111 protein-coding genes and 3 tRNA genes (2 of these 114 cut by a window edge) are annotated in these 111,771 nt (G+C 55.7%); 51 read left to right on the top strand and 63 right to left on the bottom strand.

Annotated elements, in window-relative coordinates:
* From AC2FIP_RS03110 to AC2FIP_RS03070, 9 genes are all read left to right on the top strand, one after another.
* Window positions 1-355, top strand: the 3' portion of a protein-coding gene (locus AC2FIP_RS03110) for a DUF2059 domain-containing protein (protein WP_271948056.1). The gene continues 467 nt to the left of window position 1, outside the view; only the last 355 of its 822 coding nucleotides appear in the window; its start codon lies beyond the left edge, outside the window; it ends in the stop codon at window positions 353-355.
* On the top strand, window positions 355-1,152 hold the full coding sequence (locus AC2FIP_RS03105; protein WP_496748959.1) for a DUF2059 domain-containing protein: 798 nt from the start codon (window positions 355-357) through the stop codon (window positions 1,150-1,152). Before AC2FIP_RS03110 ends, AC2FIP_RS03105 begins: the two co-directional genes overlap by 1 nt.
* 210 nt (window positions 1,153-1,362) lie before the next feature.
* Window positions 1,363-1,980 carry a 50S ribosomal protein L21 gene (locus tag AC2FIP_RS03100; RefSeq protein ID WP_496688073.1) on the top strand — a complete coding sequence of 206 codons (618 nt, stop codon included), beginning with the start codon at window positions 1,363-1,365 and terminating at the stop codon, window positions 1,978-1,980.
* A gap of 11 nt (window positions 1,981-1,991) precedes the next feature.
* Window positions 1,992-2,261, top strand: a complete 270-nt coding sequence (rpmA, locus tag AC2FIP_RS03095) for a 50S ribosomal protein L27 (protein WP_120635433.1) — start codon at window positions 1,992-1,994, stop codon at window positions 2,259-2,261.
* Between the two features lie 93 nt (window positions 2,262-2,354).
* Window positions 2,355-2,963: a LysE family translocator gene (locus AC2FIP_RS03090; RefSeq protein WP_496688076.1), complete on the top strand. Its 609-nt coding sequence runs from the start codon at window positions 2,355-2,357 to the stop codon at window positions 2,961-2,963.
* Window positions 2,960-3,496, top strand: coding sequence for a GNAT family N-acetyltransferase (locus AC2FIP_RS03085; protein WP_142633834.1), 537 nt, complete (start codon window positions 2,960-2,962; stop codon window positions 3,494-3,496). The genes AC2FIP_RS03090 and AC2FIP_RS03085 overlap by 4 nt, the downstream gene beginning before the upstream one ends.
* A gap of 37 nt (window positions 3,497-3,533) precedes the next feature.
* Window positions 3,534-4,568: a GTPase ObgE gene (gene obgE / locus AC2FIP_RS03080; protein ID WP_496785138.1), complete on the top strand. Its 1,035-nt coding sequence runs from the start codon at window positions 3,534-3,536 to the stop codon at window positions 4,566-4,568.
* Entirely contained in the window at window positions 4,556-5,662 is a 1,107-nt protein-coding gene (gene proB / locus AC2FIP_RS03075; RefSeq protein WP_496785137.1) for a glutamate 5-kinase, read from the top strand. Before obgE ends, proB begins: the two co-directional genes overlap by 13 nt.
* A 24-nt stretch (window positions 5,663-5,686) precedes the next feature.
* Window positions 5,687-6,949 carry a glutamate-5-semialdehyde dehydrogenase gene (locus AC2FIP_RS03070; RefSeq protein ID WP_496785136.1) on the top strand — a complete coding sequence of 421 codons (1,263 nt, stop codon included), beginning with the start codon at window positions 5,687-5,689 and terminating at the stop codon, window positions 6,947-6,949.
* Here the strand turns inward: AC2FIP_RS03070 and AC2FIP_RS03065 are convergent.
* Window positions 6,946-7,542: a histidine phosphotransferase family protein gene (locus tag AC2FIP_RS03065; protein ID WP_496785135.1), complete on the bottom strand. Its 597-nt coding sequence runs from the start codon at window positions 7,540-7,542 to the stop codon at window positions 6,946-6,948. The two genes, AC2FIP_RS03070 and AC2FIP_RS03065, sit on opposite strands and share 4 nt — an antisense overlap.
* A gap of 42 nt (window positions 7,543-7,584) precedes the next feature.
* Between AC2FIP_RS03065 and AC2FIP_RS03060 the strand changes: the two genes are divergently transcribed.
* The 5 genes from AC2FIP_RS03060 to tsf all read left to right on the top strand — a co-directional run bounded on the left by AC2FIP_RS03060 (window position 7,585) and on the right by tsf (window position 11,373).
* Window positions 7,585-7,767, top strand: coding sequence for a DUF3553 domain-containing protein (locus AC2FIP_RS03060; RefSeq protein ID WP_271947102.1), 183 nt, complete (start codon window positions 7,585-7,587; stop codon window positions 7,765-7,767).
* 97 nt (window positions 7,768-7,864) lie between these two features.
* Entirely contained in the window at window positions 7,865-8,620 is a 756-nt protein-coding gene (olsB, locus tag AC2FIP_RS03055) for an L-ornithine N(alpha)-acyltransferase (protein ID WP_496785133.1), read from the top strand.
* Window positions 8,621-8,624: 4 nt separating this feature from the next.
* Entirely contained in the window at window positions 8,625-9,461 is an 837-nt protein-coding gene (gene olsA, locus AC2FIP_RS03050; protein ID WP_271948058.1) for a lyso-ornithine lipid O-acyltransferase, read from the top strand.
* Window positions 9,462-9,628: 167 nt separating this feature from the next.
* Window positions 9,629-10,420 (top strand): 30S ribosomal protein S2, encoded by a 792-nt coding sequence (rpsB, locus tag AC2FIP_RS03045; RefSeq protein ID WP_142633821.1) that lies wholly within the window; start codon window positions 9,629-9,631, stop codon window positions 10,418-10,420.
* 77 nt (window positions 10,421-10,497) lie between these two features.
* Window positions 10,498-11,373, top strand: coding sequence for a translation elongation factor Ts (tsf, locus tag AC2FIP_RS03040; RefSeq protein WP_496785131.1), 876 nt, complete (start codon window positions 10,498-10,500; stop codon window positions 11,371-11,373).
* A gap of 394 nt (window positions 11,374-11,767) precedes the next feature.
* Here the strand turns inward: tsf and AC2FIP_RS03035 are convergent, their stop codons facing one another.
* The 3 genes from AC2FIP_RS03035 to AC2FIP_RS03025 form a co-directional block, all read right to left on the bottom strand.
* Window positions 11,768-12,523: a LuxR family transcriptional regulator gene (locus AC2FIP_RS03035; protein ID WP_142633818.1), complete on the bottom strand. Its 756-nt coding sequence runs from the start codon at window positions 12,521-12,523 to the stop codon at window positions 11,768-11,770.
* Window positions 12,524-12,528: 5 nt separating this feature from the next.
* Window positions 12,529-12,969: a type II 3-dehydroquinate dehydratase gene (aroQ, locus tag AC2FIP_RS03030; protein ID WP_271947108.1), complete on the bottom strand. Its 441-nt coding sequence runs from the start codon at window positions 12,967-12,969 to the stop codon at window positions 12,529-12,531.
* A 123-nt stretch (window positions 12,970-13,092) separates the two neighbouring features.
* Window positions 13,093-14,088 (bottom strand): NADPH:quinone oxidoreductase family protein, encoded by a 996-nt coding sequence (locus tag AC2FIP_RS03025; RefSeq protein ID WP_496785129.1) that lies wholly within the window; start codon window positions 14,086-14,088, stop codon window positions 13,093-13,095.
* A 151-nt stretch (window positions 14,089-14,239) separates the two neighbouring features.
* Here AC2FIP_RS03025 and AC2FIP_RS03020 point away from each other — a divergent pair, with 151 nt between their 5' ends.
* Both AC2FIP_RS03020 and AC2FIP_RS03015 read left to right on the top strand, forming a co-directional pair.
* A complete protein-coding gene (locus AC2FIP_RS03020) occupies window positions 14,240-15,058 on the top strand; it encodes an SDR family NAD(P)-dependent oxidoreductase (RefSeq protein WP_496785127.1) in 819 nt (272 codons plus the stop codon).
* A gap of 25 nt (window positions 15,059-15,083) precedes the next feature.
* Window positions 15,084-16,103, top strand: coding sequence for a phosphotransferase family protein (locus AC2FIP_RS03015; RefSeq protein WP_496785125.1), 1,020 nt, complete (start codon window positions 15,084-15,086; stop codon window positions 16,101-16,103).
* Between the two features lie 12 nt (window positions 16,104-16,115).
* On the opposite strand, the gene AC2FIP_RS03010 is transcribed toward AC2FIP_RS03015, so the two are convergent.
* Entirely contained in the window at window positions 16,116-16,727 is a 612-nt protein-coding gene (locus AC2FIP_RS03010) for a 2-hydroxychromene-2-carboxylate isomerase (RefSeq protein ID WP_496785124.1), read from the bottom strand.
* Window positions 16,728-16,910: 183 nt separating this feature from the next.
* Between AC2FIP_RS03010 and AC2FIP_RS03005 the strand changes: the two genes are divergently transcribed.
* Together AC2FIP_RS03005 and AC2FIP_RS03000 are read left to right on the top strand one after the other, a co-directional pair.
* Entirely contained in the window at window positions 16,911-18,128 is a 1,218-nt protein-coding gene (locus AC2FIP_RS03005; RefSeq protein ID WP_496785122.1) for a serine hydrolase domain-containing protein, read from the top strand.
* A 49-nt stretch (window positions 18,129-18,177) separates the two neighbouring features.
* Window positions 18,178-19,047, top strand: a complete 870-nt coding sequence (locus AC2FIP_RS03000) for an acyl-CoA thioesterase (protein ID WP_282021248.1) — start codon at window positions 18,178-18,180, stop codon at window positions 19,045-19,047.
* Here AC2FIP_RS03000 and AC2FIP_RS02995 read toward each other — a convergent pair.
* From AC2FIP_RS02995 to AC2FIP_RS02940, 12 genes are all read right to left on the bottom strand, one after another.
* Window positions 19,044-19,811 (bottom strand): SDR family oxidoreductase, encoded by a 768-nt coding sequence (locus AC2FIP_RS02995; protein ID WP_496785121.1) that lies wholly within the window; start codon window positions 19,809-19,811, stop codon window positions 19,044-19,046. The genes AC2FIP_RS03000 and AC2FIP_RS02995 overlap by 4 nt on opposite strands.
* 121 nt (window positions 19,812-19,932) lie before the next feature.
* Complete coding sequence (locus tag AC2FIP_RS02990) at window positions 19,933-21,162, bottom strand: acyl-CoA dehydrogenase (RefSeq protein ID WP_281972097.1); 1,230 nt, start codon at window positions 21,160-21,162, stop codon at window positions 19,933-19,935.
* Window positions 21,163-21,283: 121 nt separating this feature from the next.
* Window positions 21,284-21,973, bottom strand: coding sequence for a phosphate regulon transcriptional regulator PhoB (gene phoB / locus AC2FIP_RS02985; protein WP_496785119.1), 690 nt, complete (start codon window positions 21,971-21,973; stop codon window positions 21,284-21,286).
* 11 nt (window positions 21,974-21,984) lie between these two features.
* Window positions 21,985-22,686 (bottom strand): phosphate signaling complex protein PhoU, encoded by a 702-nt coding sequence (gene phoU, locus AC2FIP_RS02980; protein WP_271947126.1) that lies wholly within the window; start codon window positions 22,684-22,686, stop codon window positions 21,985-21,987.
* A gap of 16 nt (window positions 22,687-22,702) precedes the next feature.
* Window positions 22,703-23,500, bottom strand: coding sequence for a phosphate ABC transporter ATP-binding protein PstB (gene pstB, locus AC2FIP_RS02975; RefSeq protein ID WP_142633794.1), 798 nt, complete (start codon window positions 23,498-23,500; stop codon window positions 22,703-22,705).
* Window positions 23,501-23,512: 12 nt separating this feature from the next.
* Window positions 23,513-24,874: a phosphate ABC transporter permease PstA gene (gene pstA / locus AC2FIP_RS02970; protein WP_496700305.1), complete on the bottom strand. Its 1,362-nt coding sequence runs from the start codon at window positions 24,872-24,874 to the stop codon at window positions 23,513-23,515.
* Window positions 24,871-26,343: a phosphate ABC transporter permease subunit PstC gene (gene pstC, locus AC2FIP_RS02965; protein WP_496695461.1), complete on the bottom strand. Its 1,473-nt coding sequence runs from the start codon at window positions 26,341-26,343 to the stop codon at window positions 24,871-24,873. Before pstC ends, pstA begins: the two co-directional genes overlap by 4 nt.
* Window positions 26,344-26,421: 78 nt before the next feature.
* Entirely contained in the window at window positions 26,422-27,462 is a 1,041-nt protein-coding gene (locus AC2FIP_RS02960) for a substrate-binding domain-containing protein (RefSeq protein WP_142633790.1), read from the bottom strand.
* Between the two features lie 195 nt (window positions 27,463-27,657).
* A complete protein-coding gene (locus tag AC2FIP_RS02955) occupies window positions 27,658-28,704 on the bottom strand; it encodes a sensor histidine kinase (RefSeq protein WP_496785117.1) in 1,047 nt (348 codons plus the stop codon).
* Window positions 28,705-28,738: 34 nt separating this feature from the next.
* Window positions 28,739-29,263 carry a gamma carbonic anhydrase family protein gene (locus tag AC2FIP_RS02950; protein ID WP_496785115.1) on the bottom strand — a complete coding sequence of 175 codons (525 nt, stop codon included), beginning with the start codon at window positions 29,261-29,263 and terminating at the stop codon, window positions 28,739-28,741.
* On the bottom strand, window positions 29,260-29,901 hold the full coding sequence (gene gmk / locus AC2FIP_RS02945) for a guanylate kinase (RefSeq protein WP_496785114.1): 642 nt from the start codon (window positions 29,899-29,901) through the stop codon (window positions 29,260-29,262). Before gmk ends, AC2FIP_RS02950 begins: the two co-directional genes overlap by 4 nt.
* Window positions 29,902-29,917: 16 nt before the next feature.
* Window positions 29,918-30,808: a YicC/YloC family endoribonuclease gene (locus AC2FIP_RS02940; protein ID WP_496785113.1), complete on the bottom strand. Its 891-nt coding sequence runs from the start codon at window positions 30,806-30,808 to the stop codon at window positions 29,918-29,920.
* 243 nt (window positions 30,809-31,051) lie between these two features.
* Between AC2FIP_RS02940 and AC2FIP_RS02935 the strand changes: the two genes are divergently transcribed.
* The gene (locus tag AC2FIP_RS02935) at window positions 31,052-31,726 is read left to right on the top strand and encodes a PAS domain-containing protein (protein ID WP_496785112.1); all 675 of its coding nucleotides are present in this window, start codon (window positions 31,052-31,054) and stop codon (window positions 31,724-31,726) included.
* Between the two features lie 73 nt (window positions 31,727-31,799).
* On the opposite strand, the gene AC2FIP_RS02930 is transcribed toward AC2FIP_RS02935, so the two are convergent.
* Window positions 31,800-33,170 carry a class II 3-deoxy-7-phosphoheptulonate synthase gene (locus tag AC2FIP_RS02930; RefSeq protein WP_496785110.1) on the bottom strand — a complete coding sequence of 457 codons (1,371 nt, stop codon included), beginning with the start codon at window positions 33,168-33,170 and terminating at the stop codon, window positions 31,800-31,802.
* A 169-nt stretch (window positions 33,171-33,339) separates the two neighbouring features.
* Between AC2FIP_RS02930 and AC2FIP_RS02925 the strand changes: the two genes are divergently transcribed.
* On the top strand, window positions 33,340-34,344 hold the full coding sequence (locus AC2FIP_RS02925; protein ID WP_496691228.1) for a GlxA family transcriptional regulator: 1,005 nt from the start codon (window positions 33,340-33,342) through the stop codon (window positions 34,342-34,344).
* On the opposite strand, the gene AC2FIP_RS02920 is transcribed toward AC2FIP_RS02925, so the two are convergent.
* Window positions 34,341-35,438 (bottom strand): PQQ-dependent sugar dehydrogenase, encoded by a 1,098-nt coding sequence (locus AC2FIP_RS02920; protein ID WP_496785108.1) that lies wholly within the window; start codon window positions 35,436-35,438, stop codon window positions 34,341-34,343. The two genes, AC2FIP_RS02925 and AC2FIP_RS02920, sit on opposite strands and share 4 nt — an antisense overlap.
* Window positions 35,439-35,591: 153 nt before the next feature.
* On the opposite strand from AC2FIP_RS02920, the gene AC2FIP_RS02915 reads away from it, so the two are divergent.
* The 7 genes from AC2FIP_RS02915 (at window position 35,592) to AC2FIP_RS02885 (ending at window position 41,725) form a co-directional block, all read left to right on the top strand.
* A complete protein-coding gene (locus AC2FIP_RS02915) occupies window positions 35,592-36,773 on the top strand; it encodes an ABC transporter substrate-binding protein (RefSeq protein ID WP_496695475.1) in 1,182 nt (393 codons plus the stop codon).
* Window positions 36,774-36,903: 130 nt separating this feature from the next.
* The gene (locus AC2FIP_RS02910; protein ID WP_271947144.1) at window positions 36,904-37,692 is read left to right on the top strand and encodes an ABC transporter ATP-binding protein; all 789 of its coding nucleotides are present in this window, start codon (window positions 36,904-36,906) and stop codon (window positions 37,690-37,692) included.
* Window positions 37,689-38,519 carry an ABC transporter ATP-binding protein gene (locus tag AC2FIP_RS02905; protein ID WP_271947146.1) on the top strand — a complete coding sequence of 277 codons (831 nt, stop codon included), beginning with the start codon at window positions 37,689-37,691 and terminating at the stop codon, window positions 38,517-38,519. The genes AC2FIP_RS02910 and AC2FIP_RS02905 overlap by 4 nt, the downstream gene beginning before the upstream one ends.
* Before the next feature lie 2 nt (window positions 38,520-38,521).
* Window positions 38,522-38,977 (top strand): hypothetical protein, encoded by a 456-nt coding sequence (locus AC2FIP_RS02900; RefSeq protein ID WP_496748934.1) that lies wholly within the window; start codon window positions 38,522-38,524, stop codon window positions 38,975-38,977.
* Window positions 38,977-39,987: a branched-chain amino acid ABC transporter permease gene (locus tag AC2FIP_RS02895; protein WP_496693159.1), complete on the top strand. Its 1,011-nt coding sequence runs from the start codon at window positions 38,977-38,979 to the stop codon at window positions 39,985-39,987. The genes AC2FIP_RS02900 and AC2FIP_RS02895 overlap by 1 nt, the downstream gene beginning before the upstream one ends.
* A complete protein-coding gene (locus AC2FIP_RS02890) occupies window positions 39,984-41,297 on the top strand; it encodes a branched-chain amino acid ABC transporter permease (protein WP_496785107.1) in 1,314 nt (437 codons plus the stop codon). Before AC2FIP_RS02895 ends, AC2FIP_RS02890 begins: the two co-directional genes overlap by 4 nt.
* Before the next feature lie 176 nt (window positions 41,298-41,473).
* On the top strand, window positions 41,474-41,725 hold the full coding sequence (locus AC2FIP_RS02885; RefSeq protein WP_142633761.1) for a hypothetical protein: 252 nt from the start codon (window positions 41,474-41,476) through the stop codon (window positions 41,723-41,725).
* Window positions 41,726-41,761: 36 nt separating this feature from the next.
* Here AC2FIP_RS02885 and AC2FIP_RS02880 read toward each other — a convergent pair whose 3' ends face one another.
* Window positions 41,762-43,303 (bottom strand): helicase HerA-like domain-containing protein, encoded by a 1,542-nt coding sequence (locus tag AC2FIP_RS02880; RefSeq protein WP_496785105.1) that lies wholly within the window; start codon window positions 43,301-43,303, stop codon window positions 41,762-41,764.
* A gap of 433 nt (window positions 43,304-43,736) precedes the next feature.
* Between AC2FIP_RS02880 and AC2FIP_RS02875 the strand changes: the two genes are divergently transcribed.
* Window positions 43,737-44,354, top strand: coding sequence for an invasion associated locus B family protein (locus AC2FIP_RS02875; protein WP_142633757.1), 618 nt, complete (start codon window positions 43,737-43,739; stop codon window positions 44,352-44,354).
* A gap of 40 nt (window positions 44,355-44,394) precedes the next feature.
* Here AC2FIP_RS02875 and AC2FIP_RS02870 read toward each other — a convergent pair whose 3' ends face one another.
* The 4 genes from AC2FIP_RS02870 to AC2FIP_RS02855 are packed head-to-tail and all read right to left on the bottom strand — an operon-like array spanning window position 44,395 to window position 48,635.
* A complete protein-coding gene (locus tag AC2FIP_RS02870; protein ID WP_496693155.1) occupies window positions 44,395-45,603 on the bottom strand; it encodes a beta-ketoacyl-[acyl-carrier-protein] synthase family protein in 1,209 nt (402 codons plus the stop codon).
* Between the two features lie 9 nt (window positions 45,604-45,612).
* Complete coding sequence (locus AC2FIP_RS02865) at window positions 45,613-45,870, bottom strand: acyl carrier protein (RefSeq protein ID WP_142633752.1); 258 nt, start codon at window positions 45,868-45,870, stop codon at window positions 45,613-45,615.
* 32 nt (window positions 45,871-45,902) lie between these two features.
* Window positions 45,903-46,994 carry a UDP-3-O-(3-hydroxymyristoyl)glucosamine N-acyltransferase gene (gene lpxD, locus AC2FIP_RS02860; protein WP_271947158.1) on the bottom strand — a complete coding sequence of 364 codons (1,092 nt, stop codon included), beginning with the start codon at window positions 46,992-46,994 and terminating at the stop codon, window positions 45,903-45,905.
* A gap of 36 nt (window positions 46,995-47,030) precedes the next feature.
* Entirely contained in the window at window positions 47,031-48,635 is a 1,605-nt protein-coding gene (locus tag AC2FIP_RS02855; RefSeq protein WP_496785104.1) for a L,D-transpeptidase family protein, read from the bottom strand.
* Window positions 48,636-48,990: 355 nt separating this feature from the next.
* Here AC2FIP_RS02855 and mepK point away from each other — a divergent pair, with 355 nt between their 5' ends.
* A complete protein-coding gene (gene mepK / locus AC2FIP_RS02850; RefSeq protein ID WP_496785102.1) occupies window positions 48,991-49,560 on the top strand; it encodes a peptidoglycan L,D-endopeptidase MepK in 570 nt (189 codons plus the stop codon).
* Window positions 49,561-49,733: 173 nt separating this feature from the next.
* Here mepK and AC2FIP_RS02845 read toward each other — a convergent pair.
* The 10 genes from AC2FIP_RS02845 to iscR all read right to left on the bottom strand — a co-directional run bounded on the left by AC2FIP_RS02845 (window position 49,734) and on the right by iscR (window position 57,857).
* Window positions 49,734-49,810 (bottom strand) — tRNA-Arg (locus AC2FIP_RS02845).
* A 66-nt stretch (window positions 49,811-49,876) separates the two neighbouring features.
* A complete protein-coding gene (locus AC2FIP_RS02840; protein WP_496785101.1) occupies window positions 49,877-51,097 on the bottom strand; it encodes a cysteine desulfurase in 1,221 nt (406 codons plus the stop codon).
* A 14-nt stretch (window positions 51,098-51,111) separates the two neighbouring features.
* A complete protein-coding gene (locus tag AC2FIP_RS02835) occupies window positions 51,112-51,678 on the bottom strand; it encodes a YIP1 family protein (RefSeq protein WP_496695491.1) in 567 nt (188 codons plus the stop codon).
* Entirely contained in the window at window positions 51,675-52,160 is a 486-nt protein-coding gene (locus AC2FIP_RS02830) for a YIP1 family protein (RefSeq protein WP_496708463.1), read from the bottom strand. The genes AC2FIP_RS02835 and AC2FIP_RS02830 overlap by 4 nt, the downstream gene beginning before the upstream one ends.
* Entirely contained in the window at window positions 52,160-53,440 is a 1,281-nt protein-coding gene (gene sufD, locus AC2FIP_RS02825) for a Fe-S cluster assembly protein SufD (RefSeq protein WP_271947165.1), read from the bottom strand. The genes AC2FIP_RS02830 and sufD overlap by 1 nt, the downstream gene beginning before the upstream one ends.
* On the bottom strand, window positions 53,440-54,195 hold the full coding sequence (sufC, locus tag AC2FIP_RS02820) for a Fe-S cluster assembly ATPase SufC (protein WP_142633737.1): 756 nt from the start codon (window positions 54,193-54,195) through the stop codon (window positions 53,440-53,442). Before sufC ends, sufD begins: the two co-directional genes overlap by 1 nt.
* Before the next feature lie 111 nt (window positions 54,196-54,306).
* Entirely contained in the window at window positions 54,307-54,729 is a 423-nt protein-coding gene (locus AC2FIP_RS02815; protein WP_496785100.1) for a hypothetical protein, read from the bottom strand.
* Window positions 54,730-54,731: 2 nt separating this feature from the next.
* Window positions 54,732-56,252, bottom strand: coding sequence for a Fe-S cluster assembly protein SufB (gene sufB / locus AC2FIP_RS02810; RefSeq protein ID WP_142633735.1), 1,521 nt, complete (start codon window positions 56,250-56,252; stop codon window positions 54,732-54,734).
* An 18-nt stretch (window positions 56,253-56,270) separates the two neighbouring features.
* Window positions 56,271-57,350: a cysteine desulfurase family protein gene (locus AC2FIP_RS02805; RefSeq protein WP_496785098.1), complete on the bottom strand. Its 1,080-nt coding sequence runs from the start codon at window positions 57,348-57,350 to the stop codon at window positions 56,271-56,273.
* Window positions 57,351-57,398: 48 nt separating this feature from the next.
* On the bottom strand, window positions 57,399-57,857 hold the full coding sequence (gene iscR, locus AC2FIP_RS02800) for a Fe-S cluster assembly transcriptional regulator IscR (RefSeq protein WP_142633731.1): 459 nt from the start codon (window positions 57,855-57,857) through the stop codon (window positions 57,399-57,401).
* A gap of 178 nt (window positions 57,858-58,035) precedes the next feature.
* Between iscR and AC2FIP_RS02795 the strand changes: the two genes are divergently transcribed.
* The 6 genes from AC2FIP_RS02795 to AC2FIP_RS02770 all read left to right on the top strand — a co-directional run bounded on the left by AC2FIP_RS02795 (window position 58,036) and on the right by AC2FIP_RS02770 (window position 63,733).
* On the top strand, window positions 58,036-58,689 hold the full coding sequence (locus tag AC2FIP_RS02795) for an alpha/beta hydrolase (RefSeq protein ID WP_496785097.1): 654 nt from the start codon (window positions 58,036-58,038) through the stop codon (window positions 58,687-58,689).
* The gene (locus AC2FIP_RS02790) at window positions 58,689-58,934 is read left to right on the top strand and encodes a hypothetical protein (protein ID WP_142633727.1); all 246 of its coding nucleotides are present in this window, start codon (window positions 58,689-58,691) and stop codon (window positions 58,932-58,934) included. The genes AC2FIP_RS02795 and AC2FIP_RS02790 overlap by 1 nt, the downstream gene beginning before the upstream one ends.
* Complete coding sequence (locus tag AC2FIP_RS02785) at window positions 58,931-60,088, top strand: HD domain-containing protein (protein WP_496785095.1); 1,158 nt, start codon at window positions 58,931-58,933, stop codon at window positions 60,086-60,088. Before AC2FIP_RS02790 ends, AC2FIP_RS02785 begins: the two co-directional genes overlap by 4 nt.
* Window positions 60,089-60,448: 360 nt before the next feature.
* Window positions 60,449-60,784 carry a DMT family transporter gene (locus AC2FIP_RS02780; RefSeq protein ID WP_142633723.1) on the top strand — a complete coding sequence of 112 codons (336 nt, stop codon included), beginning with the start codon at window positions 60,449-60,451 and terminating at the stop codon, window positions 60,782-60,784.
* Between the two features lie 76 nt (window positions 60,785-60,860).
* Window positions 60,861-62,678 (top strand): translational GTPase TypA, encoded by a 1,818-nt coding sequence (gene typA / locus AC2FIP_RS02775; RefSeq protein WP_271947178.1) that lies wholly within the window; start codon window positions 60,861-60,863, stop codon window positions 62,676-62,678.
* Between the two features lie 434 nt (window positions 62,679-63,112).
* Window positions 63,113-63,733, top strand: a complete 621-nt coding sequence (locus AC2FIP_RS02770) for a hypothetical protein (protein WP_496785094.1) — start codon at window positions 63,113-63,115, stop codon at window positions 63,731-63,733.
* Between the two features lie 78 nt (window positions 63,734-63,811).
* Here AC2FIP_RS02770 and AC2FIP_RS02765 read toward each other — a convergent pair whose 3' ends face one another.
* From AC2FIP_RS02765 to recA, 4 genes are all read right to left on the bottom strand, one after another.
* On the bottom strand, window positions 63,812-64,426 hold the full coding sequence (locus AC2FIP_RS02765; RefSeq protein WP_496785792.1) for a transglutaminase-like cysteine peptidase: 615 nt from the start codon (window positions 64,424-64,426) through the stop codon (window positions 63,812-63,814).
* 376 nt (window positions 64,427-64,802) lie between these two features.
* Window positions 64,803-65,090: a DUF1330 domain-containing protein gene (locus tag AC2FIP_RS02760; protein WP_142633718.1), complete on the bottom strand. Its 288-nt coding sequence runs from the start codon at window positions 65,088-65,090 to the stop codon at window positions 64,803-64,805.
* Between the two features lie 4 nt (window positions 65,091-65,094).
* Window positions 65,095-67,767: an alanine--tRNA ligase gene (gene alaS, locus AC2FIP_RS02755; protein ID WP_496785093.1), complete on the bottom strand. Its 2,673-nt coding sequence runs from the start codon at window positions 67,765-67,767 to the stop codon at window positions 65,095-65,097.
* A 175-nt stretch (window positions 67,768-67,942) separates the two neighbouring features.
* The gene (gene recA / locus AC2FIP_RS02750) at window positions 67,943-69,007 is read right to left on the bottom strand and encodes a recombinase RecA (RefSeq protein ID WP_142633714.1); all 1,065 of its coding nucleotides are present in this window, start codon (window positions 69,005-69,007) and stop codon (window positions 67,943-67,945) included.
* A 192-nt stretch (window positions 69,008-69,199) separates the two neighbouring features.
* Between recA and AC2FIP_RS02745 the strand changes: the two genes are divergently transcribed.
* Entirely contained in the window at window positions 69,200-69,793 is a 594-nt protein-coding gene (locus AC2FIP_RS02745) for a sulfotransferase family 2 domain-containing protein (protein ID WP_496785091.1), read from the top strand.
* A 4-nt stretch (window positions 69,794-69,797) separates the two neighbouring features.
* Here AC2FIP_RS02745 and AC2FIP_RS02740 read toward each other — a convergent pair whose 3' ends face one another.
* From AC2FIP_RS02740 to guaB, 3 genes are all read right to left on the bottom strand, one after another.
* Window positions 69,798-72,089, bottom strand: a complete 2,292-nt coding sequence (locus AC2FIP_RS02740) for a hybrid sensor histidine kinase/response regulator (protein WP_496785089.1) — start codon at window positions 72,087-72,089, stop codon at window positions 69,798-69,800.
* Window positions 72,090-72,195: 106 nt separating this feature from the next.
* Window positions 72,196-73,353 (bottom strand): RsmB/NOP family class I SAM-dependent RNA methyltransferase, encoded by a 1,158-nt coding sequence (locus tag AC2FIP_RS02735; protein WP_496785087.1) that lies wholly within the window; start codon window positions 73,351-73,353, stop codon window positions 72,196-72,198.
* Window positions 73,354-73,431: 78 nt separating this feature from the next.
* Window positions 73,432-74,880: an IMP dehydrogenase gene (gene guaB, locus AC2FIP_RS02730; protein WP_281972072.1), complete on the bottom strand. Its 1,449-nt coding sequence runs from the start codon at window positions 74,878-74,880 to the stop codon at window positions 73,432-73,434.
* 217 nt (window positions 74,881-75,097) lie between these two features.
* Between guaB and AC2FIP_RS02725 the strand changes: the two genes are divergently transcribed.
* Window positions 75,098-77,143 (top strand): ASKHA domain-containing protein, encoded by a 2,046-nt coding sequence (locus tag AC2FIP_RS02725; protein WP_496700400.1) that lies wholly within the window; start codon window positions 75,098-75,100, stop codon window positions 77,141-77,143.
* A 24-nt stretch (window positions 77,144-77,167) separates the two neighbouring features.
* Window positions 77,168-78,025, top strand: coding sequence for a class I SAM-dependent methyltransferase (locus tag AC2FIP_RS02720; RefSeq protein WP_496785086.1), 858 nt, complete (start codon window positions 77,168-77,170; stop codon window positions 78,023-78,025).
* 1 nt (window position 78,026) lies between these two features.
* Here the strand turns inward: AC2FIP_RS02720 and AC2FIP_RS02715 are convergent.
* From AC2FIP_RS02715 to AC2FIP_RS02700, 4 genes are all read right to left on the bottom strand, one after another.
* Window positions 78,027-78,100 (bottom strand) — tRNA-Gly (locus AC2FIP_RS02715).
* A 132-nt stretch (window positions 78,101-78,232) separates the two neighbouring features.
* A complete protein-coding gene (locus AC2FIP_RS02710) occupies window positions 78,233-79,294 on the bottom strand; it encodes a methyltetrahydrofolate cobalamin methyltransferase (RefSeq protein ID WP_496691210.1) in 1,062 nt (353 codons plus the stop codon).
* 9 nt (window positions 79,295-79,303) lie between these two features.
* On the bottom strand, window positions 79,304-80,230 hold the full coding sequence (locus tag AC2FIP_RS02705; protein ID WP_496785790.1) for a methylenetetrahydrofolate reductase: 927 nt from the start codon (window positions 80,228-80,230) through the stop codon (window positions 79,304-79,306).
* Window positions 80,231-80,256: 26 nt separating this feature from the next.
* The gene (locus AC2FIP_RS02700) at window positions 80,257-80,553 is read right to left on the bottom strand and encodes a virulence factor (RefSeq protein ID WP_142633696.1); all 297 of its coding nucleotides are present in this window, start codon (window positions 80,551-80,553) and stop codon (window positions 80,257-80,259) included.
* A gap of 241 nt (window positions 80,554-80,794) precedes the next feature.
* Between AC2FIP_RS02700 and AC2FIP_RS02695 the strand changes: the two genes are divergently transcribed.
* Both AC2FIP_RS02695 and AC2FIP_RS02690 read left to right on the top strand, forming a co-directional pair.
* Window positions 80,795-81,907, top strand: a complete 1,113-nt coding sequence (locus AC2FIP_RS02695) for a Ppx/GppA phosphatase family protein (protein WP_142633694.1) — start codon at window positions 80,795-80,797, stop codon at window positions 81,905-81,907.
* Complete coding sequence (locus AC2FIP_RS02690) at window positions 81,907-82,623, top strand: RlmE family RNA methyltransferase (protein WP_496785085.1); 717 nt, start codon at window positions 81,907-81,909, stop codon at window positions 82,621-82,623. Before AC2FIP_RS02695 ends, AC2FIP_RS02690 begins: the two co-directional genes overlap by 1 nt.
* Before the next feature lie 2 nt (window positions 82,624-82,625).
* Here AC2FIP_RS02690 and AC2FIP_RS02685 read toward each other — a convergent pair whose 3' ends face one another.
* On the bottom strand, window positions 82,626-82,811 hold the full coding sequence (locus AC2FIP_RS02685; RefSeq protein WP_496785083.1) for a hypothetical protein: 186 nt from the start codon (window positions 82,809-82,811) through the stop codon (window positions 82,626-82,628).
* 121 nt (window positions 82,812-82,932) lie between these two features.
* A complete protein-coding gene (locus AC2FIP_RS02680; RefSeq protein ID WP_142633688.1) occupies window positions 82,933-83,796 on the bottom strand; it encodes a YihY/virulence factor BrkB family protein in 864 nt (287 codons plus the stop codon).
* Between the two features lie 174 nt (window positions 83,797-83,970).
* On the opposite strand from AC2FIP_RS02680, the gene AC2FIP_RS02675 reads away from it, so the two are divergent.
* Window positions 83,971-85,032: an AI-2E family transporter gene (locus AC2FIP_RS02675; protein ID WP_496695524.1), complete on the top strand. Its 1,062-nt coding sequence runs from the start codon at window positions 83,971-83,973 to the stop codon at window positions 85,030-85,032.
* Window positions 85,033-85,091: 59 nt separating this feature from the next.
* Window positions 85,092-86,504 carry a cardiolipin synthase gene (gene cls / locus AC2FIP_RS02670; protein WP_496695526.1) on the top strand — a complete coding sequence of 471 codons (1,413 nt, stop codon included), beginning with the start codon at window positions 85,092-85,094 and terminating at the stop codon, window positions 86,502-86,504.
* On the opposite strand, the gene AC2FIP_RS02665 is transcribed toward cls, so the two are convergent.
* Window positions 86,501-86,935, bottom strand: coding sequence for an ion channel (locus AC2FIP_RS02665; RefSeq protein WP_271947221.1), 435 nt, complete (start codon window positions 86,933-86,935; stop codon window positions 86,501-86,503). The two genes, cls and AC2FIP_RS02665, sit on opposite strands and share 4 nt — an antisense overlap.
* A 160-nt stretch (window positions 86,936-87,095) precedes the next feature.
* On the opposite strand from AC2FIP_RS02665, the gene AC2FIP_RS02660 reads away from it, so the two are divergent.
* Genes AC2FIP_RS02660 through AC2FIP_RS02650 form a run of 3 tightly spaced genes read left to right on the top strand, consistent with a single transcriptional unit; the run spans window position 87,096 to window position 91,184 of the window.
* On the top strand, window positions 87,096-87,743 hold the full coding sequence (locus AC2FIP_RS02660; RefSeq protein ID WP_496785082.1) for an ABC transporter ATP-binding protein: 648 nt from the start codon (window positions 87,096-87,098) through the stop codon (window positions 87,741-87,743).
* A complete protein-coding gene (locus tag AC2FIP_RS02655) occupies window positions 87,740-90,154 on the top strand; it encodes an ABC transporter permease (RefSeq protein ID WP_496785080.1) in 2,415 nt (804 codons plus the stop codon). The genes AC2FIP_RS02660 and AC2FIP_RS02655 overlap by 4 nt, the downstream gene beginning before the upstream one ends.
* Window positions 90,144-91,184 (top strand): lipocalin-like domain-containing protein, encoded by a 1,041-nt coding sequence (locus AC2FIP_RS02650; protein ID WP_496785078.1) that lies wholly within the window; start codon window positions 90,144-90,146, stop codon window positions 91,182-91,184. Before AC2FIP_RS02655 ends, AC2FIP_RS02650 begins: the two co-directional genes overlap by 11 nt.
* A gap of 1 nt (window position 91,185) precedes the next feature.
* On the opposite strand, the gene AC2FIP_RS02645 is transcribed toward AC2FIP_RS02650, so the two are convergent.
* From AC2FIP_RS02645 to AC2FIP_RS02630, 4 genes are all read right to left on the bottom strand, one after another.
* Entirely contained in the window at window positions 91,186-91,617 is a 432-nt protein-coding gene (locus tag AC2FIP_RS02645) for a universal stress protein (RefSeq protein WP_271947228.1), read from the bottom strand.
* Window positions 91,614-94,223: a TRAP transporter permease gene (locus tag AC2FIP_RS02640; protein ID WP_496691202.1), complete on the bottom strand. Its 2,610-nt coding sequence runs from the start codon at window positions 94,221-94,223 to the stop codon at window positions 91,614-91,616. The genes AC2FIP_RS02645 and AC2FIP_RS02640 overlap by 4 nt, the downstream gene beginning before the upstream one ends.
* A 101-nt stretch (window positions 94,224-94,324) precedes the next feature.
* Complete coding sequence (locus tag AC2FIP_RS02635) at window positions 94,325-95,293, bottom strand: TAXI family TRAP transporter solute-binding subunit (RefSeq protein ID WP_142633669.1); 969 nt, start codon at window positions 95,291-95,293, stop codon at window positions 94,325-94,327.
* A 398-nt stretch (window positions 95,294-95,691) separates the two neighbouring features.
* Window positions 95,692-95,777: transfer RNA gene (locus AC2FIP_RS02630), tRNA-Leu, on the bottom strand.
* A gap of 145 nt (window positions 95,778-95,922) precedes the next feature.
* Between AC2FIP_RS02630 and AC2FIP_RS02625 the strand changes: the two genes are divergently transcribed.
* Both AC2FIP_RS02625 and AC2FIP_RS02620 read left to right on the top strand, forming a co-directional pair.
* A complete protein-coding gene (locus tag AC2FIP_RS02625; RefSeq protein WP_142633667.1) occupies window positions 95,923-96,501 on the top strand; it encodes a YqaA family protein in 579 nt (192 codons plus the stop codon).
* Window positions 96,498-96,965 (top strand): disulfide bond formation protein B, encoded by a 468-nt coding sequence (locus tag AC2FIP_RS02620; RefSeq protein WP_271947233.1) that lies wholly within the window; start codon window positions 96,498-96,500, stop codon window positions 96,963-96,965. Before AC2FIP_RS02625 ends, AC2FIP_RS02620 begins: the two co-directional genes overlap by 4 nt.
* On the opposite strand, the gene AC2FIP_RS02615 is transcribed toward AC2FIP_RS02620, so the two are convergent.
* Complete coding sequence (locus AC2FIP_RS02615; protein ID WP_142633663.1) at window positions 96,962-97,549, bottom strand: HNH endonuclease; 588 nt, start codon at window positions 97,547-97,549, stop codon at window positions 96,962-96,964. The genes AC2FIP_RS02620 and AC2FIP_RS02615 overlap by 4 nt on opposite strands.
* A 210-nt stretch (window positions 97,550-97,759) precedes the next feature.
* Here AC2FIP_RS02615 and AC2FIP_RS02610 point away from each other — a divergent pair, with 210 nt between their 5' ends.
* Window positions 97,760-98,365, top strand: coding sequence for a pseudouridine synthase (locus AC2FIP_RS02610; protein ID WP_496785076.1), 606 nt, complete (start codon window positions 97,760-97,762; stop codon window positions 98,363-98,365).
* Between the two features lie 31 nt (window positions 98,366-98,396).
* Window positions 98,397-98,822, top strand: a complete 426-nt coding sequence (locus AC2FIP_RS02605; protein ID WP_142633659.1) for a VOC family protein — start codon at window positions 98,397-98,399, stop codon at window positions 98,820-98,822.
* Between the two features lie 2 nt (window positions 98,823-98,824).
* Here the strand turns inward: AC2FIP_RS02605 and AC2FIP_RS02600 are convergent, their stop codons facing one another.
* Genes AC2FIP_RS02600 through AC2FIP_RS02585 form a run of 4 tightly spaced genes read right to left on the bottom strand, consistent with a single transcriptional unit; the run spans window position 98,825 to window position 100,922 of the window.
* Window positions 98,825-99,127, bottom strand: coding sequence for a putative quinol monooxygenase (locus tag AC2FIP_RS02600; protein ID WP_496785074.1), 303 nt, complete (start codon window positions 99,125-99,127; stop codon window positions 98,825-98,827).
* Window positions 99,121-99,624, bottom strand: a complete 504-nt coding sequence (locus tag AC2FIP_RS02595) for a GNAT family N-acetyltransferase (RefSeq protein WP_496785072.1) — start codon at window positions 99,622-99,624, stop codon at window positions 99,121-99,123. Before AC2FIP_RS02595 ends, AC2FIP_RS02600 begins: the two co-directional genes overlap by 7 nt.
* A gap of 3 nt (window positions 99,625-99,627) precedes the next feature.
* Window positions 99,628-100,293 carry an alpha/beta hydrolase gene (locus AC2FIP_RS02590; protein WP_496700409.1) on the bottom strand — a complete coding sequence of 222 codons (666 nt, stop codon included), beginning with the start codon at window positions 100,291-100,293 and terminating at the stop codon, window positions 99,628-99,630.
* Complete coding sequence (locus AC2FIP_RS02585; RefSeq protein WP_496785071.1) at window positions 100,290-100,922, bottom strand: DNA-3-methyladenine glycosylase family protein; 633 nt, start codon at window positions 100,920-100,922, stop codon at window positions 100,290-100,292. The genes AC2FIP_RS02590 and AC2FIP_RS02585 overlap by 4 nt, the downstream gene beginning before the upstream one ends.
* A 96-nt stretch (window positions 100,923-101,018) precedes the next feature.
* Between AC2FIP_RS02585 and AC2FIP_RS02580 the strand changes: the two genes are divergently transcribed.
* Window positions 101,019-102,245, top strand: a complete 1,227-nt coding sequence (locus AC2FIP_RS02580) for an MFS transporter (RefSeq protein WP_142633649.1) — start codon at window positions 101,019-101,021, stop codon at window positions 102,243-102,245.
* Window positions 102,246-102,248: 3 nt separating this feature from the next.
* On the opposite strand, the gene AC2FIP_RS02575 is transcribed toward AC2FIP_RS02580, so the two are convergent.
* The 4 genes from AC2FIP_RS02575 to AC2FIP_RS02560 form a co-directional block, all read right to left on the bottom strand.
* Window positions 102,249-103,025 carry a squalene/phytoene synthase family protein gene (locus tag AC2FIP_RS02575; protein ID WP_496708670.1) on the bottom strand — a complete coding sequence of 259 codons (777 nt, stop codon included), beginning with the start codon at window positions 103,023-103,025 and terminating at the stop codon, window positions 102,249-102,251.
* 2 nt (window positions 103,026-103,027) lie between these two features.
* A complete protein-coding gene (gene cimA / locus AC2FIP_RS02570; RefSeq protein WP_496785069.1) occupies window positions 103,028-104,662 on the bottom strand; it encodes a citramalate synthase in 1,635 nt (544 codons plus the stop codon).
* The gene (cysS, locus tag AC2FIP_RS02565) at window positions 104,659-106,059 is read right to left on the bottom strand and encodes a cysteine--tRNA ligase (RefSeq protein WP_496785068.1); all 1,401 of its coding nucleotides are present in this window, start codon (window positions 106,057-106,059) and stop codon (window positions 104,659-104,661) included. Before cysS ends, cimA begins: the two co-directional genes overlap by 4 nt.
* A 318-nt stretch (window positions 106,060-106,377) precedes the next feature.
* Entirely contained in the window at window positions 106,378-106,905 is a 528-nt protein-coding gene (locus AC2FIP_RS02560; RefSeq protein ID WP_496688174.1) for an outer membrane protein, read from the bottom strand.
* Window positions 106,906-107,299: 394 nt separating this feature from the next.
* Here AC2FIP_RS02560 and AC2FIP_RS02555 point away from each other — a divergent pair, with 394 nt between their 5' ends.
* Window positions 107,300-108,844 carry a trimethylamine methyltransferase family protein gene (locus tag AC2FIP_RS02555; RefSeq protein ID WP_142633641.1) on the top strand — a complete coding sequence of 515 codons (1,545 nt, stop codon included), beginning with the start codon at window positions 107,300-107,302 and terminating at the stop codon, window positions 108,842-108,844.
* A gap of 53 nt (window positions 108,845-108,897) precedes the next feature.
* Here the strand turns inward: AC2FIP_RS02555 and AC2FIP_RS02550 are convergent, their stop codons facing one another.
* Together AC2FIP_RS02550 and AC2FIP_RS02545 are read right to left on the bottom strand one after the other, a co-directional pair.
* Complete coding sequence (locus AC2FIP_RS02550) at window positions 108,898-109,143, bottom strand: EF-hand domain-containing protein (protein ID WP_496785067.1); 246 nt, start codon at window positions 109,141-109,143, stop codon at window positions 108,898-108,900.
* A gap of 539 nt (window positions 109,144-109,682) precedes the next feature.
* Window positions 109,683-111,771, bottom strand: the 3' portion of a protein-coding gene (locus AC2FIP_RS02545) for a vitamin B12-dependent ribonucleotide reductase (protein WP_496785065.1). The gene runs 1,532 nt beyond the window's last position; only the last 2,089 of its 3,621 coding nucleotides appear in the window; the start codon falls outside the window, past its right edge — the gene reads right to left on this strand; it ends in the stop codon at window positions 109,683-109,685.

Below are 111,771 nucleotides of genomic sequence, written 5' to 3'. Positions count from 1 at the left end.
CTCAAGCGGTACTTCTTTGCGCGCCCTTCAGGAAATACAAATCCGGTTCCTCCTCGCCGCCAGCGCTTCAGGTGTGATCGAACTGCAGTTGGATGCAGATGAATTGCGCGCAATGATGAAACAGAACGAAACCGGGATGCGACAGGCCTTACAGCTTTCTGCACTTGCCGGTGCTGCTTATACCTATCAGGATTTCTCGGATGCGGATGTCATCACCTATGTCGAGGCGTTGGAACAGCCTCTAATGCAGGAAGTCTACGAACTTTTGAACGCCATTCAGTATGAGATAATGGCTATGAAATTCGAAGTCCTGGCAACCAAAATGGCCGAGCTTCACCCCGCACAGGACATCTGATGCGCATTCTGATCGTTTTTGCCCTGATCTTCTGGGCCACATCATCCGGCGCCGTGGAAAAAGCGGATCGGCTGGCGCAGGCAATGCGTCTGGAGAACCTGATCGAAATCCTCCTGTCCGAAGGCGGAAAGATGAGCCAAGAGATGGACGCCACTTTGTTGGATGGCAACGGTGGCGCTCTGTTCGAAACTCGGGTCGAGGCGATTTATGATCCCGATTGGATGTATGATAAGTTGGTCCAGGGATTCCGGCAAAGCCTGGATGAAGTGCATTTGGAACGCGCCATCGCCTTTTTTGAAAGCGATCTTGGCCAGACCATCGTTTCCCTTGAGAATTCCGCACGGCTTGCATTTGTTGATCCGGCAATCGAAGACTTGGCAAAACAGGCCTATTTCGAAAACACCAAAGACAGCATGCAGTTCAAACTGGTCGAAGAGTACATACTGGCCAACGACCTGATCAAACAGAACGTGCGGAGCGCTTTGAGCGCGGATTACAACTTTTTCAGGGGGATAAATGACGGCCAAGTTCTCGATGACAGCGACCTTCTGGACAACCTTCTGCTGCAAAAGGACGGGATCGAGCAAGAGACAGAAACCTGGCTGTATTCCTTTCTGTTGATGGCCTATAACCCTTTGAGCAACGCCCAAATGCGCAAGAACATCGCGTTTTCTCGAACGGATACAGGGCAAGCGCTGAACAGCTCACTGTTCGAAAGCTTCGACAGTATGTATGATCAGATCTATTACGATCTGGGAAAGGCGGTTGCGGCTGTCTTACAGGGCTCTGATCTTTAGTCGCCATTTCATGTTGACTTTCCTCTGCAATCTTTGGATAAGCGCCCATCCCGGCCGGATTCTCCGCGCCGGGTATCGTTATTATTGACCCAAGGGGCTGATCCATGGGTCATTCACACAGCCCGAAAAAGGGCGCGCTGTTCGAGGTGGCTGAGGCCGAAAACACCCGCAAGGGGACCACAGAACGCGGGTTAGACAAAGGAAAGACGCATGTTTGCGGTCCTCAAGACTGGCGGCAAGCAGTACAAGGTTCAGGCGGGTGATATCCTCCGCGTTGAAAAATTGGCTGCCGACGCAGGTGAAAAAGTTCAATTCAACGATGTTCTGATGCTGGGCGGTGACGCTCCGGTTGTTGGTGCACCGTTTGTAGATGGTGCAGCCGTTCAGGCCGACGTGATCGAACAGATCAAGGGTGACAAGGTCATCAACTTCGTCAAGCGCCGTCGTAAGCACAGCTCGAAGCGTACCGTTGGCCACCGTCAGAAACTGACTCTGGTCAAAATCACTGACATCCTGTCGTCGGGCGCAGACAAGTCGGGCATCAAAGCTGCAACTGGTTCCGCACCGGCTGGCGAAGCTGCCCCAGTGGCAAAAAAGCCCGCCAAAAAAGCTGAAGCAAAAGCAGAGGCGCCTGCCGCTGTTGCTGCTGCAGACGATCTGACCGCGCTGAACGGTGTCGGCCCAGCCGCTGCCAAAAAGCTGAACGAGGCCGGTATCGAGAGCTTTGCCGCTCTGGCCGCCTTGTCGGACGAGCAGATTGCTGCTATCGAAACGGTCAAAGTGAAGCCCGAATGGGTTGAGCAGGCCAAAGAGCTTGCTAAAGGCTAAGGAGAGAGAGAATGGCACATAAAAAAGCTGGCGGTTCCTCCCGTAACGGTCGCGACTCAGCTGGTCGCCGCCTTGGCGTGAAACTGTATGGTGGCCAGGCCGCCATCTCAGGCAACATCATCGTGCGTCAGCGCGGCACCAAGTTCTGGCCGGGCGAAGGCGTAGGCATTGGCAAAGATCACACCATCTTTGCAACTGTTGATGGCGCTGTGAAGTTCCACAAAGGCCTCAAAAACCGCACCTTTATTTCGGTCCTGCCAGTGGCGGAGGCCGCAGAGTAAGCCGAAACCCATAAGGTTTGAAAATTCTTGGGGGACCGGCAGAAAATGCCGGTCCCTTTTCTCGTTTTAACGCAGGTTCGATCAAACAGTCCGATGACAGTCGCAACCACCAGTTTCCTGATCTTTGCCGCCAGTCAGGTCGGCACGCCGGGACCGGCCAATATGGTCCTGCTGGGAACCGGTGCGCGTTACGGGTTTCGGGCAGCGCTGCCTTTTGTGGGCGGCGTCATTCTGGGCAAGCAGCTAATCATCTGGCCGGTGGGCTTTGGGTTGCTGCAATTGGCGGATCAGGCGCCGGCGGTGTTTGCTGTTCTGAAATACGCCTCGGCGGCCTATATCATGTGGCTGGCCTGGAAGATCGCCAACACGCGGCTGTCCCGGCAAGAGGCTGATGGCGCAGCGCCAGGGTTTCTGGCTGGATTGATTGTTCATCCGCTCAATCCCAAAGCCTGGGCCATGATCGTTGCGGGGTTCACGGGGTTTGTCGCCGTCGGAACACCAACTTTTGAGGCAACGCTGGCAATCGCGGCTTGTTTGTTGATTTGTCAGGTGATTCTTCATCCAATCTGGACATTTGCCGGGGATAGAATTGCCCACGCGGTTGAAGGTCGGCCGATGGAAAAATATCTGATGTGGACGTTAGCAGGTCTCACTGTTGCGTCTGTACTTTTTGTGTTGTTCGGAGGAGGAACGCACCTATGAAACTTGAGACGATCATAAACCAGCCGGTCATAGAAACCGAGCGGTTCGATCTGCGCCCTCTGCGCCGGTCGGATCTGGGTCTCATCGAACATTATGCCGGAGATGAGCGGGTTGCGCGTATGACGACAAGGATTGCGCACCCTTTGCCGCCCGGCGCGGTTGAGGCCTTTGTGACCCGGTCCATGGCCGAAGACCGCAGCGAGGATGTCTGGGCGATGGACGCGACCAAGGATGGCGGTCCGGAGCTGATAGGCCTGATCTCGCTGGAACGCCTGGATCGCAACCAATCCGAGGTCGGCTATTGGGTGGCTCCTGTCTATTGGAACACCGGGATCGCATCTCTGGCGGTCGAAGCACTGGTTGTCGCCAATCCGCTTGAAAACACGTCGATGTTCGCAAGCGTATTTCAGGACAATCCAGCCTCAGCCAGGGTGCTGACGCATTGTGGTTTCGAATACCTGGGTGATGCCGAAATCTATTCGGTGGCGCGTGATGCGAACGTGCCCACTTGGACATACAGTAAAAAACTCTGACTTGTGGCCGGTGGGGCCTTTGCAGTAGGGGACAGTCATGAAATTTCTCGATCTTGCAAAGGTCTACATCCGGTCCGGGGCCGGCGGTGGCGGCTGCGTCAGTTTTCGGCGCGAAAAGTACATTGAATACGGCGGTCCCGATGGCGGGGACGGCGGTAAAGGTGGCTCTGTCTGGGTCGAAGTTGTGGATGGGTTGAATACCCTGATCGACTTTCGCTACCAGCAGCATTTCTTTGCCAAGAACGGTCAGCCTGGCCGGGGGCAGCAGCGCACCGGAAAAGATGGTGATGACATCATTCTGCGCGTCCCGGTCGGCACTGAGATCCTGGACGAAGACGAAGAAACCGTCATCTGCGATCTGACAGAGGTGGGCCAAAGGGTCCTGCTGGCCAAGGGCGGCAATGGCGGTTTTGGCAACCTGCACTTCAAATCGGCCACTAACCAGGCTCCTCGTCGGGCTAATCCGGGTCAGGCAGGTATCGACCGCACGATCTGGCTGCGCCTGAAACTGATTGCCGATGTCGGCCTGTTGGGGATGCCTAATGCCGGCAAATCGACCTTTCTTGCTGCGACATCGAACGCACGCCCCAAAATTGCCGATTACCCCTTTACCACCTTGCACCCCAATTTGGGCGTGGTGGGTGTCGACAATGTGGAATTCGTGGTGGCCGACATCCCCGGTCTGATCGAGGGCGCACATGAAGGACGCGGGATCGGAGACCGCTTTCTGGGCCACGTCGAACGCTGCGCGGTATTGCTGCATCTGGTCGATGGCACTTCCGAGACAGTGGCAGAAGACTACCGTACGATCATTCACGAGCTCGAAGCCTATGGTGGAGAATTGGCCGATAAGCCTCGCATCACTGTGCTGAACAAGGTCGACGCCTTGGATGACGAGGAACGAGAGCTGGCAAAGTCCGAGCTAGAAGGGGCCGTTGGTGGCCCTGTGATGGCCATGTCAGGTGTCGCGCATCTTGGCGTAACCGACGTCCTGCGGGCCTTGCGCAGTCAGATCGACGATGACCGCGTACTTCAGAAACCCGCCGAGGAGGAACTGCCTTGGCAACCCTGACCGCAGCCAAACGCCTCGTGGTCAAGATCGGATCCGCCTTGCTGGTGGATCGGAACACAGGGTTGCTGCGATCTGATTGGTTACATTCGCTTGCTGAGGACGTCGCATGGCTAAAGGGGCAGGGGACCGACGTCATCCTGGTCTCATCGGGGTCAATCGCGTTGGGGCGTGGCGTTTTGGGTCTGCCCATGGCCACGCTTCCGTTGGAACAGTCGCAAGCCGCCGCCGCTGTCGGGCAAATCCGGCTGGCCCGCGCCTATGAAGAAGCGCTGACGCCTCACAGCATTACTACTGCACAAGTGCTCGTTACGCTGGAGGATAGCGCCGATCGTCGTCGCTATCTGAATTCACGCGCCACCTTGGAAACGCTGCTGGGGCTTGGAGTCGTTCCGATTGTCAATGAGAACGATACAGTCGCCACTGATGAGATCCGATATGGCGACAATGATCGGCTGGCGGCACAGATTGCCGTCACTGTTGGCGCCGACCAGTTGATCCTGTTGTCGGATGTTGATGGGTTCTACTCGGCCAATCCAAATGAGGATGCCTCGGCCAAGCGGTTTGACATCATCGAAGACATCACGCCCGAGATTGAGGCGATGGCAGGCGACGCAGGGTCCGGCTTATCCAAAGGCGGGATGAAGACCAAACTGCTGGCCGGGAAAATGGCCACGGCTGCTGGTTGCGACATGGCGATCACCGAAGGCTCCCCTCTGAACCCGTTGAAAACGCTTGAAAACGGCGCGAACTGCACATGGTTCATCGCGACTGTTGACCCGCATGCCGCACGCAAACGCTGGATTTCAGCGATGAAACCCCGGGGTGAGATCGTTGTAGACGCGGGGGCCGCGCGGGCGCTGAGCAATGGCAAAAGCCTGTTGCCAGCAGGAATAGTCGAAGTGTCCGGAGATTTCGGGCGCGGTGACCCTGTTTCGATCATGGACCCACAGGCGCGACGGCTTGCGCAGGGGCTCAGCCGCTATACCGCGCAAGAAGCAGACGCTATCAAGGGGCGTAAATCGACCGAGATCGAAGCCACTCTAGGCTATCCTGGCCGCGCGGTATTGATCCACCGCGATGATCTGGCTGTTTGACAAATTGACTGAAAGGCACCTGAGATGAAGGATTTCGACAGCATCCCCGACCTGATGACCGATCTTGGGAAACGCGCCAAGGCCGCCGCTGCCGAGCTGGCATTTGCAAGCGCCGAGCGTAAACATGCTGCCCTGATCGGTGCCGCCGATGCCGTTTGGGCCAATCGTGAACAGATCATTGCGGCCAATAAGAAAGATATGGAATTCGGGCGCGACAAAGGGTTGAGCCCGGCGATGATGGATCGCCTGATGCTGGATGAGGCCCGCATTCAGGGCATGGTCGACGGGCTGCGCGCCGTTGCAGAGCAGGCCGATCCTGTTGGTGAGGTTCTGACCGAATGGGACATGCCCTCGGGCCTGAACATCCAGCGTGTGCGCACGCCTCTGGGCGTGATCGGCGTGATCTATGAGAGCCGCCCGAATGTCACGGCGGATGCGGGAGCGTTGTGCCTGAAATCCGGGAACGCGGTCATCCTGCGTGGCGGATCAGAGGGTTTCCATTCCTCGACAGCCATCCATGCCTGTTTGGTTCAGGGTCTGAAATCGGCGAACCTGCCTGAGGATGCCGTTCAGCTTATCCCAACCCGCGACCGGGCGGCGGTTCAGGAACTCCTGACCATGACCGATTATGTCGACGTGATCGTTCCCCGTGGAGGCAAAGGGCTGGTCGGGCTAGTCCAGCGCGAGGCCCGCGTGCCCGTGTTTGCCCATCTGGAAGGCATTGTGCATATCTATATCGACAAGGCCGCTGACCCCCAAAAGACGCTCGAGGTGGTTTTGAACGCCAAAACCCGTCGTACCGGAATCTGCGGTGCTGCCGAATGTCTGCTGATCCATCAGGATATCGCTGAAACGCTGGGACGGGATGTCATATCGGCGCTGATGGCCGCAGGTGTCGAAGTGCACGCCGAAGGTGCTTTGGCCGTTGATGGCACTATCGCGGCCGCTTCTGATGACTGGGGCAAAGAGTTTTTGGATAGTATTATCGCGGCCAAGCCGGTGGCTGATATCGACGCCGCCATTGGGCATATCCGCAGGTTTGGGTCGAACCATACCGATTGCATCATGACCGAGGATCCCGCTGCAGCTGCCCGGTTCTTTGAACGGCTTGATAGCGCGATCCTGATGCATAACGCCTCAACCCAATTCGCCGATGGCGGTGAGTTTGGCATGGGGGCCGAGATTGGCATCGCCACCGGAAAGATGCACGCGCGCGGCCCCGTAGGGGCGGCTCAACTGACCAGTTTTCAGTATCTGGTGCGCGGTTCTGGGACTGTTCGGTCTTAGAACCGGATTTCGACGCGGGTTGAGGCCGTATCGGTCGCGACCCGCCGTCCCATCGACGATGCGGATTCAGGCAGCAGCGCAAATTGAACCTGCGCCGGGGTGACCTTGTTGGTAAACCGTCCGCTGTGCAGGTTCTTCCATAGCTCGGCTTCCAGCTTCATTTTGTCCGCGGTCCCTGTCACAGACCAGTTCTTCCCATCGTTTACGATCGTTACATCCCCGCCAAATGGCATCGCGCTTTCGCAGCACATCAACGCCAGAAAGGCCAGTTTCACCTGATTACGCGGTACCGCTTCGGTCAGGTTCCAGTTGACGCGAACACGACCTGCGCGTTCGACATCATTCAACAGCTCTAAAACCTCGGCCCGCCCAAGGGGATGATCGCTGGCCGACCCAAAAGCGACCCTGAAAAAGCGGATGCGTGCGCCGGCGCTGCCGACACTTCCCGCGATCAGTTCCATCTCGGGGCCTTGCACCGCGCCAACCATTTCAAGCAGCTCCAAGCCGTTGGTGATCGCCCCGATCGGGCTGATCAGATCGTGGCAGATCCGCGAGCCGATCAGTTCGGCCAGGTTGACGTCCAAGTCGCTCATGCGTACCTCCTGCTGTATCTGCCGCCGGACCGGAGCCCCTTGATGACAGATCTGAATGCCATTCTCGCACCGGGCATGTATGTCCGCCACCCCGATTTCCCCGATTGGGGCATTGGACAGGTACAATCCAACATCGCAGGTAAGATCACCGTAAACTTCCGCGAGCAGGGAAAAGTGGTAATCGACGGGACACGCATCGCCCTGATGCCGGTCTTTGATCCGTGAAACTGGTTTAAGAAAGGTTAACGTTTGATCGAAGCGCTCTATGTTGCCATTCCCCTGAAACCTGCGGTATCAGCGCGGAAACAACACGGAACCTCTGATGCCGGACGCAGGCCCTTCTTTCACCGTCAAACTCGCCGAAAATGACACCGAATTGCGGGCTGCACAGCGGTTACGCTATGATGTGTTCATACGTGAACTGGGCGGCGGTGGGGAAATGGTCGACCACGATGCCGGGCTGGAGCGCGACAGGTTCGATCCCTATTTCGATCATATGTTGGCGATTGACGATCAATCTGGAAAAGTTGTTGGCGTTTACAGGCTGTTACCAGGTGATCGTGCTTCTGAAATCGGACAGTTCTATTCCGAAGATGAATACGATCTTTCCATCTTGAAACAAGGCGGACGCAAGCTTTTGGAGTTGGGACGTTCTTGTCTACATCTCGATTATCGCGGCGGCACAGCAATGTATCACCTGTGGAATGGCTTGGCCGCCTATGTCGCCGAGCGCGAGATCGAAGTCTTGTTCGGCGTCGCCAGTTTCCACGGCACCGATCCTCAAGCTCTGGCTCAGCCTTTGTCCATGTTACATCACAATCATCTTGCGCCTCCGGACCTTCGGGTTCGGGCTCAGCCCGAAGTGTTCCAGCCCATGGATATGCTGGATAGCGATAAATTGGATCGGCGCGCAGCGATGGTGCAGGTTCCTGCACTGATCAAAGCATACCTGCGTCTCGGCGGGTTTGTGGGCGAGGGTGCCTTTATCGACCATATGTTCAATACCACCGATGTTTGCCTTATCCTCGACACGGCGCGGATGAATGAGCGACAACGGCGCATCTATGGCGGAGCGTAACGTGATGAGTGACGCCTCATGGCACAGTGAAGACGCACCTGACCCAATCAATCTGGGGGTCTGCGGATGGCTATTGGTCTTCCTTCGGGGTTTACCACTTGCTGTATTTGTATTCAGTGGGCTGATTGTCCTGCTGATCCTTCGCATGATCGAGCGCCCACTCTATGGGGTTCACCGTCCGGTCACGCCCTTCATCACGCAGTTCGTATGCCGTAATGCGTTCCGAATTCTCGGGATTAGCTACCGTACAACCGGCGAGCTTATGACCCAGCGTGGTGCGGTTGTTGCGAACCATTCATCGTGGCTCGATATTTTTGCGCTGAATGCCCGTAAAAGGATCTATTTTGTCTCGAAGGCCGAGGTAGCCAAATGGCCCGGTATAGGCTGGCTGGCGCGAGCGACAGGTACTGTTTTCATCGAGCGCGACCGCAAGAAGGCACGCGAACAGACACTTCTGTTTCAGGAGCGCCTGACAGCCGGTCACAAGCTGCTGTTTTTTCCAGAGGGTACGTCGACCGACGGTCTACGGATTTTACCATTTAAAACAACACTTTTTGCGGCATTCTTCACCGAAGATCTACGCGATTTCATGTATGTTCAACCGGTGTCGGTCGTTTACCATGCACCTAAGGGTGAGCCTGACCGGTTTTATGGCTGGTGGGGTGACATGGATTTTGCACCGCATCTGTTAAAGACTTTGGGAGCACGTCGCCAAGGTGGCGTAGAGCTAATTTATCATTCGCCAGCCAAGGTCAGCGACTTTGAGAACCGAAAGGCCCTGGCCGCCTATTGCGAAGATACCGTGCGTCAGGCGCACAGCCTTGCGCGGCTTGAAAAATAGGGCGATTGGCCCTTGCACTGCCTGAAAACCTGCCGTATACGCGCGCCATTCAAACCCGCAGGCGGGGTTTGGGCTTTATAGGGGAGACATCCTTATCTGGCCCGCCGGTTGGAGCATCCGCTTCTTTCACCCCCGCCGAGGCGTAAACCGGAAAAAGGAAATAAAGCATGGCTCTTCCCGAGTTCTCCATGCGTCAGCTGTTGGAAGCTGGCGTTCACTTTGGTCACCAGACACAGCGTTGGAATCCCCGCATGGGCCCGTTTATCTACGGCTCGCGCAATGGCATCCACATCATGGACCTGACCCAGACCGTTCCGATGCTGGACCAGGCTCTGCAGGCTGTTCGTGACACTGTTGCCAAGGGCGGCCGCATTCTGTTCGTAGGCACCAAGCGTCAGGCCGCAGGCCCAATCGCCGAAGCAGCTGAAAAGTCAGCCCAGTACTACATGAACCACCGCTGGCTGGGCGGCACCCTGACCAACTGGAAAACCGTTTCCCAGTCGATCAACCGTCTGAACCAGATTGACGAAGCCATGGAATCGGGCGCCGAAGGCCTGACCAAGAAAGAGCGTCTGGGCATGGAACGTGACCAGGGCAAACTGCAGGCTTCGTTGGGCGGTATCCGCGAAATGGGCGGCGTCCCGGACCTGCTGTTCGTCATCGACGTCAAAAAAGAAGCACTGGCCATCGCCGAAGCCAACAAGCTGGGTATCCCGGTCGTGGCTGTTGTCGACACCAACTGCTCGCCCGATGGTGTCGATTACATCATCCCTGGCAACGATGACGCAGCCCGCGCGATCTCGCTGTACTGCGATCTGGCAGCACGTGCCGCTCTGGACGGCATGACCGCTCAGATGGGTGCAGCAGGCGTTGACCTTGGCGCATTCGAAGAAGCACCGGTTGAAGAAGTCGTTGCGGAAGAAGCACCCGCAGCAGCAGAAACACCTGCCGAAGCGTAAGCTGCCCGTCACGTAAATGACATCTGGGGCAGGGTATGACCTGCCCCAATTCCGTTTGAATTGAGGAGAGCCAAAAGATGGCAATCACAGCAGCAATGGTAAAAGAACTGCGCGACACCACTGGCGCAGGCATGATGGACGCGAAAAAAGCGCTGACCGAAACCGGCGGCAACATGGACGAAGCCATTGATTGGCTGCGCACCAAAGGCTTGGCCAAAGCGGCCAAGAAATCGGGTCGTACCGCGGCGGAAGGTCTGGTTGCCGTTCACGTAAACGGCAACAATGGTGTTGCAGTTGAAGTGAACTCGGAAACCGACTTCGTCGGGAAAAACGCCGAATTCCAGGAAATGGTTGGTAAGATCGCATATGCCGCAGAAGGCGTCGACAATGTCGAAGCTCTGCTGGCAGCTGATCTGGGTGGCAAAACCGTTGCGGAAACGCTGACCGACAAGATCGCCACCATCGGTGAGAACATGTCGGTGCGCCGTATGTCCAAACTGTCGGGAGACACTGTTGTATCTTACGTCCATAACGCAGCCACTAACGGCATGGGCAAGATCGGCGTTCTGGTCGCTCTGACCGGCGGTGACGAAGCCATCGGCAAGCAGATTGCGATGCATATCGCGGCTGTGAACCCGGCAGCTCTGTCCGAGGCAGACATGGACCCGACGATCGTCGAGAAAGAAAAGCAGGTCCAGATGGACATCGCGCGCGAATCCGGCAAGCCGGAGCAGGTCATCGAAAAGATGATCGTTGGTCGCATGAAGAAGTTCGTCGCTGAATCGACCCTGTTGAACCAGCAGTTCGTTGTAAACCCTGACCTGACCGTTGAGGCCGCTGCCAAAGAAGCAGGCGCGACTGTCACCGGATTCGTGCGTCTGGAAGTTGGCGAAGGCATCGTTGTCGAAAAAGAAGACTTTGCCGCTGAAGTTGCAAAAGCAGTTCAGGGCTAAGCATCACAGGCCCTGAACAGGGCCTGTATCGATCAGAGAAACCGGGTACGCCATGCGTATCCGGTTTTTCTTTGCCCTTAGTGTAGAATTGATGCCAAGAAACGAAAAAGGACGCCGAAAGCGTCCACAAGTTAAACCTGGTTTGAATGAGGGGCCCCGCAAAGATGGGGATGGACGAGGCCCCCCAAAATTCCGACAAAGAGACGCGGACAAATAGGCGCCCTATTGTCAGAGCGATCGGAGAGCTTTGTTATTGCAAAGATCCGACCAAATGTTCCCAGGCTAAAGCCACCACTCACGGAACAATACCACTTTGCAACTTTAGCGTTAGATTCGGAAAGTCATGTTTTCCTTACCCTAGGTAAATTGACGCATATTCGCGTCACTCCCTGAGTCAAACCCCAACGATGAACATCTGATTTTGAAGAGATGCTTTCAAAACTGCCTGCGCCGTTGTCTCGACCACGAGGGCCTCGCGCGCCAGACGCAGATGCTTTTCGACAGTGGCCGAAGTCAGCCCCATCAGAATCGCAATGTCCTGAGTTGTTTTGCCGTCGCCGACCCACTCAAGCGCCTCACGCTGACGTTTTGTCAGGGCGCGATTTGGTGCGTTATAGGGCAGGGTGAGGATTTTCAGATGAGCAACGTTGTTCATCAGAAGAATATCCTGGCCAAATTCCTCCCAGACAGCGTCCACATCGTCTTGTGTACGCGATCCATGCGCTGAAAGCGAAATTGCCCCTTTTGACCGAACCGAAACCGAGTCGAAACTGACCGTATAGCCGGCGACGACACCTTTGGTTTTGTTGAACTCGATGACGTCTCGCTCTTTTGCGGTCAGGGTGCCATCAGTCATCAGATCCTGGGCGATCCTCCAGCTTGCGGCCCCTTCATTATGCAAAGCCCATTTCAGCATTGGAGCATGGAAATACAACCCGCCTCCCAGAAACCCATCCAGGTAATCTTTGCTGTGATTGGTCAGGATTACAAAATCCTCGGGATCCCCCAGCGACGTTTCGGTGCGATATCGCGTATATCCGTACAGCAAACGATCGAACCCATATTCTGCCATTTGCCGGCAATGGGCATCCCAGAGCTCTTCCAGGGTTTTGGTATAGCTGAGGAAATTCAGATACTCAGAAAGCTTCATAGCGATCATTCACCCTGTAAATGGGACCGCAACGCATCCAGCGCCAGCACATATCCCTGCGGACCCAATCCGCAAATCATGCCTACAGCCACACGTGAGATATAGGATCGGTGTCGAAACTCCTCACGCGCGTGGATATTGGACAAATGAACCTCGATGACCGGCAGCTCAACCGATGCGATTGCGTCCATCAGGGCAATCGAGCTGTGCGTATAAGCACCTGCGTTCAAAACAATGCCGTCCTGCACACCTTTGGCGGCATGAATGGCATCAATCAACGCGCCTTCGTGGTTGGATTGGAAATGAATCACTTCCATCCCGATAGACTTACCGTGTTCGAGGCACATATCCTCGACCATTTGCAGCGTTGTGCTTCCGTAAACCTCGGGCTGTCGCGTGCCCAGCAGATTGAGGTTCGGACCATTCAGAATAAGAGCTTTATGCATTGTTATACTGTCCCCATAACAAGGTTCTTAAACGTGAACAGGTAGAGATGTCCACCGAACCTGAATCATGTGTCTGAACCGCGGCCTATAGGACACGAGGCTGAAGTTTCAGATATTGGCTGGCTATGCCATGGTCACGACAATTTTCCCAAGGGCCTTTCGGCTGGCCAGAAGGTCTAGCGCCTTTTGGGCTTGATCCAGAGGGAATAGCGCACTGATCTGTGGTTTGATCTGCCCTTTGGCGTATAACCCGAACAAATCTTCCATGTTTTTGCCATGTCCTTTCGGGTCGCGAAACACCGAGGCGCCCCAGAAAACACCGACAATTTGACAACCCTTAAGCAGAGGGAGGTTCAATGGTATCTGAGGGATTCCGGCTGGGAAACCGACGACCAGGAATCGCCCCTTCCACCCCAAGCTGCGCAGCGCTGGCTCTGAATAGGTACCGCCAACGGCATCGTAGACGACATCAACGCCCTGACTACCGGCTAAGGCCTTGATGTCCGATCCAAAGGCCTTTTGCGCCTGTTTGTCCATGTCGCGCGCGTAAATGATCGTTTCGTCCGCCCCGATCTGACGACAGAAATCTGCTTTGTCCTGCGATGAGACTGCCGCAATAACCCGAGCCCCCATGGCATTGGCTAGCTCAATCGCAGCCGTACCAACTCCGCCCGCTGCACCCAGAATCAGGACCGTTTCCCCTTGTTGCAGCGCAGCGCGGTCCTTTAGGGCGTGATATGAGGTGCCAAAGGTGAAGATAAAGCTCGCCGCGTCCTCAAATGGCATTGAGCTCGGGAATTTAACAGCTGTCGCCGCTTTGACCGCCAGATGTGTGGCAAAACCTCCGTGTCCGGTCAGGGCCAGCACACGGTCGCCAACGTTAAAGCCCGAAACACCTTCGCCCAGCCCGATAACCTCGCCAGCGATTTCACCTCCGGGGGCAAACGGTCTTGGTGGCTTTATCTGATACAGGTCGCGTATCATCAGTGTATCCGGTAAATTAACGCCTGCGGCCCGCACGCGAACAAGCAATTCGCCCATGCCCGGCGACGGATCGGGCAGGGTGGTCAGTTCCAATGTCTCCGGTCCGCCCGGAGCGACGCTGAGTAAGGCTTGCATGTTTACGCTAATGTCCCTGTTATTCGGTAAGGAGGAACTTTTGGCGTACTGTTCTGAGTTGTCAAGAAACCACCCAGCACAACCGGGTTAGGCGTTACCCTTGACCGACAAATGAGACAGTTTGCCAAAATCAAAAACCGAGGAGCAGGTCATGACCCCCGAAACTCTTTTCTCATTGCAGGGCAAAACCGCTCTGGTCACGGGTGGGGCCACCGGAATTGGCCGAATGGCAGCCGAGGCGCTGGTCCGGGCGGGTGCACGTGTACTGTTGGCATCTCGTAAAGGTGACGCGTGCGAGGCGGTCGCGGCCGAATTGAACGCACTGGACGCCATAGGAACCGCCGAAGGGTTTGCCGGTGATGTCGGATCAAAAGAGGGTGTCGACAATCTGGTCGCCGAAGTGCTCAAGCGCACGGACCGGCTGGATATCCTCATGAACAATGCCGGTGTTTCCTGGGGCGCACCGATGGGTCAGTTTCCCTACGAAGCCTGGGAAAAAGTCATGTCAGTCAATGTGACAGGAATCTTCGAACTGACCCAAAAACTGTTGCCGATTCTGATGTCTTCCGGGACTGCCGAAGATCCATCCCGTATCGTCAATGTTGGATCGGTTATGGGTGAAGTTCCTATGGGCGACGGTGCGTATAGCTACTCTGCCTCAAAGGCGGCTGTGCTGCATCTGACCAAAATCATGGCCAAAGAACTTGCTCCGCATCACATCACCGTCAATGCGCTGGCGCCTGGACCCTTTGTCTCTCGGATGACGGCATTTGCCACATCTGACGAAGGGACGCGCAAGAAAGTCGGCAAATCCGTGCCCTTGGGTCGCGTTGGACGTGACGAGGATATCGCAGGCTGTATGCTGTTCCTGTGCGGTCTGGGTGGCAGCTATGTCACCGGCGCGGTTATCCCGGTTTCGGGCGGGATCAATGTTGTCACCGCCGGCAACATCTTTGCTGAAGCACTCTGAAGCATCGGCCAAAGGGAACCACGAAATGGACAGCGCAATTCTGGATCTGAAACGCGTCGATGCCTATCTCGGCACGCATCTCAAAGGGTATCGGGGTCCGTTGGAGGCGAAAAAATTCGAGGTTGGCCAATCAAACCCAACTTTTGAGTTAAAAACGCCTGAGAATTCCTATGTCCTGCGCCGCAAGCCGCCGGGAGTGTTGCTGAAATCCGCCCATGCCGTTGACCGCGAGTTCAGGGTTCAAAGTGCTCTGGCCGAAAGCGATGTGCCTGTACCCAAAATGCTGCTGCTTTGCGAGGATGATGACGTCATCGGGTCGGCGTTTTATGTGATGGAGCATCTCGACGGCAGGACGTTTCTTGAACCCACGATGCTTGGCGAAGGAACCGAAACCCGCACGGCAATTATCGACGAGATGAACCGCGTTCTGGCGGCGCTGCATAAGGTCGATATCGATTCTAATGGCCTGTCCGACTATGGCCCGCCGGGAAGCTATTTTGAGCGTCAGATCGGGCGGTGGACGAAACAATTTCGGGCGTCCGAAACCATTCAGATTCCGGATATGGATGCCTTGATCGAGGCTTTGACCAACGCAACCCCCAAGGATGATGGTCAGAGAACGCTGGTTCACGGCGATTACCGCATCGACAATCTGATGTTCGAAAAGCAGGGCACCCGCTGTCTGGGCGTACTGGATTGGGAATTGTCGACAATCGGGCATCCCTTTGCCGATCTCGCAGCCGTTATCATGCAATGGCAGATGCCACCTGGAAAAGAGGGGCGGGGTCTGGCTGGCATAGACCGGTCCTCGCTCGGCCTGCCATCCGATCAGGCTTTCATTGATCAATACTGCGAGCGCCGCGACCTGCCCGGAATTGATAACTTTGGGTTCTATCTGGCGTTCAATTTCTTCCGAATGGCCGCGATCTTGCAGGGTGTTTATAAGCGGGCGCTTGACGGAAACGCCTCTGATCCGAAAAGAGCTCAGATTTTTGGTAGTTACGTTCCTAAGTTTGCACAACGAGGGCTGACTGCATTGGGCTGAGGATGAAACCACCTAGGGCGTATGAAATCTCGACAATTCAAGCTCTAGGTTGGCCAGGCTGTTTTTGCCAAAGAACATCTCAGTATCTACAAACATGCTGGGGACACCGAAAACACCCCGCTTGACCATAGCCTTGGTTTGGTTTTTCAGGTTTTGCTTTACGTTCAGATTGGTCATGGCCTCGCGCAGTTTTCGTATAGGCAAGCCGTTATCCTGAAGAATTTCGCAAAGGACACCCAGATCATCCACTTTTTGCCCATGCACCCAAATAGCATCAAATATGGACTCTATATATTTGTTTTCCCATGATTTACCGGATGCTACCAAAGCCCCGCGCATGGCGAATTTGGTGTTCATCGGGAAATGTGGGCTCATATGAAAGCTCAACCCACGGTGACGCGCAAAGCGATGGAGATCGCGGGTCAAATAGGCCGTCTTCTGCCGGTTCTCTGAAAAAGCCTTAAACGGGCTTTGGTTATTGGTGGCTTTGAAAACAGTGGCCAGCAGAACCGGAACATATGTAACACCGACTTCGCGCTTTGCAGCGATATCAGATATCATCTTCTGCGCGAGGAAGGCGTTCGGACTGCAAAAATCATAAACAAATTCTATATGTTGCGGCATATTTCTCCTCCATCAGGCGAGAGTCGAACCGGACACGAATCTATCTGCGAGCACATTAGCAGGCAAAACCCTTTTGGCGTACAGGGACATTGTTGGATTGAGGTGATTTAGCTGTCCTTTTTCCGCTTAACCCCGCAATATCCGGGAAAGATACGTTAATTTCTCAAAGTTGAGCACACACAGATGAAGTTCGAACAAGCCCGGCTAGATCGTATTTGCGATTGGATGCAATCCTATGTGGATGATCGCAAATATGCCGGAAGCTCATTCTTAATGATGCATCAGGGCAGGGAGGTTCTGTTTCATTCCTGCGGGCTTAGAAGCGTTGAGAACAATCTGCCATTCGAGCGGGATACCCTCGTTCGCATCTATTCGATGACCAAGCCGATAACCACTGCGGCCCTGATGATCCTTGTTGAACGCGGTGAGGTTCACCTCGGCGCTCAAGTGTCTGAATATATATCTGATTTCACCGCAACACAGGCGCTGGTCCCCGGCGCCACAAGGTTGGATCAAACCGAACCTGCACCTGCACCAACGCTTCATCAGCTGCTGACCCATACAAGTGGCCTGAGCTATCCTTTCAACCCCGGCATCCTGGCTGCGGCAATGGACGAACTTGATCTTGTTTTCGGCCCTAAAGAAGGGTCTTTGGCCGAAAGAGTATCTTTGCTGTCCACTTTACCTTTCGCCTTTCAGCCGGGAACGCGATGGGAATATTCGGTGGGGATAGACGTTATTGGTCGCGTGATAGAAGTTCTTTCTGGCCAATCTCTGGAGCAATTCCTTGCGGAAGAGATTTTCAAACCTCTTGGCATGTCCCAGACCGGGTTCAGGGTTCCGGCGGGAGCGGGGGATCGGTTTGCCTCGCTCTATACGCCTTTGGCGGGCAATGCGATGGCGCTAAACGAAGCCCGTACGGGTGAGAAGACATTGCGTCTGGTCGACAATGCCGGCGCATCGCCCTTTGAATCGGCAACAATGTACTCTGGGGGCGGAGGGCTGGTTTCAACCATTGATGACTTTGCTAGGTTTTCAGAGATGCTCCGAAATCGCGGAAATTTCGGTGATCAACAGATTCTTGCACCAAAAACTGTAGAATTCATGCTTCACAACCACTTACCCGGCGATATTGCCTCGATGGGACCGCAGAGTTTTGCGGAACAACCCATGGAGGGCATGGGCTTTGGCCTTGGTGGCGCTGTCGTCATTAACCCCGGCAGAACCTGTGTTCCGGGCAGCATGGGGGATTTCAGCTGGGGTGGTATGGCATCGACCTTCTTTTGGGTTGATCGTCAGAACGATTTTACAGCGATCTTTTTCACCCAACTGTCACCATCCAGCTCTTATCCCTCCCGCGCAGAATTGAAGGCGCTCACCCTCGGGTCAATCATTGAATGACATTCGGCGCGCTGATACCCATTCGCCAAGATTAATCGGAGTACCGCATATGACCGAAGCAGAGAAAGTTCTTCTGGATCTTCTGGACGTTGAAAGACTGGAAGTAGACCTGTTTCGGGGAACAGGGTCGGGCGGCGAAACACCTATGCGAATTTTCGGCGGTCAGGTCATCGCACAAGCACTAGCCGCAGCATATCGCACCGTCGACAACCGCCTGTGTCATTCCCTGCACGCCTATTTCATCCGCCCGGGCGACCCAAGCATTCCCGTAATTTATCAAGTTGATAGGGCCCGTGACGGAGGTTCGTTCACGACGCGTCGAGTGGTTGCAATTCAGCATGGTAAGCAGATTTTAAACATGTCCGCCTCATTCCACATTCAGGACGAAGGTTGGGATCATCAGCACGACATGCCCGAGATGGAAGCGCCCGAATCCTACCCATCGCGATCAGAGCTCAAGAAGAAATATCTGGACAAAGTACCGCCCAGCTTTCGCGGAGAACTAACACGCGAGCGCCCGATCGAAGTCCGCGAGGTCGGCCATCTGGATCCTTTCAACCCAGAGAAATCGGATGACCGCAACCAGATTTGGTTCCGAATGGGCGCCGCGGCCAATGCCGATGCGGTCACGCAGCATCTGTTGCTGGCCTATGCTTCAGATATGTATCTCATGAGCTCGGGAATGCGCCCGCACGGCCTAAGCTGGTTTACTGGTGAAGTGAACGGCGCCAGCCTGGACCATGCGATTTGGTTTCACGCGCCGCTCAAGTTCGAGAATTGGCATCTGTATTCCATGGATTCGCCATGGGGCGGGCGAGGGCGCAACTTCAACCGTGGATCAATCTATTCCGAAGATGGCGTTCTGGTCGCATCAGTCGCCCAGGAAGGCCTGATGAGGCGCCCTCAGAACAAAAGTTAAATCTCTTCAATAAACATTTGATTTAACTTCTGCATTCCTGAAATCCACCTGTCATAATCTCCGGATTTATGGCGAATGTAGTCCAGAACCTGTGGATGCGGCAGTACCAGAAATTGCTCAGAAGATATTGCCTTTACGCAAGCCTCGGCAACATCTTCAGGTTCCAACATTCCGTCAATCGAAGCCACGGAAGTTTCGTGCCCGCGCGTCATATCGGACCGTACGGCTTGTGGGCAAAGTACCGAGACCCGCAAACCTTTATGCCCATATGTAAGCGACAACCATTCAGCAAACCCAACGGCTGCGTGCTTTGTGACACCATATGGAGCTGCACCTGGCTGGTTCAGCAATCCAGCGGCTGAGGCCGTTGTCATGATATAGCCGCCGCCACGATAGAGCATTCTGGGCACCAGATGCCGCGCGGTCCAAACATGTGACATCACGTTGATTTTCCAGATGCGATCCCAGTCTTCATCCGGAACCTCCAAACCACCAATCGTCAATATCCCGGCATTTGCACAATACAGATCGATAGGGCCAACCGAGCTTTCTACAGCTTCGATCAACTCGGCTGTATTAGCCTCAAGCGAAACATCACAATGGAATGAATGGCCGCCAATCTCTTTTGCGACAGCGTCTGCGCCGGTTTTGTTGATATCAGCGCAGACAACCGTGGCACCTTCACGAGCAAATCGCTGTGCCAAACCTTTTCCGATGCCATCAGCGGCACCGGTCACAACAACGATCTTTCCGTTCAATTCCATTCGATCCTCATGATGTGGTAGGTGTCAGGAACAGATCGTAAGGTATTGTGAGGATTTGAAAAGTTTCCCAAGCGCATTGGCATTAATTTAACATAATACCAATTACACGAATTCTGGAAACTTAGTAAAACGCCTGCAATCCCGTCTGTGCACGCCCCAGGATCAACGCGTGAACATCATGCGTCCCCTCGTAGGTGTTGACCGTTTCTAGGTTCACCATATGTCGGATGACCTGAAACTCTAGCGAAATGCCGTTGCCGCCGTGCATGTCACGCGCATGACGTGAAATATCCAGGGCTTTGCCGCAATTGTTGCGCTTAATGATCGATATCATCTCGGGCGCGGCTTCGGCCTTGTCCATCAGTCGCCCGACACGCAGGCTTGCCTGAAGACCCAGAGCAATTTCTGTTTGCATATCCGCCAATTTGCGCTGGAAAAGCTGCGTCTGCGCCAATGGCTTGTCAAATTGTTTCCGGTCCAACCCATATTGGCGTGCCGCATGCCAACAGCTTTCGGCAGCGCCCATAACACCCCAGCTGATTCCGTAGCGTGCGCGGTTAAGACATCCAAACGGGCCTTTCAGGCCTTGAACATGAGGCAACAAAGCATCCTCGGTGACTTCGACACCCTCCAGCACAATTTCACCGGTGATCGAGGCGCGTAGGCTCAGCTTGTTCTGGATTTTCGGCGCGCTCAGACCTTTGAGGCCTTTTTCAAGGACAAAGCCACGGATCTTTCCGTCATGTGCATCAGATTTGGCCCAAACGACAAACACATCCGCAATCGGGGCGTTCGATATCCACATCTTGCTGCCAGATAGACGATATCCACCGTCGATCTTTTCCGCACGCGTTTTCATACCTGCCGGATCAGAGCCCGCATCAGGTTCGGTCAGACCAAAACATCCGATCCATTCGCCGCTGGCCAGTTTCGGAAGGTATTTCCGGCGCTGCTCCTCGCTGCCATAGGCATAGATCGGATACATCACCAACGAGCTTTGTACAGACATCATCGAGCGATAGCCCGAATCCACGCGTTCCACTTCTCGGGCGACAAGGCCGTAAGAGACATATCCGCCCCCTAGCCCGCCGTATTCTTCCGGGATCGTAGTGCCCAGCAGACCCATTTCACCCATTTCACGAAAAATCTCGGGGTCAGTTTCTTCGTTCTGAAATGCTTCTGTCACCCGCGGCTGAAGCTTTTCCTGCGCATAGGCTTGCGCACTGGCCGCAATCATACGCTCGTCTTCGTCTAGCTGGTCTGACAGGCGGAACGGATCATCCCAGGCGAACTGGCCCATGTCAGGCGCATCTTTGGCGCGTAATGTCGGCTTGGTGTCAGGGGCATTCATGGTGCGTCTCCGCTTTGTCAGCTTCGCGGCAAACTAACCCGTCGGCCCGCCAAAAAACAGTAAGAGTTTCGCATCCACCCTTGAGTAAAACTCATAGCTTGCAGCCACCTGCCCCACGCGTTCAACCCAGCGCGTATCCCGCACCGCGAACAGTGCGAACCGGATCATCTCCACCATACTGCGTTAGTGCTTTGCGTAAGCGGCCGATATGAACGTCGACCGTTCGTGTATCGACATAAATATCCCGCCCCCAGACGCGATCCAATAGCTGTTCTCGGCTCCAGACGCGGCCCGGCTTTTCCATGAATGTGCTCAGCAAGCGAAATTCGATTGGGCCAAGCTTTAGTGGTTTGCTGTCGCGGCTGACCTTATGAGTTTCAGAATCCAAAACGATGTCTGCGAATTCCAGCCTAATTCCTACAGTCGCAGGCCGGACACGCCGCAACTGGGTGCGTACCCGGGCCATAAGCTCGACAATCGAATAGGGTTTGACCACATAGTCATCAGCCCCGGTTTCCAGACCTCGTACTTTGTCGATTTCTTCCGACCGGGCCGACAGCATGATAATTGGGATCGACCGGGTGTCGGAGCGGGTTTTCAGCCGGCGGCAAACCTCGATCCCGCTAAGATTGGGCATCATCCAGTCCAGTACGATAATGTCCGGACTGTCTTCATCGACCAGCAACATGGCCTCTTCACCATTGGCTGCTTTGGATACGCGAAAGCCTTCTGCCTCGAGATTATAGGCCAGGACTTCGCGCTGAGCCGGCTCATCCTCGACAACCAGAACGGTCGGTTGATCAGCGGACATTCTCAAATCTCCTAGACGGATTGCGATGTAAAATCGGCTTTGGGACGCGCTTCTGTCGGGCGCTCTCCGGTCACCAGATAAACGACCTGCTCGGCAATCGCCGTCACATGATCGCCCATACGTTCTATATTCTTGGCGATGAAATGCAGGTGCATACAGGATGAGATGTTGCGCGGGTCTTCTGCCATGAAAGTCAGGAATTCTCGGAACAGACCATTATACATCTGGTCGACTTCCTCATCACGTTCGATAACATCCGCCGCCAGCTCAGCGTCGCGCTGGACATAGGCGTCCAAAGCGTCCCTGAGCATCCGCTCGACCTCACGTGCCATACGTCGCAAGGCGGCGGCACTGCCATTGATCTCACTGGTATTGACCAGGACGGTCGTGCGTTTGGCTATGTTCTTTGAATAGTCGCCGATACGTTCCAGGTTGGCGGAAACCTTCAATACCGATAGGACCAGACGAAGATCGCTTGCTGTTGGCGCACGCAGCGCGATCAAACGCGCCGTTTCTTCGTTGATCAGCTCTTCCAACGCATCAATGGCCTTGTCGCCCTGACGCACCTCTTGCGCGAGTTCGACATCGCGCGATTCAAGCGACCGTGCCGCGCTCATGATTGCGGCTTCGACGAGGCCGCCCATTTTCATGATATGCGCCTGAATGGCTTCCAGATCCCGGTCGAAGGCGGATGCGATATGTTGTTCTGTCATCTCTGAATACCTATGTTCAGCCGATACGGCCGGTGATGTAGCTTTCGGTGCGGGGATCTTCGGGGTTGGTGAAAATCTGTCCGGTTTCACCAAACTCGACAAGGTTGCCCAAATGGAAAAACGCGGTCTTCTGGCTGACGCGAGCGGCCTGCTGCATCGAGTGGGTAACGATCACCACCGAGTATCGCGACCGCAATTCGTCGATCAGTTCCTCGACCTGCGCAGTCGCAATCGGATCAAGGGCCGAGCACGGCTCGTCCATCAGCAGGACCTCAGGTTCCGTAGCCACCGCACGGGCGATGCACAAGCGCTGTTGCTGACCGCCGGACAGGCCGGTTCCAGGCGCATCAAGACGGTCTTTGACCTCATCCCAGATGGCGCCGCGGCGCAGTGATTTCTCAACAATCTCGTCCAGTTCTGCTTTGTTTCTGGCCAACCCGTGGATACGCGGGCCGTAGGCCACATTGTCATAGATCGACTTGGGAAACGGGTTCGGTTTCTGAAACACCATACCAACCTTGGCACGCAGCTGAACCGGGTCGACGCGTTTGTCATAGATATCTTCGCCATCCAGCAGGATATCGCCCTCGACACGGCAGATGTCGATCGTGTCGTTCATCCGGTTCAGGCAGCGCAAGAAGGTGGATTTTCCGCAACCCGAGGGGCCGATAAAGGCGGTGACGGTCTTGTCTTCGATCCTGACGTCGACGTCTTTGATGGCGTGATTTTCACCGTAATAAACCTGAACCTTGTTCGCGGCGATCTTGATGTCTTTGGCGTCCACGGTTCTCTCCACTCGTGTCATATCGTTCATAATGGCCCCCATTTACCAGCGGCGTTCAAAGCGGCGGCGCAGGATAACTGCGATTGCATTCATAGTGACAAGGAAAAGCAGCAAGATAATGATGCCCCCCCATGCGCGCTCGTAAAAGGCCGGGTCCGCGCGCTTGGACCACTCGTAAATCTGTGCGGGCATGGCCGAGTTTGGCGACAGAAAGCCCTCGACAATCCCGTCGGGCGGGTTCGAGGCGATAAAGCCCACCATCCCGATCAGCAGCAGCGGAGCGGTTTCGCCAAGCGCCTGTGCCAGACCAATGATGGTGCCCGTCAGGATGCCGGGTGCCGCAAGCGGCAGCACATGGTGGAACACCGCCTGCATTTTCGAGGCCCCTACCCCCAACGCAGCGTCCCGGATCGACGGCGGCACCGCCTTGAGTGAAGCTCGGGTCGAAATGATAATTGTTGGCAGCGTCATCAGCGTCAGAACCAGACCACCAACCAGCGGCGCAGAGGTCGGTAAATGCATATAATTGATGAACACGGCCAAGCCCAGAATACCAAATACAATCGAAGGAACGGCCGCCAGATTCGAGATGTTCACCTCGATGATATCGGTAAACCGGTTCTGAGGCGCGAATTCTTCCAGATAGATCGAGGCGGCAACCCCGATCGGCAGGGCCAGCGCCAACACGACCAGCATCATGAACAGAGAACCCAGCATGGATACTCCGATCCCGGCAGCCTCGGGCCGCTGATCGGAGGCGTCCGCCCCGAAGATAAAGTCAGGGTTGAACGCCTTGTACAGCACACCAGCAGCACGCAACTGATCCACGAAGTCCAGCTGTGCGACAGAGATGCTTTTGTCATTTGCGATTGAATTACGTGTCACACGGCCCTTCAGATAGCCATCAACGCGACTGTTCACCAAAAAGCGGAAGCTGACCGACTTTCCGATCTCATCCGGGTTCGAGATGACGTAATCACGCAGGTCCGCCTGTGCGGATTTGGAAAGGATTTGCCCCATCTCCTTCGGCGGTAGATCGGATTCTATACCCAGTTTCTTTACTTCGACTTCCAGCGCAGATGCGATCAAGGGCGCGTATCCAAAGGTCGAAACCTTCCTGATGTCGTCGATGTTACGGTTACCTTTCTTGTCGAGCTTGTCTGCCTTCAGCTCTACCGTCAGCTCTAGGAAGCTTTGTTGAAAAGCTCCCGTACCAGCGGTGACGATATTAGTCACCAACACAATCAACATCACAAGACCGATACCAATGGCCGCGATGCCGTACAATTTGAACCGGGTTTCGGCCGCATTGCGACGCTTGGTTCGCGTGTCCTGATTGAACAGCGAAGCCCCTTTGTGTTTAGCGGCAGGTGCTGCGTCTTGTTTTTGGGACATGTCAGTCATTCATACTGCTCCCGGTATTTGCGCACGATATAGAGGGCGAAGATGTTCAGCCCCAGCGTGATGATGAACAGGGTCAGACCCAGGGCAAAGGCCACAAGAGTCTCCGGGCTTGCGAAATCAGTATCCCCGGTCAGCTGGCTGACGATCCTAGTGGTGATTGTGGTCATGGCTTCGAAAGGGTTTCCCGAGAATTTGGCAATCGCACCGGCGGCCATCACGACAATCATCGTCTCACCGATTGCGCGGCTGGCGGCCAACAAGATTGCCCCTACGATCCCGGGCAAAGCTGCCGGCAGGACGACCTGCCTGACAGTTTCGGAATGCGTTGCGCCTAGGCCTAGCGATCCGTCTCGCATCGACTGGGGCACCGCGTTGATGATGTCGTCAGAAAGTGACGACACGAACGGGATGAGCATGATGCCCATGACCAGACCCGCCGTGAGTACAGCGTTCGAACTGGCCATCCAACCAACGCCCAAAGCTCCCCCCTGCCCGAACACAGATACCAGTGCCGGACCGACCGTCAGCAGCGCGAAAAGACCGTAAACGATGGTTGGGATACCGGCGAGGATTTCCAGCAAAGGCTTGGCCACAGACCTTGCCACGCTCGAGGCATATTCGGAAAGATAGATCGCAGCGTACAGCCCAATCGGAACCGCAACCAGCAACGCGATCAGAGAAATATACAAAGTCCCCCACAGCAGTGGGAGGATTGACAGTTCACTTCCGCCCCGGAAGTTCGGGGCCCAGGTGCTTCCAAAGAAAAAGTCTTTCCACGAATGAAGTTCGAAGAAATTCATCGTTTCAAAAAACATGGACAGGACGATGCCGACTGTGGTCAGAACTGCGATCGAAGCGGCCAGCAGCAGCAGCGCCAGAATGCCTTGTTCGACAACATTTCGGGCGCGAAATTCTTTATGAGTGCGGATATAGGCAAATGAGGCCCCGATCAGCGTCACAACCAAAACCGCGATCTGCATCGCAATGGTTCCGCTTGCGCTCATCGAGCGATATTTCTGCGCCGCCAGCAGAATGGGTGCGGTTACCTCTTGCGTAATGATCTGGCCAGCCTCTTTCAGTCGCGCGGTCACATCGGCAAAATCCTCATGCGCGCTGCGGGCAAAGTCTTCGGTCATGGTGCCTGCGGCAACCGCGCCGTCCAGGCCGTTGGCGACCCGGCGCACTTCGCTCATCAGCAAGCCGCGGGTCGACCCCTCGGGGATTGCCGAGTCCGGCAGCAACCCAGAGGCAGAATTGCTGACGATCAAGGGCTGCGCCAGCAACCAGATGACCAGCAAAACGAACCCCGGTATCAGCGCCGTCAAAGCAACGTTATAGCCGTAATAGGATGGAAGTGAGTGCAGATTGCGCAGGTTTCCGTCCGCGCTGGCCATCGCGCGGGACCGGCCCGCAAAATAGCCAAGAACAGCAATCGCCAGCAAAATGAGCAGCAGCCAGGTTAGTGCCATGAGAACTCCGTCAAGCGGCAGGAGTGGATTTAAGAAAACCGGGGCGTAGACACCGCCCCGGTTCAGTCGTGTGAAAGCTTAGGAACCGCCGCCCAAAGTGGTTTCGCTGGCTACGATTTCCTGAACCTTGACCAGCTCTGGGTCTGATACGAGACCGTATGCAGCCAGAGGACCATCGGGGCCTGCAACCTCATCAGCGACGAAGAACTCTGCATATTCTTTCAGCCCGGGGATAACGCCGATATGTGCTTTTTTCACATAGAAAAACAGCGGGCGCGATACCGGGTATTCGCCAGTTGCGATGGATTCGGTCGAAGGCACGATGCCTGCCATGGTCGCAACCTGCAGTTTGTCGGTGTTGTTCTCGTAGAACGCCAGACCAAAGACGCCGATGCCGTCTTTGTTGCTGTCGATACGAGCCAGGGTCTCGGTATAGTCGCCGTCGATGTCGACCGAAACGCCATCGGTACGCAGAGCGATACAGGCTTTTTCAGCGGCTTTTTTGTCGTCGCCATTTGCGGCTTTGTAGACATCAAAGTCACCCAGATGCTCACAACCGGCCAGGATCACCTTGTCTTCGAACACTTCACGCGTGCCGTGCTTGGTGCCGGGGATGAAGGCTGCAATCGGCTGCGCTGGGAATGCAGGGTTCACGTCGGCCCAGGTCTTGTTGGGATTGTCGACCAGCTGGCCATCAACCACGATCTGGGCGGACAGCGCTTTGTACCAATCTTCCGGCGTGAACTCGAATGAGTTGCCGTTGATGTCGGATGCGAAAACGATGCCGTCATAGCCGATCTGAACTTCGATGATGTCGGTAACACCGTTTTCGGCACAGGCTTTGATCTCTTTTTCACGGATCTGGCGCGAAGCGTTCGCAACGTCGATGGTGTTTTCGCCAACACCTTCACAGAACCGCTTGAGGCCGGCCGAAGATCCGCCCGATTCAACAACCGGGGTCTGGAAGTCAAAGTTTTCGCCAAAGGCTTCTGCAACGATCGAAGCATAGGGCAGAACGGTGGAAGAACCAGCAACCTGAACTTGATCACGCGCGGTGGCCGCAGTGGCCGAAACAGCAGCGATAGCCAGAACCGAAGCCGACAGTTTTACAAAGGACATTTCAGTCTCCTTGAGAAATATGTTTCTGGATCATCCTCATGATGATCTTGGCCGAACCTCTAAAAGTCGTGCGTAAGCCTTTTGTGACAAGTGTGTAACGGTTTCATGACACGTTTGGATTTTCAGCCGATACGCCAGGGAACATATGCTGTGAAAGAAACAAAACAGATCCGACAACTGGCTTGATCCAAACGATCAGCGCGGCAAAATCACTGTAAAAACAGCGCCTTTTCCAAGATCGCTTTCCACCCGCAATCTGCCGCGATGGCGGTTTAGAATATGTTTTACAATCGCTAGGCCCAACCCGGTTCCACCCAGTTGCCGTGACCTATGACTGTCCGCGCGATAGAATCGTTCGGTCAAACGCGATACATGCTTCGGGTCGATTCCAGGTCCCCTATCCACGATCTGAATGCGAACACCGGGACCGCGCATAGCAGTATCGTGATCCGAAGATTTGACGCGAACTTCTACCCGACCACCACTGCCGCCGTATTTAATTCCGTTCTCGATCAGGTTGGTAAATACTTGGAGCAACTGGTCGCTGTCGCCAACTAGCATTATTTTGTCTTCGGGCGCATCCAGGCTCAGCACTACATCCGCGCCATCTGCCAATGGACGCAGAGAATTGAGGGTCGATTTAAGAAGTGCTGTCAGCTCAAGTTGTTCTTTCGGGCGAACCCGCTCTTCGCTTTCGACGCGGTTCAAAGACAGAAGATCGCCGACAAGCCGGTTCATGCGATTTGCCTCGTCGTTCATGATCTGAAGAAAACGATCCCGGGCAACCTCGTCATCTCGGGCCGGACCGCGCAAGGTTTCAATAAAGCCCATTAATGCCGTCAGCGGGGTCCGCAATTCATGGCTGACATTCGCGACGAAATCACGTCGCATCTGATTTGCGTGCTCAACATGCGTAACGTCCTGAAATACAGCAAGCAACGCACCGCCGGATACTGCACCGACCCCATTCATGTACCGGCACTGAACTTCGAATGTTGTATCCTGGGCTCCGTCATTGGACAGGTGCCGAGTGTTGGACGTTCCCTTCGTGCGCAGGCTTTGTTCAATCGCTTCGATAACCTGCGGCTGTCTGAGGATGGTCGCGAAATGCCGCTGCAGGATATTCTGGCCCAACAACGTCTTTGCTTCGGTATTGACCGCAATAATCCGTTCCGTCTGGTCAACCATCAGCGCGGGCATCGGGATGGCGGTTACAATTTCTTCAAGTTGGTCGTTGGTCATAAAGGGGCAGTTCTCTTAGCAACGCAGTTGGACGCTAGGATAGCTCTCGCATTGTATCGCGAAAATGACGCATGTTTTCTTGATAATGCAAGGCGCTGAAGGTCAGTTTCTGGGCGGTTGCAGCGTCGATCTCGCGCACCACTTTACCCGGTGATCCCATGACCAGAGAGTTATCCGGTATCTCTTTTCCTTCGGTCACCAAAGCCCCTGCCCCGATCAGACAGTTTTTGCCGATCTTGGCACCGTTCAACACGATGGCCCCCATTCCGATCAGGGTATTATCCCCGATCGTACAGCCATGCAGCATGACCTTATGCCCAATCGTGCAGTTCTTCCCGATGGTCAGAGGATACCCCGCATCAATATGCATGACGCAGTTTTCCTGAACATTGCTGCCTTCTCCAATCCGAATTTCCTCGTGATCAGCGCGGATCGTACAGCCGAACCAGACCGAAGTCCCCTGCTCGAGCACGACTTTGCCGATCAGATTGGCGTCTGGGGCGACCCATGTGTCTTCGTGGATTTCCGGTACATCAGAGCCAAGGGCATAGATGGTCATGGCTGATCCTCGAATTCGTTTTGCAGCGTACGGACATGATCCTGAAGCTTGGGTTGCTGGATACGCCGCATTCGCTCGGCACTGACGATGGTTTTCAGCTTTTCTTCGGTCTCGTCCAGATCGTCATTGACCAGCACATAGTCGTAATATCCCCAATGACTGATCTCATCCCAGCTTTTGAGCATCCGCTTGGAAATAACCTCTTCACTGTCCTGACCGCGGCTTTCCAATCGGCGGCGCAATTCGGGGATCGACGGTGGCAGGATGAAAATCGACAGGGCGTGTTTGCCCAGATCCGAGTTCCTAATCTGCACCTCGCCCTGCCAGTCGACATCGAACAGAACGTCCTTGCCGTCATTGATGGACTCGCGGACTGGCCCAGCCGGAGAGCCGTAGAAATTGCCAAATACATGGGCATGTTCCAGCATCTGTCCCTCGGACACCTGCTGTCGAAAGGTATCTTCGGTCAGGAAATAATACTCACGCCCATGTTCTTCCCCAGGCCGGGGCGCGCGTGTTGTGGCCGAAACCGAGAACTCCAGATCCGTGTCCCATTGCATCAGACGCTTGGCCAACGTGGATTTCCCTGCGCCCGAAGGCGAGGACAGAATGATTAATAGGCCGCGTCGATCCGCCATCAGGGCGCTCCTGTCATTATTCTACGTTCTGCACTTGCTCGCGCATCTGATCTATTACCGCCTTCAACTCAAGCCCAACCGATGTCAAATCGGCGCTTTGTGCCTTGGAACACAGCGTATTGGCCTCGCGATTGAACTCTTGCATCAGAAAATCAAGCTTGCGCCCCACGGCGGCATCCTGTGCAAGCAAATCGCGTGCGGCAGTGACATGGGCTTTCAGCCTGTCAATTTCTTCCGTTATATCCGACTTGACTGCGATCAGAGCCAGCTCCTGTGCAACCCGGTCCGGATCCGCGCCTTGCGCATTATCCATCACGCGCTGCAGGTTTTCTTGTAAGTTTTCAGCGATTTTATCCCGGCGCTCTTCAGCGAGCTTGGCGGCCTGCTCCGTAAGGCTTGAAACCTGCGATAGCTGCGCCTCAAGCACATCGGCCAGGGCCCGGCCCTCGGATTCACGCATCTTAATGAAATCGCTCAGCAAATCATCAAAGGCGCCGGTTAGATGTTTGACCAAGGGGGCCGGATCATCCGCATCCCCACCGGTTTCCAACATGCCTTTGACAGCAATAAGCTCGGCCGCCGTCGACGGGGCCAGCGCTAGTCCCCGTTCTTCTGCCATCGTCTGCGTTCGCGCCAGAGCATCCAGAGCAGCGGCCATCGCAACTGGATTCAGCACGAGATCGGCTGTCGTTTCCTCGCGGCTCAGCTTGAGCGAAAGCGTCACATTCCCCCGGCCAAGGCTTTTCGAAATCCGCGAACGAAGCGCGGTTTCGAGCCCGGTGAGCCATTCAGGCACCCGCAGACGCATATCCAGCCCTTTGCCGTTTACGCTGCGCAACTCCCAGGTCCAGCTATGTGGACCATGTGTTCCCTTGCCCGAGGCAAATCCGGTCATGGATCTGATCATGCCTGTCTTCTCCGCTTTGCCCGCCCAGTGTTCTTGTCCGCACCTAATGCCATCCTCGTGTGCAGGGCAAGAGTTTGCTGAGAATGACAGCGTCGGACAGAGGTTAACCATTCATTAAAGAATTACTCCAAAATTGACTCAACCCGTGCCAATCTCGTCTAGGCAAGTACCGACAAGGCGCAAAAGCTCCCGGTATCTTGCATTTTATGAAAATGACGGTCGATTGCAGTTAGGGTGATGAAAATGAAGATCTTTTTCGGTAACGGTTCCGGGACTAAATTTGGAAAGATCGTCGCAATGGATCGTTTTGACAGTGGGCGCAGTCTATCGCCCATACGACAGGCCGAAGCGTACTGGACAGCCTTGCTGCCCGGCGATGGTGTTCCTATGCGATCTCAGATCGACCCGCGCGGGCTTGAGAATATCCTGCCTAACACCTTCATCCTTGAACGCATTGCACCCGGTCTGGCCCGGTTTCGTCTGGCCGGCAGTCACTTGAACACACTGGCGGGTATGGAGGTCCGGGGAATGCCGCTGACCGCTTTTTTCGAACCCAGCGCGCGAACTCAGGTTACGGAAGTCCTTGAACAGGTTTTTTCCGGTCCTGCCATTGCTGAACTTGAATTGGCCTCGACCGGTGGGTTTGGGCGCACGGATCTTCAGGCGCGAATGATCCTTTTGCCGCTGAAAAGCGATTTGGGCGATGTCAGCCGTGTTCTTGGCGTTATGGTCAGTGACGGGGCGATTGGGGCAACCCCCCGGCGCTTTGATGTAAGCCATTATAAACTGCGTGCTGTGTCAGAAATACAGGCGCCTCAACAACCGGTTCAGCCTGTTGTCGAAGGATTTGCCGAAGAACGACAAGAGTTCAAACGTCCCGGATCTCACCTTCGATTGGTCGTATCACGGGATAAGTAACGAGTAACGCGTGTTAAATGTAAAGAAGGCGGGCCTATTAGACCCGCCTTTTTAAAACCGTCTGACCAAGTGGTTAGGAGGCTGCGCGTTTGCCGCGGTTCCGGCGCAGATCTGTCAGTTCTTCCGCAACAAGGAAGGCCAGTTCCAACGACTGCGACGCGTTCAAACGTGGATCGCAGGCAGTGTGGTAACGGTCTGACAGATCTTCTTCTGTTACAGCGCGTACACCTCCAGTGCATTCGGTCACGTCTAGCCCCGTCATCTCAAAATGCACACCGCCGGGGATCGTGCCCTCGGCCTGATGCACACCAAAGAAGTCGCGAACTTCGCGCAGCACGGAATCAAAGGGCCGGGTCTTATAGCCGGTGGCCGATTTGATCGTATTGCCGTGCATTGGGTCACAGACCCAGGTCACCTTGGCGCCCTCTTCCTTGACGGCTTTGACCAGACGCGGCAGATGCTCTCCCGCCTTGCCTGCACCAAACCGCGCGATCAGGGTCAGACGCCCTTCTTCGTTTTCCGGGTTCAGTTTGGCCATCAGAACTTTGAGGTCTTCGGCAGATGTCGTCGGACCGCATTTCAGACCGATCGGGTTCAGAACACCAGAACAGAATTCAACATGCGCGCCATCAGGCTGACGGGTGCGGTCGCCAATCCAGATCATGTGGCCGGACCCGGCCAACCAGTTGCCCGATGTAGAATCAAGACGGGTTAGCGCCTCTTCGTATTCAAGCAGCAGACCTTCGTGGCTGGTATAGAATTCAACCGACGAGAATTCATGCGTTGTGTCCGCGGTGATGCCCGCAGCCCCCATGAAATCAATCGAATCCTGAATTCGGTCAGCAATTTCAGAGTATTTCTGAACATCCTGGCCATCGGCAAAGCCGAGTGTCCACGAATGCACATGGCTCATATCGGCGAAACCACCGGTCGAAAAGGCGCGCAACAAGTTCAATGTTGCCGCTGCCTGCGTATAGGCTTGCAACATCTTGGACGGATTCGGAATCCGCGCCTCGGGCGTGAAATCCAGCTCGTTGATGATATCGCCGCGATAGCTGGGCAGCTCAATGCCACCCACCACCTCTGTCGGTGCGCTGCGCGGTTTGGCGAACTGTCCAGCCATACGGCCCACTTTGACCACCGGCACCTTTGCGCCATAGGTCAGAACCATGGCCATCTGCAGCATCACCTTAAAGGTGTCGCGGATCGCATCCGCGCTGAATTGTTCAAAGCTTTCAGCACAGTCGCCGCCCTGCAGCAGGAAAGCCTCACCCCGCCCCGCAGCACCAAGATGTTGCTTGAGCCGACGTGCCTCACCTGCAAACACCAGCGGCGGATACTGCGAAAGCTGAGCCTCGACTTTTGCCAGCGCGGCTGCGTCGGTATAGTCTGGCATCTGAACCCGGGGCTTGTTGCGCCAGTTCGTTTTTTGCCATTCGGTCATAGCTTTGATCTCCGCTGAAGTATTCAAGTCGCCTCTATACAAAAACGTTTGATGAGAGGCCATATACGATTTGGACCTCTTGACGTCGCAAACAAGCTTTGATCATGGTGGCGGTCAAATCTGTCGCCGGACGTAGGGTCAAACGGCGCCGAATCAAGGACACCTCGCCATGCAAGAGCAACGCCAAGTTGTCACGGTGGAAACCACTGCGGCCAGCCCTCGTCATTTCGTGTTTGTCCTGTTGGACAAATTCTCACTGCTGTGTTTCGCATCCGCGCTGGATAGCCTGCGCATCGCAAACCGCATGGCCGACAAAGAGCTTTACAGTTGGAGCCTGTCTGGCGAAGGCGGCGAGACGATCAAATGCTCCGCCGGGACCGAGTTCAAACTGGACGCTGATCTAGCCGAGCTGCAGCGCGATGACGTCGTGCTGATCTGCGGCGGTGTCGATGTACAAGCCGCTACCACCAAGAAAATTCTGAACTGGGTCCGCCGCGAAGCACGCCGGGGATTACGCATTGGTGGGCTGTGTACGGCAGCTTATACCTTGGCCAAGGCCGGTTTACTGGATGGCAAGCGTGCGACAATTCACTGGGAAAACTCAGACAGTTTCACCGAAGAATTTGATGAGGTCGAACTGACCAAATCCGTATTCCAGATTGACGGAAACCGGATGACAACAGCCGGTGGTACTTCCTCTATCGACCTGATGCTGAAAATCATCGCCGAGGATTTTGGCGAAGATCTTGCGAACGCGGTGGCCGATCAGCTGATCTATTCCTCGATCCGTACTGATCAGGACACCCAGCGTCTGTCGACCCCGACACGGATTGGGGTGCGCCATCCCAAGCTGAGCCAGGTCATCCTGATGATGGAGAAGAACATCGAAGAGCCGATCTCGCCTTCGATTCTGGCCAAAGAGGTCGGCATGTCCACACGGCAGCTAGAGCGTCTGTTTCGCCGTTACCTCAGCCGGTCGCCTAAACGCTATTATATGGAGCTGCGCCTGCATAAGGCCCGGAACCTGCTGATGCAGACCGACATGAGCGTGATCAACGTGGCGCTGGCATGCGGGTTTGCCTCGCCTAGCCATTTCTCGAAATGCTACCGGGCGCATTATAACACCACGCCCTATCGTGAGCGCGGTGCGCAAAGCGGGCGCTTGTCTGTTTAATCGCTGGGGGTCATGCGAAAGACAGCGCCCTGCCCGACGGAAATAAACCAGATTGATCCATCCGGTGCCTCGGCAATGTCGCGGACGCGTTCCGTCTGAGGGCCCTTGATCTGCTCGACCTCAGTCAATGGAGTGCCTTCAAGCCGAGCAATGTAGTCGAATTTGAGCGACCCGACGAATAGATCACCCTTCCATTCGGGCCAAAGCTTGCCTGAATAAATCAAAAGGCCGGATGGGGCGATGGAAGGGTCCCAATAGAATTCAGGCTGCACCATCCCCGGTTTTGCCGTCCCCTCGCCGATTGTTTGCCCGGAATAGTGCTTGCCATAGGAAATCACCGGCCAGCCATAGTTCCGCCCCGGCCGGATTAGGTTCACTTCATCACCGCCCTTGGCTCCATGTTCCGATACCCATAGGCGCCCCCGTGCATCCAGCCCTGCACCTTGGGGATTCCGGTGGCCATAAGACAATATCTCAGGCTGAATTCCGGGTTGTCCGACAAATGGATTATCAGCCGGCACCGAGCCGTCCCGGTTCACACGGATCACCGAGCCGTTGTGACTCGATCGATCCTGGGCGGTCGGGCGATCACCACGATCGCCGATAGTGACAAGTAATGTCCCGTCCTTTGCCTCGACAATACGAGAGCCAAAATGCCGCCCAGAATTCCCACCATTTTCAGCTTCGAAAATCGTGCGCAGATCGGTCAGCTCTGATCCGTCTTCGGACAGGCGCGCAATCGCAAGTGCAGTGCCTGCCCCCTTTGGTTGAGGCTTTGAATAGGTCAGGAAAACCTCACGGCTTTGCGAAAAATCCCTGGCAACGGTTACGTCCAGCAAACCGCCTTGCCCCTTTGCAACCACATTGGGAGTGCCTTTGACGCGCACTATGTTTCCCTCCGACACAAACAGAAGTTCACCGTCGCGCTCAGTTACCAGAAAGGACATGTCGGGCAGGATGCCGATTGCCCAGGGCGTATCGAGCCCCTTCACCATCGCCGTCACACGCGCCGATCCGGAGTTGGTAGTTAGCGATTCTGCCCCGGCCAACCCTGAAACAACAGAAAAGATGAAGATCATAGCTAGTCTGAACATCTCGTTCTCCTTACCGAAAACACCGCGCCGGGCACATCTGAACAACTAGAACTGTGCGCCACAAAAACACGTTTGCGTTAGGACTTTTCTTTTTCGAACAGCTTGCCTAGGGTCGTGCCCAGAACGAATACGTTCACAACTGGGAGTAACCATATGAAAAAGCTGCTTACAGCAACTGCAGCAACCGCCCTTCTTTCGGGCGCAGCTATGGCCGAAGACGTCACATTGGGTGTTCTGTTCGGCTTTACCGGACCAATTGAATCGCTGGCACCCTCAATGGGCTCAGGCGCAGAACTGGCAATGGCCGAAGTGACCGAATCCGGCAAATTGCTGGATGGCTCGACCGTCACCGCATCGCGCGCTGATACCGGCTGTATCGACAACGGCCTGTCCACCTCGAACGGTGAACGCATGATTGCCGACGGCGTTGCCGGCATCATTGGCGGTGACTGCTCTGGCGTGACCGGAGCGATCCTGCAGAATGTCGCGATCCCGAACGGGATGGTCATGATCTCACCCTCGGCTACCTCGCCCGGTCTGTCGACCATGGAGGATAACGGCCTGTTCTTCCGCACCGCCCCGTCGGATGCGCGTGAAGGTCAAGTGATGGCAGATATCCTGAATGATCGCGGTATCACTTCAATCGCACTGACCTACACCAACAACGACTATGGCAAGGGTCTGGCAGACGCGATCCAGTCCTCGTTCGAGGCATCGGGCGGCGAAGTCACAATCGTGGCAGCGCATGAAGATGGCAAAGCGGACTACTCGGCCGAAGTTGGCGCGCTGGCCTCGGCTGGTGGCGACATTCTGGTTGTAGCCGGGTATCTCGATCAGGGCGGACTGGGCATCATTCAGTCAGCGCTGGACAGCGGTGCATTCGACACGTTCGGCTTGCCGGGCGGCATGATCGGTGACTCGCTGCCCGCAAATGTCGGTCCCGACCTGAACGGCTCGTTCGGTCAGATCGCCGGTTCAGGTGGTGAAGGTGCTGAAAAGTACTTTGCCATGGCCGAAGCCGCCGGTTTTGACGGATCGTCGCCCTATTCGCCTGAAAGCTATGACGCCGCAGCGCTGTTCATGCTGGCGATGCAGGCCGCCGGTTCGACCAGCCCGGCCGACTATGGCAGCAAGATCCTAGATGTTGCCAACGCTCCAGGAGAGAAGATCTATCCGGGTGAGCTGGCCAAAGGTCTGGAACTGTTGGCCGCTGGTCAGGACATCGACTATGTCGGCGCGTCCGGCGTTGAGCTGATCGGCCCCGGCGAAAGCGCCGGTTCGTATCGCGAGATCGAAGTCACCGACGGCGAAAACAAGACCGTCAACTTCCGTTGATTTTGGCCTAAGAAGACCTGAAAATAAGCAGCCCGGACCTTGTGTCCGGGCTGCTTCAGTGAAAAAAGACCGCACCTCTTAAATGAGGGTGTGAAAACAAGAACGCCGAAAACGGCGGCTAGGGGAAAAGATGATCGTCGTCGAGGACGTGCATAAGCATTTCGGCGGGTTTCATGCGGTGGATGGGGCATCGCTGGAAATCCAGAAGGGTTCGATCACCGGCCTGATTGGGCCGAACGGGGCCGGAAAGACAACTCTGTTCAACGTGATCGCGGGTGTGCTCCCGCCCACCTCTGGGCGCGTGTTCATGGATGGCGAGGACATAACCGGCTTGCCACCGCATGATCTGTTTCACAAAGGTCTGCTGCGCACTTTTCAGATCGCGCATGAGTTCTCCTCGATGAGCTGTCGCGAGAACCTGATGATGGTGCCTGGAGCGCAATCCGGGGAATCGCTGTGGAACACCTGGTTCGGCCGCAAACGCATCGCCAATGAAGAGCGCGCGTTAAAGGCTAAGGCTGATGAGGTGTTGGAGTTTCTGACCATCGAACATCTGGCCGATCACAAGGCCGGTCAGGTCTCGGGCGGGCAGAAAAAGCTGCTGGAGCTTGGCCGCACCATGATGGTCGACGCCAAGATCGTGTTTCTGGACGAGGTCGGCGCGGGTGTGAACCGCACCCTGCTGATGACCATCGCCGACACAATCCTGCGCCTGAACAAGGAACGCGGCTATACGTTTGTGGTCATTGAACACGACATGGATTTCATCGGCAAAATCTGCGACCCGGTCATTTGTATGGCCGAGGGCAAGGTTCTGGCCCAGGGCACTCTGGACGAGATCAAAGCCAATGAGCATGTGATCGAAGCCTATCTGGGCACCGGCCTCAAGAACAAAGACAAGCTGGAGGCCGGGGCATGAGCGATAATCCTTATCAGGATGACCACGGCAACAAGGATGCCTCGATCACCAATACCCAAGGCATGGGCACGATGACGCCCGCACATCGCAAAAGCGGAAAGACGCACCGCGTCGAAGGTGGCCCATTCCTGATCGGCGACACCATGACCGGAGGCTACGGCAAGGGCCCGGATATCCTGCATGATTGCACGATTTCAGTCGATGCCGGTGAAATCGCTGTAATCGTTGGCCCCAACGGCGCCGGTAAATCCACTGCAATGAAGGCCGTGTTTGGGATGCTGGATGTCCGCGCGGGATCTGTGCGACTGGACGGAGAAGACATCACCAACCTGTCGCCCCAGGATCGGGTGATCAAGGGGATGGGCTTTGTTCCTCAGACCTCGAACATCTTCACGTCGATGACGGTCGAAGAAAACCTTGAGATGGGTGCCTTCATCCGTCGTGACGACTTTTCAGACACGATGGAACAGGTTTATGACCTCTTCCCCATTCTCCGAGACAAACGCAACCAAGCCGCCGGAGAGCTGTCGGGCGGTCAGCGCCAACAGGTCGCCGTAGGCCGCGCGCTGATGACCCAGCCCAAAGTGCTGATGTTGGACGAGCCGACCGCTGGTGTCTCACCCATCGTGATGGATGAGCTGTTCGACCGGATCATCGAGGTATCGCGCACCGGGTTGCCGATCCTGATGGTTGAGCAGAACGCTCGTCAGGCGTTGGAGATCGCCGACAAGGGATATGTGCTGGTTCAGGGGCGGAATGCCTATACCGGCACGGGCAAGGAACTGCTGGCCGATCCAGAGGTTCGTAAGAGTTTCTTGGGGGGGTGAGGATGAAAGTAACCTCCTTCAAATTGTTCATCACGTTCGCTCTTTCGATGAACCTAATGTGGCAAAGCCCTGCGCAAGCCGCCTCGTTTCCTAAGACCTACTGCGAAATGAGAATGTGTGAAGTTAGAGCGATGTGCATGGGTGCAGATTGTCCCGCCACGGACTGTCCAGAAGGAAGCTTTTGGCTGGAAATCTCAATGGACGACGGTGAACTACAAGTTTACGCGGTTCCGTCGACCAAGGACTCTAGAGTTCATTTCGGAGACTTTCAGGCTGACAGCAGACTCTCAAATGATCGCGCGATTGTGGTGAACAGTGTTATTGATAACACTCTGACCAATGCGGTCGTTGAATTGTGGACCGACGGCAAACCAATCGGCATCGCTATGACCATACAGAGGCTCCCTAATTCTCATTTTGTTGAAGTGGTAAACGGCTTCTGCGGAGAAGAAAACTAATGGACTTCCTCAACGCCCTTGTGGCGCTCTCCAACTTCGTTCTTGTTCCCGCAATCGCCTATGGCAGCCAGTTGGCGCTGGGCGCGTTGGGGGTGACGCTGATCTATGGCATCCTGCGGTTCTCGAATTTTGCCCATGGCGACACGATGGCCTTTGGTGCGATGATCGCCGTGCTGGTCACATGGGGCCTGCAGGCCGCTGGTGTCAGTTTCGGGCCGTTACCGACTGCTCTGCTGGCCCTGCCCTTTGCCATTCTGGGCTGTATCGTTCTGGTTCTGATCACGGATCGGCTGGTTTACCGTTTCTACCGGGAACAAAAGGCCAAGCCGGTCATTCTGGTGATCGTCTCGATGGGTGTGATGTTCATCATGAACGGGCTGGTGCGGTTCATAATCGGGCCGGATGATCAAAGGTTCTCGGACGGTGAGCGGTTCATCGTTTCAGCGCGGGAATTTAAGGCAATGACCGGGCTGCGTGAGGGGTTGGCGATCAAGACCTCTCAGGGCATCACCGTGGTTGTGGCCGTTGTCGCCGTGGCACTTTTGTTCTGGTTTTTGAACAAAACCCGCACCGGCAAGTCGATGCGCGCTTATTCGGATAACGAGGATCTGGCGCTGCTGTCCGGAATCAACCCTGAACGTGTGGTGATGATCACTTGGATCCTTGTCGCGGCGCTGGCGACAACTGCGGGTGTGCTTTACGGGTTGGACAAGAGCTTTAAGCCCTTTGTCTATTTCCAGCTTCTGCTGCCGATCTTCGCTTCGGCCATCGTCGGCGGCCTCGGCAACCCGTTGGGCGCTATCGCGGGCGGGTTCATCATCGCGTTTTCCGAGGTGACGATCACCTATGCGTGGAAAAAGGTGCTGACCTATATGGCACCGGAACATCTGGAGCCTTCGGGATTGGTCCAATTCCTATCCACCGATTACAAATTCGCGGTCAGCTTTGTTATCTTGCTTATCGTGCTTCTGTTTAAGCCCACAGGTCTGTTTAAGGGGAAAGCGGTATGACCGAGACTGTCAAAAATACGCTGCTTTTCGTGGTTGTTGGCGGCCTGATCCTGTTGACCGGATTCACGCAAAGCTGGAATTCGGCGATCCTGATCCTGAACATGGGGCTGATCTCGGCCATCATGGCGCTTGGGGTGAACTTGCAATGGGGCTTTGCCGGCTTGTTTAACGTTGGTGTTATGGGCTTTGTTGCGCTGGGCGGGCTGGCGGTTGTGCTGGTCTCAACCCCGCCGACACCCGGCGCGTGGTCATCCGGAGGATACGGGATCGTCCTTTCGTTGCTGTTGGGGGCTGCGACCGTCGTTGCGGCGGTTCTGGTGGCAACAAAAATGCCGAGGGGCCGTGTACAGACGATTGCCATCGTCGCCATTCTGATCGCCGGGTTTTTCATTTACCGTGCGGTGTTTGACCCCAGCGTTGCTGGTGTCGAAGCCATTGACCCAGCCGTTGCGGGCAACCTTGGCGGGTTGAATCTGCCGGTTCTGTTGGCCTGGCCCGCAGGCGGCGTGCTGGCCGCCGGTGCCGCTTGGCTGATCGGCAAAACAGCCCTTGGCCTGCGCTCGGACTATCTGGCGATTGCGACGCTTGGGATTGCCGAAATCATCATCGCAATCATGAAAAACGAGGACTGGTTGGCCCGAGGTGTCAAGAATGTCTACGGCATCCCACGCCCTTCGCCCGTGGTCGGCTATGAGGTTGAGCTGCAGCAGGATCCATCCTTCATTGCCCGTGCCGATTGGTTTGGGCTGGACCCTGTCATCGCCTCGACCCTGTCGGTCAAGCTGGGCTATTCCCTGCTGTTCATGGTTGTTCTTCTGATCCTGCTGTGGATGGCCCAGATGGCGCTGCGCAGCCCCTGGGGCCGCATGATGCGCGCCATCCGTGACAACGAGGTTGCAGCCGAGGCGATGGGTAAAGACGTCACCCGCCGCCATTTGCAAATCTTCGTTCTGGGCTCTGCCATCTGCGGTATCGCGGGCGCGATGATGACAACGCTGGACGGGCAGTTGACGCCGGGTACCTACAACCCTCTGCGCTTTACATTTCTGGTCTGGGTCATGGTGATCGTGGGCGGATCGGGCAACAACTTTGGTGCTGTGCTGGGCGCATTCCTCATCTGGTTCCTGTGGGTCCAGGTCGAACCGATTGGGTTGTGGATTATGAACCTGATCACGTCCGGAATGCCCGATGGCAGTGCGCTCAAGACGCATCTGATCGACAGCGCGGCCCATATGCGACTGTTCACGATGGGGTTGATTCTGCTGATTGTTCTTAGATTCAGTCCAAGAGGGCTGATCCCCGAGAAATAGGGCCACAGAACCTCCAATATATGGAACCGCGTCAAGAAATTGGCGCGGTTTCTTGCTTTTGAGTGAGGAACTTACTAGAGCAAATCATCGGCCTGACATGTTTCACAGTCGTGTTCACCAATTATTTGCCTTTGTGCAGACTACTACCATTTGCCCGCAGGGAATAGAAAACACCGATGAAAACCACTCTTACAAAGACACTCATTCTGTTGCCGGTTCTTGCCTCTTTGACCGCATGTATTCCGTCACCAAAAGATCTGGAAACCACTCCGGTCAAAGTCCAGACCCCCAAGGGCGTGGTGACATGCCAGCTCTACCGGCAGAACCGCGTGGACTGGGACCGGGCAATCGACTTTCCGGCAACAAAAATGTCCGTCCCCGAGGCTGATGCATATTGCAGACAAGAAGGCCAACGCCGCCTGAAGTGACCGTTGTGAGGCCGGGCAATTAGCCCGGCCCGCCATTCAACGATTACGAAATAACCCGCCCAGAATGCCTCGGACGATCCTGCGCCCGGTTGTTCCCTTAAGCTCTTTAATGACGGCCTCGCTCATGACGGTGGCAAAGGTGTCTTTCTTTCGCACGATCCGCGAAGAAGACCGCGTTACTTTGCTACCTGAGTATCGGCGAGCCGTGGCAAATTCGCGTTCTGCAATCGATTGAGACTCAAGCTGTTCTTCTGCCTCGGCTGCGGCCTGTGCTGCGGCATCAGTCCGCGACTGGAGCATCTCAAAGGCTGATCTGCGATCTATGCGGGTTTCGTATTTGCCTTTCATCGGAGACGCATTCATTACCGTTTGCCGTTCGGCAGCGGAAATCGGCCCCAACTGTGACTCAGGGGGACGGATCAAAGTGCGTTCGACGATGCCCGGAACCCCTTTCTTTTGCAGCATGGATGTAACCGCCTCGCCCACGCCAACCTCACGGATGGCGGCCTCTGTATCAAAGGTTGGATTCTCGCGGTAGGTTTCGGCCGCAAGGCGAAGGTTTTTCCTGTCTCGTGCGGTGAAGGCTCGCAAAGCATGCTGTACTCGGTTACCCAACTGACCCAGAATGTCTTCTGGGATGTCTGCCGGGTTTTGCGAGATGAAATAGACCCCTACGCCCTTTGATCGGATAAGGCGGGCGACCTGCTCGACCTTGTCCACAAGCACTTTGGGCGCGTCTTCGAACAACAGATGCGCTTCGTCAAAGAAAAATACCAGCTTGGGTTTGTCCGGATCGCCGACTTCGGGCAACTCTTCAAACAGTTCGCTCAGCAGCCATAACAGGAACGTCGCATACAGACGAGGTGATCCCATCAGCTTGTCAGAGGCCAGGATGTTCACCATGCCATTCCCGTTGGCTTCGGTGCGCATAAGATCGGCCAGTTCCAGGGCAGGTTCGCCAAACAGATTGGTGCCCCCTTGATTTTCAAGAACCAACAACCGTCGCTGGATGGCACCGATCGAGGCGGTTGAGACATTCCCATAGCGCAGCGAAAGATTTGCTCTGTTCTCTCCGATCCAGACCAACAGAGCTTGCAGATCTTTCATATCCAACAGGGGCATACCTTCTTCATCGGCAACCCGAAATGCAATGTTTACAATGCCTTCTTGTGCTTCGCTCAGGTCCATCAGCCTGGACAACAACAAAGGTCCCATCTCGGATACTGTGGTTCGAACCGGATGGCCTTGCTGACCGAACAGATCCCAGAAAGTGACCGGGCAAGCGGCATATTCGTAATCCGTGAATCCGATGGTTTCGGCACGCTTCTGAAATGCCCCATGTAGCTTGTGACTTTCACTGCCCGCCAGCGCCAACCCAGACAGATCACCTTTGACGTCAGACAGAAACACCGGCACCCCAGCCTTGGAAAACCCCTCGGCCAGGATCTGAAGCGTCACGGTCTTGCCAGTACCGGTCGCACCGGCGATCAGGCCGTGGCGGTTGGCGTATTTCAACGACAACGTCTGCGGTTGGCTGTAATCCGCGCCACCACCGCCAAGAAATATGTTCTCACTCATATGCTTAAGGCCCTGTTTCCTACCGATCTCCGCCCAGCATACAAAGTTAACCTTTGGCTGCGATAGTTTTCTGGTTGTTCGTGTATGAGAATTGCGCGGTCAACAAACTTCCTCCCTGTCGACTGGCCGCGCGATCACGCGCGGCCCTTTTTCCACCATAGCTTCATAATTAAATTTTCAGGTTAGCAGTTGACCACCGCGCCGCCCTCTCGTAACGTCTGCTCATAATTAAGTCGGCCGGTCCGACGGGGAGAAAAATTCATGAAAGGGAGCCGCTCCACCGGCTCCCTTTTATCTTGGCTACACGTGTTGCCCACGGGGCCTCAGGCGAGATTCCGATCACTTCTGTCTTTTTACGCTGCATAATGCCTGACACTGCGCGCCAGTGGTGCTAGACCCGGCGAAAAGCCACATCAACAATCACGAGGCAATCATGTTCAGGACACCGATAAAGCTTGTTGCGGCAGCTTTTCTTTTTAACGGCGCCGCTCTGGCGCAAGAGACCACCGACACGACAGAACCTGCCACCGAATCCCCTACGACCGAGCAGGTGGACAATGGTCTCGACCTGGGGCAGCCGGTCGATGAAACCGTCAAGGTCGGACAGCGCTATGACAAAGAAAAATTCGGCGACTGGAGCCTGAACTGTTTGAAGATGAACGCGGGCAAAGATCTGTGTTCGCTGCTGCAGGTCATAAATGGCCCGCAAGATGTGCCTATGGCTGAGTTTTCCATGTTCCGCCTACCCGAAGGCGGTTCGGCCGTAGCCGGAGCAAATATCTTGGTTCCGCTTGAAACCCTGTTGCAAGCGCAGCTGACCCTCTCAATCGACGGAGCGCCTGCCAAACGCTACAACTATTCGTTTTGTAACCCTGTTGGCTGTGTTGCCCAAATCGGCCTGACCCAAGGGGATATCGACGCAATGAAGCAGGGTAGCAAGGCGACTTTGACCATCGTTCCAGCGCCTGCGCCGGATCAGGTGATCGAACTTGACCTATCTTTGTCCGGGTTTACTGCAGGTTACGATATTGTTGATGTCGCAACCAACTGAAGACTACATTTCGAGAAAGCCGTTTAACCCAGCGGCTTTCTCAAACCCGCTTCAAGGCAAGTACTGCGTTCAGACCTCCGAAAGCGAAAGCGTTGCTTAGCGCAACCTCAACTTTCGCTTCGCGTGCCTCGTTGGGCACAACGTCCAAAGCACATTCTGGATCAGGTTCTTCGTAGCCAATCGTCGGTGCAATCACCCCATCTCGCAGGGCCATGATACAGGCCAAAAGCTCTACCGCGCCGGTTCCGCCAATCAAGTGACCATGCATCGACTTGGTGGATGAGATCAAAAGTTCGTCCGCATGCGGGCCGAAAACGCCAGCTACAGCGGCACATTCCGTTTTGTCATTGGCCGCAGTACCTGTGCCATGGGCGTTGATATAACCCACCTGATTGGCATTCAGGCCAGCATCAGACAACGCCCCTGACATCGCACGGGCTGCGCCCTGCTTGCTGGGCATTACAATGTCTGATGCATCCGAGGTCATCGCGAAACCAACAACTTCGCACAAAATTTCTGCCCCACGCGCCTTCGCGTGTTCGTATTCCTCGAACACGAAGATGCCCGCTCCCTCTCCTTGCACCATACCGTTTCGGTTGGCGCTAAAGGGACGACAGGCATCCTTGGACATCACCCGCAGCCCTTCCCAGGCCTTAACGCCACCAAAGCACAACATGGATTCTGAGCCGCCGGTGATCATCGCAGGGGCCGCCCCGCTGCGCACCATCTGAAAGGCTTGCGCCATCGCATGGTTCGATGAGGCACAAGCAGTCGATACGGTAAAGCTGGGACCTTTGAGGTTATGTTCCATCGATACGTGGCTTGCCGCCGCGTTGTTCATAAGTTTAGGAACAACAAATGGATGGACCCTGTTCTTCCCGTCCTCATAGACTGAACGGTAGTTGTCGTCCCAGGTCGAAACGCCACCACCTGCTGTTCCCAGAACCACGCCAGATCGTGCAGCCAACTCGCCGTGGAATTCGATCCCGGACTGATCTATGGCCTCTTTGGCCGCGGTCAGGGTAAACTGTGTAAACCTGTCATACAGAGTCATCTGTTGGCGGTTGAACCGACCCTCGGCTTCGAACCCCCGGACCTGCCCACCGATCTTGATCGCCAACCTGTCGACGTCTCGAAATTCAAGTTCCGAAATGCCACAACGGCCTTCCCGCATCGCCTCAAGCGTATCTGGAACTGAATGACCAAGCGAATTGATCGTGCCTGCCCCGGTTATTACTACCCGTTTCATTTGCTTGGGTCAGACCTTTTCTGCCACAAGCTTTTCGATCCCAGCAATGATCGCGGCGACATTTGAGATGTCAAAGTCACTGGCCGTTGGTTCATTGGCATTGAACGGAACGGTAATGTCGAACTCTTCTTCGATGGCAAAGATACTCTCGACCAGCCCAAGGCTGTCGATCCCCAGATCTTCGAGCGTACTTTCGGGCGTCACATCCGAAGGCTCCAACACGGCTTGTTCGGCAATGATGGCAATGACGCGGTCGGTGATGCTCATATCGATCCTCTGATTATCACGTTGAATGTGATTTAATCGCTCGGAGGCTGTTTGGAAACAGCCTTTTTCAACGCCTCCACGTCACGAAGCATCCGCGGCAATCTGCGCTGCGCCTTATAGACATCAGTAAAGGTTTCCATCTTCACAGCCGGGTAGCCCATCAACACACGACCGGCAGGTACGTTTGACAGGATTTTGGTACCACCGCCGACAATCACCCCGTCGCCAACGAAAATATTGTCCGAGACGCCTGACTGCCCACCCAGAACCACGTTATTGCCAAGCTCAACCGAACCGGAAATACCAGACTGACCACACAGCAGACAGTCATTACCAACGCGCGTGTTGTGGCCGATATGGACCTGATTATCCAGTTTTGTGCCATTCCCGATGCGGGTATTACGAATGGTCCCGTTGTCGATCGTACAATTCGCACCGATCTCGACATCGTCGCCAATTTCCACAGAACCAAGCGAATGAATGCGCAGCCAGCTTTGCGCGCTGGCGTCTCCTGCATCCCCCAAGGTCTTGCGCGCGTTCTCTACCCCCGATACTTCGGGCGTAACAAAACTGAACCCGTCGCTACCGATCCTTGCCCCTGGTTGCGCGATAAAACGATCCCCGATCTGCACACGGGCACCAATGCTGACCATTTCGCGCAGAACGGCGTCTTCGCCCAACACAGCATCCATGCCTATGACGCAATGCGGTCCGATATTCGCCCCTCTGCCAACCCGGGCCCGTGCACCAATGACTGCCAGAGGGCCGATTGAGACCCCATCTGCCACATCCGCAGTTGGGTCGATGACTGCCGAAGGGTGAACCCCGGACCCAAAGCCCTGCCCTTTATCCAGCATGGAGGTGATCCCGGCCATCGCCATGCGCGGTCGTCGAACGAATATTGCTGCCTTAAGCCCCAACGCCTGCCAGTCAGCACCTTCCCAAAGGATGGCGACCTGCGCCGAACCCGATCCCAGATCCTCGGCATATTTCGGCGACATCGCCATCGCCAGATCAGTGGCAGTTGCATCCGACGGTTCAGCAGCAGCATGTACGACCAGGCTGGCATCGCCCTGGAACTCAGCGTCAAGGGCATCTGCGATTTGTTGAACTGTATATTTCATGTGGGGCTTCCCGGAACTAGGACCTGCCCCCGGTGATTACCCCTGAACGTCCGGCAGGGCCACCCCTGCTTTCTGCAGAGCATTCCAGATTTTCTGATCACGGCCATAGACGTCGCGTCGGTACTGTACCTCACCTTTCGGGCCAATAAAGGCAGTGCGGTAAATCAAGTGGACAGGAACATGCTGCTCAAGTTTCACAGTGGTCTCTTTTCCAGTCGCGAGAATCCGATGGAAAAATGCCTTTGGGTTTTCTTCTTGCTTCGCCAACAGTGCGTAAGCGAATTCGAAAGGCTGCGCCAATCTGATACAGCCATGCGAGAAGGCACGGGATTCCCGAGCGAACAGACTTTTCTGCGGTGTATCATGCAGATAAATGTTGTGCTTGTTGGGGAACATGAACTTCACCAGCCCCAGGGCATTGCTTTTGCTGGGCGGTTGGCGCATCGCAAATGGAAAGTTGCTTGCGGTGAACTGGGTGAAATCTACTGCCCCGCGATTGACCTGGCGACCACTGCGATCGGTAATCTGAATATGCCCGACGGCATTTGGATTGGACTGCAGCTTTGGCAAGTATTCCTTGGTGATGATCGAGCGTGGAACATACCAGCTGGGGTTAATGACCATATGCTCCATCTTGTCGGAAAACTCGGGGCTCCGACGATCATGGGTGTTCTTGCCGATCACAGCGCGGGTTTCAAAGGTAATAAAGCCGTCATCAACAATCTTGGCTGAGAAATCAGCCTGATTGACCAGAATGTGGCGTTCACCGCGCTCGCGCGGCAACCAGCGCTCACGCTCCAGCGCGACATAGACGGCCTTCAGACGTTCCGAGGCAGTGCGGTTCAGCTCAGTAATTGTGCCCGGACCCGCGACGCCATCTGCGGCAAGACCATGTGCGGTCTGAAACCGTTGAACACCTGCCAGCAAGGCATCGTCAAAAACCGGACTGGCGGTTGGGTTCATAAAACCCATTTCAACCAATCTGTTACGCATCGCTATTACGGCGGGTCCCGTGTCTCCCAGCTCTAGCTTTGCTTGTGGAACAGTAGTTCCCCAACCGCCTTGGCGAACCAATTCTTCCAGCGCAAGTTTCTGCTTCATCAAAGCCCGATACTGGGTCGAGCTTGGCGCCAACTGATCGAAATAGGCTGCATCCTCCGAGGTCGTCAGTCCACGCAGATGCCCTGCTGTCGAGGTCGGCTCGACCTTCCTGACTAATCCATCGTCTATATCGGATGGTCGTAAAAGGCCTGTCCTCATGTCCTGAGCATAGGCTGCAAAAACGCGTGTCAACTCGACCTCGACGGCCCCAAGCTGACGCGCTGATTTTGCTGATTGAAGCCGGTCAACCAAGCCCTGCGCATCATAGGCGTTCGCGGGTAGCCCGTGTAATTCGACCGCAGAAAGCCCCTCAATCAACCGTTGACGACGTTCAGCATGTGCAGCCGTGTCGCCAACCCAAACAGGCACGAATCCTCTTTCACGGTAGAAATCGGCAATCTCAGACCCGGAAGGTGCAAATTCGGCAACCGCCATCTGGAATGCGGTGTCAGGCTTGGCCTCAGTGTTCGCCATCGCCGAAGACGTCAGAAAACATGCGGCCAAAGCAATACCGGTGCTTGCACGAAGAACAGAGAACATTTGGAGCCCTTGAATTTTCAATATAATACGCCGTTTCAGGCAGTGCCGAACAATTATGGTTTTGCTTGAAACCCATTGTCTATTCACAAATGCATCAATTTCGTGCTTATACCCAAGCGTGATGCTTGTTTGCATCGGACAGATTTCGGCGACGGCCTAAGACGTTGGATCTTTGCCATTTTGCACCACCTGCGCAAAAAACTGCCGAAAATTCCCCCTTGAAAAGATGAATTCGAAAGACTTCTTGGCCGTCCTTCACGACTGTGTCATAAATCCCTCATCTGGGATGGGAATAAATTAATACAGCGCGCGTAACATCGTGTGCAGGCAGGAACAGTACGGGACGAAACACAAAATGACGACGAGCAGTTCCTCGGGTTTGACCCGGCGTGCTTTATTGGGCGCATTCGCAGCTACAGCAGTTGTAGCGACTCCAACCTACTCCAATGCAGCAGGTTTCCTTCGCGGTGGCGGCGATATTCGCCGTATTCGCATGTATTCCGGACGCACTGGCGAGCGGATCGACATGATCTATTGGGTCGATGGTAAATATATCAAAGACGCAGTCAAAGAAGTGAACCACTTCATGCGCGATTGGCGGACTGATCAGGTCAAGGATATGGACCTGCGCACAATCGACATCATGGCAGCGTCGCATAATCTTCTGGATGCCAACGAACCTTATATGCTGCTGTCGGGCTATCGCTCGCCGCAGACCAACGCGATGCTGCGGTCACGGTCGCGCCGTGTTGCCAAGAATTCGTTGCACATGAAGGGCCAGGCAGCAGACCTCCGCCTGTCGTCGCGCTCGGTCTCGCAAATGGCCAAAGCGGCGATTTCCTGCCGTGCCGGCGGTGTTGGCAAGTACCACCGCTCGAACTTCGTGCATATGGATTGCGGCATCGTCAGAAGCTGGGGCGGTTAATCCGCCCTGCCCGTCATCCAGACTGATTTCCTCAGTCCCGTAGCCATTTCAGAGTGCAGATCTGCCTGCCATTTACAGGGTTGCCAATATTGCCCAGGCAACCTCATAAACCCTGCACACGATAGCTGTTGCAGGTGATCCTTAACACCAAACCAACACATATATTCGATAAATGGCGCACCTGAGAGGATTCGAACCTCTGGCCTCTGCCTTCGGAGGGCAGCGCTCTATCCAGCTGAGCTACAGGTGCCTGAGCCGTTAGCTAACCTTGTTCCGGGCCGGGTGCAACTGAAAATCGACCCGGATCGGACAGGTTTCACGCGAAGAGATCATGCGCAAGTTCAAGCGCTTCGATCAGGGTATCCACCTCATCTTTAGAGTTATAGAGACCAAAACTAGCGCGGCATGTGGCCGTGACTCCGAGGAAATCCATCAACGGTCCGGCACAGTGATGCCCAGCCCGAACGGCGACGCCTTTTTTGTCCAAAATCGTCGAAACATCATGCGCGTGGCCTGCCCCATCCAAAGTGAAGCTGAAGATTGCCGCTTTGTCTGGCTGCGTTCCTTGAAGCTGAATCCAGTTCAGCCCCGCAAACCTCTGCATCGCATATTCGCGAATTCCGGCCTCATGAGCGGCAACGTTATCCATCCCCAGCTCCATAAGATAGTCCAGAGCGACACCCAGTCCGATGGTTTGCACGATGCCGGGTGTTCCCGCCTCGAACTTCATTGGGGGGTCATTGTAGATCACCTGATCCTTGCTGACCTCTTTGATCATGTCGCCACCGCCGATAAACGGGCGCATTTCGGCCATCCGGTCGGATTTGATGTAAATTGCCCCAGATCCCGACGGGCCATAGAGCTTATGCCCGGTGATTGCGTAGAAATCGCAGCCGAGATCCTGGACATTGACCGGCATATGCACAGCGCCCTGACTGCCATCCACCAGCACTGGGACGCCTTTTGCATGGGCGCCTTCGGTGATGGCTTTGACATCCACAACCGTGCCCAACACGTTCGAACAATGGGTCACCGCGACCAGCTTGGTCTTTGGACCAATGGCGTCGATGACGGCCTGTGGATCAAGCCCACCATCCGCATCCACATCCACCCATTTCAGCACCACGCCCTGACGCTCGCGCAGGAAATGCCAGGGCACGATGTTGGCATGGTGTTCCATCACGCTTAGGACAATTTCATCCCCGGCCTGAAGACGCGGCATCGCCCAGCCATAGGCAACCAGATTGATGCCTTCGGTCGTGCCCGAGTTCAGAACAATCTCGTCTTCATCTGATACGCCTAGAAACCGGGCAATAGTTCCGCGGACGGATTCGTATTTTTCGGTCGCCAGATTGGACAGATAGTGCAGCCCGCGATGCACATTTGCATATTCCTCGGCATACCCCCGCGTCACCGCATCAATGACAACCTGTGGCTTCTGGGCAGACGCTCCATTGTCCAGATAGGTCAGCGGCTTGCCGTTCACCTCTCGGGAAAGGATCGGAAAGTCAGCGCGAATTTTCTGCAGATCGAACATCGTATTTTTCTTCCCTAGACCGGGCCGTTGGGTGTGAACATGAGGACAAATGAAATTGAAATCAGTGCGGATAACAGAATGACCCCAAAAGATTTCAGCATCGAGTTGAACTTATGAGCTTCATTCAGGAAATGCATTGAGACGTAAAGGCTGACAAGTGCGGTCGCCAGCAAAAACATGACCATCATAAATGGAACAACCATCGAAACGATCAGCGTCACCGACATCGCTGCGATCTGAAGGAATTGCAGCCAGATCGTCAGGATCAGGATATCTTTGAATGTCGCAACGCCCCCGATAGTACGACCAACAAAAAGAAGAGCCACCACGCTGAGCAGCATCGCGCCTGACGAACGCAGAAGGTTCAGAATAACAGGATCAGAAACGGGAAGCGGTTCACCCTGCGGGACAGGGACCATCTGTTCAATACCAATTTGGATGGCACCGTTCAGAACGACAGCCAGAAAGAATGCCAGCCAGACAACTTCACGCCCGGGACGCAGATCCAGCAACCGTCTTGCCGCTTCGGCAGGGTTGGTCAGGGTCAGAACAGCAATCTGACTCAGCACAGCCGGATTCATTCCGCATACCTTTGCGCTTGCCTAAGGCCCGAAAACCAGAACCACAGGAATACGACAAACCAGACCAACCCGACAGTGGTCATGGTTGTCCCCGGACCGATAAAACCAGCGACAAGGCCGTTCAGCAAAATCAACGGCGTCGAGGATAGCAACGCCCAGAACAGAGCCAACCTTGCGCCATAGGCAGTCCCCTTTCCGCCGAACAGACGCGCCGCACCGTGGGACACGAAGGCCAGAAGGTAGAAGAACAGCGGCAAGATAATGACCGTTCCAAGCAAGGCACCGCCCAACAGCATGTTAAGCTCGAGGTCTTCGAGATGCGCCCGTCGGGACAAACGTGGCAGTTGCGCAATGAATGCCACCACGCAGAACGCCATTACAAAGACCAAAGCGCGGTCCTCACGTTCGCCCAAATCCAAAAGCCGGCTTACAACCCGGCCTGGTCCACGGTATGTGGCCACTATATCCGTCGTTACCGGCATCAGCTTCGCCGAGAAAGCCAGCCTTCAAGGCGGTCAACCATAGCCTCCGCAAGGCCTTCATCCTCGATCTCTTCCACAGCCTCGGCCAGGAACGACAAGGTCAGCAAATTTGTTGCCTCTTTGACGGGCACACCCCGAGACCGCAGGTAGAACAGAGCCGTTTCATCAAGCGCACCTGATGTCGAACCGTGCGAACAGACAACGTCATCGGCATAGATCTCAAGCTCGGGCTTGGCGAGGAACTGACTATCATCATCGAGTAGCAAAGACTGGCTGATCTGATACCCATCTGTTTTCTGAGCGCCCTCTTTCACAAGGATCTTGCCCTGAAACACGCCGGTCGCGCCGTTCCGCAGCACCTTCTTGAACACCTGGCGGCTTTCGCAACCAACCGCGTCATGGGTGACGAATACCGTGTCGTCATGGTGAAAGTCGCCATCTCCGACGCAGGCACCGGCCACGTGCGCCACCGCATCATCGCCGGTCAATTCGATCACCTGTTCGTTCCGGGTCAGAACACCGTTCATGGTCAGGGTGAAGGATTTGTAGACCGAATTGGCACCCAACCGTGTAAACATATGCGTCGCCGCACGACGCTCGTGGTCACGACCCTGGGCCCGCACATGGTGCAGCGAGCCACCATCGGCAATGTCAATTTCCATACATTTGTTGAAACGCGATGCCGCCGGCCCGTTTTCGAGAATGGTAACCTCGGCGTCAGTTTCGACCCGTACTACGTGATGCAGGATCGCATCCGAATCCTCGGACGCATGGCGATAGATCAGGCTGATCGGTTTCGATGGCTTACCGGTCACATGGATGGCCACGCCGTCTGATGCAAATGCGGTGTTCAATGCGGCCAGCGGGCGCTGAACCGGAACTTGTCCATTCGCTTCAAGAACGCCATACAAGTCTTTGGCCCAATGGATATCTTTGCAGCAAATATCTTCAAGCCGGTCGATCGAAACACCTTCGAGCGTCAGATCATCGGACTCTTCGGGATTGAACACTCCGTCAACGAAGACAATCTTCAAGCGGTCGAATTCATCGAACATTTGCGGCTCGTCCGACTCGAACAGCGCCGCATGCGCTGCATCAGCCGATACGAGCGTATCGGGTTGGGTGTATTTCCAGTACTCGTCGCGCCGACTGGGCAAGCCCATTTGACGCACACGGGCAATCGCGTCCTCGCGCGCAGCGCGAGTACATCCGGCATCGGGCAACGACAGGACGGCCAGCCGCTCCTCCGTCGCAGTCTGTTTTGCTTGGGGCAACGCCATCAGTTCACCTCGGCCAGAATGTCGGCATAACCGTTGTTTTCAACCTCAAGTGCCAACTCGGGACCGCCAGTTTTTACGATCCGCCCGTCGGCCATAATATGCACGACATCAGGTTTGATGTGGTCCAGAAGGCGCTGATAATGCGTGATAACAAGGAAGCCACGCGCTTCGTCGCGCAGCGCGTTCACGCCCTCGGCAACCAGTTTCATCGCGTCTACATCCAAACCAGAATCTGTCTCGTCCAGAATGCACATTTTGGGCTCGAGCATGGCCATTTGCAGTATTTCGTTGCGCTTTTTCTCACCGCCAGAAAAGCCAACATTCACAGGGCGCTTCAGCATATCCGCATCGATCTTTAACGATTTGGCCTTGGCGCGCACCTCTTTCAGGAAATCGGCTGCTGAAAGCTCTTCTTCCCCGCGGGCCTTGCGCTGTGAGTTCACAGCGGTGCGCAGAAAGGTCATGTTGCCAACGCCTGGGATTTCAACCGGATATTGGAACGCCAGGAAAACACCGGCTGCTGCGCGCTCTTCCGGTTCCATCTCGAACAGGTTCTCACCACCAAGGGTCGCCGAGCCTTCGGTCACTTCATACCCATCCCGACCGGACAGCACATAGCTGAGCGTCGATTTGCCCGAGCCATTTGGCCCCATGATCGCATGTACCTTGCCAGCCTCAACCTTCAGGTCGACACCTTTGAGGATTTGCTTGTCTTCTTCTTCAAGTTTGACGTGCAGGTTTTTGATTTCCAGCATGTTTTTTCCTTTTCTAAGGAGGCCGTGCTCAGTGCGCACCAGGCCTTTATCTTAATTTCTCCGGTCCGACCGCATCGCGATCGCAATTATGTCCGACGGTATGTTTCGTTCTCACCCAATCGCCGCCACCCGCATCGCCAGCGCTGCAATTCCCATGCCAACAAAGAAGGTGCCTACAAGAACGTTTCGAACCCTGCCCCGTTTAAAGGTCAGAAGAGTGATCACCCCCCAGATGGAAAAGATCAGCATCACCAAGCCAGAAACTCCGGCTGCAACCAGAACAGACAATACGAAACCCGGCATCTCTTCAGCATCAGCCTTCAAATTTTCGTAGTTTGCTGTTGTGAAGGCCAGAATTGTATTTATCGCCAGGCCAAGAAGCCCACAAAATAGCCCCCCAAAGACACGCAACAAACGACTTCCGCTGCTACCGGTTCGTGGTGCGGGTTGTTGACCCTCACCACCTAACATTGCGGCCTCACCCTGCGTGGATTGAATACGCTGAATCCTGCTTTGAAAATCAGACTGGCTCATGGTTACCCGACAGACCCTTCCAAGCTGATAGCCACCAACTGCTGGGCCTCCATCGCAAATTCCATCGGCAGTGCCTGTAGCACGTCCTTGCAGAACCCGTTGACAACAAGGGCCACGGCCTCTTCCTCGTCCATTCCGCGCTGACGGCAATAGAATAGCTGATCATCATCGACCTTCGACGTCGTCGCTTCATGCTCGACGCGCGATGAGTTGTTCTTGACCTCGATATAGGGCACCGTATGCGCCCCGCATTTGTCGCCGATCAACAGGCTGTCACATTGGGTGTAATTGCGGCTGTCCTTGGCTTTCGGATGCATCGAGACCAACCCGCGATAGGTGTTCTGTGCCTTGCCCGCGCTGATCCCTTTCGAAACGATCCGAGACTTGGTGTTCTTGCCGAGGTGGATCATCTTGGTGCCGGTGTCGGCCTGCTGGTAGTTGTTGGCAATCGCGATCGAATAGAACTCACCCTGGCTTTCATTACCGCGCAGGATGCAGGACGGGTATTTCCATGTCACGGCCGAGCCGGTCTCCACCTGCGTCCACATCACCTTGGACCGGTCGCCGCGGCAATCCGCGCGCTTGGTCACAAAGTTATAGATGCCGCCCTTGCCATTCTCATCCCCGGGGTACCAGTTCTGAACGGTCGAGTATTTTACCTCGGCATCTTCCTCGATAATGATTTCGACCACGGCAGCATGCAGCTGCGCAGTGTCCCGCTGAGGCGCAGTACAGCCTTCCAAGTAGCTGACATAGCTGCCTTTATCGGCAATGATCAGGGTACGTTCAAACTGACCGGTGTTCTCCGCATTGATGCGGAAATAGGTGCTCAGCTCCATCGGGCAGCGTACGCCCGGCGGGATGTAGACAAATGACCCGTCCGAGAACACGGCCGAGTTCAGCGTGGCATAGAAATTATCGGATACTGGAACCACGGTGCCCAGGTATTTCTTGACCAGCTCGGGGTGTTCCCTGATCGCTTCAGAGATCGAGCAGAAGATCACACCTGCCTTTTTCAATTCCGCCTGAAAAGTTGTGCCAACGGACACCGAGTCGAACACCGCATCCACGGCCACCTTGCGGCCCTCAGCAGGCATATCCTCAGCACCTTCGACGCCAGCCAGAATCATCTGTTCTTTCAGTGGGATACCGAGCTTTTCGTAAGTGGCCAGCAGCTTCGGATCCACTTCATCCAGCGATTTCGGCTTTACCTCCATCGATTTCGGACGGGCATAGTAATACTGGTTCTGAAAGTCGATTTCGGGATAGCTGACCATCGCCCATTTCGGCTCTTCCATCTTGGTCCAGCGTTCGAACGCGGCCAGACGCCATTCGGTCATCCATTCCGGTTCTTCATTCTTGTCCGAGATCAGACGGACGATATCGGGGTTCACGCCTTTTGGGGCGTATTCCATCTCGATATCGGTGTTCCAGCCGTATTTATAGGTTCCGGCCTCGCGCACCGCATCAACGGTTTCCTGATCGACACCTTCTTTTACCTGAGTCTGGTCCAAAGCGGCCATGACTTATCCTCCGTCAGATCACGCGGCACGCGCGCGATGCTTTTTCTCTTTTTCCAGCCACGTATCCGCAAAACGCAGCACATCATCTTCTGTCGTCCAAGGGCCGAGCGATACGCGAATTGCGCTGGCTGCCGTTACCTCGTCATATCCCATTGCCGTCAGAACTCGGCTGGTCTTTACCTTGCCACTTGAACAGGCCGAACCTGCGCTGATCGCAAATCCAGCCAGATCCATCTGCATAACCTGCGTCTCCCCTTTCCATCCGGGAGTTGCGAAACACAAAGTGTTGGGGAGTCGCTCCTGATCTTTCCCGACAAAAATAGTCGCTTTCGATCCGGCCTCAAGTGCGTTCTCTAGAATATTTCTAAATTTAGCAACATTTTCCCAAACACCGTTAGCCAGATCTTTCACTGCGGCCTCGGCAGCGGCACCAAAACCCGCGATTCCAACAACGTTTTCCGTCCCGGAGCGCCGGCCCATTTCCTGCCCGCCGCCAACCGCAAGCGGGTTGATGTCCAGCCCTTGTTTTAGGATCAGGGCGCCAACACCCTTAGGACCGCCGATTTTATGCGCCGAAAGAACCGCCATATCCGCATCGCTCCAGGCGAAGGAAAAGGGAATACGGCCAACAGCCTGTGTAATATCCAGCAACAACCAATCGGCGCGCCGTGCGCCATAGGGCCACTGACCTTCGACCTTTTTCGGTGGCAAGGTAACGATACCTGTTTCCGAATTCGCCAACCCCATTGCTAAGATGTGACCAGGTCCGAACGGGCGTTCGTTGCAGTTCGATAGATCAAGATGCGACCAAAGCGCGTCATGCGCCGTTGCATCGACGAACACATCGCAATTATTCGGTCTATTCTGCAGGACCCGAGCCGCTTCGGTCGCACCTGAGGTGAAAATAACTTCCTGCGGTCGGCACCCGACAGCTTCGGCCACCTGCGACCGTGCACACTCGACCATGGCCTTTGCCCCTCGTCCTTCAGCGTGAACCGACGAAGGGTTACCGATCTGATCCATTGCCGTGATCATCGCATCGCGCGCTTCGGGGCGAATTGGCGTTGTGGCGTTATGATCCAGATAAACACGATTCATGGATGCACCTTTTGGCAGCCAAAGGGACTTGGACAAAGCAAATTCATCTTACTCGTCCACGACCGCAAACAGATTAGGAACAGCCGGACAGGGCGCCAAGTCGTTCCTGATCACATCAGAAAGCCGCGTTTGATGCAGAAACACATAAACATGGGCACTCAGCCCTTCCCACAATCGGTTGGTCAGCGATTGCGCACGACTGCCCGATGAGGCCCCGGATGCCCCTGCCCCTTTTTTCAACGCGTCTACAGTTTCGTCGACGGCGGACAGAATTTCGACTACACGGATTTCCGACGCAGGGCGCGCCAACCGATAACCTCCGCCCGGACCGCGCACTGACGAGACAAGCTCGGCCCGGCGCAGCTTTACGAACAGCTGTTCAAGATAAGGCAACGAGATGTCCTGCCGTTCGGAAATTTCGCTCAGCGTTACCAGTCCGTCAGAAGACTGAAGAGCGATATCAGCCAAGGCCACCATCGCGTAACGACCCTTGGTCGAAAGCTTCATTCTCATTCCCTTATGGCAGTTAACGCGCGAAATCATTGACGCCGCCGCTGCCAGTGCGTATCTCCGACTGACAGCGCCCTTGCGCCGACTATCACAATTAGAACCGTTCTAAGGTGTCCGACGATTATCGTCAAGTATTTCCGGACACCCAGAAGAAAAAGACAGGACCTATGCACACATGCCCGAGGTGATTTTTCCCGGACCCGAAGGCCGCCTGGAAGGCCGCTACCACCCGCAAAAGGAAAAAGACGCACCGATCGCCATCGTGTTGCACCCGCATCCTCAATTTGGCGGGACCATGAACAACAAGGTGGTCTATAATCTGCACTATGCGTTCTACAACATGGGTTTCACCGTGTTGCGGTTCAACTTTCGCGGTGTTGGCCGCAGCCAGGGCGAATATGACCAGGGCGTAGGCGAGCTGAGTGATGCGGCATCGGCACTGGACTACCTGCAGTCGATGAACAACAACTCGAAACACTGCTGGGTCGCAGGGTTCTCGTTCGGAGCCTGGATCGGGATGCAACTGCTTATGCGCCGCCCTGAGATTACCGGTTTCATCAGCGTTTCTCCGCCAGCCAACATGTATGATTTCTCGTTCCTGGCGCCCTGCCCCTCTTCGGGTCTGATTATCAACGGATCCTCTGATCGGGTAGCCCCGCCTGCAGACACCACTGCATTGGTTAACAAGCTGCATGAACAGAAGGGCATCACAATCACCCATAACGAAGTTGAGGGTGCAGACCACTTCTTTCAGGATCGCCACATGGAAACGCTGATCACTGATGTAAGTGACTATGTGAAACGGCGGCTGACAGAGAACACGCGCTAATGTCCGACACGATCATCAGGCTTGCTTCCAAGCTGGCCGAAGACACAATGAAAGTGATGGACGAAACCGGAAACGACCGCTTCTTCATGGAAGTTGGCGAAGTGATCGGGGCGTCCTCACAAACATTGGAAGAAGCATTCCTGACCGAGATCCGTGTCCGGATGGCCGAACGTAAGGCCCGCAAGTTTGTCGTCGAGAAATTGACCGAACATCGGTCAAAACTGAAAGCTATAGAAAAACAATGACGCAAAGATTGTCCGCGCAAATCGACTTCCTTAAACGCGCGGACAGGCTGAAATCTGTCAATCGTGCCAACGCCTTGTTGGATCAGTCCCGCCCAGAGAACGCGGCAGAGCATAGTTGGCAACTGGCGCTTTGGGCCCTGGTTTTGGAACCGCTTGCCGGGTCAGACGTGAATATCGACCGCGTGATCAAAATGCTACTGCTGCATGATCTGGTCGAAATCATCGTAGGCGATCACCCGATTCACCTGAAAACAGATTGGAAAGCACTGGAATTGGCGGAACAAACAGCTGCTGAAGAGCTGTTTGGCATGCTGCCTACGGATCAGGCCACGACGTTTCTGGCTCTTTGGCAAGAATTCGAGGCCGACACCACTCCGGACGCGAAATTCGCCAAGATTCTGGATCGGTCGCAACCGATGTTTCAGGTGCTGTGTGCAGAACGGCCAAACCCAGAGCATTTAGCTGTCGTGAATGACAACCTGAAACAAGGTCGCGCTGCCTATCTGCAACAAGCTTTCCCGGACGCATATAATCTTGCCCAAGCACTGCTGAATGGAGGCAAACTCGAAACCTCCGCGCTTTCTTTGCGTTTGGGTTTCTTGTCCGAAACTGACCAACTCAAATCGGTTCAGCGAGCATCGCGTCTGCTCTATGATGACCGGTTTGAGAATTCAGCCGAACATTCCTGGCACATCATGCTTTTTGCCTGGGTCCTGTCCGAATATGCAGCCTCATCCGTTTCTGTAAACCGCGCCCTCAGAATGCTTTTGCTGCACGACATTGTTGAAATTGACGCCGGTGATCACCCAATTCATGGGCAGGTCGACCACGCGGCACAAGCCGCCGAGGAACTTGCTGCGGCGCAAAGGTTGTTTGGAATGCTCCCAGAGGTGCAAAATCAAGAATTCATGTCGATCTGGCAGGAGTTTGAACAGGCCGAAAGCCCCGATGCCTGTTTCGCCAAAGCGATTGATCGCTTCCAAACCCCGGTTGGCAACCTCGAGACAGGAGGCGGTTCCTGGATTGACTACAACGTCACATACGAACAAATCCACAGCCGTGTCGGCACGGTGATTATTCCCGGTGCACCAGCCCTGTGGGCATGGCTGGATCCGTTACTTCGGGGTTACTTTTCTGAGACTGCAGAAGGCTGAAAACACAGCGGAAAAAGGAGCACAACACCCCTTTTTCCTGTATTCGGCAGTCGCTTAAACCGATGTACCAATCAATCGCTCAACATTTCGGGCTGCTTTTGTTTCGACGGCCCCCCCCGCCAGCAAGCCACCCAAGCGCAACAATAAGTGCCGAAAGAGCGATGACGTATTTTGCAAATTTCGTCATGGCGATACTCATAAAAAAACACGACAAAACGCGGACAAATTATCACATTGCCGAAAATCCACATAGTCGGGTAATCCTGCCCCCTGACGGATGCCAGTAAACTCCTGCTATCGCTTGCGGGTATCGGTCATTTCGTGCTCAACCCAATGCAACCTTATTGAATGCGAGACCCCGTGCCCAAAGCATATCTTCTACTGCTGTTGGCAGTTGTTGCCGAAACGATTGGTACAACTGCACTTCAGGCCAGCCAGCAATTCAGCCGGTTCTGGCCGTCAGTGCTTGTGGTTGTTGGCTATGGAATTGCCTTTTATCTGATGGCCCTCACGCTCAAATACATGCCGGTTGGTATCGTCTATGCAATCTGGTCCGGTCTTGGAATCGTGCTGATTGCCATCATCGGTTTCATTGTCTTTGGTCAGAGGTTGGATTTACCCGGGATCGCTGGACTCAGCATGATTTTGGGTGGAATACTAATCATACACCTCTTTTCCGGTACAGCAGGACACTGACGATCGGTTAGGGCTGGCATATTTCGCCGAGCCGCGTTATGCGCGCGTCAACTTCCCGTTCAAAGGCTGACCTCTCATGGACCTGCGCAATATCGCAATCATCGCTCACGTGGACCACGGCAAAACAACGCTGGTCGATGAGCTGCTAAAACAATCCGGTGCGTTCCGGGAAAATCAGGCTGTCGCAGAACGCGCCATGGACAGCAATGACCTCGAGCGTGAGCGTGGTATCACCATCCTTGCAAAGGCCACTTCGGTGGAGTGGAAAGGCACGCGGATCAATATCGTCGATACGCCGGGCCACGCCGATTTCGGCGGCGAGGTTGAACGCATCCTTAGCATGGTCGACGGCGTTGTCCTGCTGGTCGATGCTGCCGAAGGTCCGATGCCGCAGACCAAATTCGTGACCTCCAAGGCGCTGGCGCTGGGTCTGCGTCCGATTGTGGTGCTGAACAAAGTCGACAAGCCCGACGCCGAACCAGACCGCGCGCTGGACGAATGCTTTGATCTGTTCGCAAACCTTGGTGCCGATGATGATCAGCTTGATTTCCCTTCAATGTACGCCTCAGGCCGGTCGGGCTGGGCAGATATGGAGCTGGAAGGACCCCGCAAGGATCTGTCAGCACTGTTCGACCTGATCGTTGACCACGTCCCTGCTCCCAAACAGATCGAACGCAAGGACGAACCCTTCCGGATGCTTGCCACGACACTGGGCAGCGACCCGTTCATCGGCCGCATTCTGACTGGCCGTGTCGAAAGTGGTACGCTCAAGGCAGGTGACACCCTCAAGGCGCTCAGCCGGGACGGCACACTTATCGAGAACTTTCGCGCCTCAAAAATCCTGGCTTTCCGCGGTCTGGGGCAGCAACCCATTGATGTGGCCGAGGCGGGCGATATCGTCACCATCGCAGGTATGAGCAAAGCGACCGTGGCAGATTCGCTTGTTGCCCCACAGGTCGAAGACGCTCTGCCCGCGCAGCCGATCGACCCGCCGACCATCACAGTGACCTTTGGTATCAATGATTCGCCCCTTGCCGGCCGAGACGGTAAAAAGGTTCAGTCCCGTGTCATTCGCGACCGTCTGATGAAAGAAGCAGAATCAAACGTCGCCATTCGCATTACCGACACTCCGGGCGGTGAGGCTTTCGAAGTTGCGGGACGCGGCGAATTGCAGATGGGTGTTCTGATCGAAAACATGCGCCGCGAAGGGTTCGAGCTGAGCATCTCTCGCCCACAGGTCCTGTTCCGCGAAGAAGACGGTCAGCGCCTAGAGCCCATCGAAGAAGTCACCATTGACGTGGACGACGAGTATTCCGGCTCGGTCATTGAAAAGATAACAGGTGTCCGCAAAGGTGAACTGGCCGAGATGCGGCCTGCTGGTACAGGCAAAACCCGCATCATCGCCCATGTGCCGTCACGCGGGTTGATCGGTTATCACGGTGAATTCCTGACAGATACACGCGGTACTGGCGTTTTGAACCGTGTGTTCCACGACTGGGCACCGCATAAAGGACAAATTCCGGGCCGCCGCGCAGGCGTTCTGATCTCGATGGAGAACGGACAGGCAGTTGCATATGCCCTTTGGAACCTCGAAGAGCGTGGCCGCATGTTTGTTGGCCCTCAGACCGATGTATATCAGGGCATGGTAATCGGCGAGCATTCGCGCGACAACGATCTTGAGGTTAACCCGCTGAAGGGGAAAAAACTGACCAACGTCCGGGCCAGCGGATCGGATGACGCTGTGCGCCTGACACCCCATATTCAGTTCTCGTTGGAAGAGGCGATCGCCTATATCGACGATGACGAACTTGTCGAAGTGACCCCGAACGCAATCCGTCTGCGCAAACGCTTTCTGGATCCGCACGAGCGTAAGCGTATGGCAAGATCTGCCTGATCATTGCAGTGATGCAGTTCACAGATTGGAAACAATAACACAATCGTGACATATTTGCGCACACGCGTATTAAGGCCCATCCTGGAAGGCTCGCTCTCAAAGCGGGCCTTCTTTTTGTTTTACCTACACTTTCTTCTTTAAGTTGTTTCACTTTTAACATTCACAATTTTAGGAAACTTGTAATTCTGGCTCAAAAGGGATGTATTTGTGTCCAAAGTATGGCACCTGTTTGCCTGCCAAGTTTTGAGTAATGAGTATCAAGGAGTAGCGCCATGCGCATTAAGTCTCGCTTACTTTCAATAGTATTTGTTTCAGCAACATTCCCAGTTATTTCAGCTGTATCCGCTTCAGCTTCAGACATGTGTACAATACGAACAGCCAAACAGTCGGTATCGACTGAAACGCTTTGTGCATGTTCTGTTGTAGACGCCCGGATGCTGCGCTATTTGCAGCGACGCTCAGATTTCGAGGACATCTTGTCCCGTACATTGGAGAGTTGCCCAGCTTTTGCAGCAGTTCTGACTGACTTTCCAACCGCATCTATTCTCGGAAATGAGCAACGATCAGGAGACGGCCCTGCTGATGAAAATGGCGGTGGTGGTTCAGGCGGTGGCGGCGGCGGCGGTGGTACCGGCGGCGGCGGCGGCGGTGGTACCGGCGGCGGTGGTACCGGCGGCGGCGGCGATGGTGACGACGGCGACGATGGTGACGACGGCGACGGTGGTGACGGCGGCGACGGTGGTGACGGCGGCGACGGCGGCGACGGTGGTGACGGCGGCGACGGTGGTGACGGCGGCGAAGGTGGCGACGGCGGCGAAGGTGGCGACGGTGGTGACGGCGGCGAAGGTGGTGACGGCGGCGAAGGTGGCGAAGGTGGCGACGGCGGCGAAGGTGGCGACGGCGGCGAAGGTGGCGACGGCGGCGAAGGTGGTGACGGCGGCGAAGGTGGTGACGGTGGACCCAAGGGCAACCGTTCTGGCCATAGCGACGGAACCAATCCAGGCGGCCAATCTCAGAACCCGAACGGTACCAACAATCCGGGCAACCCCAAGTAAGCTAATTTAGTACTACAGAAAATGGCGAAGCTGCTGCTTCGCCATTTTTGCATTCTAACCAGTTGAGATTAGCTTTCCTCAGCTTCTGCCGAAGACCCCGACCCATTTACTGGGCCGCCGAGGGTCCTGCATCCGCAGAAACAGATATCGCGTCGCCGACCAGGGTTTGATGCGGTTGGTCAAGTTATCCAGAACCAGATCGCCACTGGCCGAGCGATAAACCAAAACCGCATGAGAATTTCGCTGCGTATCCAGTACAGTTGCGATCAAAAGTTTGCTCGGATCGACGCCCGCACGGATAAGATCCCTTTTCTTCAACAGAGCAAAGTCTTCGCAATCTCCACCGCGCGAAGTCGGCAGTGCCCAACGTTCACGAGTTCTATATTGGGCCTGATCTGTAACCGAGCGGGTGGTTGCGTTTACCTGCCGGTTGACCTTTTTGATGATCTGCATCTCTTGCTGGCTCGACATTGAATTCGAAGCCTTGCTGGAACATGCCCAAGAGTATTGACGGCACAGTTGCCGCGCTCCAGACGGCGGGGGCGAAGATGCGACTGTGCGGATGAAGTTGCCTTCCCGCGCTTGCGCATCTGGTGCCACAACCGAGGTCCCCAACGCCAATGCGAGGATTCCTAAAGTTCTACCAAAACCAGTCCAGATCCGCGCATTAACGGCCCTAAATTCCGTACCCATGGTCGCCATGCCTGTCCCTCGATCCGTGTTTTCCCTGCGATTGCCGCAAAACAGGACCATATTCCGTTTTCCGAAACTATCGGTAAACACGCCTAATTGTGCAATCTGTCTCAAATCTTGCAACGAAAAGAGGCGGAATTCCGTCATTGAAAATGGCATTTTTGGGTAAGAATCTGGCGCTGCTCGCCACATTCGAAACACGAACCCCTTGGCAGGCCCGACATCAAGACCCGCTAACTACTTGTAAATAAAATATTTATGGGACTTCAGGTCGACGCTTGCCGCAACGTCATAATTGGACGGCTATCTTTTGGCTGAAAACCGCCCAATGAATAAGCTGACAGGGGTATTAAATCCCTGATCGCACGGGGTGATTCTAATCTGTGATCTCTACGACCACCAATTCCCGCTCACTTGCACCACGCGCGTGATCCAGTGCTTGCTGATATTCCACCGAATTATAACACTCTACAGCGGCTTCCAATGAGGGGAATTTGGCGACAACGTTGCGCGGCCGTTCTTTGCCTTCCAACTGCACGTATCGCGCAGCACGCGCGATAAACGCACCACCGTGTTTGGCAATCGCTGGCCCGGCGAGCTCGGCATATTTTCCATAGGATTCGGCGTCAGTAACACTGACATGTGCAATCCAAAGTGCGGACATTTTGTTAACCTCCAAGAATATTCTCTGCAGCCTTGATCGCGGCATCAGCATTCGAAGCGTCCTTGCCACCACCCTGCGCCATGTCAGGGCGTCCACCGCCACCTTTTCCACCAAGTTCAGCAACCGCCGCCCGAACCAGATCCACGGCCGAGATTGCATCCGTCAGATCAGCTGTGACACCGGCCGCGACGGCTGCTTTGCCGCCCGTATCCGCTATCAGCAACACAGCACCCGATCCAAGTCGGCTTTTGTGTTCGTCGATCAGCGCGGGTAAGTCCTTGCCAGATACGCCAGTAAGGGACTGAGCCAAGAACGAGATACCGTTTACCGTTTTGGCCTCAGCGCTACCGCCCTGCCCCGAACCACCAGCCATCGCGAGATCGCGGCGCAGCTGCGCAACTTCATTTTGAAGGGATTTACGTTCATCCAACAGAGCTTTGACACGAGATACAACGTCATCCGGTTGCGCTTTCAGTTCAGATGCGATCTGCCCCAAACGTTGGTCCTGGTCGGTCAGGTAAACCATGGCTTCGTCACCGGTAAGCGCTTCGATCCGCCGGACACCGGCACTGCTGGCGCTATCCCCCAATACAACAAGCGCGCCAATATCACCGGTCTGGCGAACATGCGTTCCACCACACAGTTCGATCGACCAGGTCTCACCATCCTGGCCTTTGCCAGTTGGCGCTTTGCCCATCGAAACCACGCGAACTTCGTCGCCGTATTTCTCACCGAAAAGGGCCTGCGCACCCAGTTCCCGGGCATCATCTGGTGTCATGATCCGGGTCTCGACGGTCGAGTTCTGGCGGATGAAAGCGTTGACCGAGCGTTCAACTTGCCGAATTTCCTCGGGGCTCATCGCCTTCGCGTGGCTAAAGTCGAACCGCAGCCGGTCAGCCGCATTCAAAGAGCCGCGCTGCGCAACATGGTCACCCAGTGTTTCCCGCAATGCTTCGTGCAGCAAATGTGTGGCCGAATGGTTGGCCCGGATGGCGGTGCGGCGAACATGGTCCACCTCAAGCTCAACTGCGTCTCCCTTGGACAAGGTACCGTGATCGACCGTGACCCGATGAGCATAGATTTTGCCATCCGCAAATTTCCGGGTGTCCTCGACCCGCGCGACATCATCACGCTCTTCCAAACGACGAATTTCGCCGGTGTCTCCTATCTGACCACCGGATTCACCATAAAACGGGGTTTGGTTCACAACGACCCAGCCGGAACAACCTGTCTCGATCTTGTCGACCAAAGCGCCATCCACGACCATTGCCGCGACCTGTCCTTCAGCCTTTTCTGTATCGTATCCAAGAAAATCCGTAGCGCCCGCGATATCCAGAACGTCAAACCAAACGGCTTGGTCCGCTGCTTCCCCTGATCCAGCCCAGGCAGCGCGTGCCTTGGCCTTTTGCTCGGCCATCGCCGTATCAAACCCGTCGGTATCAACCGTCCGGCCTTTTTCACGCAGTGCATCTTGTGTCAGATCAAGCGGAAAACCGTATGTATCATACAGCTTGAAAGCGGCCTCTCCAGACAGTGCCGCACCCTCTGGCAAGTCAGAGACCTCGTCATCCAACAACTTCAGGCCGCGATCCAATGTTTGCTTAAAGCGGGTTTCTTCCAGCAACAGCGTCTCTTCGATCAGCGACTGAGCCTGGCCAAGTTCGGTGTACTGAGCACCCATCAGTTGGACCAATGTCGGCACCAGCTGATACATCACCGGATCCTTCGCACCCAACAGATGCGCATGCCGCATCGCACGACGCATGATCCGCCGCAGCACATAGCCGCGCCCGTCATTGCTGGGCATTACCCCGTCTGCAATCAGGAACGAGGTCGACCGCAGGTGATCCGCAATCACGCGGTGATGTACGTTTTGTTCCCCATAGGGATCGACATTGGTGGCACTCGCCGAGGCCTCGATCAAGGTCTTGAACAGATCGGTGTCATAATTGTCATGGCTTCCTTGCAATAGGGCACCAATCCGCTCCAGCCCCATCCCGGTGTCGATAGACTGCATGTCGAGCTCGACCATCGAGCCGTCCTCGAACTGTTCGTTCTGCATGAAAACGATGTTCCAGATTTCGATGAACCGGTCACCGTCTTCCTCGGGCGAACCAGGAGGGCCGCCCCAGATATGATCCCCGTGGTCGTAGAAAATCTCGGTGCAGGGACCGCACGGGCCGGTCGGTCCCATCTGCCAGAAATTGTCACTGGTTGCGATACGGATGATCCGATCTTCGGGGACGCCCACCTTCTTCCACATCTCGAACGCTTCGTCATCGGTGTGGTAAACCGTTGTCAGAAGGCGGTTTTTATCGACACCGAATTCCTTGGTGATCAATTCCCATGCGAATGGAATTGCTTCGGGCTTGAAGTAATCGCCGAACGAAAAATTGCCCAACATCTCAAAGAATGTGTGGTGACGCGCAGTATAGCCGACATTGTCTAGGTCGTTGTGCTTGCCACCGGCCCGAACACATTTCTGTGCTGTCGTCGCGCGCTGATAGTCACGGGTTTCGACACCGGTGAACAGGTTTTTGAATTGCACCATACCCGAGTTGACGAACATCAATGTCGGGTCGTTGCGCGGCACCAGGGGACTGGATGCCACAACTTCGTGCCCCTGTTTGGCAAAGTAGTTCAAAAAGGTCGATCGGATTTCGTTCAACGTTGACATAGGGCTCTCTCGGCGCGCAATCAGTTTGTTTCAAAAAGGGTTTATCCGCCTCCCCCGGGATAGTCCACAGGCGAGCGTCGCAGAACGGAACAAGGCGGCCCCGACGGACCGCCTTGTTCGGAATATGGTTCGTTCTTAGGAAAGAGCTGCGAAAATCGCTTTCTTCCCGAACCACTTATGCCTCGAGGATATCATCCTCTTCCGCGCCGGGCGGCACATCGAATTCCAGCCCATGTGCCGCGCGAATCTTGTCCTCGATCTCAAACGCGATGCGGTTGTTGTCGCGCAGATACTGCTTGGCATTCTCACGCCCCTGCCCGATCCGCTCATCACCATAGCTGAACCACGAACCCGATTTCTCGACCACACCGGCCTTGACGCCCAGATCCAGCAGCTCGCCCATTTTACTGATGCCTTCGCCATACATGATGTCGAATTCAACTTGCTTGAAGGGCGGTGCCACTTTGTTTTTAACGACCTTCACACGGGTCTGGTTGCCAACAACCTCATCCCGGTCCTTGATCGCACCGATCCGACGAATATCCAAACGGACCGAGCTGTAGAATTTCAGGGCGTTACCACCGGTGGTGGTTTCCGGGCTGCCGAACATCACGCCGATTTTCATCCGGATTTGGTTGATGAAGATCACCATACAGTTCGAGCGGCTGATCGAACCCGTCAGTTTACGCATTGCCTGGCTCATCAGCCGGGCCTGCACACCAACGCTGCTGTCGCCCATATCGCCTTCGAGTTCAGATTTCGGCGTCAGCGCCGCGACCGAGTCAACCACGACCATGTTCACCGCGCCCGAACGGACCAGCGTATCGGTAATCTCAAGCGCCTGTTCGCCAGTGTCAGGTTGCGAAATCAGCAACTCGTCCAGGTCGACGCCCAGTTTGCGCGCATATTGCGGGTCCAACGCATGTTCCGCATCGACAAATGCGCATACACCGCCATGTTTCTGCTGTTCTGCGATGCAGTGCAGTGTCAGCGTTGTTTTGCCTGAACTTTCCGGGCCATAGATTTCAACGATCCGGCCCATCGGCAGGCCGCCGATTCCCAGAGCGATATCCAGACCCAGCGATCCGGTCGAACTGGCGTCGATGTCCTGCTTGGAATCCTCGCCCAGCTTCATGATCGAGCCTTTGCCGAACTGCCGTTCGATCTGTGCCAGCGCGCTGTCGAGCGCCTTTTGCTTATCTGCGTTTTTCTTGTCGCTCATCGTCAGAAGATCCGCCATTGTCCTGTCGCCTTCCCTTTTGTCACACCCTTGAACGGGCGGCAATCGCTGCTTTGTTCGCCTCTTGTTCCTTATGGGACCAAAAAGAGAACATTTCAACTAAAACTTACATTACTTACTGTTCTGTAATTGTATTAAAGAGTCGTTTACGCCAATCTGAGCTGGAGATAATTACTGCCGATGGACGAATAAATGCTTGTTTTTTATGAAGAACGCCTTGCGTTTCTGGCTGTCCCAAAAACCGGCAGCACCGCTTATCATACGGCTTTGCGGGACCGTGCCGATCTGGTTGTCACCGATCCGCCAGATCTGAAACACGCACCTGTCCGCCGGTATGATCGGTTTTTCCAGAACATTTTCCGTAAAATGTACGATACTGAGATGGAAATCATGGCGGTTGTTCGTGAACCGGTCGATTGGCTGGGCAGTTGGTACAGGTTTCGCGGCCGCCAAGAGCGTCTTAACCACCCGCATTCAACACATGACCTGAGCTTTGATGATTTCATTCAGGCCTATATGCGCACACCGAGACCTGAATTTGCCGATGTCGGCAGTCAGAGCCAATTTTTTCGCACCCGCAACAACGGGCGTGGCGCCACCCATGTCTTCAAATATGAAAACCAGGACAAAATTCTCGATTTCCTGCAAAACCGCTTGAATATGGATATCCGGCTGCAACGCGAAAACGTGTCACCCACACGAGACCTAACACTGGGCGCAGAGACATTGACCAAGTTTCGCAACACCCACTCCGCCGAATTCGATTGCCACGCCTCGGCACTTTGAAACCCTAATTGATCTGCTGAAAAACAGCTTCGGTCAGTTGGTTTAGAGAAAATGGTTTGGGCAGGAAAGTTGAATCGGAAATCTCTGGTCCGGAATCGCCAAACGCACCCTCTGTGTATCCAGACATGAATATGACCCGGACATCTGGCCTGTTCTGCTTAGCCATACGAACCCAGGTCGGACCATCCAATCCGGGCATGACCACATCGGTGACGAATGCGTCGACATTCAATGTGCCATCTTCGAGAAGCCTCAGAGCCTCTTCTCCCGAATCGGCCTCGAGCACAGTGTAGCCTTTCAACCTCAGTGCGCGGGTAGCAAAGGCCCGAACCGGGGCTTCGTCTTCGACCAGCAGCACGACACCCTCACCCTGGCGAACCGTTGGATTCTCAGGGGATTGCGCAGGCGCTGCCTCGGTTTTTTTGGGGGCGGTTGAAACCGGCAGGTACATAATAAACTCGGTCCCTCTCCCCTGAATGCTGTCGACAAAAATAAAACCGCCGGTTTGCTTTACAATTCCGTAGACAGTCGACAGGCCCAAACCTGTCCCTTCACCCGTGCGTTTGGTTGTAAAGAAAGGCTCGAACACTTTCTGTAGCTTATCGGGGGCAATCCCCGTACCGCTATCAATGACTTTGACGGTGACGTATTCACCAGGTTGTACCGTAGCGCGATCCCTTGTGAAGCGTTCTGTCAGCACGACCACTTCGGTTTCGATCCTGACCTCACCACCTTCAGGCATTGCATCGCGGGCATTTACGACAAGGTTCATCAACACCTGCTCTAGCTGGCGTTTATCCGCACGAACCGCTTTCAGAACGGGATCGTGGCTGAGTGTCAGCTTAATCTTTTCTCCGACCAGACGATTTAGCAGATGAATAAGGTCTGAGATCGTATCTCTGAGATCCAGGATTTCCGGCTGCAAAGTCTGTTTGCGCGAAAAGGCCAGCAGTTGGCTCACCAAAGCTGCAGCACGGTTTGCGTTCTGATTGATTTGTACAAGATCCCCGTAGTCAGGGTCATTCTGGTCGTGCCGCAAAAGCAGAAGATCGCAATGTCCGGAAATCGCCGTTAGCAAATTGTTGAAATCATGCGCTACACCCCCAGCCAGTTGGCCAACGGCTTGCATTTTTTGTCCCTGCACAAATTGCGCCTCTAAAGTCTTGAGTTCGGTAGCATCATTCAGAACCGCAATCAGTCTGACTTCTCCCTCGCTCAGCACACGTTTCAATGTGACCTGTACGAATATCTCGCGGTCTTCCCGTGTCAGCCTCAGGAATTCAGATCGTGAAACGGCGCCCTCATTTGAAGCCAGCGTCAGCCAGTCCAGAACCGGATACCCCAGACCATGCATGATATGCACAACATTGGATTCTCCGGGCTCTATGTTTCCGATAAGACGCGTTGCCAGCCTGTTGGCCTCGAGGATGCTCCCGTCGGGAGACAGGGTCATTACCGGGACCGGAAGATCCACAAATGACGCGCCAATTCCACTTTCCTGTGCACGAACAAGCGGTAGAATAAGCAGATCGCGCGTGGTTCCTGACCGAGACAGTTCGGCCATCGTAGCCGGAATTGGCCCCTGTGCCGTCTGTACCTGCACAACCTCACCCAATTCGGGCTGCGCGCCAGTCAGAACCTGTGCAAGGTTGTCGGGTCGTTGTCCCAGGATTTGTTCCGCCGCCCCGTTGATCCGCAGCAATGCTCCGTTTCTTCCTTCGGTCAAAATGGGTACAGGCACAGCATCCCACTGACCTGTTCCATCCAGATGAAACCGCCAAAAGAAAAAATTATTCCCAACACCGAGAACAGAAATCGGTACGGTTGTCTCCAAAGTGACAACGTCTTCTCTTGCACGGCCATGGATCTCGGCCAAAGACTGCAGGCGCAGCAGAATTGCCGACGGGTTGGCAAAAATAGACTTTAGACCTTCATCCAGCCGGTTGCCGGGAAAAACATGGAGCTGAGCCCGGGCATGAGAATTGCAAATCAGAACATCACCCTGTGCATTGGCAATCGCGCAAGGGTACAGTTCTTCTTCGGCAAAAACCTCCATAACCCTAAGCTCTCGACGTACCGAGTCGTCGGAAATCAGCGCCCTCACCACGACCAACAGTGATGCAGAAAGCAAAGACACACCTGCCACCACAAGGCCCAGATTCCAGGCTTGGGGAATGATTCCTGCCAGCGGCAGCAGTGAGAGCAACACCCCTAGCGCAACCAATGGTGCTAGACGCAAACCGCTTGGTGAATTTCGTAACTTTGGGTCAGAATAGAAATCTGCGGTATCGGACATTAAATACTCAACTTGCCGGGCTAGGTGTAACCCAACGCAAAAGGGTTAACGCCCACTTAACTAACAAAGTGAGCAATTCTCCTTTAGGTTGCTATTTGTCCGACGACTACCGCGTCAAGTGTGACGTGAAAAACCCGTCAGTACCGTGTGATACATACCACGTTTTGCGAAACGTCTCGGTCCATTCGGAGTGCGCCGCCACGAACGCATCGACCACTGCACCGTTTTCGACCTCGAGCATGGAACATGTTGCATATGCAAGAACACCCGCTGGCCCCACCAAAGGCGCGACATCATCAAGGATCGTCCGCTGCGTTTCCGTAAGCCGGTTCAGTCCATCTTGTGTAAGAGACCATTTTCCCGCCGGGGCGCGACGCCAGGATCCGCTGCCTGAACAGGGGGCATCCGTCAGCACAATGTCGAATGGTGCCTGCGCAGAGATCTCGTCATTGGTCAGGAGCGTTATCTGTGCACCCGCTCTTTCGGCTCGGGCGGGCAAATCACGCATTCGCGCCGCATTAACGTCATGCGCGAAAACATCTACACCGTGATGCGCGGCCAAGGACAAGGCTTTACCGCCACCGCCGGAACAATAGTCCAGAACCCGCATTCCGGGGTTTAGGTCCAATGATTCAACGACGGCCTGGCTCGCCGCATCCTGCAGTTCGACCAATCCATCAGTATAGGCGCGGCTTCCTGAGATTTTCCGCTCGCCCTCGACAACTTCGAGTGCGGTCGAACAAGCGGGATGTGGCCTCGCTTGGATGCCGTCCGCCAGCAAGACCGAGACCGCCTGATCGACACTCGACTTAATCAGATTGACCCGCAAATGAACCGGGGCCCGAGCGCGCAATGCCTCGGCCACTGGAAGGGTCAAATCACCCAAAGACTCTTGAAAGGTTGGCCAAAGCCATTCCGGTATGTCGTATTTCTGGGCGTCGGATTCACATGGTTTAGCCTGTTCGTGTTCATCCAAACTGGCTGGTGCGTACCCTTCGCCATTGAATATCTGATCCAGATCGACTTCTTGCATGCGCATCGCGCCGATCATCAACCCCCGACCGGTTTCCACCCCACCTGCCGCCGCAAATGACCTTTTGCACCGCAAAGCACCAAACACGTGGTCGCGAATAGCAGCCCTGTCTTTGGAACCGGCGAAACGGCTGCGCCGCGCCCAACCTGTCAGGGCCTTTTCGACCGGGGCACCCGAAAGAATCTGATCAAGAATTTCGATTGAGGCCTGAACACGTGCGGCGGGGGTCATTTCATTCTCCGTTATAGTGCAGGGCAAAAACGCAAAGCGGCGCCCTCACCGGGGCGCCGCAGTTCAGGTTCCGGCAATTTACATCACTCGATAATTCGGGCTTTCGCGTGTGATTTGCACGTCATGCACATGGCTCTCCTTCAGGCCAGCCCCTGTGATTCTGACGAAGTTGCAGTTCTTTCGCATCTCTTCGACCGTGGCGCAGCCGGTATAACCCATGGCTGCGCGCAGGCCGCCGACCAGTTGATGCACAACCGCGCTGGCCGAGCCCTTGTAAGGCACCTGCCCTTCGATCCCTTCGGGCACCAGCTTGTCGCTGGCGGCATCCTTCTGGAAATAGCGATCCGCAGAGCCACGTGCCATCGCGCCTAGACTGCCCATGCCGCGATAAGATTTGAACGACCGGCCCTGATACAGGATCACTTCGCCCGGGCTTTCATCTGTTCCTGCGATCATTGAGCCAACCATGGCACAGGACGCACCCGCCGCAATCGCCTTGGCAAAATCGCCCGAGAATTTGATACCACCATCCGCGATCACCGGCACATCGCCGGCGGCCGCGGCGCAATCCATGATCGCAGTCAGCTGCGGCACGCCCACACCGGCAACCATCCGCGTAGTACAGATCGAACCCGGCCCGATCCCCACCTTGATGGCATCCGCGCCTGCGTCGATCAGCGCCTTGGTTGCGTCCCCAGTGGCGACGTTACCGGCAATGATCTGCACCTCGTTCGACAGGGTCTTGACCCGCTTCACCGCGTCCAGCACCCCTTGAGAATGCCCATGAGCGGTGTCTACAACGATAATGTCGACACCGGAATCCACCAGTTGTTCGGATCGTTCGAAACCAGAGTCACCAACCGACGTCGCTGCCGCGACTCTCAGACGCCCCAGCCGGTCCTTGCAGGCCGTTGGGTTCAGCACCGCCTGTTCGGTATCTTTCAAAGTCAGCAGACCCGTCAGCTTGCCCGCCCCGTCCACAACCAGAAGCTTTTCGATCCGTCGCGCTCGCATCAGGCTTTTGGCCTCTTCCAGATCGGCGGGTTCCTGAAGCATCGCCAGATTGTCCGAGGTCATCATCGCGTGAACCGGCGTATCATCCGAGGTCGCAAAACGCATATCACGGTTGGTCAGAATACCGACCACGCGGCCTTCTTCGTCCACCACGGGAAAGCCGGTGAAGTTATAACGCTGCACCAACGCGTTGGCGTCCGCCAGCGTCTGATCCACCCGCAGTGTCACCGGGTTGTAAACAATACCGGATTCAAATCTCTTGACCCGCCGAACCTCTCGAGCCTGTTCTTCGATCGACAGGTTCTTGTGCACCACGCCGATGCCGCCCGCCTGCGCCATGGCGATGGCCATGCGCGCCTCGGTCACCGTGTCCATCGCCGAGCTGAGCAGCGGGATGTTCATGGTGATTTCCCGCGTCACGCGCGTGGTCGTATCCGCCGTGGCCGGCAGCACAGAAGATGCGCCCGGAACCAGAAGAACGTCGTCAAAGGTGAGTGCCTCACGAATCTGCATCTGTTAACCCCATGCAAAAGCCCGTTTGACGGTGACCCTATTGCATGGATTGCATCTAAGGAAAAGCCCCCGACATAAACTAGTTTTTACCTGCTGGTCGGTGCTGCGGCAAAAAACGACGCAACGCACACAAAACGTGCCGCTGAATGGCCTTTCCCTTTGCGTACAAAACCATATCTTGCCCGACATAGGCGCGAATATAAAAGGCAGGCCAATCATGACCACCGACCCTCTTGTTGTCTTTACCCCATCGGGCAAACGCGGGCACTTTCCCGTAGGCACTCCGGTTCTGACTGCGGCACGGCAACTGGGTGTGGATCTGGATTCCGTTTGCGGTGGACGCGGGATTTGTTCGAAATGCCAGATCACGCCAAGCTATGGCGAGTTTCCCAAGCACGGCGTGACCGTAGCCGACGGTGCACTAAGCGAATGGAACGCGGTTGAACAGCGCTATGACGACAAGCGCGGATTGAAACCAGGCCGCCGTCTTGGATGTCAGGCCACGGTTCAGGGGGATGTGGTGATCGACGTGCCACCAGAAAGCCAGGTGCACCGTCAGGTCGTACGCAAGGCCGCCACAGCACGCGCCATCACAATGGATCCGGCCACCCGGCTGTATTTTGTTGCGGTAGAAGAACCCGACATGCATTCACCAACCGGCGATCTGGAACGTCTGGAACGCGCGCTGCGCGAGCAATGGAACGTCGACGCCGTAACCGCTGATCTTTCCTTGTTGTCCAAACTGCAGCCTATATTGCGCAAGGGTAAGTGGGAGGTCACCGTTGCGGTGCACAAAGGTCACAAGGACGATGTCGCACGGATCGTGGAAATCTGGCCTGGATTGCACGAGAACGGACTTTTCGGTCTGGCCATCGACCTCGGCTCTACCACGATTGCAGCTCACCTGACCGATCTGGACACAGGCGAGGTCAAGGCATCTTCGGGCCTGATGAACCCCCAAATCCGCTTTGGCGAAGACCTGATGAGCCGCGTATCCTATTCGATGATGAACCCCGGCGGCGACAAAGAGATGACCCGAGCCGTACGCGAAGCGATAAACGATCTGACAACATCCATCGCGGATGAGGCCGGGATTGACGCCAACCTGATTGTCGAAACGGTGTTCGTCTGTAACCCGGTCATGCACCATCTGCTGCTTGGGCTGGATCCGGTCGAGCTGGGCCAAGCGCCCTTTGCCTTGGCTACGTCCGAAAGCATGTCTTTGCCCGCGCGCGAGATGGATCTGACCAACATGAACCCACGTGCGCAGGTCTACATCCTGCCCTGCATTGCGGGTCATGTGGGTGCGGATTGTGCTGCGGTTGCCTTGTCGGAAGAGCCCGGAAAATCCGAAGATCTGGTTTTGATCGTAGATGTAGGCACCAATGCCGAGATTTTGCTGGGCAATACCAGCCGGGTTCTGGCGTGCTCCTCACCGACTGGTCCGGCCTTTGAAGGCGCGCAGATCAGCTCTGGTCAGCGTGCCGCCCCTGGTGCGATTGAACGGATCGAGATTGATCCTGTCACTAAAGAACCCCGTTTTCGCGTCATTGGGTCCGAGAAATGGTCGGATGAAGAGGGTTTTGATCAAGACATCGCAACCACTGGCATCAGTGGTATCTGTGGATCAGGCATTATTGAAGCGGTGGCGGAAATGCGTATGGCGGGCTTGCTGGATGAAAGCGGCCTGATCGGATCCGCAGAACAAACGGGCACATCACGCAACGTCCCCGAGGGGCGCACCCATTCCTATCTGATCCACGACGCAAGCGCCGAAGGCGGCCCACGTATCACAGTCACTCAGGGCGATATTCGCGCGATTCAACTGGCGAAATCCGCGCTTTATGCAGGCGCGCGGCTTTTGATGGACGAAATGAACGTGGATACTGTCGACCGCATTGTTCTTGCTGGTGCCTTCGGCGCTCATATTTCGACCAAACATGCGATGGTTCTGGGAATGATCCCGGATGCGCCGCTGAAAAAGGTTTCAAGCGCGGGCAACGCCGCCGGTACGGGCGCCCGGATCGCCCTTTGCAACATCGGGTCGCGGAGTGAAATTGAACGCGTAGTGCGCGAAATAACCAAGGTTGAAACCGCCATCGAGCCCAAGTTTCAGGATCATTTCGTGGCAGCAAACGCGATCCCCCATAAGACGGATCCCTTCCCGGAATTGGCCAAAGTGACGACCCTGCCCTCGCCCTCGTTCAACACCGGTGGCGGAGATCAGGAAAACTCTGGCCGCCGCCGTCGCCGGAGGTCATAGTCGCGGCAACCACGGAGGGGTACGATGCAGTCGGTGAATGAGGAACAGGCAGAATACTGGGGAAAATCCGAATCCGGAGCCAAATGGCTGACATATCAGGATCAGTTGGATCAACTGATGGCTTCGGTTTTGGACCTTGTGCTGGAGAATGCCCAGCTTAAACTAGGAATGCATGTGCTCGACATCGGCTGTGGCACTGGCGAAAGCTCTCTTGCAGCCGCGCGATTGGTCGGGCCGGATGGCGATGTTCTGGCCGCCGATATATCGCAAGCGTTTCTTGATCGTGCCAGCGCCCGAGCCTCGGAAAACGGGCTGAGCAACATCAGCTTCCAACATGCTGACGCGCAGATATTCGGGTTTCCCGCCAATCAGTTGGACGCCGCGATTTCACGGTTCGGCGTGATGTTCTTTGACAATTCGGTTGCTGCATTCGCCAATATCGCCCGCGCACTTAAACCCGGCGGGCAGATGACCTTTGCAGCTTGGGGGCCATTGGATGGCAACCCGTGGTTCAAAATACCCCATATTGCTGCGGTAAAACGCCTTGGGCAGCCGCCTCGGGTAGATCGTTACGCGCCGGGTCCGCTGGCGTTTCACGATCTGGATCACGTCACCGGTATGATGCAACAGGCGGGGCTGTCGGACATTCAGGCCCAAGCCATCTCCCTAAACCTGCCCGGCGCTGGCGGGTCAGAGGAAATAGCCGCCTTGTGCACCCGCGTCGGCCCCGCCGCGCGAACCATCGCGCATTTCGAAGGCACCGAACAGGACGCAGCAGCAATCCAGCACGAGGTCTGTCAGGAATTCGCCCAGTTCACATCCGAAACCGGCCTGCACATCCCGGCGGTGATAAACCTGTACCAAGCGCGTCGATCGAACTGAATGGAGCGGGTAGCGGGAATCGAACCCGCGCGTTCAGCTTGGGAAGCTGACAGGCTACCATTACATCATACCCGCCGCTGCTAGCTGAATATCACCGGTACAAGATCAGGTTCAAGCGGTTTTGATCCAAACCGTCAGGCTATTTGCGACGGCGAAGACAAAAAAGGCCGGATCAAAAGACCCGGCCAGCATGTTGTTTTATAACGCTTATGCGCGACGGCGACGGCCACCGCCGCGACGACCACCTCCAGTCCCTTCGGCACCGGCTTCGCTGGGGGCTTTGTTGAACTTGATCCAAGCCCCGCCATGCGGATCGTTATTGGTCAGCAAGTTGGCGGCGCGGATGGCCTCCATCTCTTTACCGGCGCGCGGCAAGGTCGAACCCAGGCCAAACAGCTGACAGAAGGTTTCGTCATCCATATCCGCAGGCAGAATGATCCCCTTTGCCTCAACTTCAGCCTTCTTCTCGGCCAGTTTCTTTGGACCAACCGGCAAGGCAACAGGGTTCATGATCGCTGAGGTCATGCCAGCGCCCATCGCCATCGGCAGGAAGGCGTTGTTGATACCATGGCGGTTCGGCAGGCCGAACGAGACATTGGACGCCCCGCAAGTGGTGTTCACACCCAGTTCCTCACGCAAACGACGAACCAGAGCAAACACCTGCTGACCGGCAGTTGCCATTGCGCCAATAGGCATCACCAGCGGATCGACCACGATGTCATGGGCCGGGATGCCGAAATCAGCGGCCCGTTCGACAATCTTTTTGGCCACTTCGAACCGCACATCGGGGTCTTCCGAAATCCCTGTATCGTCATTTGAGATCGCCACCACAGGGACATTGTATTTCTTGACCAGTGGCAGAACCAGCTCCAGACGATCTTCTTCACCCGTGACCGAATTCAACAGAGGACGGCCCTCTGCCGCCTCAAGACCGGCCTCCAAAGCACCGGGAACCGATGAATCGATGCACAGCGGCACTTCGACCAGCCCTTGCACCATTTCAACGATCTTGCGCATCAGCGGCGGCTCGGTCTCGTTCGGATTGGGGTTCGAGTTATAGACAACGCCCGCATTGATATCCAGAACGGTCGCACCGGCCGCAACCTGCGCGAGGGCGTCCTTTTCGACGGTCGAAAAATCGCCTGCTTCCAGTTCCGCCGCCAGTTTCTTGCGGCCTGTCGGGTTGATCCGCTCACCGATCACGCAGAACGGTTCGTCAAAGCCCAGGACGGCGGTTTTTGTTTTTGATTCTACGACTGTACGGGTCATGTCCGATCCTTAGGAGTTTACAGGCTTTGCCGAAGCGCCGCCGTTGTTGATGGCCCAGTTGGCGTTTATCTTGATGCCACCAAGCGGGAAGAAATGTACGTTTGTAATATTGAAATCAGGGTTGGCCGCTTTGTGGTTGGCCAATTCGGTGATCACATCCGTGGGCTCATAAGGCAGCAGCAGCTTGGACACATCCATAGCGCGCTTTTGCAGAACCTTCAGCGATGGACCAACGCCGCAGGCGATGGCGAATTTGATCAGTGTTTGCAGTTTTGCCGGACCGGCGATGCCGATATGAACCGGAATGTCGATCCCCGCCTCTTTCAGGCTGTCGGCCCAGGCGATGATCGGTTTGGCGTCAAAGGCGAACTGAGTGGCCAGCGCCATTTCCGCATCCGTGGTCTCAGAGAACTTCTGTTTCCAACGCAGCGCATCGTCAACATTCTTGGTCGATCCGTCAGGGTCGATGTCCTTGTTGCCTTCAGGGTGGCCCGCGACGTGCAGACGATTGAACCCGGCTTTGTCAAACAAACCAGTTTCCAGCAGCTGCATCGAGCTGTCGAAATCGCCATGAGGATTCGCGACACCACCGGCCAGCAACAGCGCCTGATCCACACCTGCTTCACCCTGGTACATAGAAATCCAGTTTTCCAGCGTCGCCGTGTCTTTAATGATCCGCGCCGGGAAATGCGGCATAACAGGATAGCCGTCCGCCGCGATGCGCTTGGCGGTCTTGACCATGTCTTCGATCGGAGTGCCTTCGATATGGGCAATATAGACGCGTGTGCCTTCAGGCAACAAAGCGCGAAAATCCTCGACCTTCTCGGCGGTGCGCGGCATCACCTCAATCGAATAACCCTGCAGGAAGGCTTCGACGGTTGGATTTACCGGACCGTTTTCAGCGGCATCACGTTTCTTGAAGTTCAGCAAAGCCATAGCGGCCTCCCATATAGATTTCGAGCTCATGCCCAACCGTCATTGGCGATCAGAGCCTTGATACGGTCCTGATCATATTCCGTTTCCAAACGCACAGCCTGCTGTTCGGCAATTTCGGACGGATCGCCCTCAACCGCGAAAGGCGCGGCCTTGCGCCATTCGGCCAGATAGGCATCGCTGTCCTTGGCGTTCACCTTCATGGCGGCGCGGTCAATGGCTTGCTCGAACCGTTCTTCCAACTGCCGTTTTGCGCCCCGGCGGCCCTTGCCGACGATGACTTGGGCGGGAATGTCGCGCCAGTATACGATGGTGACGTCAGGCATCTGCTTTGATTCCTCCTAACCAGATGGACCGGTTCTAAACTTCAATGTGGTCGCAGGTCGGTCGATTTTCGACACAAGGCGCATTTCAAACGACGTTTTCACCTACAACGGGATACACGGCTTGTAACGAATTGTTCCTGTAAACCGCACCTCAAAATTCTCATCACTTTAATGAGTATCTTGCACGAACCAAAAGGCCGACCTATGGTCGGGGTAACTCGTAAATCGGAGGGCGTTGAAGATGGCGCCCAAGCGTCCCAAAGGTGCGGGCGCGTTCCCGAAGGCGGTCGAAAGCCCCGCGCCGGCAAGACCCGATCCTGATGCGCTTTATGCCGCGCTGGATTTGGGAACAAATAGCTGTCGCATGTTAATTGCCCAGCCCAAGGGCAGCGGGTTTCATGTGGTGGACAGTTTCTCTAAATCCGTGCAGTTGGGCGCGGGCTTAGAGCGGACGGGGCGTTTGTCTCGGTCGTCGATGGCGCGCACCATTCAGGCGTTGCGCATTTGCCAGCAAAAGCTGAAACGCAACAAGGTCAAGCGGATGCGTCTAGTCGCAACCGAGGCTTGTCGCCGTGCAAAAAATTCACGTGAATTCATTCGCCAGGTAAAGGGTGAAACCGGGTTGACGCTTGAGATCATTCAGCCCGAGGAAGAAGCGCGTCTGGCCGTAATATCCTGTGCCCCGCTGGTGTCCACTAAGACAGAACAGTTGTTGGTTGTGGATATTGGCGGCGGTTCGACAGAGCTTGTCTGGATCGACATATCCTCGCTTCCGCGTCGGGATCGCCCGGCGGCGATTATGCGTCTGCATAATGGATTTCATACAACAGACAGCCCGTTTCCTGCAGCCAAGGTTGTGGATTGGATCAGTGTTCCCCTCGGCGTTGCGACGCTGCGCGATCAGTTCCATGATGTCGAAGATGATGCGGCGCGGTTTGCTTTGATGAGCTGGTTTTTCGAAGAAAACTTGGCCGATTTTGCGCCTTATAAGGATGAACAAGCCCGCGAAGGTTTTCAGATCGTCGGCACCAGTGGCACGGTTACGACAGTCGCAGCCTCACATCTGGGATTGAAGCGGTATGACCGGACCAAGGTAGACGGTTTGCGCATGACAAGCGATCAGATTGACAAAGTGATACGCGGGTATCTAGAACTCGGCCCACTGGGGCGGCGGAGAGATCCGCGTATCGGCGATGACCGCCAGGCCCTGATCATGTCCGGCTCGGCCATATTGCAGGCTTTGTTACGATGTTGGCCAACCGACCGTCTTTCAGTGGCGGACCGGGGGCTGCGCGAAGGCCTGCTTTATGCGCAGATGAGCGCGGACGGTGTATTGGAAGACGGACCGTTCTGATGGCGAAGACACCTACTGGCAAAAACAATTCGGGCCGCGGGCAGCGCGACCTGAAGGTTAAGGTCAAAACCGCCCGCGGGCGCAAAATCAGCTCGACTCGGTGGTTGGAACGTCAGCTGAATGACCCCTATGTCAAGCGCGCACAGGTCGAAGGCTATCGTGGGCGTGCGGCGTTCAAGATATTGGAACTGGACGATAAATTCCGCTTCCTGGTTCCAGGTTCGCGCATCGTCGATCTGGGTTGCGCCCCAGGAGGCTGGCTGCAGGTTGCGGTCCAGCGCGTTAATGCATTGGGTGAGAAAAGCGGTAAGAAAATCGGCACTGTTCTGGGTGTCGACATACAAGAGGTCGAACCGGTGGCCGGGTCCGAGGTTCACCAGTTGGACTTTATGGAGGACGATGCCGACCAGAAGGTCAAAGACTGGTTGGGTGGCAAAGCTGACGTGGTGATGTCAGATATGGCTGCTGCGTCCTCGGGGCATAAACAAACCGACCATTTGCGGATCATGGCCTTGTGCGAAACCGCCGCCTATTTCGCCTTTGATGTGCTTGAACAGGGCGGCACGTTTGTCGCCAAGGTTCTGGCCGGAGGGGCCGAAGGGGATTTGCAGAAGATTCTGAAACAGAAGTTTGACAAGGTGGCGCATGTTAAACCACCGGCATCCCGCGCCGACAGTTCGGAAAAATTCGTTGTGGCAACAGGATTTCGCGGCTGAAGTTAATCTGCGAAGTCAGCCAGAGAACGCGCAAGGCGCTGTTCACGCAGCGAAGATATTGCGTTTCCTTGCAACAACAATGCCTCACCGTGACTGATATCCGTCGCCGGTTTTGCCCGTAATTCTTCAATCCGCCGGGTCAGCGACGATGGATTTTGCGATTTCGCGATTTCGGGCAGTTTGGTCATGAGGCCTCACCTTGATGCGTATGGGGTCACAGTCCCATGCAGTTTGGGTAAGAAACGTGCCGATTTCATGACGCAAACCGGGCTTTGAATTGCTATTTTACAGCCCCGGTTACCCTGCCCTTCAGGTTTGTCCGTTACTTTGATCCTGCAAATCCATCAGCGCGCCGTTGAATTCAGCGCCCAGAATCAGGATGGCCGCGCATAGATACAGGAAAATCAACGCAGCCATCGCCCCAGCAAGGCCAGCATAAGTAGCGCTGTACGAGGCGAACTGTCCGATATAGATCGAAAAGCCCCAACCGCCCATCGCCCACAGAGCGAGTGTCAGTACAACGCCCGGAAGGATTTGCCACAGCCGATGGCGGCGCGTCGGCAGCACAAGATGTGCAACGATAACCGTGCCCGCAGGAACCGCGACAGTAAAGGTCCAGCGCAATCGATCCACAGACAACCAGTCTGACACGTTAACATCCGTCTTTTCGGACACGAGGCGCGTGTAGACCGGCAAGACGACTTCGACGGCGGCGATGGCCAGAATGGCCGCCCCGCCAACAATCACCAATCCCAGGCACAGCAAGCGTGTCTTCCAGAATGGCCAGGCGTCATGATCATGATAGGCCTGGTTCATGGCCGCCCGCACCGCAACTACGCCGTTTGAGGCAAAGAAAATGGCCAGCAAACCGCCCAGGGTAATTACCCCCGAACCTGATTCCGCCAGGACCGAGCGCAACTCTCCCACAATCGGGCCGGCGACATCTTTTGGCCAGGCGCCAAAGATCAGTTCGATCAGCTCGTCCGTGACATAATCCTGAGACAGCGTACCAGCCAGTGCCACAGTGAACAGAACAAACGGAAACAGGGCCAGCATCAGGGACATGGCAACGTGGCTGCTCATGACCATGCCGTTTTTGGCCCCAAATCGCCCCAAGGCCAGCCAAAGGGCTCGAATTACTCTTCCAGTCAGGGGAATCAAACTTGTCGTCATCCGAAAACTCTACCCTGACTGTATTCGAACCAGAACCGGCAAAACCCGACTGGACGCAATTAACCAACTCCAAATGTTTGGTTGCATTGCATAATCCCTTTGTCCCGTGCAGGATCGAAACGGAACCTACACAAAGCCGGGCGAAAAATGCCAACCAGCGACCAGGACCCAAGCATGCCGAACAGGTTGCGCCTATCGGTTGTCCGCGACACCGCGATTGTCGTGTCACTGATCGTATTGGGGCTTTATGCAGGTTCCGCTTTTCTGATCCCGCTGACCATGGCCTTGCTGATCAACGTCCTGATCATCGCGCTGAGTGACCGGGTTATTGCGCTGACCAAGGCTCCGGTCTGGTTGGCTAACCTGGCTGGAGTGACCGTGGTTTTGGTCGGGTTGTTCATGATCATGTATATTCTGGGCAATCAGGCGACGCAGTTTGCACGCTCGATCAATACATACGAAAGCCAGTTCGACGAGGCCGTTAACCGCATAAACGACCTTGTGGGCAACGATATCACGGCCTTCATCAGGGACAATCTGGTCAACATTGATATGTCTTTCGTCGCCCGGATGTTGCTGGGCAGTGCGACGTCCTTGCTGAACCAGTTTTTCCTCATCAGCCTTTACGTTGCCTTCCTGATGGCCGAACGTCTGGCGTTCCGAAAAAAGATCCGTATGGCCGCCGGTGACCCTAAAACCGGTGCCGAGTTCGCTTTGGTTCTGGACGCGATTTCCTTTAGTCTGCAGCGTTATGTCGGAGTGAAGACCTTTATCAGCCTGATAACGGCTGGAATCAGCTATGTGGTCTTCAAAACCCTTGGTCTTGAGTATTCCGAGACATGGGCCGTGCTGACATTTGCCTTGAATTTCATACCCTCGATTGGGTCGATTATTGCCGTTTTGTTTCCAGCGGCGATTGCGCTGGTCCAATTTGAAAGCATCGGGCCGTTTCTGATCATAGTTTTCGGCTGTGGCACGCTTCAGTTCATGATCGGTAATTTTCTGGACCCGGCCATGCTGGGCCGATCGCTGAACATGTCGACATTTCTCGTCATTCTGGCACTTATGTTCTGGACCACGGTCTGGGGTCTGATCGGAGCCTTCCTGAGCGTTCCGCTGACCGTCTGCATCCTGATCATCTTCAGCCATATACCCGCATTGCGCCCGATCGCAATTTTGATGTCCCTGAATGGTGAACTCGGCGACGAAGGGCCACCATCGGGGAATACAGTCTGAACAGGCCAATCCCCAATGCAACTTGAAACACTAAGGAAAATGCCAGGATCGAATCATCTATGCTGACACTCTTTGTTTCCCTCTTTGTCCTATGTTTGTACCTGACCGCCGCGGTCTTTTCGATACGCGCCGCTCAAACAGCGCGCACACCCCAGGGTGCCGTGGGATGGGTGGTCTTTTTGATCTCGGCACCGATAGCTGGCGTACCACTGTACTTGTTTCTGGGACATCATCGTTTTCGCGGGTATCGCATGGCCCGAAAGCACGCTGAGACTGTTGTCGAAGGGATAAAGAGCTTTGCGGATTTTTCGCGCCCAGATCCGGGCATGATTACGATCAACCCACTCCCTTTCGAAGAGCTTGCGCATCTACCCATATCACGCGGCAACGGTGCAGAATTGCTTGTCGATGGGCAGGCAACCTTTGACGCTATCTTTCAGGCTATCGACGCGGCTCAGGACTATGTGCTTGTCCAATTCTACATCGTGCGTGATGACGGATTGGGGCGGCAACTGCAAAGCAAACTGATCGCCGCCGCAGAGCGCGGCGTGCAAGTTCGCTTTATGACCGACGCCGTGGGCAGTTATGGCCTACCGACAAGCTACATCACGTCGCTGCGCGCGGCGGGAATTCACGTTGCCGGTCAGCATGAAAAGCGTCATCCAGGGCAGCGATTTCAGCTAAACTATCGCAATCACAGGAAAACGGTGATCATAGACGGTGAAATCGGCTTTATCGGCGGCCACAATGTCGGCGACGAATATCTCGGTCAGTCCGCAAAGTTCGGACATTGGCGGGACACACACATAAGGCTGACTGGACATATCGTGCGCCAACTACAACTGATCTTTACGGAGGACTGGTACTGGGCGCATCAAGAAGACCTGATAGATCAACTGGCCTGGGCGGGTCAGGAATCTGATCAGGACATGAACGCCCTTCTCGTCGCCACAGGTCCGGGGGACGAAACCGAAACCGGCGCCATGATGTTCTTTTCTGCAATCACGGAAGCAAAGGAACGATTGTGGATCGCATCCCCCTATTTCGTTCCTGATATCGACATCATGACCGCACTACGCCACGCCGCAATGCGCGGGGTAGATGTTCGCATTCTGGTTCCCGACGTGATTGATCACCGCTTACCTTGGCTGGCGGCCTTTGCCTATTTCGACGAGATCAGGGAATGCGGCGCGCGGGTCTACCGGTACACTGATGGATTCATGCATCAAAAAGTATTTCTGGTGGACGACACTCTGACCGCTGTTGGCACCACCAATCTGGACAATCGCTCTTTCCGCCTGAATTTTGAGGCGATGGCCCTGTTCTTTGACAAAGACGCGGCCCATGCGGTTCACAACATGCTGCTGATGGACTTTGAATCCAGCTATGAGCTGGACAAAACCTTGCCCGAACAACCGGCCTATATTCGGTTCGGCTCGCCTCTGGCGCGGTTGTTCGCACCAATCCTTTAAAGGATCGACTCTTCCTGCAGCACCCGCGACATGACCGCGACCAAAAAGGCTGTGGACAGCCCAAATGCCAAAAGCCCGGTGACCGAGGCAAAGGCACCAAAAATGCGCAGCCCGTCGTCCAGAACAATGTCGCCGTAACCCAGCGTTGTGAACGTAACCAGAGAGAAATACAGCGCCGAGTTCCAGTCTGCCAGAACATCCCCAAAGACCCAGACAATCGCCCAAAGCCAGACCTGAAAGGTATGGATCATCACGATAAAAATCAGCGCGATAGTCAGCGGGCTTGCAATGGTGACGAACCTTTTGCTTTTTTCCAGTTTGATCGACATCACGCGGATGATCTGCATGCACCAAGTCAGCAGGGCAATTTCGATCAAAAAGCAGATACCCAAATAAACGCTTCCCCAGATAATCTGCTCGGATAAGGTCACCGGCGCCCATCCCCTCTGTTTTTAGGTCTCGTCACAATCGCTTCAAATGCAGGATTGGGCAACCCTGCGTCTGCGACGAATGGAAACGATAGCCCCATTGAACTGGACACCGCTTCGGTCGGCTGCAAATTGTGAATGGCAGAATACAGGGCGCCTATGAATGCTGCTTACAATAACTGATGTCCATAAATCATATGCAAACGGTCGACCGATTTTGAACGGAGTATCTCTGTCGTTAGACCATGGCCAAACGCTTGCCCTAACCGGGGAAAGTGGCAGTGGCAAAAGCACGCTTCTAAATCTCGCAGGTGCGCTGGACATATTCGATGCGGGCGAAATCTCACTGGGCGGAACCAACCTGTCCACACTAGACGATACCGGGCGCGCAGCCCTTCGGCGCGAGCGTGTGGCCCTGGTATTCCAACAGTTCAATCTGATCCCGTCGTTGACGGTCGGCCAAAACCTGTCCTTCCATGCCCGGCTTGCCGGTAAATATGATCCGGACTGGTGCGATCATCTTGCCGACAAACTGGGATTGCGGGACCTGCTAGACCGCTTTCCCGAGAACCTGTCAGGCGGCCAGCAGCAACGCGTTGCCATCGGACGCGCCCTTGCGCCGCGCCCCAGTCTTTTGCTCGCGGATGAACCAACAGGAAATCTGGATGAGGTCGCAAGCACCAATGTATTGGATTTGATGCTTGCGCTGGTCGCCGAAACCAGCGCCGCCCTGCTTTTGGTGACACATTCGCAGGACATCGCGGCCCGTCTGGATCGGCAGGTCCGCCTGTCCGGCGGCCTAATCTCGTGACTTTGGCCATCATACAGGCGTTGGTGTCGCACTGGCGTGCCCATTGGCTTCAGCTGTTAACCTTGTTGACCGGCATTGCGCTTGCGACCGGGCTATGGTCGGCAGTTCAAGCCATAAATTCCGAGGCCCGGGCAAGCTATCAACGGGCCAATGATCAACTCTCATTTGGTCAATACGATGAATTGCACGCCACCTCGGGGAATTTGACGATCGACCATTATGTCAGCTTGCGTCGGGCTGGCTGGCAGGTCGCTGCGGTGCTTGAGGGGCGTTGGCGCCATAGCGGGCGCAATCTGCAGGTCATGGGGGTCGACATGGTCGCCTTTCCACCCCTGCCCGCCCTTAGCCGTCTGGAACAAAGCGATACGCCGCCCGATCCCGCAGATATGCTCACCGCGCCCGGCAGGATACTGGTCGCGCCGGAACTGGCCCAGGTTCTGGAGCAAGCCAGCGACCTGCCGCCGATCCTGTCCAGCGACGCGCTGCCGCCTGATCTGGTCTTTACCGACATTGGCATCGCCGAACAGCTGCTTGACAAAAAGGGGCAGATTTCACGTCTGGTCATCCTGCCTGATCAACCCCGAGCGATCCCTCCGCTTGAGCAGATCGCTCCTGATCTGACACGAATTGCAGCCTCAACCAGATTGGACACGGCTCAACTGACAGAGAGCTTCCACCTCAACCTCTCTGCCTTCGCGCTTTTGTCCTTTGCCGTTGGGCTGTTCATCGTCCATGGCACCGTCGGGTTGGCTTTTGCGCAGCGCCGAGCGATCATCCGGACAATCCGTGCGCTGGGCGTATCGATGCGCCGGATCATCTGGATCATCCTGGCCGAACTGTCGCTGTTGGCCCTGATTGGAGGGGGCGCCGGTCTGGTCCTGGGGTTCTTGCTGGCCGGGGCCTTGCTGCCCGACGTGGCATCCACACTACGCGGGTTGTATGGTGCACCAGTTGAAGGTCAGCTATCGCTTCAACTGCACTGGGTTCTCGCGGGCTTGGCCATGGCCCTGTTCGGAACGCTCTTGGCCAGTTCTCAGGCTTTGTTCCGATTGGCTCGGCTGCCGCTGTTATCAAGCCCGGGTCCGCAGGCCTGGCGGGGGGATGACACTGCAACCAAAAGATTGGCTCTGATCGGAGTATTCCTGATTGGGTTGGGGATCGTTTCAATCTTTGTGGCCGACGGTTTGGTCGCAGGGTTCGTGCTGGTTGCCGGAATCCTGACGGGTTCTGCGTTGATTTTACCGTTTCTCTTGCTGATCGCAGTAACCGGACTTCAGAAGCTACAGAACGGCCCGGTCAGACAATGGGTATTCGCCGACATGCAGGCGCAACTGCCCGGTCTCTCTTTGGCCCTGATGGCATTGATGTTGGCATTGGCCGCGAACATCGGCGTGGGCACCATGGTGTCGAGTTTCCGGCTGACATTTACCGGGTGGCTTGACCAACGACTGACATCAGAACTGTATATAACCGCATCCGACGAACAACAGGCGCAGGACATCAAGAAATGGCTGCTGCCTCAGGTCGACGCCGTTTTGCCGATCCGCAGCGTCGAGCTGTCGCACGGAAGCGGCCCCTTGTTTCTTTACGGGGTGGTGAACAATCCGGTTTATCAAGAAAACTGGCCGCTGATCGCCTCAGTGCCCGGAGTATGGGATCAGGTGATGTCCGGAACCGCCGTTCTGATCAACGAACAGCTTGCGCGCAGATCCAGTCTGTGGCCCGGAGATCAAATCACGTTCCGCCCGGGTCACAAGCTGGTCATTGCAGGGGTCTATTCTGATTATGGCAATCCAACCGGACAAGCCATCGTGTCGATGGAGCTTTTGGAAGACATCGCACCCAATACCGAGGAACGGCGATATGGCGTTCGCATGCCCCCTGATCAAGCCAGCGATGTTGCCGAAAGGCTTCGGGCGGAATTTGACCTTCCTCCGCAGGCAGTCGTTCATCAAGCTGACATGAAGGCCCGATCCACGGAAATCTTCGAAGACACATTTGTGGTGACCTCTGCGCTGAATATCCTGACGCTCGGGGTTGCTGGATTTGCAATTCTGACCAGCCTGCTGACGCTTTGGACGCAACGGCTTCCACAGATCGCGCCGGTCTGGGCGCTTGGCCTGACGCGGGCGCAGCTGGCGCGGTTTGAACTGACGCAGAGCGTGCTTCTCGCCTCTCTGACCGCTGCGCTGGCCTTGCCGCTTGGGTTGGTTCTGGCCTGGACGTTGCTGACGGTCATCAATGTCGAGGCGTTTGGCTGGCGGTTACCAATGTACCTATTCCCAAGCGACTGGTTCTATCTATTTCTTCTGACCTTACTGGCCGCTGTTATCGCCGCTGCGGTTCCAGCCCTTCGGTTGCTGCGCATCCCGCCTGCCGAGTTGTTAAGAGTGTTTGCCAATGAACGCTAAAGCCTGGTTCCTAATTCTGGCCCTGCTATTGCCCGCCCAACTTCGGGCGCAGGGCTTTGCCGGTCTTGGAGGTGAGGCCGACGGGTTCGACGTCCCCCAGCTTGGGTATCAGTTGAGCTTTCCGCAGGATCACGGTCCCCATCCCACTTTCAAGATCGAATGGTGGTATCTGACCGCAAACCTGAAAGGAGAAGACGGGCGCGATTACGGTGTGCAATGGACGTTGTTCCGCTCGGCGCTGAAACCCTATGAAGAGCAATCCTGGCAAAGTCCGCAGTTGTGGTTGGGCCATGCCGCCTTGACCACTCCTGATGCCCATTTCTTTGCTGAACGTCTGTCGCGGGGCGGTATCGGTCAGGCCGGGGTAACCGCCACCCCATTCGAAGCCTGGATCGACGAATGGTACATGCGCGGAACCGACTTTAATGCGCTGAAGATTAGGGCCAACGGTTCTGAGTTCGGATACGATCTGTCAATGCGCGCAACGGGGCCTTTGGTCTTTCACGGGGATGCCGGGTATTCGGTCAAGTCTACGCAGGGGCAGGCAAGTCATTACTATTCACAGCCGTTTTTCGACCTGACAGGCACAGTGCATCTGCCGGATGGGGATGTTGCGGTAACCGGACAGGGTTGGCTGGATCGGGAATGGTCCTCGCAGCCCTTGGCCGAGGATCAAAGCGGATGGGATTGGTTCTCGCTCAGCTTTGAAGGCGGCGACAAGCTGATGGCCTTTCGCCTGCGAGGAGAGGCTGAGGATTTCACCTCTGCCACGTGGATCGGCAATGATGGCGAAACCACCGCGCTTGCCGATGGCTCTGTTTCTTTTGAACCGCTTCAGACCGCTCATGTCGCCGACCGGGATATCCCGATTGAATGGCGTGTCACACTCCCCGCCCGCGGGGTGGATATTGTCGTCAGCGCCCTGACACCCAAAGCCTGGATGGCAACCCGCTTTGCCTATTGGGAGGGGCCCGTTACGGTCTCAGGCAGCCATTCAGGCCGTGGCTATCTTGAAATGACCGGGTATTAGATCATCGCACCACGTAGACCGAGACTGTCGAATGCCGCACGACGCGCGCAGCATTCGGACCCAGCAGGTAATCCTTGAAGTCCGGCTTATGCGCCCCAATGACGATCAGGTCAGATCCGGCGCTTTCTGCGGTTTTCAGGATCTCCTGATAGGCCGTGCCCGTGGCCACCACATGGCGGATCTTTTCATTGCGCTCACTGCCCAATGTTGATGCGCACAGCTCAGTCAGTTGTTTCTGCGCCTCGGCCAAAGCCTTTTCATGGAAATCCGCCTGGAAAAAGCCGGACACCCAGCTTTCTCCAAAATCGGGCAGAACACTGACCACATCCAGCTGCGCCCCCTCCAAATCGGCCAATGCAGCGGCCTTTTGAAGGACCGGGCCATCAATTTTGCCATTGCTGATATCAACAGCACACAGAACAGAACGTGTCATGCGGGCACCCCTTGTCTGGCGGCACGGCCGCGTTGCAGGAAGGCGATCAGACCCAACAGGATCATCGCCGGGATATAAACCAGCTGCTTGGGTGGCTGGCTTGACGGCAGGCTGACCGAGGTCAGGCGCACGGCCTCATCCCCGTAATAGTCGAAGATGCTCAGATCATCGGCAACAGGCGCGCCGAACAGCGGCTCTTCCAGCTTGATCAGACCGTCCTCTTCGATCAGCAGTAGACCCATCGCATCAACCCGTGCAGGACCGCCGTCTTCGTCGCCGACAGAGACGACAACCGTGGTATCCACCATCTCAAGCGTGTCGAAATCCGGGCCGCTGATGACCAGACGCACCTCGGTTCCGGGCGGTGTTTCCCCGATCGTTTCGGTGAAAGCTGCCGGCTCAACGGTCTGATATGGGGGTGAAATCCTGTCCATAAAGTAATCCGGACGGAATAGTGCGAAAGCAACCGCGACCAAGGCAACGCTCTCATAGATCCGGCTGCGGGTCAGGAAGTAGCCCATCGTGCCCGCCGTAAAGACAAGGATCGCTATCGTCGCAAATATCGCAACGATTATCCCTTCGACCCAGGTCACATCGATCAACAGAAGGTCTGTGTTGAAGATGAAGACAAACGGCAACGCGACCGTGCGCAGGCTATAGAAGAAGGCGATGAATCCGGTCTTTATCGCATCGCCCCCCGATACGGCAGCAGCGGCGAAACTGGCCAGCCCCACAGGCGGCGTCACATCCGCCATGATGCCAAAGTAGAAGACAAACAGATGCACCGCGATCAGCGGCACAATCAGCCCGCTCTGCGCGCCCAGCTCCACGACCACACCGGCCATCAAAGAACTGACGACGATATAGTTCGCAGTGGTCGGCAGGCCCATGCCCAGGATCAGGCTGAGGATACCGACCATGATCAGCATCAGGATCAGATTGCCACCCGACAGGAACTCGACCAGATCGGCCATCACTTGGCCCACACCGGTCAGGGTCACGGTACCAACGATCACACCCGCCGTGGCCGTCGCCAGCGCGATACCGATCATGTTGCGCGCGCCGTCGATCATGCCCTGCCACAGATCCGCGACACCGTCGATGAACGCGTTGTAGAGGTTGCTTTGCCCCCGGAACATCGCCTTCAGCGGTTTCTGCGTCAGCAGGATCACAAACAGCAAGGACGTGGCCCAAAAGGCCGAAAGACCGGGCGATTTCTGTTCAATCATCAGGAAATAGACCAGCACGATTATCGGCAGAAGGTAATGCAGACCGGCCTTGTAGATCTCGCTAATGACCGGCAGCGTCACCTCTTTGGCATTCGGGTCATCGGGTTCCAGATCGGGCACCTGTGCGGCCAGATACAGCAGCGCCACGTAAATTGCGCAGATGATCAGACTGAGGACCAGACCGGCCGAGTTCGGCATCCAATTTGTCACTGCTTCCACAGGGAATTGAGAGCCATAGCAGAGCCCAGCAAAAACAATGAAGAACGAGAACATACCAACCACGGTACGTGCCAGCTTCACTTCGCGGTCGCCCAATGTGGGCATGTTCCGCTTTACGGCTTCGAGATGCACGATATAGACCAGAGCAATGTATGAGATCGCCGCTGGCAGGAAGGCGTGGGTGATCACCTCGACATAGGAAATACCCACATATTCTACCATCAAGAAGGCTGCAGCGCCCATGACGGGTGGCATGATCTGCCCGTTCACCGAAGAGGCGACCTCGACCGAACCTGCTTGTTCGCTGCTGAACCCAACACGTTTCATCAATGGAATGGTGAAGGTACCAGTGGTCACAACGTTTGCGATGGACGAGCCCGAGATCAGACCGGTCGCAGCTGAGCCCACAACCGCCGCCTTGGCGGGGCCGCCGCGCAGGTGACCCAGCGCGCCAAAGGCCATCTTGATGAAATAGTTCCCTGCCCCGGCCTTATCCAACAAGGCGCCAAACAGAACAAACAGGAATACAAACTTGGTCGAAACACCCAAGGCGATACCGAACACGCCCTCGGAGGTGATCCACATATGGCTCATCGCCTTTTTCAGGCTGGCGCCTTTCCAGCGGATGACTTCGGGCACCCATTCGGATGATCCAAAGAAGACATAGGCCAAAAAGATCGTCGCAATGATCGCCATCGCAGGGCCAAGTGCACGACGCGCGGCCTCGAACAACAGCAATAGCCCACCCAGCGCGATCCACTTGTCAGTGTTGTCTGCCAGCCCTCCGGCATCGACGATCTTGGTGTAGAAGAAATATCCGTAGAGCGCCACAAACGCGCCCAGAAGGCCCATGATCCAATCTTGCACAGGGATATAATCCCGTGGGCTGGATTTCAGCGCCGGATAGGCTGCAAAGGCCAGAAACATCGCAAAGGCCAGGTGAAACTGACGCGAATTGTTAACCACGCTGCCGGGCAACACATAGTTCGCCAGGGGCGAAGCAAGTACGACCTGAAAGATCGACCAGATCGCCGCCACGATCGCAAGGAAAACGCCTACATTCCCAACCGGATTACGCCCTCCGGCATCTGAAGATGCGACCAGATCCTGTAGTTCTTCTTCGGATAGCGGGCGGTTCGATTGTGTCTCGGAACTCATGAAAATGTCTCCCCGTCGTGGCCATTTGCGGCCTTCTGAATCACCCGCTTGATACGGGTTTTGTGCGGGGCGCCCGACGGGCACCCCACGTCAGGTCTGGCTTATTGAATCCAGCCTTTTTCTTTATAGTACTTCTCGGCACCCGGATGCAGCGGGGCTGACAAGCCGTCCGCGATCATCTCTTCGGGCTTGAGGTTGGCAAATGCCGGGTGAAGCTTTTTGAAGTCATCGAAGTTCTCGAAAACCGAGCTGACAACCGCATAAACCGCATCATCCGACACGTCCGCCGAAGTCACGAAGGTCGCGCCAACGCCGAATGTCGCGGTATCACCATCCGACCCGCGGTACATGCCGCCGGGAATGGTAGCTGTACGGTAGAACGAGTTGTCGTTGACCAGCTTGTCCACGGCCTCGCCGCTGACATTGACCAGAACCGAGTCGCAAGCCGTCGTGGCTTCTTGAATCGAGCCCGAGGGGTGACCCACGGTATAGACCATTGCGTCAATCTGGTTGTCGCAAAGCGCCGCAGACTGTTCCGCCGCCTTCAACTCGGTCGCCAGTTCGAAATCGTCAGTGGACCAGCCCATTTCGCCCAGCAGAACCTCCATGGTGCCACGCTGACCGGAACCGGGGTTACCGATATTTACGCGCTTGCCTTTCAGGTCTTCGAAATTGGTCACACCGGAATCGGCACGGGCCACAACGGTAAACGGTTCGGGGTGAACCGAGAAGACGGCGCGCAGGTTTTCAAACGGGCCTGCCTCTTCGAATTTCGAGCTGCCGTTATAGGCATGGTACTGCCAGTCGGACTGCGCAACACCAAACTCCAGCTCGCCTTCGCGAATGGTGTTGATGTTGTACACAGAACCGCCGGTCGATTCGACCGAGCAGCGCACACCATGTTCCTTACGCCCTTTGTTGACCAGACGACAGATTGCACCGCCAGTTGGGTAATACACCCCGGTCACGCCACCTGTGCCGATCGTGATAAACTCTTCGGCATAGGCCGCAGGCGCCATCAGAGCCGCCGTGACAACCGCGCCGAGGCTAAGCTTGCTGCTGTTTTTCATAAGTGAACTCCCATTATTTTTCTGGTGGGAGACACATCAAAGCGCCGGATAAATGGCCCTGCGATATGCAACAACGCCCGCTATGCAGCAGGCATATCTTTGATTTTTCAGAATCTCCCAACCCGTAAGAGGTTTCATTCTGAGCATTAGCTTGTCAAGGCCAGCAGGTCACCAAAGCAGGCGTATCCTCAGATTTGACAAGCCCCCCTGAATTTTCCCCGCCTTTGAAGCTTTTCTTGCGCATCTGCCCCGCAGTGACCGCAAACACATCCAATTATGCGCTTTTGACATCGGGAATTCTGACCAGAACGCGAAAGTGTGAGTTGGGAATCCGAGCAATTAGAACTGCCGGAAAGAAAAAACAGAAGGCAGGTTCCCCTAACCCTCTGTTTTTACTTTGGTACCCAAGGCCGGACTCGAACCGGCACGGTATCACTACCGGGGGATTTTGAATCCCCTGCGTCTACCATTCCGCCACTTGGGCCACGGACACTGAATTAGCGTTCAAAATCGAGAAGGTCCAGAGGCAAAAAACACCCTGATTGAGGAATGTTCCAGCCTGCAAGGTTGACGGCCTGCGGGGCGCATGATTTGGCTTACCCAACACATGTACAGGGAAATTGCACCTGATGCTGCGACCTCTTTATGACTGGACCATTCGTCTGGCAGAACACCCGAATGCCTTGTGGGCGCTGGCTATTGTTTCCTTCATCGAAAGCTCTTTCTTTCCGATACCGCCGGACGTTCTGATGATTCCCATGATCCTTGCCCGACCCTCCCGGGCCTGGCTGATTGCTTCTGTGGCACTGGTAGCTTCGGTTTTGGGCGGAATGTTAGGCTATGCAATCGGCGCATTCTTTTATGAAAGCCTCGGCCAGCCCATCCTTGAATCCATGGGCAAGGCCCACGCCATGGAAGAGTTCAACACACGGTTTAATGACTTTGGTTTCTGGGCTGTTCTGGCCGCTGGGGTTACGCCTTTTCCCTATAAGGTCATCACCATCATGTCCGGCTGGACAGGGATGCCCCTGGGCACCTTCATTGCTACCTCGATTCTGGCCCGAGCGATACGGTTTTTCATTGTCGCAGGTTTGCTTTGGGGCTTCGGAGAGCCGATCCGCAGCTTTATAGAAAAGCGGCTGGGCCTTATGTTTACCCTGTTCATCATCCTTCTGTTCGGCGGATTCCTAGCGGTGAGATTCCTATGACAAGACGAAATTTACTGGTCCTGGTTGCCACGTTTGGATCTGTGGCATTGCTGCTTGGGGCCTTTGCGTTTCAGTATCTCGGCGGGCTTCCACCCTGCAAAATGTGCATCTGGCAACGCTATCCGCATGCTGTCGCCATCCTGATCGGTGCTGCGGCGCTTGCGCTACCTCGGCTGGCGATCCTCCCTCTTTTAGGCGTTATGGCGGCGCTGACCACTGCGGTCATTGGTGTCTATCACGCTGGTGTAGAACGCGGTTTGTGGGAAGGTCCGTCAAGCTGCACATCAAGCAGCATCGGCGGTCTGTCGGCAGAAGAACTGCTGGATCAGATCATGTCGGCACCACTGGTACGCTGTGATGATATTCCATGGGAGTTATTTGGTGTTTCCATGGCCGGATGGAATGCCGCTTTGTCTTTCGTTCTGGTTCTGCTCTGGTTCGCCGCGTGGCGTGAAGGCCGTTAGAGCTCGTCCAGTTCCGCATCCCAATAGAGAAAGTCGATCCAACTGTCATGCAGATGGTTCGGTGGGAATTTTCGTCCAACGTTGCGCAAAGCCTCAGCATCCGGCTGCCGCGGAGGCTTGCGCAATGTCATTCCTGCTTGCCGCAGTGATTTAGACCCTTTGCGCAAGTTACATGGGCTACAGGCCGCAACAACGTTCTGCCAGCTTGTCACCCCGCCCGCCGCGCGCGGGATCACGTGATCAAAGGTCAGATCTCCACGGCTGCCACAGTATTGGCAGCGGAATTCATCCCTCAGAAATAAATTAAAGCGCGTGAAGGCCACGCGCTTTCTGGGTTTTACATAATCTTTCAGCACAACGACCGAGGGTATTCGTATCTCGGTGCTCGGGCTTCGGACAACTTCGTCATATTCGGCGACGATATCTACCCTGTCCAGCCAGGCAGCTTTTATGGCCTCCTGCCACGGCCAGAGCGATAGTGGATAGTAGGACAAGGGGCGGTAATCAGCGTTCAAAACCAATGCCGGATGATGCTTGAGCGCACCGGGTTCCCTGACAAATTCGGTCCTGAAGTCTCCGTCCATATCAGAATCGCTCCACGCTCTGCTCTGCCTCTTTTGACATCAGAGCGGAGAACCCCCGCCCCGGCCTTAGCTTTACTATATATCGTGTTAAAGCTCTGACAAGCCCTGAGTTTCCACAATATCTCGGGGATTGAGTATTCCGAATCCGTAACAGGCCGATGACAGTTATCCACAGGTTGCACCAATTCGATCGCCGGGCTATGGCGGGTAATGTCCTGGTTCATCCGCTTTAATAAACCATTCAATGTATTGCCGCAGTTCACGGATCGCGCGAATGCGGAGTCTCCGCGCAGTACGCTGTCGGATTTCATTGATCTGCCGGACGTGTATCCCGCCGGGCGATTGGACCGCGATAGCGAAGGTTTGATGCTGTTGACCGACAATGGTCGCCTTCAGGCGCAGATAGCCGATCCCAAGCATAAAATGGCTAAGACCTATTGGGTGCAGGTCGAAGGGGAGCCAGACGCCTCCGCCCTAAAAGCCCTGCGCGAGGGTGTTGAGCTGAAGGAGGGCTTGACCCGCCCTGCCAAGGCGCGATTGATGGATCAGCCCGAGGCATTATGGCCGCGCGACCCGCCGATCAGAGTGCGGCAGACGGTGTCGGATTGTTGGATCGAACTGGTCCTTCGAGAAGGTCGAAACAGGCAAGTGCGCCGAATGACGGCGGCCGTTGGGCACCCGACCCTTCGACTGATCCGCGCCCGGATTGGCGACTGGACATTGGACGGGCTTGAGCCGGGGCAATGGGATAGCCTATCTATGCCTGCCCTTACGCCATCTTCTTCGCGCAAACGGGACCGGCGCCCACGTCGGTGACCGAAACGCCTATTTGTGATAGGATAGAGGAATGAAGGTATCACCTGACATTCCGCAGCCAACCGGCCTTTTAGAGGCGTCACTTTATGTCGACGACCTGGATGCAGCAGAGCATTTCTATGGGGACGTTCTGGCGCTTGAGCAAATCCAGCGTGTCGCCAACCGGCATGTGTTCTACAAGGTGGGTGGTTCAGTGTTGCTGCTGTTCAATGCGGCAGAGACCGAAAAACCTCCGGGCAACCCGCGCCTGCCTGTTCCCGCCCATGGCGCCCAAGGTCCAGGTCATGCCTGCTTTGGCATGGCGCGCGCGCAAATCGCGGTGATGCGAAAACATCTTATAGACTGGAACGTGCCCGTAGACGCTGAATTTGAATGGCCGAACGGAGTACTGTCTTTATACGTTCGCGACCCGTCCGGGAATTCCATCGAATTCGCCGAGCCTTCCTTATGGGACTAGGATCACCGCAGCGGCTTCTTGTCACCTCCCGTGATCCGATAGATTAGACTTTCAGTCACTCCGACCTTGCCCAGCACCGCCTGAAATGTTGCCATGTGCGGCGTGGCAAAATGCGCCTCGAGCGCGGCCTGACTTTCCCATTCTTCGTAAACCCGAAACCGATTGGCATGACCCAGAATTTGGCTGAACTCATAAACCAGACAACCCGATTCCTTGACTGTCTCGGCGACCATCTCTTGCGCGGCTTTGGCAGCTTTTTCAACACCTTCCGGCGCAACTTCAACTGTTCCCGTCACGATCAGCACAGCGTGTCCTTCCTCAGTTCATACCGTTTGGAAATCCGGTCGACCGGCGTTCCATCCTCTAACGGCACACCATAAGCCACCGAGTAATCCCGAAACCCCATCTTGCCATAATATCCAAGACCAGGGGCATTGTCGGCGCGAATGGTTGCGTTGAGATATTTCAACCCGAGCCCTGCCGCAAATTTGGAAGTTTCTGCAAACAGGGCACGCCCTGCCCCTTTCAAAGGCGGTTCACGGCGCGAGAACGTGGCGATATCCCCGCAATCGTCGGGAAGCCTGTCATTCACCCCTAGCCATTGAAACCCGGCGACCTCTCCGGCCTGATCCAGCGCCACGTGGCAGCATATCTTATCCTGCCCCTCCAGATAGCTCTGCGCAAACTGCGCTTCAGAGAAAGGGGTTTCATTCGCGGTCGTACCACCAATGGCGATGATCTGGTTGAGCAAATCGCAAGCTGCTGCGATATCCTCGGGCATCATGGGGCGGACCGCAATCATTGCTTAAAGGCTCAGCTTGTCACGCATGAAAGCCAGTGCGACGCTAAGACCATCCGGGGCAATACCGTGGCCGGTGCCCTTCATGACATGGGCATAGACCTCTTTGAACTCAGCCGCTTGCAGGGCCTCGGCGGCTTCGGGCAATGATTGTGGCGGCACGACGTCATCGGCGTCGCCATGTACCAGTAGGACCGGCATGCGGCTGACTGTTTCATCCGGCAGCAGATCGGGTTCCAGAAGGCGTCCTGAAAAGGCTACTATCCCGGCCACTGGGTCCTCGCGGCGCGGGGCGACATGCAGGCTCATCATCGTGCCCTGCGAGAAACCGAACAGAACCACCTGCTCGGGCAGAACATCTTCGTCCACCATCAACGCATCGAGGAAAGCGTCGAAGTCATCCGCCGCCATTTCCATCCCGCGGCGCGATTCTTCTTCGGAAGAGCCATCAATCCACGGGATCGGGAACCACTGAAAGCCATTGGGCATACCCGGGATCTGCTCGGGCGCGTCAGGGGCAACGAACAGCGTATCCGGCAAGTGCTCGCCCAACACATCGGCCAGCCCCAGCAAGTCGGCCCCGTTGGCGCCATAGCCATGCACGAACACCACGACCGAGCGCGTATCGCCCGAAACCGGCTCTTTTCGGAGCGCATTCAAAACCCGTGTCATCTGATCCCTTCTCGTTCTTTTGCGACCCGGTAATAGGCCCACAACACCCGCGCTGCAACCGACCGCCAGGGTGACCACGCTTCGGCCATCTGGCGCAGTTCTTTATCCGTAGGTCGCTTGGGTAAATCATAGAGGATGCGCGCGGCCTCTTGCAGCGCAAGGTCGCCCGGCGCAATCACATCGGCACGGCCCAGAGAAAACATCGCGTAAATCTCGGCAGTCCAGACGCCTATGCCTGAAACTTCGGTCAGGATCGCCACAACATCCTCATCAGGTGCGTCGCGTAACGCTTTGTAATCAATACGAGCCTCCGCAAGCGCCCGGGCATATCTGATCTTTTGGCGGCTTAGGCCCACCGCGCGCAAATCCTCATCGGTGGCCCACATGATTTTGCGTGGGCCCGTCAGTTTTGCATCTTGCAGTCGTTTCCAGATGGCGTTCGCCGAGGCCACACTGACCTGTTGGCTGACGATCGCGCTGAGCAGCTGGGCAAACCCATCAGGTTTACGGCGCAGCGGCAAAGGCCCGGTCTGGTCCATCGCATAGGCCATGCGCGGACAGGTCTCGGCCAGCCACTTGGCCCCCTCGGCCACGCAATCGGGGGTTTCAATGATACGTCCGACGGACATGCGCGCTCCGGCAAATTGGTCAGCAGCACGTTAGGGTGCTTTGTCGCAGATGCAACCGTCTTGTATGACCCGGCTTTCATCGCTACGCATTGGCGCATGACAATGACACCCACGATCCCGGATAACAGTCAGGCCAAGCGCAATGTCGCTGTTCTGGTCGCAGCTCAGGCCATTCTGGGATCGCAGATGCCGATGATCTTTATTGTTGGCGGTCTGGCCGGGCAGTCGCTGGCCACCAATGCCTGTCTCGCAACCCTGCCCATCTCGCTGATCGTGCTGGGGTCAATGCTGGCGGCAACACCGATTTCGGCCATAATGCAACGCTGGGGACGGCGCGCAGGGTTTCTGGTTGGGGCAACGGCAGGTGCCTGCGGGGGTCTGGTTGGTGCCTACGGTTTGTATCTGGCCTCGTTCCCGGTCTTCCTGGCGGGCAGTCTGCTGACCGGCATCTATATGAGCGCGCACGGATTCTATCGCTTTGCCGCTGCGGACACAGCCTCGGACGCGTTTCGCCCTAAGGCAATCTCATACGTCATGGCCGGTGGTCTGGCAGCCGCGCTCATTGGCCCCCAAATTGTTAAGCTGACCTCTACCGCCTATGTGATCCCATTCCTGGGCACCTATCTGGCGGTGATTGTGCTCAACATTCTGGGCTCGGTCTTGTTTTTCTTTCTGGACATCCCTACGCCTGCAAAAGCCGCTGAGGGGGCCCCGACCGGACGCACCCGGCTTGAGATGCTAAAGACGCCGCGCATCGCCGTGGCCATCATCTGCGCAATGGTTTCTTATGCGTTGATGAATCTGGTCATGACATCCACTCCTCTGGCAGTGGTTGGTTGTGGCTACACAGCCAATGACGCGGCAGATGTGGTCTCTTTTCACGTTCTCGCCATGTACATCCCCAGTTTCTTCACCGGCCAGTTGATTGCCCGTTTCGGCGTCGAAAAAATCGTAGCTCTTGGTCTGGCAATCCTTGCCGGTGCTGGCGTTGTCGCCTTGCAAGGGGTTGAGCTCGAGAACTTCTTCATCGCTCTGATCTTGCTGGGCGTCGGTTGGAATTTTGGCTTTATTGGCGCGACCACCATGTTGGCGGCATCGCATGACATCAACGAGCGTGGCCGTATGCAGGGTCTGAACGACCTGCTGGTATTCGGTGGTGTAACACTGGCTTCGCTTGCTTCGGGTGGGTTGATGAACTGCTCTGGCGGCTCACCGGTTGAAGGCTGGACCGCGGTAAACCTTGCCATGGTTCCATTGTTGACTCTGGCCGGGGGCGCATTGCTTTGGTTGGTTCTGCGCCCGTCCGATCCCGAAACGGTCTGAGGTCTACCAGCGACCCCGGACCACCTTCCACATCAGGGAAACCCGGCGCCGAACCTCACCCTGCATCAAATTCCCTGCGGCCACGCGATCTGGCTGAGCAATCGCCTTGCGCAACACCCATTCAGATTGCCAACCCGCCAAAAGCGCCGGGCGCGCCTCTGGTGAAATCGCCAGACGCTGTCCCTGTGCGCGCCGTAACCGGTTCAGTGCCTTTTGCGCCAGATCGCGCACTGCATCGGGTGTTCCATCCAACAAAGGAATACGCCCGCGCGCCTCAAGATCCGGGATTGCGCGCAACCAGTTCGCCACGCCAACGGCATAGCCGAAATCTCGTAACACAGGCTCGTCGGCCTCACCCAAAGATTGCGCCGACGCCACCATCAAACTGGCCGAGCTGTGATTTAGGTAGGTCTCGAAATGGGCCTCGTCCTCAAAAGGATCGCGATAAATATCCCAGCGCCTTACGGCCACGTATTCATCCAGCATCACCGCCAGATGTGGAGAAAGAACCTGCGATAAAGGCGTCACGACCTCATGTCGACGCACAGTCGGACCTTCAGCAATTTCCTGCAATGCATCGCGCCACCATTGCAGGCGCATTTCGGCAATCATCGCCTCTTGCGTGACCCAGGGCGCTCGGGCGACCTCGACATTCAGCGCATAGATCGGAAACAGAACCGAACGTGCGGAAACCGGCGCGGCCATCGCCGCCATGAACCGGTCCGGATCGGCGCGATGCACCAATGCAGCACAGGCCTTCAGATCGTCATTGAACTGCACTGTCACTCGGCCACCACCGCCCGAGGACGGCAATCCCGTACAAGCTTCCACTGGATCGCATCCAATAGGGCCTCAAACGACGCATCCACTATGTTCGCGCTGACCCCGACAGTTGACCAGCGCCGCCCCTGCCCGTCTTCGCTGTCGATGATGACCCGCGTCACGGCCTCGGTTCCGCCTTGGGTGATCCGCACCTTGAAATCGACCAGATGCATGTCGTCCAATATCCGCGAATATTGCCCCAGATCCTTGGCCAGAGCCTTGGCCAAAGCGTTCACTGGTCCTCGGTCGCTGCCATCTTCGTCCAGAGATTCACTGACCGACAGCTTCTTTTCCCCGTCGACCTTCACCACGACAACCGCCTCGGACAGGCTGACCATCTTGTCATACTTGTTCTTCCGCCGCTCAACCGTGACCTTATAGCGTTTGACCTCGAAAAAGGCGGGCAACTGACCCAGCTCATCGCGCGCCAACAGCTCAAAACTGGCCTGGGCGGTGTCATAAGAATAGCCTTCGGCCTCGCGCTGCTTGATCCGGTCAAGAATGCGCCCCAGCGCCGGATCACCACTTTCCACGCTCAGGCCGGCCTCAGTCAGGCGTTTACGCAGATTCGACTGCCCCGCCTGGTTCGACATCGGGATGATCCGTGCATTGCCGACAGTCGCCGGATCGACATGTTCGTACGTCGACGGATCCTTCAGGATCGCGCTGGCATGCAGCCCTGCCTTATGCGCAAAAGCAGACGCCCCCACATAGGCCGCCTGCTTGCTGGGAACCCGGTTCAGGATTTCGTCCAACATACGGCTGACCCGTGTCAGACCCGCCAAGGCCTCGACGCTGACCCCAATATCAAACTGCGACACATAAGGTTCTTTCAGCAGCAAAGTGGGGATCAAAGCCGTCAGATTTGCATTCCCGCAGCGTTCGCCCAACCCGTTCAGGGTTCCCTGAACCTGACGCACGCCCGCATCCACAGCAGCGAGCGAGCACGCAACCGCGTTTTCCGTGTCATTATGGGTATGAATGCCCAAACGATCACCTGGCAAGCCTGCGGCAATCACCTCGGATACAACCCGCGACACTTCACCGGGCAATGCGCCCCCATTGGTGTCACACAGAACAACCCAGCGAGCTCCGGCCTCTAAAGCGGCCTTGCAAACCTGGACCGCATATCCGGGATTGTCCCTGTAGCCATCAAAGAAATGCTCGGCGTCAAACAACGCCTCACGCCCCTGCGCCACGATATGCGCAACCGAGGCGCGCACGTTCTCGACATTCTCCTCCAGAGTGATCCCCAGCGCCTGGGTCACGTGGTAATCATGCGACTTGCCCACAAGACACACTGCCTTCGTGCCTGCGTTCATCACCGCCGCCAGAACATCGTCATTCTCAGCTGACCGGCCCGCGCGTTTGGTCATCCCAAATGCAGTCAACCGCGCCGCAGTTTTCGGCGCGGCATCAAAAAACGCACTGTCAGTCGGGTTCGCACCGGGCCAACCACCTTCGATGTAATCCACACCCAACTCGTCCAGAGCCTGCGCGATCTGCACCTTCTCAGCGGTCGAGAACTGCACGCCCTGCGTCTGCTGCCCATCGCGCAAGGTGGTGTCGTAGAGGTAGAGGCGAGTTTTTGTCATAACACTCCCTCCAACTTGGTAAGGTCAAAGCCGGTACCAGGAACCAACTCTACACCTTCTTTGCTCATCCGCACTTCAAGGCCAGCAGCCACATATACTGCTTTCAGGCGATCCACCTCTGAGAAATCCTTGCTCTGCATCGCCCCGGCCCGCGCTTCTGCCAGTTTATCCGCATACGACCCCAAATCCACTGAGGCCAGATCGGCCCATGCACCCATTTCGGGCATCAACAGACCCATAACCTGGGCGCCAGCCAACAGGCTTGCATGGTCACCTTCGGACGCCAGCCGGTATAGCTCAGAGATGGCGCCCGCTGTGTTCAGATCATCGCTCAGCGCAGCGATGACCGCGGGCGCCGCGCTGGCGGCGGGCTCGATGCCTGCTGTCAGCGCCCGCCACTTGCGCAGCGTTGCCTCGGCTTCACGCGCCTTTTTCTCAGTCCAGTCCATCGGCTTGCGATAATGGGTCTGTAGGAACACAAAGCGAATTATCTCACCTGGCACTTTCTTTTCCAAAAGGTCGCGCACGGTGAAGAAATTGCCCAGCGATTTGGACATTTTCTTACCCTCGACCTGCAACATCTCATTGTGCAGCCAAACCCGTGCAAACTCGCCATGCGGGTGAGCGCATTTGCTCTGGGCGATCTCGTTTTCATGGTGCGGGAACATCAAATCGTTGCCACCACCGTGAATGTCAAAGCTCTCACCCAACAGCTCATAGCTCATGGCCGAGCATTCGATATGCCAACCCGGACGCCCTCGGCCCCAAGGAGACTCCCACCCGGGCAACTCGTCGGTAGACGGCTTCCACAGAACGAAATCCATCGGGTTCTTCTTATACGGCGCAACTTCGACCCGGGCACCCGCGATCATGTCATCCACGGACCGACCGGACAGGGCTCCGTACTGCTCTTTCCAACTGTCCACCGCGAACAGAACATGCCCTTCGGCCGCATAGGCGTGACCCTTGGCAATCAGATCCTCGATCATCGCGACCATCTGAGTAATATATTGCGTCGCGCGCGGCATCTCGGTCGGCTCCAACGCCCCCAGTGCGCCCATGTCGTGCAGATACCAGCCAATGGTCTCATCCGATCGTTCCTGCACCAAATCCTCCAGCGACCCTTTGGCCCCGGCCTTCTGTCGAGACAACGCGGTCGCGTTGATCTTGTCGTCCACATCGGTGAAATTGCGCACATAGGTCACATGATCTGCGCCATAAACATGCCGCAGCAAACGATAGAGCACATCAAACACGACCACGGGCCGCGCGTTACCCAGATGGGCACGGTCATAGACGGTAGGTCCACAGACATACATCCGCACATTGTCGGCGCTGATCGGAGCGAAATCCTCTTTTGTCCGTGTCCGTGTGTTGTGCAGTTTGATCGTCTTCATCTGTCGGCTCCTAAGAACGGCATAGCGTCTCGCGTTGGCGCGGGCTTAGCAACTTGTCTCAGGGAAGAAAACGAAAGAAACCGGCCCGCTTGATAAATCAGCAGGTAATGCAGCAGATAATGATGCAGGTCATCCGGTTCATGGATCATCCTCTAGCACGGCTATCCCGCCGCGCCAAGCCTTACGTTCTATTATGACCAGGGAGTGATTGGCGAACGCCTTGAATTGGAATAGGAAATTGACGCCATGTTCCGCAAACACCTGACCTTCATGGTCGTGAATTCGGCAGCTCAGATCAGATTCAATCTGGAAATCTTGCTAGAACCGGAATGTCGTACGCAGGTTGAACACATTCGAATCCAGCCCCCCATTCGATCGGGTAACGTCATTGAAATTCTGGCGCAGCGCCTCACCGCTGATGACGAAATTATTGCCAATCGGATAAGCGACACCAATGCCATAAACCGCTGCGGTATCGTTTTCGACCGTGGAATCCACGCGCGCCGCACCGATAACTACATATCCCAACGCATTGCCGAAATCGTATCCGCCGCGCAATTTCAGCCGGGTCATGCTATCCAGACTGCCTTCGCCCTGACCAAGATTCAGCGACAGCCGGTTATACTCAAGCTCACCACCCAACACGAACTTGCCGAAATCAAAGTCATACCCGAGATGAGGACCAAAGCTGGTGTCGCTGCCGCTTGAACCATTCGGCCCGTCTGCATCAGCATAGCCAAAGCTGAATCCCGCATAGGCACCGCTCCAATCCTCGGCCAAAGCCGGTGAGAAGCCGGATGTCGCCAGAGCAACAATTAATGCGATATGCACCTTCCTGCGATTCACCAAAAACCTTTCAGCAATGCTTTCGAGTATTCAGATCAATTTGCTACAAACTGGGCCGCATTCGTTAAAAAAGTGTTTAGCCTAGAGGCCCAATTCAAGTAAGCACAGGAATTATAGCAGATTTCGACCGCCTCGGGGAAAAATATCTTTAGGCAACAATCACTTGAGAATTTGCTTCGCTTTTCGGCATCAAGGTCGCAAATAGAACAGATAATGCCGTTCTGAATTGGAACACTGCGGCCACTGGATGAGGAACCAAATGCAGAACGAATTTTGGAAAATCCACCTGATCAGCCGCACAATCGGCGCGGATCGGGGACGTGCTGCCAGGGGGCGGCCGTCAGGCTTTTTGTAAGGCCTCTCAAAATACGTTTCTCACTATTGGATCCTAAACATGAACGACCAACCCCGTAACTCTTCCCGCAGTGGCGGACGTGCTGCGCGTCGTGCTGCCCGCGCATCTGCGCTGCCTGATCATCTGCGCCCTATCCGCCCGGGAATGGAGGGCGGACGCTACAAGCCACTGACTCAGCCACAAGTCGAACGCATTCACGAGGCCGCGCTGCAAGCGCTTGAAACCATAGGCCTGGCGGATGCTCCGCAAAGCGGGATCGACTATCTGGTTGGCGCAGGCTGCACACTTGGCGACGACGGACGCATCCGGTTTCCGCGCGCGCTGGTTGAAGACACCATTGCCAAAGCCAACCGCTCGGTCACATTGTTCAGCCGGGATGGTCAAACTGACCTAGAATTGTCGGGGGCAAAGGTTCACTATGGGACCGCCGGTGCCGCTGTCAGTATGGTTGAAGTCAACGGCCGCGAATACCGCGATTCGACTGTGCAGGATCTGCACGATGCCGCGCGGATTTGCCAACAGCTGGACAACATCCATTTTGTCCAACGCCCGATGGTTTGTCGCGATATTTCCGACAATCTCGAGATGGACCTGAACACGATTTACGCTTGTAGCTCTGGTACTTACAAGCATATCGGCACATCGTTCACCGATCCTAGTTATGTCGCACCAGCGATGGAACTAATCCACATGATCGCAGGCGGTGAAGACAAGTGGCGCGAGCGGCCATTCATCTCGAACTCGAACTGCTTTGTCGTACCGCCCATGAAGTTTGCCACTGAAAGCTGTCAGGTGATGGAGGAATGTATCAAGGCAGGAATGCCTGTTCTTCTTCTTTCGGCCGGAATGGCAGGTGCAACTGCTCCGTCCACAATTGCAGGCGCCATTGCCCAGGCGACAGCAGAATGTCTTGCCGGTTTGGTTTATGTAAATGCCGTAAAGCCAGGTGCACCGGCGATTTTTGGAACCTGGCCCTTTGGGTTGGACCTTCGGACAGGCGCCATGTCCGTAGGATCTGGTGAACAGGCTCTGCTCAGCGCAGGCTGTGCCCAAATGCACAAGTTTTATGATCTGCCAGGCGGAGCCGCCGCAGGCGCGTCGGATTCCAAATTGCCCGATATGCAAGCGGGATGGGAGCAGATGTGCTCGAACGTCATGGCCGGCTTGTCAGGCCTGAACATGGTTTATGAATCCGCCGGAATGCACTCGTCTCTGTTGGGTTTTTGCTTTGAAAGCCTGATCTTAGGGGATGATCTTATCGGACAGGCGATGCGCTGCGTCCGCGGGATCGAAGTATCTGACGAAACACTGGCATTGGATCAGATGGCCGAGGTTTGCCTTGGTGGGCCCGGTCACTATTTGGGAACCGATGCCACACTTGGGCGCATGCAGGCCGATTATGTGTACCCCGCACATGGAGATCGAACGTCTCCGAAAGAATGGGTCGAGCTTGGCAAACCTGACTTGATCGAAAAAGCGACCGCGCGAAAACTGGAAATCCTGTCGACCTCTTCGCCAGCACAGTTCGATCCGGCATTGGATGCGCAGATTCGCAGTAAATTCAACATTCACCTACCCCGATAAACACTTAGAAAGGCGGCCAGAATTTTCGTCTGGCCGCCTTGAAAATTTGTTAATCAGCCGTTTGTAGATGGCAGCAACCCGGCTTCCTGCGCGATGGTGATCTCATCCTGATCCAGCGCGCCGTCACCATTTGCATCCATCGCCGCAAATCCGTTTGCGTCGACGTCCGGCACGACTGCCTGAACCTCTTCGATTGTCAGAACGCCGTCCCCGTTGGTATCCGCAGTAGATTGCGCGAGGGCCAAAGTGGGCAGAGCAAGAGCAAGTGCGGAAAAGGCCGCCAGAGTATTCGGTTTCATTGTGATGCCTCCTGATAGAGTTTGTGTGTTTTGTGTCCGGACAGGCATCAAAAACACGCAATCACCACCGGTTGTCAGCCGCTCACTTCAATCGCTTTGATTTCGCGCCAAACTCCGCGTGTTTGCCAGAGTCGCATCCGCGGTCAGCCGCTCGGCAAAATTCCCTCAAACCCGCTCGGCGGTTCTTGCCCGACGGGAAACGGGTAATCCGGCGAGGCTCTGCCGAATTCGCCGTTTTTAGGCAAAAAGAAAGGGGGCCGAAGCCCCCTGTCAGTTTCGCCATCCAGGCTCCATTCGTTGACCGCCCGGTGTTTTGTTTGCCTGCGGCCTGGACGTCGCATGGAACGAGCGCACCCGTTCCGTGAAAGAGTGGGAAAGAGCATATATTCCGCCCCACCCTGTTCCCGGCCAACACGGGCATGTCGGCCGAGTGGACCAAGGCATCGAAGGTAAGTCTCTGCGCCTTGATCCGTATTCGTCGGGGCCGGTAACTGTGGCAGCTTCCGACCCCTGCGCCCCGGGTTGCCGGGGCGCTTAACTCAGCTACACCCGCTTGTTGAGCCGCAGGTGTTGCATTTCATGCAGGTGCCGTTGCGCACCAGCGTGTAGTTTCCGCATTCACCGCAGGGATCGCCCTCATAGCCTTGCATCTTGGCTTTGGTGCGGGCGTCCATCCCGGTTGCGACGGCGGTTTCGGCCACCGGCGCTTCGAATGTGGCTGCGGTTTCGGCCATGCCGTTCACCACGTTCTGTCCGCCGTTCAGAACCATCAGCTCCTGCGGCATCCGCTTGCGCAAGTAACCGGTCGAGCTGATTTGTTTCAGCACTTCCAAGGACTTGGACGCCGCGCTTTCGCTGATCTCGGACACGTTCGAGACGCCTTCTTCCTCGCCCCGGCCCAGATCATCAAAGCTTGCGCCTTCTGGTTTCACATGGGCCAGATCGGTGCGGTCCAGATAGGACACGGCCAATTCGCGGAAGATGTAATCCAGGATCGACGTCGCGTTCTTGATCGAGTCGTTGCCCTGCACCATCCCAGCAGGTTCGAACTTGGTAAAGGTAAAGGCATCCACAAACTCTTCCAGTGGTACGCCATATTGCAGGCCAACCGACACCGCGATGGCAAAGTTGTTCATCATCGCGCGGAAGCCAGCGCCTTCCTTGTGCATATCGATGAAGATCTCGCCCAGCTGTCCGTCTTCGAACTCACCGGTGCGCAGATAGACCTTGTGGCCGCCGACAATCGCCTTTTGGGTATAGCCCTTGCGGCGATGGGGCAGTTTTTCGCGATGGCTGCGGATCATTTCCTTGACCACAACCTTCTCGATCACCTTCTCGGCCAGAACGACGGCTTTTTCCTGCGGCGTTCCGGTTTCCAGCACCTCGGCTGCCTCTTCGTCGTCCTCGACCAGCGCGGCGGCCAGCGGCTGAGACAGTTTCGAGCCGTCGCGATACAGCGCGTTGGCCTTCACACCCAGCGACCAGGACAGCTCATAAGCTTTCTGGCAATCCTCGATGGTGGCGTCATTCGGCATGTTGATCGTCTTGCTGATCGCGCCTGAAATAAAGCTCTGAGCGGCAGCCATCATCGTGATGTGGCTATCAACACCCAGGAAACGCTTACCTTTCTTGCCGCACGGATTGGCGCAGTCGAAGATCGAATAATGCTCTTCCTTCAGATGCGGCGCGCCTTCCAGCGTCATGGTTCCGCAAACGTGGTCGTTGGCCGCGTCGATATCCGCTTTGGTAAAGCCCAGATGGCGCAGCAGATCGAAGGTCGGGTCATTCAGCTTGGTCGCAGGGATGCCTAGAACCCCGGTGCAGAAATCCTCGCCCAGAGTCCACTGGTTGAACACGAACCGGATGTCGAAGGCGCTTTCCAGCACGGCATCCACTTTGGCCAGTTCATTGGGGCCAAAGCCGTGACCCGTCAGCGAGGTGTGGTTGATCCCCGGAGCGTTGCCGATGGTGCCATGACCAACCGCGTAGCTGACGATCTCTTCAATCTGAGCCGAGGAATACCCCTGCTTTTCCAGCGCTGCAGGCACCGAGCGGTTGATGATTTTGAAATACCCGCCACCGGCCAGTTTCTTGAACTTCACCAAAGCAAAGTCCGGCTCGATCCCAGTGGTGTCGCAATCCATCACCAGACCGATGGTTCCGGTTGGCGCAATCACAGTGGCCTGCGCATTGCGATAACCGTTCTGCTCACCCAGGCTCAGCGCTTCGTCCCAAGCTGACATCGCCAGATCAACCAAACGTTTATCTGGGCAGTTGCCATGGTCCAGAGGTACAGGCTTTACTGCCAGTTTCTCATACCCTTCAGTCACACCCTGAGATGCGCGTCGGTGGTTGCGGATGACCCGAAGCATGTTATCGGCGTTGCGCTCATAGCCATTGAACGGACCCAATTCGCCGGCGATCTCGGCCGAGGTGGCATAGGCTACACCGGTCATGATCGCGGTCAGCGCGCCACAGATCGCGCGGCCTTCATCCGAGTCATAGCTATAGCCCATGTTCATCAGCAGACCGCCGATATTGGCATAGCCCAAACCCAAAGTGCGGAAGTCATAGGAAAGCTGCGCGATTTCCTTGGACGGGAACTGCGCCATGGTCACCGAGATTTCC

This window comes from Ruegeria sp. CDSB114 (genome assembly GCF_059611025.1).
This window is presented reverse-complemented; position numbering and strand designations above follow the sequence as displayed.

What these genes read in the sequence shown, in the direction of transcription:
- AC2FIP_RS02795 (WP_496785097.1), top strand. Translation starts at nt 58,036, where the DNA reads ATGCCCGAGGTGATTTTTCCCGGACCCGAAGGCCGCCTGGAAGGCCGC.
- AC2FIP_RS03020 (WP_496785127.1), top strand. Translation starts at nt 14,240, where the DNA reads ATGACCCCCGAAACTCTTTTCTCATTGCAGGGCAAAACCGCTCTGGTC.
- AC2FIP_RS03090 (WP_496688076.1), top strand. Translation starts at nt 2,355, where the DNA reads ATGACAGTCGCAACCACCAGTTTCCTGATCTTTGCCGCCAGTCAGGTC.
- sufD (WP_271947165.1), bottom strand. Translation starts at nt 53,440, where the DNA reads ATGGCGTTGCCCCAAGCAAAACAGACTGCGACGGAGGAGCGGCTGGCC.
- AC2FIP_RS02815 (WP_496785100.1), bottom strand. Translation starts at nt 54,729, where the DNA reads ATGAGCCAGTCTGATTTTCAAAGCAGGATTCAGCGTATTCAATCCACG.
- AC2FIP_RS02875 (WP_142633757.1), top strand. Translation starts at nt 43,737, where the DNA reads ATGTTCAGGACACCGATAAAGCTTGTTGCGGCAGCTTTTCTTTTTAAC.
- cls (WP_496695526.1), top strand. Translation starts at nt 85,092, where the DNA reads ATGCTGACACTCTTTGTTTCCCTCTTTGTCCTATGTTTGTACCTGACC.
- AC2FIP_RS02830 (WP_496708463.1), bottom strand. Translation starts at nt 52,160, where the DNA reads ATGCCGGTAACGACGGATATAGTGGCCACATACCGTGGACCAGGCCGG.
- AC2FIP_RS02785 (WP_496785095.1), top strand. Translation starts at nt 58,931, where the DNA reads ATGACGCAAAGATTGTCCGCGCAAATCGACTTCCTTAAACGCGCGGAC.
- AC2FIP_RS02950 (WP_496785115.1), bottom strand. Translation starts at nt 29,263, where the DNA reads ATGACCATCTATGCCCTTGGCTCTGATGTACCGGAAATCCACGAAGAC.
- olsB (WP_496785133.1), top strand. Translation starts at nt 7,865, where the DNA reads ATGCCGGACGCAGGCCCTTCTTTCACCGTCAAACTCGCCGAAAATGAC.
- typA (WP_271947178.1), top strand. Translation starts at nt 60,861, where the DNA reads ATGGACCTGCGCAATATCGCAATCATCGCTCACGTGGACCACGGCAAA.
- AC2FIP_RS02720 (WP_496785086.1), top strand. Translation starts at nt 77,168, where the DNA reads ATGCAGTCGGTGAATGAGGAACAGGCAGAATACTGGGGAAAATCCGAA.
- AC2FIP_RS02905 (WP_271947146.1), top strand. Translation starts at nt 37,689, where the DNA reads ATGAGCGATAATCCTTATCAGGATGACCACGGCAACAAGGATGCCTCG.
- AC2FIP_RS03060 (WP_271947102.1), top strand. Translation starts at nt 7,585, where the DNA reads ATGACAGATCTGAATGCCATTCTCGCACCGGGCATGTATGTCCGCCAC.
- AC2FIP_RS02890 (WP_496785107.1), top strand. Translation starts at nt 39,984, where the DNA reads ATGACCGAGACTGTCAAAAATACGCTGCTTTTCGTGGTTGTTGGCGGC.
- AC2FIP_RS02640 (WP_496691202.1), bottom strand. Translation starts at nt 94,223, where the DNA reads ATGAGTTCCGAGACACAATCGAACCGCCCGCTATCCGAAGAAGAACTA.
- AC2FIP_RS02805 (WP_496785098.1), bottom strand. Translation starts at nt 57,350, where the DNA reads ATGAATCGTGTTTATCTGGATCATAACGCCACAACGCCAATTCGCCCC.
- AC2FIP_RS03010 (WP_496785124.1), bottom strand. Translation starts at nt 16,727, where the DNA reads ATGCCGCAACATATAGAATTTGTTTATGATTTTTGCAGTCCGAACGCC.
- AC2FIP_RS03085 (WP_142633834.1), top strand. Translation starts at nt 2,960, where the DNA reads ATGAAACTTGAGACGATCATAAACCAGCCGGTCATAGAAACCGAGCGG.
- AC2FIP_RS02840 (WP_496785101.1), bottom strand. Translation starts at nt 51,097, where the DNA reads ATGTTCGATCTGCAGAAAATTCGCGCTGACTTTCCGATCCTTTCCCGA.
- AC2FIP_RS03070 (WP_496785136.1), top strand. Translation starts at nt 5,687, where the DNA reads ATGAAGGATTTCGACAGCATCCCCGACCTGATGACCGATCTTGGGAAA.
- phoB (WP_496785119.1), bottom strand. Translation starts at nt 21,973, where the DNA reads ATGTCCGCTGATCAACCGACCGTTCTGGTTGTCGAGGATGAGCCGGCT.
- AC2FIP_RS02920 (WP_496785108.1), bottom strand. Translation starts at nt 35,438, where the DNA reads ATGTTCAGACTAGCTATGATCTTCATCTTTTCTGTTGTTTCAGGGTTG.
- olsA (WP_271948058.1), top strand. Translation starts at nt 8,625, where the DNA reads ATGAGTGACGCCTCATGGCACAGTGAAGACGCACCTGACCCAATCAAT.
- AC2FIP_RS02760 (WP_142633718.1), bottom strand. Translation starts at nt 65,090, where the DNA reads ATGTCCGCACTTTGGATTGCACATGTCAGTGTTACTGACGCCGAATCC.
- mepK (WP_496785102.1), top strand. Translation starts at nt 48,991, where the DNA reads ATGACGACGAGCAGTTCCTCGGGTTTGACCCGGCGTGCTTTATTGGGC.
- AC2FIP_RS02895 (WP_496693159.1), top strand. Translation starts at nt 38,977, where the DNA reads ATGGACTTCCTCAACGCCCTTGTGGCGCTCTCCAACTTCGTTCTTGTT.
- rpmA (WP_120635433.1), top strand. Translation starts at nt 1,992, where the DNA reads ATGGCACATAAAAAAGCTGGCGGTTCCTCCCGTAACGGTCGCGACTCA.
- AC2FIP_RS02610 (WP_496785076.1), top strand. Translation starts at nt 97,760, where the DNA reads ATGTCCTGGTTCATCCGCTTTAATAAACCATTCAATGTATTGCCGCAG.
- AC2FIP_RS02585 (WP_496785071.1), bottom strand. Translation starts at nt 100,922, where the DNA reads ATGTCCGTCGGACGTATCATTGAAACCCCCGATTGCGTGGCCGAGGGG.
- AC2FIP_RS02880 (WP_496785105.1), bottom strand. Translation starts at nt 43,303, where the DNA reads ATGAGTGAGAACATATTTCTTGGCGGTGGTGGCGCGGATTACAGCCAA.
- AC2FIP_RS02605 (WP_142633659.1), top strand. Translation starts at nt 98,397, where the DNA reads ATGAAGGTATCACCTGACATTCCGCAGCCAACCGGCCTTTTAGAGGCG.
- AC2FIP_RS02870 (WP_496693155.1), bottom strand. Translation starts at nt 45,603, where the DNA reads ATGAAACGGGTAGTAATAACCGGGGCAGGCACGATCAATTCGCTTGGT.
- AC2FIP_RS02900 (WP_496748934.1), top strand. Translation starts at nt 38,522, where the DNA reads ATGAAAGTAACCTCCTTCAAATTGTTCATCACGTTCGCTCTTTCGATG.
- recA (WP_142633714.1), bottom strand. Translation starts at nt 69,007, where the DNA reads ATGGCGGATCTTCTGACGATGAGCGACAAGAAAAACGCAGATAAGCAA.
- AC2FIP_RS02960 (WP_142633790.1), bottom strand. Translation starts at nt 27,462, where the DNA reads ATGTCCTTTGTAAAACTGTCGGCTTCGGTTCTGGCTATCGCTGCTGTT.
- AC2FIP_RS02690 (WP_496785085.1), top strand. Translation starts at nt 81,907, where the DNA reads ATGGCGAAGACACCTACTGGCAAAAACAATTCGGGCCGCGGGCAGCGC.
- AC2FIP_RS02930 (WP_496785110.1), bottom strand. Translation starts at nt 33,170, where the DNA reads ATGACCGAATGGCAAAAAACGAACTGGCGCAACAAGCCCCGGGTTCAG.
- AC2FIP_RS02955 (WP_496785117.1), bottom strand. Translation starts at nt 28,704, where the DNA reads ATGACCAACGACCAACTTGAAGAAATTGTAACCGCCATCCCGATGCCC.
- sufB (WP_142633735.1), bottom strand. Translation starts at nt 56,252, where the DNA reads ATGGCCGCTTTGGACCAGACTCAGGTAAAAGAAGGTGTCGATCAGGAA.
- AC2FIP_RS03005 (WP_496785122.1), top strand. Translation starts at nt 16,911, where the DNA reads ATGAAGTTCGAACAAGCCCGGCTAGATCGTATTTGCGATTGGATGCAA.
- AC2FIP_RS02765 (WP_496785792.1), bottom strand. Translation starts at nt 64,426, where the DNA reads ATGGGTACGGAATTTAGGGCCGTTAATGCGCGGATCTGGACTGGTTTT.
- AC2FIP_RS02915 (WP_496695475.1), top strand. Translation starts at nt 35,592, where the DNA reads ATGAAAAAGCTGCTTACAGCAACTGCAGCAACCGCCCTTCTTTCGGGC.
- rpsB (WP_142633821.1), top strand. Translation starts at nt 9,629, where the DNA reads ATGGCTCTTCCCGAGTTCTCCATGCGTCAGCTGTTGGAAGCTGGCGTT.
- AC2FIP_RS02635 (WP_142633669.1), bottom strand. Translation starts at nt 95,293, where the DNA reads ATGAAAAACAGCAGCAAGCTTAGCCTCGGCGCGGTTGTCACGGCGGCT.
- gmk (WP_496785114.1), bottom strand. Translation starts at nt 29,901, where the DNA reads ATGGCGGATCGACGCGGCCTATTAATCATTCTGTCCTCGCCTTCGGGC.
- AC2FIP_RS03105 (WP_496748959.1), top strand. Translation starts at nt 355, where the DNA reads ATGCGCATTCTGATCGTTTTTGCCCTGATCTTCTGGGCCACATCATCC.
- AC2FIP_RS02935 (WP_496785112.1), top strand. Translation starts at nt 31,052, where the DNA reads ATGAAGATCTTTTTCGGTAACGGTTCCGGGACTAAATTTGGAAAGATC.
- AC2FIP_RS02700 (WP_142633696.1), bottom strand. Translation starts at nt 80,553, where the DNA reads ATGCCTGACGTCACCATCGTATACTGGCGCGACATTCCCGCCCAAGTC.
- AC2FIP_RS02675 (WP_496695524.1), top strand. Translation starts at nt 83,971, where the DNA reads ATGCCGAACAGGTTGCGCCTATCGGTTGTCCGCGACACCGCGATTGTC.
- phoU (WP_271947126.1), bottom strand. Translation starts at nt 22,686, where the DNA reads ATGACAGAACAACATATCGCATCCGCCTTCGACCGGGATCTGGAAGCC.
- iscR (WP_142633731.1), bottom strand. Translation starts at nt 57,857, where the DNA reads ATGAAGCTTTCGACCAAGGGTCGTTACGCGATGGTGGCCTTGGCTGAT.
- AC2FIP_RS02740 (WP_496785089.1), bottom strand. Translation starts at nt 72,089, where the DNA reads ATGTCCGATACCGCAGATTTCTATTCTGACCCAAAGTTACGAAATTCA.
- AC2FIP_RS03015 (WP_496785125.1), top strand. Translation starts at nt 15,084, where the DNA reads ATGGACAGCGCAATTCTGGATCTGAAACGCGTCGATGCCTATCTCGGC.
- AC2FIP_RS02645 (WP_271947228.1), bottom strand. Translation starts at nt 91,617, where the DNA reads ATGACACGTTCTGTTCTGTGTGCTGTTGATATCAGCAATGGCAAAATT.
- AC2FIP_RS02550 (WP_496785067.1), bottom strand. Translation starts at nt 109,143, where the DNA reads ATGAAACCGAATACTCTGGCGGCCTTTTCCGCACTTGCTCTTGCTCTG.
- AC2FIP_RS02615 (WP_142633663.1), bottom strand. Translation starts at nt 97,549, where the DNA reads ATGGACGGAGACTTCAGGACCGAATTTGTCAGGGAACCCGGTGCGCTC.
- AC2FIP_RS02695 (WP_142633694.1), top strand. Translation starts at nt 80,795, where the DNA reads ATGGCGCCCAAGCGTCCCAAAGGTGCGGGCGCGTTCCCGAAGGCGGTC.
- AC2FIP_RS02790 (WP_142633727.1), top strand. Translation starts at nt 58,689, where the DNA reads ATGTCCGACACGATCATCAGGCTTGCTTCCAAGCTGGCCGAAGACACA.
- AC2FIP_RS02910 (WP_271947144.1), top strand. Translation starts at nt 36,904, where the DNA reads ATGATCGTCGTCGAGGACGTGCATAAGCATTTCGGCGGGTTTCATGCG.
- tsf (WP_496785131.1), top strand. Translation starts at nt 10,498, where the DNA reads ATGGCAATCACAGCAGCAATGGTAAAAGAACTGCGCGACACCACTGGC.
- pstC (WP_496695461.1), bottom strand. Translation starts at nt 26,343, where the DNA reads ATGGCACTAACCTGGCTGCTGCTCATTTTGCTGGCGATTGCTGTTCTT.
- AC2FIP_RS02685 (WP_496785083.1), bottom strand. Translation starts at nt 82,811, where the DNA reads ATGACCAAACTGCCCGAAATCGCGAAATCGCAAAATCCATCGTCGCTG.
- AC2FIP_RS02590 (WP_496700409.1), bottom strand. Translation starts at nt 100,293, where the DNA reads ATGACACGGGTTTTGAATGCGCTCCGAAAAGAGCCGGTTTCGGGCGAT.
- AC2FIP_RS02625 (WP_142633667.1), top strand. Translation starts at nt 95,923, where the DNA reads ATGCTGCGACCTCTTTATGACTGGACCATTCGTCTGGCAGAACACCCG.
- AC2FIP_RS02650 (WP_496785078.1), top strand. Translation starts at nt 90,144, where the DNA reads ATGAACGCTAAAGCCTGGTTCCTAATTCTGGCCCTGCTATTGCCCGCC.
- AC2FIP_RS02770 (WP_496785094.1), top strand. Translation starts at nt 63,113, where the DNA reads ATGCTGCGCTATTTGCAGCGACGCTCAGATTTCGAGGACATCTTGTCC.
- pstA (WP_496700305.1), bottom strand. Translation starts at nt 24,874, where the DNA reads ATGACTGACATGTCCCAAAAACAAGACGCAGCACCTGCCGCTAAACAC.
- cysS (WP_496785068.1), bottom strand. Translation starts at nt 106,059, where the DNA reads ATGAAGACGATCAAACTGCACAACACACGGACACGGACAAAAGAGGAT.
- AC2FIP_RS02680 (WP_142633688.1), bottom strand. Translation starts at nt 83,796, where the DNA reads ATGACGACAAGTTTGATTCCCCTGACTGGAAGAGTAATTCGAGCCCTT.
- pstB (WP_142633794.1), bottom strand. Translation starts at nt 23,500, where the DNA reads ATGAACGATATGACACGAGTGGAGAGAACCGTGGACGCCAAAGACATC.
- AC2FIP_RS02990 (WP_281972097.1), bottom strand. Translation starts at nt 21,162, where the DNA reads ATGAATGCCCCTGACACCAAGCCGACATTACGCGCCAAAGATGCGCCT.
- AC2FIP_RS02710 (WP_496691210.1), bottom strand. Translation starts at nt 79,294, where the DNA reads ATGACCCGTACAGTCGTAGAATCAAAAACAAAAACCGCCGTCCTGGGC.
- cimA (WP_496785069.1), bottom strand. Translation starts at nt 104,662, where the DNA reads ATGACAAAAACTCGCCTCTACCTCTACGACACCACCTTGCGCGATGGG.
- AC2FIP_RS02555 (WP_142633641.1), top strand. Translation starts at nt 107,300, where the DNA reads ATGAACGACCAACCCCGTAACTCTTCCCGCAGTGGCGGACGTGCTGCG.
- lpxD (WP_271947158.1), bottom strand. Translation starts at nt 46,994, where the DNA reads ATGAAATATACAGTTCAACAAATCGCAGATGCCCTTGACGCTGAGTTC.
- AC2FIP_RS02620 (WP_271947233.1), top strand. Translation starts at nt 96,498, where the DNA reads ATGACAAGACGAAATTTACTGGTCCTGGTTGCCACGTTTGGATCTGTG.
- AC2FIP_RS02835 (WP_496695491.1), bottom strand. Translation starts at nt 51,678, where the DNA reads ATGAATCCGGCTGTGCTGAGTCAGATTGCTGTTCTGACCCTGACCAAC.
- AC2FIP_RS02855 (WP_496785104.1), bottom strand. Translation starts at nt 48,635, where the DNA reads ATGTTCTCTGTTCTTCGTGCAAGCACCGGTATTGCTTTGGCCGCATGT.
- AC2FIP_RS02705 (WP_496785790.1), bottom strand. Translation starts at nt 80,230, where the DNA reads ATGGCTTTGCTGAACTTCAAGAAACGTGATGCCGCTGAAAACGGTCCG.
- AC2FIP_RS02865 (WP_142633752.1), bottom strand. Translation starts at nt 45,870, where the DNA reads ATGAGCATCACCGACCGCGTCATTGCCATCATTGCCGAACAAGCCGTG.
- AC2FIP_RS03035 (WP_142633818.1), bottom strand. Translation starts at nt 12,523, where the DNA reads ATGAAGCTTTCTGAGTATCTGAATTTCCTCAGCTATACCAAAACCCTG.
- sufC (WP_142633737.1), bottom strand. Translation starts at nt 54,195, where the DNA reads ATGCTGGAAATCAAAAACCTGCACGTCAAACTTGAAGAAGAAGACAAG.
- AC2FIP_RS03100 (WP_496688073.1), top strand. Translation starts at nt 1,363, where the DNA reads ATGTTTGCGGTCCTCAAGACTGGCGGCAAGCAGTACAAGGTTCAGGCG.
- AC2FIP_RS03000 (WP_282021248.1), top strand. Translation starts at nt 18,178, where the DNA reads ATGACCGAAGCAGAGAAAGTTCTTCTGGATCTTCTGGACGTTGAAAGA.
- AC2FIP_RS03025 (WP_496785129.1), bottom strand. Translation starts at nt 14,088, where the DNA reads ATGCAAGCCTTACTCAGCGTCGCTCCGGGCGGACCGGAGACATTGGAA.
- AC2FIP_RS02885 (WP_142633761.1), top strand. Translation starts at nt 41,474, where the DNA reads ATGAAAACCACTCTTACAAAGACACTCATTCTGTTGCCGGTTCTTGCC.
- guaB (WP_281972072.1), bottom strand. Translation starts at nt 74,880, where the DNA reads ATGCAGATTCGTGAGGCACTCACCTTTGACGACGTTCTTCTGGTTCCG.
- AC2FIP_RS02940 (WP_496785113.1), bottom strand. Translation starts at nt 30,808, where the DNA reads ATGATCAGATCCATGACCGGATTTGCCTCGGGCAAGGGAACACATGGT.
- AC2FIP_RS03065 (WP_496785135.1), bottom strand. Translation starts at nt 7,542, where the DNA reads ATGAGCGACTTGGACGTCAACCTGGCCGAACTGATCGGCTCGCGGATC.
- alaS (WP_496785093.1), bottom strand. Translation starts at nt 67,767, where the DNA reads ATGTCAACGTTGAACGAAATCCGATCGACCTTTTTGAACTACTTTGCC.
- AC2FIP_RS02580 (WP_142633649.1), top strand. Translation starts at nt 101,019, where the DNA reads ATGACAATGACACCCACGATCCCGGATAACAGTCAGGCCAAGCGCAAT.
- AC2FIP_RS02725 (WP_496700400.1), top strand. Translation starts at nt 75,098, where the DNA reads ATGACCACCGACCCTCTTGTTGTCTTTACCCCATCGGGCAAACGCGGG.
- AC2FIP_RS02660 (WP_496785082.1), top strand. Translation starts at nt 87,096, where the DNA reads ATGCTGCTTACAATAACTGATGTCCATAAATCATATGCAAACGGTCGA.
- AC2FIP_RS02745 (WP_496785091.1), top strand. Translation starts at nt 69,200, where the DNA reads ATGCTTGTTTTTTATGAAGAACGCCTTGCGTTTCTGGCTGTCCCAAAA.
- AC2FIP_RS02925 (WP_496691228.1), top strand. Translation starts at nt 33,340, where the DNA reads ATGCAAGAGCAACGCCAAGTTGTCACGGTGGAAACCACTGCGGCCAGC.
- obgE (WP_496785138.1), top strand. Translation starts at nt 3,534, where the DNA reads ATGAAATTTCTCGATCTTGCAAAGGTCTACATCCGGTCCGGGGCCGGC.
- AC2FIP_RS02995 (WP_496785121.1), bottom strand. Translation starts at nt 19,811, where the DNA reads ATGGAATTGAACGGAAAGATCGTTGTTGTGACCGGTGCCGCTGATGGC.
- aroQ (WP_271947108.1), bottom strand. Translation starts at nt 12,969, where the DNA reads ATGCATAAAGCTCTTATTCTGAATGGTCCGAACCTCAATCTGCTGGGC.
- AC2FIP_RS02735 (WP_496785087.1), bottom strand. Translation starts at nt 73,353, where the DNA reads ATGACCCCCGCCGCACGTGTTCAGGCCTCAATCGAAATTCTTGATCAG.
- AC2FIP_RS02595 (WP_496785072.1), bottom strand. Translation starts at nt 99,624, where the DNA reads ATGATTGCGGTCCGCCCCATGATGCCCGAGGATATCGCAGCAGCTTGC.